This is a genomic window from Halocynthiibacter sp., from assembly GCF_049608145.1.
In the GTDB taxonomy this organism is placed as follows: domain Bacteria; phylum Pseudomonadota; class Alphaproteobacteria; order Rhodobacterales; family Rhodobacteraceae; genus Halocynthiibacter.
Map to the genome: position 1 here is coordinate 1 of NZ_JBMYXF010000003.1, position 106696 is coordinate 106696.

The following is a 106696-nucleotide window of genomic DNA, read 5'->3' on the forward strand; positions in this document are numbered from 1 at the left end:
GGGCGAAGCGGGCTGTGCTTCTGTGCATGGTGCGAACCGTCTTGGCTCCAACTCGCTGATTGACCTTGTGGTCTTTGGGCGTGCGGCTGCGATCCGCGCTGGTAAAGTTGTGGATGCGGATGCGCCAAACCCGGTTCTGAACCAGGCGTCTGTCGACAAAGCCCTGGATCGTTTCGACGGTCTGCGTCACGCCAAAGGCGGCATACCAACTGCGGAACTGCGTCTTGAGATGCAGAAAACCATGCAGGCGGATGCGGCTGTGTTCCGCGAAGCCAGCACCCTGTCTGAAGGTGTTGAGAAAATGACTGGTGTTGCCGCCAAGCTGGATGATCTGGCTGTTTCTGACCGCACCATGATCTGGAACACAGATCTGATGGAAACGCTGGAACTGACCAACCTGATGCCAAACGCCCTAGCAACGATTGTTGGCGCTGAGGCCCGTAAAGAAAGCCGTGGCGCACACGCCCATGAAGATCACCCGACACGGGATGATGAAAACTGGCGCGTGCATACCATCAGCCGAGTGGAGGGCAACAAAGTTGAATTGTCCCATCGCCCGGTTGTGACGGATCCGCTGACCACGGAAGACGAAGGCGGTATCAGCCTGAAGAAAATCGCACCAAAGGCGCGTACGTTCTAATGCGCTCTATGGCTTCATATATTGCACTGGCTGCGGTGGCTTTGACCACTGCGGGCTGTACGTTGCAGGAACAGGTCGACAACACCACACGCGCAGCGGCCCTGCGCACCGTGGTGTCCGTATCCGAGGACAAATTCCCCGGCGTGAATGTCGAACCTGTTGCGTCCTGCATCATCAATCAGGCCAGCAGCAATGAAATATTCACACTTGCCGGTGCAGCCGTCACTGGCATTAATGATTCAACCGTTGAGACCGTGGTGGAAATCGCCGCGCGCCCGGATGCTGTGAAATGCATCGCCCGGGAAAGTCTCAGCGGCATTCAGCTATAGGAGAAGACTGATGGCAGAATTCAGACTCCCCAAGAACTCCCGCATGGTGACAGGCAAGACCTGGCCCAAGCCGGAAGGCGCAACCAATGTCCGTAAATTCCAGATCTATCGCTGGAATGAAGAAGACGGCAAGAACCCACAGGTCGACACCTATTTTGTGGATCTCGACACCTGTGGTCCGATGGTTCTGGACGCGCTGATCAAGATCAAAACCGATATCGACCCGACCTTGGCTTTCCGCCGGTCTTGTCGTGAAGGTATCTGCGGGTCCTGCGCGATGAACATCGACGGCATCAACACGCTGGCCTGTATCTATGGTATGGATGAAATCAAGGGTGATGTGAAAATCTACCCGCTGCCGCATATGCCGGTGGTGCGCGATCTGATCCCGGATCTGACACATTTCTATGCGCAGCACGCCTCTATCATGCCGTGGCTTGAGACCAAGACAAACCGCCCGGCGAAAGAGTGGAAGCAGTCTATTGCAGACCGTAAAAAGCTTGATGGTCTGTATGAATGCGTGATGTGTGCGTCTTGCTCTACCTCCTGCCCAAGCTATTGGTGGAACGGCGACAAATACCTCGGCCCAGCAGCGCTGCTGCACGCTTACCGGTGGATCATTGATTCACGGGATGAAGCGACAGGTGAGCGTCTGGATGAGTTGGACGATCCGTTCAAACTGTATCGCTGCCACACCATTATGAACTGCGCCAAGACATGCCCGAAAGGCCTGAATCCGGCCAAAGCTATTGCCGAGATCAAGCAATTGCTGGTCGAACGCGCCGCGTAAAATACATCGTAATCAATAAAAGAGGTCCGCTATTTGGCGGGCCTTTTTCGTTCAGATCATCGTTGATCTTGTTTTCAGTTTCATCAGATGCAGGCAGGCATTGTAACCCCGCAGTTAACCATTATATTTCTCTGCAGTGAGTGGAGATTTTCATGCCAGTTCTTGTTTTATTATGTGTTGTTGCGGTCATATGGCTGATCTTCAGTGGACGCCTGAATGCGCGCCCCCAGGGGGGAGGGCAGGTTTTTTCAGCCCGAAAGTGTCGTTGGTCGGAAGCGCGGTTTCGCGCGAATAAAACCTCAAAACGTTGGGTTTGTTCTGCCTGTAATACGGAAGCTTTCAGCTATGACGGTAAGCCTCCAAAAGAATGTAAACGCCATCTGCGAAATACCAGCCTATAACGCAAGCGCTGCCAGAGCGCGTAAAGCAAAATACAGTGGTGTCAGCGTTGTGGGATCGAGATCAACACCCAGTCGCCGATTTGTTGCAGGGCCTCACCGCCTTCGGCCAGCCGATCTTCGATCGCCCCAGTTTCATGCGCCGGGCAGCCGATCAATAGGGCGCTGTCATCTAGATAGGGGTTGGTCAGCGCGTTTTCCCCAATTCGTTCGCAGACATCATTGCCGGTGGGGTAGGGGCGTAGGCCTTTCAAGCCAGAGGCTTCGGGGGGCGTGTATCGTGGCGTCTTGTCTGTCTCAGCAGAAACGCAGCCAGATATGGTGGTTATAGTGATGATTGCTGCGGTGATGCGTAAATTCATAAAATTCCCTCAAATACCAATTACGATTTGAGGTTAACAATGGGTGGGCCGCGTTGGAAGTAAATGTTCGGTTAAGGTAAGATGTATCAGACCGATAGCAATACGACCGGTCTGATACAGTATGATGTTAGGCGAAGGCGGCTTCCAGCGCGATTTCGACCATCTCACCAAAGCTTTTCTCGCGTTGATCTGAGGGCAGGGCTTCACCGGTTTTCAGGTGGTCTGATACAGTCAGTACAGCAAGGGCACGAACAGAATGACGGGCGGCAAGATTATAAAGTTCTGCCGCTTCCATTTCCACGCCCAGAATTCCATGACGCATCATCTGTTCATTCAGATCCGGGCGTTCATCATAGAATACATCCGAAGAATAAATCCCGCCAACATGGGTCGGCGTGCCTTTGGCCTCTGAGGCCGCAACAGCGGCTCGCAGGAGCGACCAGTCGGCGCAGGGGGCAAAGTTGATCTCTTTAAAAATGCCGCGTGAAGGGGTGGACAGCGATGTGGCTGTCATTGCGATGATGACATCCCGGATGCCAACCTGATCTTGCATGCCACCGCAAGAACCGATCCGGATCAGGGTTTTTGCCCCATAGTCCCGGATCAGCTCATTTGCATAGATCGAAAGGCTCGGCATCCCCATCCCAGAGCCCTGTATCGTAACCGGATGGCCATTCCACGTGCCGGTAAATCCGAGCATCCCCCGGACTTTGTTCACCATGCGCACATCTTTCAAAAACGTTTCCGCGGCCCATTTTGCGCGATAAGGATCGCCGGGCATCAGAACTGTTTCTGCAATGTCGCCTTTTTCTGCACCAATATGAATGGTCATCCGTGTTCCTTCCGTCAGAGCTCCATTTCTGACGGATTGATACCCCGGCTCAGCGCTTCGGTAAACCAGTTGGGTTTTCGCCCTTTACCTGTCCACGTCTGTTCCTGATCCGCAGGGTTTGCATATCTGGGTGGGGATAAAGAGCCATTGGGGCGACCGCCCCTGCGCCGTGAATTGCCGGAGATCTCATCAAGTGAGAACCCAAATTCCGATGCAGCAGCTCTTGCAGCATCAAGCGCGGCCTGGCGGTCACGTGCTTCTGCGTCTGCCAGCGCTTTGCTGACATCTTCCTGTAAAACAACTAACTCGTTACGACTAAGGGTTGATAAGTCAATATTCATTCTGAACTCCCGTCATCGTGCCCTTAATAGGACATAAATGGCAGAAGATATCAAACAATTATCGATGCAGTATTGCATCAATCCGTCTCGAATTTGAGTTATGGGGTATTACTGACCGTTTTCAACAAGGCCGATAAGATCCCCGATTATGTGATTTAACTCGAAATCTTTTGGGGTGTAAATATTTGATATTCCACTGTTTTTTAATTTTACTATATCGAGATCTGGTATAATGCCACCAACCACCAATGGGGTATCTTTAAGGCCGCACTGATTCAATTCAGATTGCAATTCTTCAATCAAGGGCAGATGGGAGCCAGAGAGAATTGACACCCCAATTACGTCAGCATTTTGGCGTTTTGCACATTCCGCAATCTCGGCGGGTGTCATTCGAATACCCTCATAGGTAATATCGATGCCACAATCACGCGCCCGAGCAGAGATCTGTTCCGCCCCATTGGAATGCCCGTCCAGCCCAGGTTTTGCCATCACCAGCTTCATCCTGCGACCAAGCTTGTCACTGACGGCATCCACTCTGGCGCGAAGTTCGTCCAACCCTTCTGTCTGGTTCGAAGGGTGCTTGCTGACACCTGTTGGGCCACGATACTGACCAAAGGCTTCACGCAACATTTCCCCCCATTCTCCGGTGGTTACGCCAGCTTTTGCCGCAGCGATGGATGGTCCCATAATGTTGGTGCCGTTCAGGGCTGCGCTGCGCAGATCCGCCAGTGCGGCCTTGACGACTGCTGGATTGCGGCCCGCGCGCCATGTTTCTAGCCGTGAAATTTGATCGGCTTCAGCTGCCTCATCAACGACCATAATTGCACCGTCTCCGGCGGTCAGCGGGCTTTCGGCACCCTCAGTCCAGCGGTTCACACCGACGACTGTGGTCTCTCCGGCTTCGATCCGCCCGATTCGCGCGGCATTGCTGTCGACCAAGCGAGATTTCATGTATTCGATTGCGCCGACGGCGCCGCCAAGTGATTCGATCTGTGCAAGCTCTGCCCGTGTACCTTCCTTCAGGGCTGCAACCTTGCGTTCAACAGCCGGGTTTTCGTCAAACAGGTCGTCGTATTCCAGTAGGTCGGTTTCATAGGCGAGGATCTGTTGCATGCGCAAAGACCATTGCTGGTCCCAGGAGCGCGGCAGGCCAAGTGCTTCGTTCCAGGCAGGCAGCTGCACTGCGCGGGCACGGGCGTTCTTCGATAATGTCACCGCGAGCATTTCGATCAAAATGCGATATACGTTGTTTTCCGGCTGTTGTTCGGTCAGGCCCAAGGAGTTCACCTGCACCCCATACCGGAAGCGGCGGAATTTCGGATCTTCGACACCGTAACGTTCATGGGTGATTTCATCCCACAGCTCAACAAAGGCGCGCATCTTGCACATTTCGGTCACGAACCGGATGCCGGCATTTACAAAGAACGAAATCCGGCCAACCATCACAGGAAATGCATCTGCAGGTACTTTTTCCTTTAGATCATCCAGCACGGCAATCGCTGTGGCGAGGGCGAAAGACAGTTCTTCTTCAGGTGTCGCGCCAGCTTCTTGCAAGTGGTATGAACAGACATTCATAGGGTTCCACTTTGGTAGATGTTCCCGCGTATATGCCGCGACATCGGTGATCATGCGCAGGCTGGGTTCCGGGGCGGTTATATATGTGCCGCGTGACAGGTATTCTTTGATCAGGTCATTTTGCACCGTGCCCTGTAGTTTGGACACATCTGCGCCCTGTTCTTCAGCGGCCGCAATGTAAAGCGCCAGCAACCAAGGTGCCGTTGCGTTGATCGTCATTGACGTGTTCATCTGTTCCAGTGGGATCTGATCGAACAGGGCGCGCATATCGCCCAAATGCCCGACAGGAACGCCCACTTTGCCAACTTCGCCACGGGATAGAACGTGGTCGCTGTCATACCCCGTCTGTGTCGGCAGGTCGAATGCCACAGAAAGCCCGGTTTGACCCTTTGCAAGGTTGTCACGATACAGCGCATTTGACGCGGCTGCGGTGGAGTGCCCGGCATAGGTGCGGAACAGCCATGGGCGTGATTTTTCAGGTGCGGTTTTCTGCGCTTGCGAAGGGGACTGGGACATCATGGCCTCACATCTAAGCCGGAATCGTATCCGGCAATTTTATTTCGTCTGTGGGTGTTTATAAGAAATTTTCAAACCCTGTCAATTCGCTGCATTGCGGCATCATGTTGACTGATCGGTTGGGAAGAAGGACGTGATATTGCTTATAAATAAGTAAACATCGGGGATTTTGGGGATAAAAGAGCGCCAATAGCTGTCTGAACCGCGTAATAAAGTTGCGTATTTATTCTGAAAAAGCATATGGCGCGATCTGGGTAATCGCTTTTATCTGACCGCATCTCACGCTATGTTACGCTATGTTTCGTACGGTTGAATTGCCTCTCTGGGCCTTAATCCTCATCCTTTTGTTCGCAGCGGTGACTTTTGCCAGTCACTTTCTGTTTCCTTCTGTACGCTGGTTTTTCCGCCGGCGGATGGAACGTGTGGTGGCAAAAGTAAATTCACGCCTGGATCGCCCGATCGAACCTTTCAAACTGGCCGAACGTCACGACATGATTCAGCGCCTGATCTATGATCCCAAGGTTTCACAGGCGATTGTCGATCACGCCCGTGAAGAAGGCGTGCCTGAAAACGTGGCCTTTGAAAGTGCCCGTCGGTATGCCCGGGAAATTGTACCGTCCTTCTCTGCGACGGCTTACTTCGGCTTTGGAACCCGGATTGCGCGTTGGCTTTCCAACCGTATTTATCGTGTAAGGCTAGGGCATTATGATGAAGCTGCGATCAAAGGGATTGATCCTGATGCGACTGTGATTTTTGTCATGAACCACCGGTCTAACATGGATTACGTGTTGGTGACTTGGCTTGCCGCAGAACGTTCTGCGCTGTCTTATGCCGTTGGTGAATGGGCGCGCGTCTGGCCTTTGCGGGCGTTGATCCGGTCCATGGGCGCCTACTTTATTCGCCGGAAAAGCCGAAACAAACTTTATCGTCGGGTCCTTGCGCGGTATGTGCAGATGGCAACTGAAGGTGGCGTGACACAGGCTGTTTTCCCTGAAGGTGGCCTGTCCTTAGATGGATCCGTTCAGCCACCAAAACTTGGGCTTTTGTCCTATATTGTCAATGATTTCGAGCCGGACAAAAACCGTGACGTTGTTTTTGTACCTATCGCAATTAACTATGACCGGGTTCTAGAAGACCGGGTTCTGATTAAGGCACATAAGCAAGGCAATCGAAAATTCGGCTTTAAAATCAGTGGCGTTTTTCGGTTCGTTTTTCGGCAGATCCGCTTTATGTTCACAGGGCGCTTTCATCGGTTTGGCTATGCTGCGGTCAGTTTTGGCAATCCCATGTCCCTGTCGCAATTTATGAAAGACGGAAATAAGGGCCCTGAGGCTGTCGGCAATGCTTTGATGGACCGTATCCGGGATGTGTTGCCGGTTCTACCGGTGCCTCTTGTTGCCACTGTTCTGTTGGATGCAAACGGGGCTGTGTCCGAGAAAGAACTGATCAGTCGGGTTTCCATTCTGATCGAAACAATTGCCCAAGACGAAGGCCATGTACATCTGCCCCGCAACTCCATCGATTATGCTGCTGAGGTAGGCCTGCGTATGTTGAAGCTGCGCAAGATGGTCCTGGAAGAAAACGGGATCTTTAGGATTGCGCCGGGTCATGAGGATGAACTATCTTTTTATGCGAATTCAATAAAACACCTGATACATCAAGAACCGTAAGGGCTATGCCGCATTGCAGAATTCGACTGCGACATAAAATTACCCATATAGCCTAAATTGGGTTGCAAAGTTACTTCGTGACTCCTATTCCATAGAAAACCGCTTGTGTGGATGTTGATTCTGCATTGCGGCAAAACTGCTGGCAAAGGAGGTCCGTTATGGCGCTCGATACCCCTGATAACATCCTGTCTTACGACGCCCCGAAAAAAGATCTGTATGAAGTGGGTGAAATGCCCCCGATGGGCCATGTGCCAAAGCAGATGTACGCTTGGGCGATCCGCCGTGAACGTCATGGCGAACCTGACAAAAGCTTTCAGTCCGAAGTTGTAGACGTTCCAACACTAGATAGCCACGAAGTGCTGGTTCTGGTGATGGCCGCTGGTGTGAACTACAACGGTATCTGGGCCGGTCTTGGTCAGCCCATTTCCCCCTTTGATGTGCACAAAGCGGATTACCATATCGCGGGTTCTGATGCGTCGGGTATCGTTTGGGCCGTCGGAGACAAGGTGAAAAGCTGGAAGGTCGGCGACGAAGTTGTCATTCACTGTAATCAGGATGATGGCGACGACGAAGAATGCAACGGTGGTGATCCGATGTATTCTCCGAGCCAACGGATCTGGGGCTATGAAACCCCTGACGGTTCATTTGCTCAGTTTACCAATGTTCAAGCGCAACAGCTTTTGCCGCGTCCAAAGCATCTGACTTGGGAAGAAAGTGCCTGTTACACGCTGACCCTTGCTACTGCATACCGCATGCTGTTTGGTCACCATCCACATGAATTAAAGCCTGGTCAGAACGTGCTGGTCTGGGGTGCGTCTGGTGGTCTGGGTTCTTTTGCGATCCAGCTGATCAATGCAGCTGGCGGCAATGCAATTGGCGTGATCTCTGAAGAAGATAAACGCGACTTTGTTATGGGGCTTGGCGCGAAAGGTGTAATCAACCGCAAAGACTTTAATTGCTGGGGGCAACTGCCGACAGTGAACACGCCAGAATATAATGACTGGTTTAAAGAAGTGCGCAAATTCGGCAAAGCCATCTGGGACATCACCGGTAAAGGCAACAATGTTGATATTGTGTTTGAACACCCAGGCGAAGCAACCTTTCCTGTGTCTACATTCGTCTGCAAAAAAGGTGGCATGGTTGTGATCTGTGCGGGTACGTCCGGTTTCAACTGTACCTTTGATGTGCGCTATCTTTGGATGCATCAGAAGCGTGTTCAGGGCAGCCACTTTGCGCATCTCAAACAGGCTGCGTCTGCAAACCGTCTAATGGTTGAACGTCGCATTGACCCCTGTATGTCTGAAGTGTTCCCGTGGGATGAAATCCCACAGGCGCATATCAAAATGCTGCGCAACCAGCATAAGCCGGGCAATATGGCGGTTCTGGTGCAATCTCCGCGGACAGGCCTGCGTACTTTGGAAGATGTTCTCGAGACAGAGTGATAATCTTTAAGATACCTGTGATTCGGCGCCCTTTGTGGCGCCGTTTTGCGTTTTGAGCGAAATTTTTTTGAAAAAGGTGATTGTGATTATAATGCTTTATAAACAGGGCCCTCACTATTTTCGGGGAGTTGAAAGCTGTGAGTTTGTAGAAAAAAGAACTCGTGCTAAGGTTGTGTTAAGGTTTTGTTAACTACAGAAGAAGAGAGTCTATTATGAAAAATGACTGGATACTGGATGTTCTGACAGATCTGAAATCATTTGCATTGCAAAACGGTCTTAATGCGTTGTCTGAACAGCTGGATGATACGACTTTGATTGCCGCGTCTGAGTTGGCAAATCAGGGCAGAGGAGAGTGGAATCAAACCTTCGGGAACATCAATTCGCCTGGAAAGGTTGATCGATTCAGTTCTACAGGCTCAAACGCTTGAGGAACTGCAGGCCCTTATTATCGGCCTGCGAGATTTATATGAAGTTGAACATCTGATCTACCACTCAGTGAACAGCACAGGTCAGCAATATGCAGCTTTGACATATGACGGAGCCTGGGTTGAGCGGTATATCTCTGAGGGGCTAGAGCGTGTCGACCCTGTGGTTCAGGGGTGTTATCAGCGGTTTCACCCGGTTGACTGGAAGCAGCTTGACTGGTCCCCAAAATCAGCCCGTCATTTTCTGGAAGAAGCGTCCGGTGCGGGCGTGGGCAATCAGGGGCTATCGGTGCCTATTCGTGGTCCAAGTGGTCAGTTTGCCCTGTTTACGGTGAACCATCGTTGCAGCGACGCCGATTGGGAAAAATTCAGCCAGAATTCTGTAAAAGATTTGTTGTTGGTGTCACATTACGTGAACCAAAAGGCGCTGGAATTGGAACGTGGCACCGATGTGGTTCCTGGCCAGGCCCTGTCGCCACGTGAAACGGATGCTTTGACGATGCTTGCACTGGGTTACAGTCGCGCAAGGGCAGCAGAGCGACTGTCCATTTCCGAACATACGTTGCGTGTCTATATAGAAGGTGCGCGTTTCAAGCTTGGCGCGATGAACACAACCCATGCCGTGGCGCGCGCCCTTGTGAAAGGCTTACTTGTTGTCTGAATAACTAACGGAACATTAAAGCGACGCACCGGGGATTTACCCCAAATTTCAGGGACTTCCATCTGATGATTGCCAGTTACGCAATCACGGAGGTCCTCATGCTTAGATATCTTTATGCCGATGAACTTGTTTCATACCCGAAACTTCGCGACACAATGTTTCGGGATCGCGCCGATCAGTTCAAAGGGCGGCTTGGGTGGGATGTTCACGTGAACCGCATGGGGGAAGAACGCGATGAATATGATCTGATGAATCCACTGTACGTCATCTGGCAGCAAGCGGATGGCAGCCACGGTGGATCGATGCGATTTCTGCCAACAACAGGGCGCACGATGGTGAATGATCATTTTCAGGATCTCAGTGATGGGGTGAAAATAGAGAGCCCTCTGATCTGGGAATGCACGCGATTTTGCCTTGGTGCGAATGCTTCCGCTAGGGTGTCTGGAGCCTTGATGCTTGGAGGTCTTGAGCTGGGACTTGGCCATCATCTGACACATGCTGTCGGGGTCTTTGATCATCGGATGGTTCGGGTGTATCGCCGCTTGGGGTGGGGACCAACGGTGATGGGCAGTTCGGGCCAAGGGCGGGACGCGATCAGCGTAGGCTTGTGGGAATTTTCTGCGGATATTCGCCATAATCTGCTGCAACGCACGGGGATTGGTAGAGAGGTTTCGCAGCATTGGTACGACCGCGCCTTTGGTGGTTTCCAACAGCGTCCGAAATCTGCCTGACCCGGATTATGGGGCTGGCATGTCCTGGGGCGGGCCTGTAGGTTCGCCTCATGAATACTCCCGCCAAAATCACCCTTTCTGACGACCAGGCCGAAGCCTGGGACAGGCTGACCGATCTGCTGACATCTGCCGGTGTGAACCTTTCGGATTCACTGCTTATGCCGCCATCCGATGACAAAAGTCAGGTCATGGCCATTATGGGGAAAGCGGGTTCTGGTAAAACCTTGTTGCTGGCTGAGTTTTACAAAGCGCTGGAAGAGGCAGGCGTAAAGATCGTTTCCGGCGATTATGAAGGCAAACGCAAGAAAGATCAGCGTACCCTGGCCATTCTGGCCCCAACAAACAAAGCGGCAAGTGTCCTGCGCAACCGTGGCGTGCCTGCGACAACAATTCACCGTATTCTTTATACGCCTGTTTATGATCCGGAATATGAAAAGATTGCGGATTGGTTGGCAGGTGAAGGTGAAAAGCCGGAAATTGAAGGGCTGACAGAGGCAGCGCTGGACCGGGCATATGAATTCTACCAAGCGAATAAATCTATCCCGGGGGCTTTGGCCGTTGCGGGGCTACGTGGATCAGATTTTATTACGGGTTGGAAACGGCGTGATGACCCCTTGGATATTGGTTTTATTGATGAAAGCTCAATGCTGGATGAACGTCAGTTCGAAGATCTAAAAGAGATTTTCCCAACGCTTGTTTTGTTTGGTGACCCGGCTCAGCTGGCGCCTGTTGGGCAATCTGGTGAGATGGTTTTTGATCGCCTTGCCGATAAGTATAAGCTGGAGCTTTCACGGGTTCACCGGCAGAAAGCTGACAGTCCGATCCTGGATCTTGCCCATGCGCTTGCGGATCCGCAGCTGTCGTTTCAGGATTTTGAGACTATGGTTTCAGAAGCCGCGCAAAAGGATGACCGGGTCATTCTGGCCCAACGTGTGGAAAGCGATCTGATGGCACGTAGCCCCGTGCTGGTATGGCGCAATGCGACGCGGATCAAATTGATCCAAGCGTTTCGCGCCGCGCATATGGCCCCACCGGACGAATTATTGGCCGGGGAACCTCTGATCTGCGATGGGATCGAGCTGCCAGCGAAACATCGGAAAAAACGAATTGACCTAGAAGCACGCGGTTTGATCAAAGGTGCCCAGGTGGTCTATCTCGGCCCTGGGCGTAAGCCGGGCTTTTCACGGTTGCATGTGATGGGGGCAGAAGACCCACAGGTGTCTGCGGCTTCTATCGTGAAGATTGAAATTCCCGACGAAGAAGAACCTTTCATTCCCTATGCGGCCCGTATGGGTGCAGCGTTCCTTCATGGGGCTGCGGTGACAATTCACAAAGCGCAGGGATCGCAATGGGAAAACGTGCAAGTGTTTGCGCCAGATTTGTTCGTAGCAGCCCGTATGGGCCGCGTTGAGGCAGGTCAACCACTGTGGAAACGTCTTGCCTATGTGGCAATCACACGCGCGCAGGAACGGCTGTACTGGGTTGTGCGCAACCGCCTTGCCCGACCGTCACATGATCTGATCGTGGATGACCTGAAACCTGCGCCAGCGACTTTGACGCTGACATCGGAAGACCCGTGACCCCCGGCTTCTTCAGAAGGGTTCTATCAGGATTTGATATAGCGGAAGACTGCGGATGCGCTCCAGCCGGCTGCGATGGCAATGAAAAGTGACAGCAGGCCATAGATAAGCGGGCGTTCATGGGCGAGATTGTAGATCCAACGTTCCAGGCCAACTTTGCTGACATCAATACTGACATTATGGGTGTCAACAACTTTGCCACTACGTGTCAGGAAAATGCGCGCGGTATAGTCGCCTTCCACAAGGTTGGAGGGCAGCGCAATTGAAGTTGCAAACAAGGTTTCTTCAGATAGGTCAACGTCACCTTCCAACAACTGATATAGCCCGTTTTCATTACGGATGCGGATAATCGCTTCGGAGAAATCCTGAGGGTTATCTGTTGCAAAAGTGGTGCCAACGGTCTGGACCGCGCGTTCGATAGAAATGCGGTGTTCCAAGTCTTCAACATCAGTGAGAACATTGGTTAAGGGACCGGTTGTTGCGACGGCATAAAAGCTTGGGGCCTGATCGACGATCACACTGTCCACATTCACCCAGATGCCGTATCGGCGATCCTTACGACGAACTGTCAGAGGTTCGGATGGTCCGGCTACAGCGATGATGACATCAAGCGGGCCGTCGGGCAGCGGGCTTTCGCGTTTAACCGCGCCAAAGATCAGGATTTCTGAACCGTCAAAATTTGCGGTGATCGATACGCGGTTTTGCGACAGGCCTGCAACAACCTCTTCCGCGCGGGCGGGCAGGGCGAACAACAGGCAAAGACAGGCAATACGGAAAAACATCAGTGGCCTCCGGCCGCGCCAAGTGAGTATAGCTCAGACGGTTGAATAAGCAGGTCCAGCGCCAGTTTTCCACAAACGCCAAGCACCATCAGGGCCAGAAGAATGCGCAACTGTTCAGCCTTCATCTTTACGCCAATACGTGTGCCGATTTGTGCGCCGACAACGCCACCAACCAGCAACAGAACCGCAAGGGCCATATCCACTGTATAGTTGGTTGTTGCGTGCAAAAGTGTTGTGAAAGCGGTCACAAAAATAATCTGAAACAGCGACGTACCCACAACCACTTTGGTGGGCATGCCGAGCAGATAGATCATCGCGGGCACCATGATGAAACCACCACCAACGCCCATAATGGCCGCCAACACGCCAACAAAGAGACCAACGATGAGGGGCGGGAAGACAGAAATATACAAGCCGGATGTACGGAATTTCATCTTCATCGGAAGATTGTGAATCCAGTTGTGTTTTTTGCGGGTCGGGACGGCACCTGGTTTCTTGGATCTTAGGATTGCTTTGGCGCTTTCCATAAACATCAAACCACCAATGATGCCGAGGAACACAACATAACAAAGCTTTACCAGCAGATCGACTTGGCCCGCGCTTTTTAGCATGTTGAAAAGCTGCACACCTAAGGCGGCCCCGACAAGGCCACCGATCAGCAACACTGTTCCCATCCTTAAGTCGACGGTCTTTCGCTTAAAGTGGGCCAGAACGCCGGAAAAAGATGAAGCAACAATTTGGTTCGCCTCGGTTGCGACAGCAACTGCGGGGGGAATACCAATGAAGAAAAGAAGCGGTGTCATCAGAAAACCACCGCCAACACCAAACATGCCGGACAAAATACCAACAAGCCCGCCCAAACCAAGGAGCAGGAAAGCATTAACGGAGACTTCGGCGATAGGTAGATAAATCTGCATGTCCACCCATAGCCCGGAACTTATTCCGAACTCAACGCCTATGGTGGTCTGTAAACACAAAAACAGGGGGGAAAATCCCCCCTGGCCTTATCATTTTTTGTTGCCTGGTCTTAACCAGTTGCCAAATATGCCCATCATACAGCTTTTGCGTGTGATCAGCGTTCCTTCACATAGGGTTCGCCCCCTGCTTTTGGTGGAATGGCTTTGCCAATGAAGCCTGCAAGAATCACCACGGTCAGAATGTAAGGCAGAGCCTGCATGAATTGCACAGGGATCTCGAACGCACCAATTTCGATGGACTGATAACGGTTGGCAATGGCTTCAAGAAGCCCAAACAGGAAACAGGCCATCAGCGCCTGAACTGGACGCCATTTTGCAAAGATCAGTGCTGCCAGCGCAATAAAGCCACGCCCTGCGGACATGTCTTTTACGAAACCGGCAGCCAGCCCTGTGGAAAGATACGCACCGGCAAGACCGCATAGAACGCCACAGATGATCACGGCAGAATAACGTAGCTTTACCACTGAAATTCCGGCTGTATCTACGGCCCCGGGGTTTTCACCCACGGCCCGCAGGCGTAGGCCAAAACGAGTGCGGAACAGTACATACCAAGACAAAGGCACGATCAGTAAGGCCAAATAGACAAGGAATGTGTGTCCCGAGATCAGCTCGGCATAGACAGGGCCAATCAACGGCACGTCTTGCAGTACATCCGCAACGGGCCATTCAAGGTTGGAAAAGCGTCCACTGCCGTTTAGTGGCGGTGTACGTCCACCAAGTCCGAACCATGCCTGACCGATCACAACGGTGAGACCTGCAGCCAGAAAGTTGATCGCCACCCCGGAAATCAGTTGGTCGCCGCGGAAAGTGATCGATGCTACGCCATGGATTAGGGCCAGAACAACAGAAATCCCGATGCCAGAAAACAGGCCGAGCCAGACGTTTCCGGTTGCAGCCGCCACAGCCGCCGACAGGAACGCCGCAGCAAGCATTTTCCCTTCAAGGCCAATGTCGAAGATCCCGCCACGTTCAGAAAACAAACCTGCGAGGCATGCCAAAAGCAGTGGGATCGCCAGACGTACAGCACTGTCGGAGATCTGGATGATTGTGTCAAAAAGTTCCATCAGGCTGCTCCGTTCTTAGTGGGTTTACGCAGGACGAGGAATAGGTTTTCGAGTGGGCGACGTATCATGCCGTCAAGCGCGCCGGTAAACAGGATCACAAGGCCTTGGATCACGGTCACCAGTTCACGCGGGATACCTTCCCAGAGGGACAGTTCGCCACCGCCTTGATAGAGAAAACCAAACAGGATTGATGCCAAGATCACGCCAATTGGGTGACTGCGGCCCATCAGGGCCACCGCGATACCAATGAAGCCTGCGCCTTCTGTTGCATTCAGGATCAAGCGTTCGCTTTCGCCCATCACGTTATTGATCGCCATCATGCCCGCAAGACCACCGGAAATCAGCATCGCGATGACAGTGATCTTCAGAGGGGAAATGCCCGCATATTCTGCACCGCGTTCGGATTGCCCAAAGGCACGCATAGCAAAGCCCAGGCGCGTGTGCCACATCAGAACCCAGAAGCCAAATGCACAGATCAGAGCAACAAAGAAGCTGACGTTCACTGGCGCATGCTTGAAGATGTTCAGACCAAAGATCGCGAAGATCTCGTTAAAGGTTGGGAGATGCGCACCTGCGGGGAAATTGGCCGAAGCTGGGTCCATGCTGCCAGGGACTTTCAGCACTTCGACCAGCAGATAGCCGATCAAGGCCGCCGCGATGAAGTTGAACATGATCGTAGTGATCACGATGTGGCTGCCGCGTTTGGCTTGCAAATACGCAGGAATTAACGCCCACGCGGCGCCAAAAACGGCACCACCGATAGCCGCAGCCGGTAGGGCGATTAGCCAATGTGGCCAGTCGATGGCAAGACAGACAAGGGCGACGCCAAGACCGCCCAGCAAAGCCTGGCCTTCACCACCGATATTGAAGATTCGGGCGTGAAACGCGACAGCAACAGCAAGCCCCGTGAACATAAAGTTCGTGGCGTAATACAGCGTATATCCAAGGCCGGTTGTGCTACCGAAAGCGCCATCGATCATGGTGTTAATTGCGACAATCGGATCTTTACCAATTGCCAAAATCACAAGTCCGGAGACCAGAAACGCAAGCAAGAGATTGATTAGCGGGATCAAAACGATATCCGCCCATTTTGGCAGTTTCTGCATTATGCTGCCCCCCCGTTTGCATTTGTATTCATACCTGCCATCAGCAGGCCAAGTTCTTTTTCGTCGGTGTTTTCAGGCTGGCGTTCGCCCATGATCTGACCGTCAAACATCACCGCAATCCGATCTGACAGAGACAGGATTTCTTCCAACTCAACAGACACCAATAAGATTGCTTTGCCCTGATCGCGCAGTTCAATGATCTGTTGGTGGATAAACTCAATCGCGCCCACATCAACACCACGGGTTGGCTGACCAATCAGCAGCAGATCTGGGTTGCGAGAAATCTCACGCGCCAGAACAATCTTTTGTTGGTTGCCGCCGGAAAAGTTGCGTGCATGTAAGCTTGGATGTGGCGGACGCACGTCGAACTGTTCCATGTGTTCGGCACAGGTTTGGCGGATGGCTGCGTTATCCATCAAGATCTTACCGTTATATTCCGGTTCATTGTGATAGCCGAACGCTGTGTTTTCCCAGGCAGAGAATTCCAGAATCAAACCTTCACGGTGGCGATCTTCCGGCACATGTGCGATCCCCCGGTGTCGGCGGCTTTGTCCGTCAGAATGCTTGCCTGTCAGGTCCAATGCCTGGTCATTCAGTTTAACAGAACCGGTGGCATTACGATAGCCGCCCAAGACTTCCATCAGTTCAGATTGACCATTGCCAGAAACGCCTGCAATGCCAAGGATTTCACCCGCGCGGATGTTTAAATCAATCCCCTTCAGGCGGCGTACACCTGCGCTGTCGACGACTTCAAGATTTTGAATCTCAAGGATATTATCCTTGGGTGCAGCAGGCGTTTTGTCGACTTGCAACAATACCTTCCGGCCCACCATACGTTCGGCCAGATCTTCCGGAGATGTCGTCGACGTTGGGATTGTGCCCTTCATTTCGCCACGGCGCATCACGGAAACGCTGTCTGTCACATCCATGATCTCACGCAGTTTATGTGTGATTAGAAGGATGGTTTTACCTTCGTTTTTCAGATTGCGTAGAATACGGAACAGATGATCAGCCTCGGCCGGGGTTAGAACACCAGTGGGTTCATCTAGGATCAGAATTTCTGCTTTGCGATACAGGGCTTTCAGGATCTCAACACGCTGTTGATGCCCAACTGACAGATCCTGAATCAAAGCATCCGGATCAACGTCAAGTTCGTATTCTTTTGCAAGTTGTGTCAGAGACTTGCGCGCTTTGGAAAGAGATGGCGTCAGGCGCGGGCCGTCTTCGGCACCCAGCACGACGTTTTCCAAAACCGTAAAATTTTCAACCAGCTTAAAGTGCTGATGTACCATGCCGATGCCCGCGCGGATTGCGGCCTGACTGTCTGGAATAGGGGTCAGCTTCCCATCAATCCGGATGTCACCTTCATCGGCTTTATAAAAACCATACAGGATCGACATCAACGTGGATTTCCCCGCGCCATTTTCACCGACGATCCCGTGGATCGCACCTTTGGCAACGGAAATTGTGATGTCTTTGTTCGCCTGCACCGGACCGAAGGCTTTGGAAATGCCTTTCAGTTCAATCGCGGGGGGCAGGGTGGCGGATGTGGCTGGAGCGGCAGTTGCCTGCCGCTCCTCATTTACAGAACTCTGCATGGGTTAACCTTAGTTAACCGGGCAGGATTCATCAGACATATAGTCGTGAACAACGACTTCGCCTGCGATGATTTTTGCACTGGCTTCTGCAACGGCCGCACGCATTTCCTCAGTCAGCAGAGATTCGTTGAATTCATCCAGAGAGAAACCAACACCATCGTTGTCCAGACCCATCGCAAGCGTCACGCCTGTTTCCAGCTCTTCGCCAGCAGTGAAGACGTCATAGACAGCGTTATCAACGCGTTTCAGCATAGATGTCAGAACAGAACCCGGGTGCAGGTGGTTTTGGTTGCTGTCAACACCAATGGAAAGCACGCCTTCGTCAGCTGCCGTCTGCAGAACACCAAGACCGGTACCGCCAGCAGCGGCAAAGATCACGTCAGCGCCCTGAGAAATCTGTGCGCGGGTCAATTCGCCGCCTTTTACCGGGTCATTCCATGCGGCAGGGGTGGTGCCGGTCATGTTCTGCACAACAGTCGCGTCAGGGTTGGCAGCTTTTGCGCCCTGGGCGTAGCCACATGCGAACTTAGAGATCAGTGGGATATCCATACCGCCAATGAAGCCAACAGTGCCGGATTCAGACGCCATCGCCGCCAGCATACCAACCAGGTAAGAACCTTCATGTTCCGCAAATGCGATTTGACGGATGTTGTCACCAGACAGCCAGTTTACGTCGATGATTGCGAATTTGGTGTCCGGGAATTCCTGAGAAACGGTTTCCAGTGCGGATGCAAAACCAAAGCCCGCCATGACGATTGGGTTTGCGCCACGTTCTGCAAAGCGACGCAGGGCCTGTTCACGCTGCGCTTCGGACTGGATCTCAACTTCAAGGAAGGAGCCGCCAGTTTCTTCTGCCCAACGTGTAGCGCCGTTAAAAGCGGCTTCGTTGAAGGATTTGTCGAATTTGCCGCCAAGGTCAAAAATGATGGCAGGGTCAGCAACGGCAGCAGCAGTGGAAATTGCAAGGGTGGCAGCTGCGCCAAGGAATGTCCGCATCAGGGTCATAGGTCTCTCCCGGTTTATTATTCTGGCTGTCTGTCATAATTGCAAACAGCGTTCTGATTAAGCAGATCTTCAGATCATCCGCAATTAAGGCCGTTTCAGGGCCTGGCGGTCAACTGCTTTTTGGAGTTTTGCCCCCAATTGGCGAAAGCATTCCGTAATTATCGGGAAAGCGGACGGGAAAACACCAGCGCATCCTGTTTTTGCCCGTCAGGTGTCGTGTAATACTTGGGACGTTTGCCCGTTTGAGTATAACCTGACCCAAGGTAAAGTGCGATTGCAGCTGTGTTATTGGCGGCAACTTCAAGGAATGATTCTTCTGCGCCCTGATCCCGCATGGCATCGTGATACTGCGCGACAAGAGTACGCCCTATACCGGTTTTGCGGGCCTCTGGTGCGACTGCAATTGTTAAAAGTTCCGCCTCAGGTCCGGCTATGCGGCCAAGGATAAACCCTCGTGTATCCCCGGCAAAAATGATGCCTCGGCTCTCCAGGAGATTGGCGAATTCCATCGCGCTCCAGGGGCGTGGGGTTTCGAAACAACGTGCGTGCAGTTGGGCCAGATCCTTCGGGGTCATGTATCACCCGACAATTTGTGGGAGCGGATCTTTGGGCGGGGCGGCATCAGCAGCACGAATGTACAGTGGTGCCGGGCGTTCCTGTGTGTCGGATGCCGATGCAATCCGTGCGATCCGAACGGCTATTTCAGTCGGGGGTAACGAACTGAACTCAAAGCTACTCAGGTTGTTATCGGCCAAATCGGCCCGCGGTATGAGCACAGGTGCGTCTTGTCCACTTTCAAGGCAATACACCTGATCGCGTGGTGCATTGACCAGCGCACGGCAGGGGACGGGGGCACCTAAGGCAGCAACTTCAAAGCCGTTCACGCCAACCGCAGGAATATTCAAGGATAGGCCCAGACCCCGGGCGGCAGAAACTGCGATGCGGATCCCAGTGAAGTTTCCGGGACCGATGCCTACACCAATACGATCCAAGTCTTGCCAGGATTTCCCTGAAATAGACAACATTTCTTCGATCATGGGCATCAGGTGTTCTGCCTGGCCTTTCGCCATGAGGTCAGCCTGTACGGCCAGAACGTCATCGCCGGACAGCAAAGCGGCCGCGACATGCGCGGCCGAAGTATCAAACCCCAAGGTCAGCATTTACGCGGCGACCGGACGTACTTCAGTCACTTCGGGGATGTAGTGACGCAACAGGTTTTCAATGCCCATTTTTAGGGTCAGAGACGCAGAGGGACAACCAGCACAAGCGCCCTGCATATGCAAGTAAACCACACCGCGATCAAATCCGTGAAATGTGATATCACCACCGTCCTGTGCGACAGCCGGGCGTACCCGTGTATCCAGAAGGTCTTTGATCTGGTTCACGATTTCTGCATCTTCCCCGGTATGTTCAGCGTGTCCGGTAGAGGCCACAGCTTCGCCCGCCATAACTGGTTGGCCAGACTGAAAATGTTCCATGATCGCGCCAAGAATTGCTGGTTTGATATGGTTCCAGTCGGTGGCGTCATCTTTGGTGACAGTCACAAATTCATGACCGAAAAATACGCCCGAGACCCCGGAAACTGTGAAAATACGTTGCGCAAGTGGCGAGCTTGCAGCGGCTTCTGCAGATGGAAAGTCCGCGGTGCCTGAGGGCAAAACTGTCTGACCCGGTAGAAATTTCAGGGTCGCGGGGTTTGGCGTGGATTCAGTCTGAATAAACATAGGGCGCTCCGTTGTTGGTTCAGATATGCGCCTGCGAAAGAGAAGTGTCAAGTTTTGGAATGATTCTAAGTAATGCGTAGGCTGTGTTTAAGCTTAATAGATTTACCAAAACAAAATGAGAAATCAGATCAGTTGCGGATCGGTAGTAGTTCAGGTTTTGTAGAGAGATGGTGCTGTGAGGGAGGATTGAACTCCCGACCTCGTCATTACCAATACATAAACGGTTAACATTTCACAAGTAAAATCAATAGAATGTGAGTACTGCACTAACTATGCGCTAGTAAATGCATTTCGCGATTTTAAAGTCAAAAACTTATCTTGGGCATAAATCGCATATATCAATCCGCCCCTTAGGAGGGAGTTAATGGATAGATTAATTTGTTTTTAATCAATGACTTAATTTTGCCGTGCTAGGGCTGTGCTAATCTTGCCGCTGAAATTAGGGGTTTACAGGCGATCCAGCTTTTTGAAAGTAAATCCAATGACTTGGCGGATTTCATAGCTTCACAAGCTTCATGCTTAAACACGACACCAATCTGAAATTGATAGTTCGAGCCTTTGTGCAAGAACGCATTATAAAGGGAGTCAAACCACTGAGGTTGATATTTAGGCCCATCAACTGATGCAAATGCAGTCCGTAGATCGAAGTTTAACGAGGCGTCAACAAATGGAACTGACCTTTGTGATGGATACCGTCGTTGAACACCCCTCATTGTGGGTACAGCCGAAGGTTCAGCGGAAAGTACTGGTTGTAGGTTTTCCAATACTTGCGCACACAAAGCGCGAAAACCGTCTAAACCTAGTTTCTTAAGTGCCTTTTTGGGTTTGGATGCTAGCCCATTAGGTATAGTTACCATCGCCTCAACCCCGTTTACGCCTAGCCCAACAGTTAAGTGCATGAAGCCTGTGAAATTTGGGGTATCCAAGCCACTGGTCATTGCGAGATAATCCCAAACACTCTGTTCGGATTTGCCAGTGATAGCGCCACGACCGTTGTCATTTGGGTCCATATTAAGCTGTTCAGCAAGATCGTTCCTGCTTCTAAGTTCACGCATGGCCTTCCGCAGTTCCGCTTTTGCAACCAAGTAGCTGTATCCATCTTCATAGCTGGAAAAGCCGTCGAATTTGGTAATCTCAGCGTTACCAAGTGTACCCTGTTCCAACATTCTTGCCTCCAATACTTCGAAATACTCGGCTGCGTGTTTTGCCCATGTGCCTGTTGTGGCATGCCTTCGTAGCCAAACGTAGATTTCCGACCAAAGCAGCTCGGTCCAACCATCGGTTTTCGTCTGATCTTGCTCACCTACTACAGTAAAGTAGTACGCATCTTCGAACCCTAATTGATTGGCCACACGTTGATGCCCACGCAGTTGCGTTGTTGTCAGGTTGGCGGTGATTTTCGCCTCAAACACCAGTGCAAAACCTTCATCGTCAAAAATCCATGCATCTGGAATGTTACGAGAAACAACTTCAGTGTCGTCATACAGCCTAGCAAACGGGTATTTTTGCACCGACAACCGTAGATTGGAGGTTTTCGGCGCGGTCACGCAGCAAATATCTTTGACGAATGATCGCAGGAGTGTTTGGTCATTCTCTAAGGCGCTGAACAACGCATGGGTCAGTTGGTTTTCGGCTTGGGAGTAGTGATCGAAAACGTTTCTCACTCTTTGCTACCCATCTTAGCAATGGAGGCAAGATAACTCAGGTTCATAATGGGCTTAGGGAAAGCAACCGCCAGAGCGATAACAATTATCGCAATGGATTTGGGAGATGGGAAGGATGTATTCCGTGTCTTTTTATTGCCTACACCAAAATATCTGCCTTTATGATAGCATTCTTCCAATGAAGATAGTGCATCAAAAACCTCCTCACTGGTTGCCCCTAGCATATCGATATTGTGTGCGATGACCGGCTCCATTTCGATTAATGCGCGAAGACCAGATTGAAATTTGTGTTGCTTTCCCTTGTCCATGAGATGCAATGACTGAAGCAAGGTCTTTAGAAGTAGTTCAAAGCCGTGTGCAAGATTGAACGCTCCAACAAACAAGCTTCCAGAATTGGCCACTTTTTCTTGAACTGAACCAGTTGAGAGCTCTTTTTGTGCTTTAATGTAAACTTCATACCCCACAGAAAAATAGCTATCAGCCAATAACAGGTTCATATCTTCGCCCGATAAGTCCAGCGTTTTGGTTGAAATTTGTAAATTTCTCACGCTCATTTAAGGGGCACCATCCGATATCCCAGCATGTGTTCGTTCTCATCTAGCCAAGCTTTGGCATTCTCAAAATCGCCATGCAAACCGCGCACCACGTCCCAAAATGCCTTAGTGTGGTTCCGTTCAATGAGGTGGCTAACCTCATGTGCTATTGCGTATTGCATGACCTTCTTTGGTGCGAATATCAGGTGCCAGTCCAAGCTAACCGTTCCATTGGCACCACAACTGCCCCACATGGTTTGCAGTTCTTGAACACGCAGTTTTAGTGGGCCTTTGCCCAACGCCTTTGAATGGCGGTTTCCGATGGCTTTGGCTTCGGATTTCAGGCGATCAATAAGCCAACGATGCAACGCACGTTCAACCATTTGATCATCAGCTTCTAAGGGGCAGGCAATGTCGAACCCGCCAGAATATCGAACCGAAACATAGGACTTGTCATGTTGGGACACTGAAAGCTTGGCCAAACGACCCCAGTAAGGAATTTTTGCGCCAGTGCGAAACCTGACCACTTTGTGCGTTTCCGCCAGTTTTCGCTGAAAATCTTGGTGGTTGGAGATGATCCACTTGCGTTTGGAATGAAGGGCTTTTTCCAACTTGGTTGGCTCCAACCCCGCTGGAGCTGTGACAGCCATGCCATCCAGCGTCATTTTCAGATGGACCCGTGTTGCAGTCTCACTGTGGTGCAAGCTGTACGGTACTGACGTTTGCCCTAACTGGAACTCACCCATCATTGCCCCCAGTGAAGAATTTGATGGCGACATCTTCGACTTGGTTGGGCATTTCGGTGAGATTAGGAAACCCAGCAGCATGTGCCGTTTTGCGAACCAACTGGCGCAGCTGCTTGCGCACTTCTTCTTTGGTTTGCCATCCGACGGGTGCGGTTGCTGTGTCCGTATAGAGGACTTCGATCACACGAGCTAAATCAGAACATGTCTCAGACGTAAATTTAGCGTCACTCAGAGCTTCCAGCGCTTTTTGCACAGCATAGGCACCCTCGCTTAATCCACTACCCTCATGCGCTGTGGCTTCTGCCTCCAAGTCTTTGGCGTATTGTTCGGCGGCATTGAGTTTTTCTGACCAGCTTAACTGAGCATCATCCATCTTTTGGATTAACTCCCGCAAACGGTCACTGAACTTCGCGTATTGATGGTAGTTCTCCGCCAGCTTGGCTTCTGTTGTTTTCCGCAATTCTGTTGTTTTACGGATCGCAGCAGTGGCAAGTTCTTCGTCAGATTTGCCCTCTTGCTCGAAATCATCCCAAAACTCGTCGTCAACGATACTCCGCAGTTTTACGACAGTGGTGATACCCGTTGCTTGAAGATGATCCTCAAGCATTTCGCGTATTTTTTCGCTATAGTCAGTCTGACCAAGAGCTTCCTTCTTCTCAAAAACTTGACGACCATAGACAAGGAAACCAGCTGTCCATTTCATATCATAGGACATGTCCAAAACGGATGGATCAGGTGAAAGCGCCTCATAAAGCGAAATGAACGCTTTTGCGATATTTTGAAAACCGATCCATTGGTCTTCGGTGTCCAGCAGCTGAACCAGTGCATCATATTCTGCTTTAAGATCACGCCCATTGCGCTTTACGTCTTTGATAGCTTTCAAAACCGCAGCATGTGCGGCTTTCAATTCGTTACGCAGGTCATCTAAGTCAGTGAGTGCATTATCAACATCTTCGTTGCGATAGCTGCTAAGGGCTTCGTCCAGTTTTTTACTGATACCGATGTAGTCAACGATCAAACCACATTTCTTCTTTGCATCCGAAACACGATTTGTACGCGCAATGGCTTGCAGAAGTGAGTGTTCCTTCAGCGGTTTGTCCAAGTACATGACACTTTCCGCTGGAGCGTCAAAACCAGTGAGTAGCTTGTCACAGACAATCAAGAACTGCGGGTTTTCACCACGTTTGGAAAAAGCCCGTTTGACCTCTTTCTCCGCATCCCTGTCCAAATACCAACGTTGCAGGTCTTTGCGGACACCTGCGTCATAGATGTCTTCAGTTGGCTTATCGTCTTCCTGTGATTTTGAGAATACGCAAGCTGTCATAGCATCAGCTTCTGCCTTTGCTTCATCTGCATCCATGCCTTGCTTGCGAAGGAACTTGGTGATTTCTGCGTCCAAAGCGCGTTTGTAAAGGATGATACTTTCTCTGTCATAGGCAACAATCTGTGCTTTGAAACCATCAGGATTGGCGTATGCACGGAAGTGGTTCCATAGATCAAAGGCGATCAATTCGATGCGCTGCGGATGCTTCACCAAATCTGCAACTTGGACACCGCGCTTTTTGACCTTCGCCAGTTCCTCCTCGTTCAAGTGGCTAAACCAAGTGTCAAACATCATGTCCAACTTGGTTTCATCGATATGCCAGTCTGTTTTGCGTCCCGTGTAGTAGATGGGAACAGTTGCACCATCACGCACAGCGTCATCGATGCCATATTTGTCCAAATAACGTTCATCACCGACGCTGAAATTGCTGTAGGTATCACGGTCCGTCTTTTTGACAGGCGTACCAGTGAACCCAAAGAACACGGCATCAGGCAAGGTTGCCCGAAGATAGGCACCCAAGTCCTTTTCCTGTGTGCGGTGACATTCATCCACCATCACAATCCAGTTGCCAGAATTGGCCAGTGGCTTCTTTGATCCTTCAAACTTGTAGATCGTGCTTAGCAGGGTCTTGCCATCCACACCTGCATCCAGTTCCGCGCGTAGCTTTTGAATGCTGCTGACACGGGTTGGATTTGCCAAACCACAGGCTTGGAACGTGGCTGAGATTTGATCGTCCAAATCAATACGATCCGTCAAAACCATTAGGTTCGGATTGGCCAAACGTGGGTTATCAACGGTGAGATGGTTTTTCAGCTTCAACGCAGCAAACACCATTGTCAGTGACTTACCGCTTCCTTGTGTGTGCCACACCAAACCTTTGTTGTGTTCGCCATCAACAACACGGTCCACCATTTTGTTCACAGCACGGTATTGCTGATAGCGGCACATCTTTTTGATGGTTTTCCCGCTTTCTGCATCGGTCTCAAAAACGATGAAGTGGGCAATGAAATCCAACAATCGGCTGGGTTCCAGCAGGCACCACAGTCCCTTTTCCAACTCATTGGCAAAAGGTTCGGAACGGGGCCATTCATCACGCCAATAGCCATAAAACTTCGATGGTGCACCTGTAGCTCCGTAAAGAATGGAAACACCATCGGTGACAATGTTGAACGCATTGGTGGCAAACAAACGCGGGATATCACGCTCATATTGTTTGATCTGATCGAACGCTTCGCCGTTTTTGTCTTTGCCAGACAGGGGTGATTTCGCCTCAATCACCACCAACGGGATACCGTTCACATAGACAACCACGTCTGGAATGCGAGATTTCTCCGCCTTCACGTAAAGCTGATGGGTAACTTGGTATCGGTTTTTACTGGGGTCTTTGAAATCAATGACGCGCAAGGTTTGCTGTGTGCGTTGTCCTTCAACGGTACGGGCAAAGGCACCGCGCAAAATAGAAAACCACTCTTCGTTGTCATCTTTGCTTTGCAACTCAGCAAAAGCAGCTTCGGCATCCGATTGCGAAATTCCGTTGAGCCGTTGCAACGCATCAACCAAGTGCGGTTTGAACAAAGTTAGATTGGGCGAGGCCCGCAAGTGTTCATGTTCCGCAGGTTCAACAAAACCATACCCCAGCGTTTGCAGGTATTGCAGCGTTGGTTTTTCCGCCAGTTTCCATTCCGCACCCTTGCCCTTCATCACGTCACCCGCTTTCTGCCAGTGAGAAGATCAGACATTAGACCTTGTTTGAGGCGTTTGGTTTGGGACAGGAGGGCACGTTTGACGCTGATATCTTCATCAATACTATCAAGCGCATTCACAACACGCTGCTGCTCCACCTTAGGCGGAATGATCAAAGGTAAATCGGAAATAATATTAGTATTCAAGTTGAGCATTGTTTGTCCTACTGCATTCGTTTCTAGCCATTCAATACTGCTCGGCATTGTCAGTATCTTAGCTAGAAACTGCGGATCAACCTGTTCCAAGTTTGGACGGCAACGAAGGCAACCTGTGCCACATATCGCCTGCTCTTCTTGACCATCAAACATTGAGATTTTCGAAAGATCGCCACGCCTTGCGAACAACAGATCACCTGTCTTCAAAAAGTGCTTTGTTAACTGTTCGGCTTTGATCTCATCAATTTTAGAACATCGATCAAATTGGATTGTTCCGCCAATGATCTCCTTTGGCATCACAACCGAAATAGGGCCGTGTTCAACATATTCGCTGGCTTTTAGCTGGCTCCCAAATGGCCCAGTTTGCATCCCTTTCTTTGACGAAAGATTGCCGAGCAAACACAACTCCCACCCATCCGGCACTTCACCGTTGGCGATGGCATCGCTGCCCAATCCACCTGTCAGTAAATTCTCCATCACACCCAGTTTGACCCGTTCTGTTTGGGCAATCACCGCTTCCGTTACGCGGATGGTTTCATCAACAGAAGTAAGGATTTCCGCAATGCGTTGCTGTTCATCGAGTGGGGGAACAAGTAAAGGGAGCCCAAGCAATGCGCTTTGGGAAATTCCTTTGACAGTAGTACCTGTCGCTTGTGCTTCGACCAATGGTCGATTGCATTCCAGCCAAAAATTTAGAAAGTCTCGATCACAATTTTTGCTAACCTCAATCGCTTTGAGGTCTTGATTAATTGCAACATCTACTTCGAAAACTCTTGCAGAACCGACGGCCATTCGAGTTGCAACGATTAACGTTCCAGCTTTTACAACTTTCGCGCTTGAATGGGTTAGGCCCGCATCGGTTATGGTTTCTTGTGTCTGTGTTGGATGGAACTTGGTGAAATCTTTGACGCTCGCCCAAAATATCTCACCGTTCCAGAAATCAGCATTTTTTCTACTTGGCGTGCCTCCACCAAAGACCTTTGCAACACAGCTATTAAGAAGCCCGTTCACCCACCCATTCGGCACCTCATCCAACATAGCCAAGCTCCTTTAAGAACCCAGCCATTTTGGCTTCCGCTTTATCCCGTTCCTGTTGCAGCGTGGTCAGCTTTTCCAACTCCACAGGCACTTCGATGACTTCGGCTTCCGCTCCTAAACTCAGATAGCGCGTAATGTTCAAGTTGTGGTCATTGTTAGCAACATCTGACACCGCAACCACCTTTGCCAAACGATCCACATCCGCCCAATTTAGATAGGCATCGGTAAGGGCTTTAATATGGGGTTCACGCAGGAAGTTTTGTGCACGGCCTTCTTCAAACTGCTCTGCGCCATTGATTATCAGCACCTTGCCCTTTTTGTGGGCAGGCTTGGATTTGGACAACACGAGGATCGCAGCAGGAATGCCAGCGCCATAAAATAAGTTAGATGCTAGCCCAATGACGGCATCGACGATGTCATTTTCCAGCAGAGCCTTGCGAATTTCGCCTTCTTTGCCTGCACGGAACAAAACACCATGTGGAACAACCACAGCCATTTTACCTTTTTCTTTAAGGCTCGATAGCATGTGTTGGACAAAGGCCAGATCACCGTAAGATTTCGGCGGACATCCATAGGTGTCACGCGCAAACGGATCGCCAGTGGACCAAATAGAATGCCCCCATTCCTTTAACGAAAACGGTGGATTGGCGATAACACGATCAAAGGTGCGCACCGCTTTTGCAGCGTCACCAACCAAGTGTTTGGGATCGCGCAAGGTGTCACCGCGTTGGATATCTGCATCATCGATATCATGCAGAAACAGGTTCATCTGACAGATGGCCCAAGTGTTTAGGTTCTTCTCTTGCCCAAACAGGTTCAGTGTTCGTGCATCCTTGCCAGATTTTTCAACGGATTTATGGGCCTCAAGCAACATGCCACCACTGCCGCAGGTTGGATCATAGACGCTCATGCCTTCTTCGATTTGAAGACAGGCAACCATCAGTTCCACCACCTCTTTGGGTGTATAAAATTCACCTCCCTTTTTGCCGCTGTCATCGGCAAACTGCTTGATGAGATACTCATAGGCATTGCCAAGCATGTCGCCATCAACATCCACCTTGCGCAGACGATGGGTTTCAAAGTGCTGTAGCAGCTGCTCCAACATTGCATCGGTGAACCGCTGTTTGTTGTTGAAATCTACATCCTGAAACACGCCACGCAAACGTTCGTTCGCGTCCTCAATGGCATGAAACGCATTGTTGAGGTGTTCGCCAATGTTGGTCGTGTGTTTGCGAATGTCAGCCCAGTGGTGATCCTTTGGCAGATCAAAACGGTGTTCATCAGGATCAGCAGCTAATTCTGCATTGCCATAGGTTTCAAGCCGTTCTTCGTATTCTTCGTCCCAAACATCGGACAGGCGTTTGAAGAACAGTAGGCCAAAAATGTAGTGTTTATAGTCACCTGCATCGATGGAACCGCGCAAGATATTGGCTGCGCCCCAAAGATGGCTTTCCAGTTGTTCGAGTGTGATTGCCATGTGTTGCACCAATGCCTGAATAGATTAATTTTCCGAGCATTTAGCCAGAATTCAGAGGTTTTGTGAACCGCTAAGTGACTCAGTTAACTGCGCATTCTCGCACTCACCACGGCACTGTTGAGCTTGGTGTGTTGGTTGAGCGTTTCTTTGTTGACCCAAAACTGCCAATGCCATGGGCGACTGTGATTATCTTCGTTCATGCTTTGCCCGTTAATTTCGAACACAAAATCAGGGCGATTACCGCGATCTTCAAAGTTTGGTAGAGTTGAGATGTACCAACCCCGAACGGTGACCGTTTTCCGTAAGCCTTCTAGCCTATCCGTGGTTCGGACAGCTTCATACCAAGCATCACCATAGAAATCGATGCGAGACATGGTGCTTTGGTCAAGTTCGACGGTATTAAAATCATGCTCAAAAGCTGCTTTTGCGCGTTCACGTGGATCGCCATCGACTGTCATGTATTTTGAAGAATGCCTTTGAGATATGTATTTTTTCACGGCGCAATCACCCCTAGTCAGCTATTGAAAAATATGGGCTGCACTCGATGAACGCAGCCCATACAGGTCAACTTTACTGAGAAACGCTCACTTAGCCAGCTAACTCTTTTCTTTTGCTGCGTTCATGTGCTTCAACAAACAGCTGGGAAACCCGCGTATTGCCTTCGATCTTTTTCCAATGCTCCTCACGTTGCTTGGCCTTGGTGATATCACTGTCGGTGATCTGCTTCAGCAGTAGCATCCGCAACATTTGTTCAAATTCACTTGGGTCGCCATCGATAGAAAGTTCGATTTTCATTGGAGTTAGACCTTAGTTGGTTTGCCTGTGGTCTTCTTGGGCTTAACCTTGATCATCTGCGTAAGTTGATCGTCAAGTTCACCAGCGATTACAGCTGAACGCAGCTGTTGCAGGGTATCAACCAAGTTGGAAATCTCACCAACCTCCGCAGAATTCTTGTCCTCCAGCAAAGGCAATTCCTTGGACCCATCCCGCAAAGTGATCATCCATGCACCTGTGTGATGTTGCCACCACCATTTGCGCACAGCGCGTTTTTGGGTAACTTGTTCACGTTCGCCATCCTCCCCACGCACCCATTTTCGGACATCTTCGAGGAATTCTTCGTCTTTGAGTTCTGCTTCTGCTGCAAGAATTTGCAGGTCCAGTTTACGAATTAAGTTGAGCCGTTTCCGTGCAACTGGCGATACTGGTTGCCTGCGGGATGCCGATGATAGGGAAAGCTTAGAAAGATGTGTCATTGCATGATCTCCAATTGATGCATGCAAGGTTCGAATAATGCCATGTCAACCAAAGAGCGAGTGCACATGTGGCACTGTGATGAACCAAAACAACTGAACTGGAACTGTGGTGCCGATAGCACCTTGAACCCCAATGTTCGCAAACACTGTGGTGCAAGGTAACATGCAAAGAATCAATAAGACGCCGAAGTCATGGTTCGTGGGCTATTCTACAGTTGAGGCTCGATATTTCCCGCTCTTATTTGGTCCTTGATAAATCGCCAATCGAAGGACAAGTCATAGGGCCCTTCTATTAGTTGAAGCCGAGGTTTTCCTGTTGCGTCATCCGCCACCATCTTAGCTTTTTCATTCCTGACCCTGTCGTGCTTGGTCGCAACTGGGAATTCGCTCAATGCGGCCCATTCGGAGACGAACAACGCTTTGCGCAACAATTCACTAGCCTTTATTCCATTGATCCGCTCAGGTGGTTCATCACTGTCACTTTCGTCTTTGCGCTTGGTTTGAGGATATTCCTTGTCAATTCTCGCCCCCAACTGATGCAGCTTGAGATCGTCAAAGTACAATGCACGGGTGTAGACAGCGTAAAGAAACTTTTCCAGCGAGAGCGTGCGTACCTTGTTTTTTTGAAACTTGATCCTTGACCTACGGCGGATGGTTTCAGGCAGTTTTTGCAGTTCGTTACGGAGGAGTTCGACCATGTGTTCTTCGATCACTTCAGCATCACCGTTGACTGGAATGGCCATAATTACCGTGTCAGGGCTACCATTTGGTAGAAATTCATCGTGTTGGTAGCTTTGAAGCTGCTCATTAAAGGAACCCAATGTGCGCCAGTGATGTTCATCCATCTCCTCTGCCGATGGCAGAGACAAACCGTAGTATCGCGCAGCCACTTTGGGCTGGATATGATTGATGAAATCTAGCCAGTACTGGCCATGTTGGAACCACCACTGTTCGAAGCTCAAGCCCCAAACATCGCCAAACCGCTCAGCGGATTTAAGCAAACGGACATAGTCATGGCAGTCTGGCAAAGCAGCATCTTGGTAAACGTGTTCGTAGGCCATTCGGTACGTTGGGCTGACCTGTAGGAAGCGGAAAAACAGGAGGATTTTCTTGTTTAAGCCTTCAAATTTTCGGAACTCTGCACTTTTCATCATTAAGTTATGCATGATTACAATCAAAATGATAAGCCAAAAAAATTAACCTTGAGGCTTAGTATTACTTAACATACCCAGCAGCTAGTTTCTCCTTGTCAGCAACGACATGAGGTGCGGCACCACCGCCGCACTCAAACTCAACATCGGCAATGCCGAAGAAGGAACTAGAAATGGAAAATATCGTCAGCAGTGGCCAAGTGGCCTCCACAACAGCTCTTCTTATCAACGAGCGCGAAACTTGGGAGAAGACACTTTATAAGAAAAGCAATGATGCGCTTTACGATTTGCTTGCGAAAGCCTTCCATCTTTTCATGCAAGTCAAGGGAACCCGCCCACTAATTAAGGCACTGAACCAACAGCTTGATGCGCTCGAAATCTCATATAATAGCAAAACATCATTGGCAGTAAAAATCGCGAGACTTATTTTTGGGGACTGTGGAAGCCGCGTCTTTGCCTTCGCTTCCGTTTTCAATGAAGCGGATCGACAAAACATTGAACCCACGAAGCTTAAAAACTGGATCACATCCCAAAATGGGATCGAAAACATCCGTAAAAGCAACGGTGCAGCTACGCCAAGCGCCGCCAAATTAGCGGAGCAGGGTGCCGAATTCTGTAGCAGCATCGATGCTTTGTTTGCCATTGATAAGCGCCATCAAGATTTGGAGCCACATCCAGAAGCCGAAAATGAGTTCGCTGTTGCCTTGGTTCGTCCTGCTTCTGGCGGCACCTTTGAAGTTGTCTTCGGCTGCAACAAGAAAAGCGTCGTCAATACTGTGCTTAGTGAAGCAGGACGTTTGTATTCCGCAGAACAAAATTCCCAGAAAATTTTCGATGATGTGAAACAGACGCAGCATGCTGTCCAAGATGCTGTGCATGACGCAAATTCTGACACACAAGGAGCCGATGAAAATGAACTTTGAAGAATTTTGTCGCCCTCAAACATCGGCTGATCTGCATTTTGCAGATCAGTTGGTTGCCAGCCAATTCACAAATATTGCCACAGGAAAACTTGACAGTGGTGTCGTCTTAGTCGGTCCACCCGGTACAGGAAAATCAGCAGCTGCCAAAGTGTTGGCGGAACAGCGCAATCAACACGCAAACCCACTTTTCCAAGTGCCTTATGTGTTTGAGGGCAAGTTGTTGACGAGTTTTACTGAGATCGAAAACACTTTGAACGCATTGCTTGGAAGTGTTGCGGTCCCGTTTATCGTCATCAACGAATTTGATCAGATACCGTTGTCAACTTTGAACAGCTTGCAAGCGTTTTGGAATGTTCACTCCCATCATTGTGGGTTGGTTTTGACCACCAATAAACTGTCAGCAATCAGTGCAGCCATGCGCAGCAGATTGCTGGTGCTGGACGTTCAATGCCCACCGTCAAGTTGTTTGCTACCTGCGGCACAAGCATTTCTGAAAAGTCGTGGCAAATCGATACATGATGCGAAAGTACTCAATGTATTGGCAGCAGCTGGAAATGATATGCGAACCCGCATTTTTGCCATCGATCAACTGGCCATCTAGCACCACACAATTTCGTTAAATCACATAAATGCTGCTGCCAAATTCTTGGCGGCAGACAAAGAACCTTTGTCAATTGAAAGGAAAATCACAATGACAAATATCCCATATAAACATCGTTTTCTCTTGATATCGTCACAGCCAACGGCCCCATTAGACGCAGCAGCTGATGTAATTCTTTCACAATGCAACTGCGGACAAGCACTTATAAACGTGCCCGTCTTTGGAGATGTTTGTGCTGTTGAAATGCCCATGTACGTTGGAGCAGAGTTTGAGCTTCAAAACGTGTCATATATCATGCATTCTGCGGCGATTGTCGCCGTCGGCATATTTGATCCAGTTCAAAGAGCAAACAAGCTGTTTCAGAACGGCGCCGACCTATTGGTTTGTGAAATCCAAAAATGGTCTGAGCCAGATTCTTCGCAGACAATAATATATTTGAACAAGGACATGCCAAACACATCAGCCATTCCGGAAGTGAATGATAGACTCATCCAAGAACGCCTCAAAACGTTAGGCTCAGATTACGGTGCGCGTACATTGCGTGGATTTTGTGAAGCAGATTTTCCAATACATGCTTCGCTTCATCTACAGAGAATGTTGGCCATTGATCCACGTGTTTAGGAGTACCAAGCTAAATTCCAACGTTGACGCGTTGGCAAAATAGCGGCGATCATCCCGCATAGCTTGCCACTTTTGTCATCAACCAAGTTGGGGAATTTTCGATTTTCCAACTTGGTCGTTTTCTTCATTAGTATCGATCCACGCATTAACAAGGCCATTGGAATAACCAAGTTTTGGTACTGTGTTGTTCAGGAACCCTGATCTTGCATCTGTGAGATGAACTCATCCCAAGACATCTTGACACCATGCTTTCGGGTTGTTTTCCCTTGGCACCATATCAAGCCCGTCTTAGTCACATAGCAATCACCGCGGAGGTTTCCATCGGGGTCTCGAACCTCAAACTCGACGCCGTTTGTTTTTACACCCATTTCGACATTGAAATCTTTGATCTTCACTTTCATGTTTATCTCTCCCTATGGCTGAACCTCGTGCACCAGTATATGTACCACAGCCGAATTTAACTTCAATGCAGAACCATAAGAAACTGATGAAGACGGAACACTGGTCGAACTTGTATGTCGCAACCCAATGTTAGCAAACACTGTGTTGGCAAAGGGATTGGTGACGGAAGCACTTGGGAACGGACCCTTCGAGGTTCGGCTACAGCAGCTGAACGGCTTCTGCCTTCATCTGGTCTGTGACTTCGATATAGCGTTGCGTGGTGCTCAACTGCTTATGACCTGCCAGTTCCATGATGGTTTTACTGGTCACACCTTTCTTCGCCAGTTCCGTAATGAACCAACGGCGACCAGAATGTGAGGACGCATCTTTGAAGCCCACACCTGCATAAATCCGCGCAAACACTTGCGCCAATGAATTTGCTGAAAAGTGCCCACCTCGTTGTGATCGGATTATTGGACCACAGGCTGTTTTGGTCAACTTGGTTGCCGCCACCAGTTCCGCCATTAACTTTGCATTTATATGCACGAGCCGTGCTTCGTTGGATTTGGTATCAGCAGCAGCCAGATAGAACTGACTTCGGATGTCGCCGTTCGCATCCAGCAACTGCTCCCATGTTAAGGATGCGATTTCACCAACACGCAGACCCGCATAATGGGAAAGCAGTACCGCCAACCTATTGCGCTGCGCGTACTTGGTGCCGTTGCAGTAGATGAGAACCCGCTTGATCTCTGCCTGTGTTAGAACCCGTGCCTGCTTCATGAAGTCCTCCAAAATATAATAAAAACAACGCCTTGATTGCTTTTAGTGATAAGTCCTTTCAGCAAGTGCTGCGACCACTTTATGATTGCCAAGGAATTCAATGGGATAGGCCCACTTATCATGTTCTGTGTAATATGTGATAAGTCACTGGTGCTGATATAAATGCGCGATCCACGCAAAACGGAGAACGCCAACAAGAGCAATGCCAGTTCCTTTGAACAGCACCACATTGGTATCTGCTAGCGCACATACCTGCAAAATCTTCTGTTCACTGCCTATCATCGCCTTGCTCTTCTGGCGCTTCACTTCGATTTAACGTCTTCGACATCAATCCAGTTCGGTTAATCCCTAACCAGTGATTTCAGCGGTTATCTAACTGGCGACTTAGGCGCAGCTGAAAGCGAAGCACGATACTCAGTCAGATGAGAGCTTTTTCTCCCCCCCATTGATCAACGACAATCAATGCAGGAGGGAGATGACAAATTGATATTCAGTCGAGTGTATCGCTTTTTCCATAAGGAATGTGCACTTCTGCTTGGGCGACGGTATCCCGTACTCCGCCCTCATTCCCGTCATCCATATACGGTTAGGATCGCTATTTGATCCAGCTGCTTGCCCATGCATATGGAACGACATCAGCAAGCATCATGGGCCAAGCAATTTCCAACTCACCCATGATCAGATTTCTCGTCATAAAAATCCTGCACGAACCCCAATGACGGTGACCCTTTTGCACATCACATGCTTGGCAGTCCAATTGCTGGGATATCCTCGCTACAGGGCCCAACGCAGCTACGTTCCAATCGACTAAGGGTGTCTCATAGTGACGGTCTTTGTCCCGCCCCCGTTTAAAATCCAAATCCCTCTATGTGTGCCGCACAATGTGCAACAAAACTATTTATCCAAGTAGTCCTTGAGCAGGCACCAATTAAAAGCTCAGGCAGGACAGGTTTCTGATGGATGGACCAAACCACATAAATACATGTGCAGCGCATCAGCAGCTGCGTTTGAACCATAACGGAGCCACAAAATGCGATACAACGAAATCAACCAAACCCAACTGCTACAAGACGCCTTCCACTGTTACCGACGCAACAATCTGGTAATCTCTCAACGTGCGTTTTCACGCCGCATATTGGGACAAGCACCCAGCTATTACTCCAGCATGGTCACCCGCAATCGCAAACCATCACGTGCAGCGCTGCAAACGCTGTTGAACGTCACAAAGACGATATTGGCCACGTTCTTGGGCAATCCGCATTTTGGGAAGCCATATGCGATGAACCTAAACCACGCATATGAAGAACTTGAAGGAATAGTTGAACAGGTTTCCGTGCAGTTGGATATTGGTTGTGTCGTCGAAACGGTAACGAGTCAAGTAAAGCGTGTTGAGTGACCTTGATGTAACCGTTGACACCAAAATGCTATCCAGTGAAAATGGGGCCACAAAACCAACGGGTGCACCATGCTTTCAACTGATTTCGAATACAGTGATTATAGCAAATCTTTGATCATTGATGGGCAAGATATCGATATTGAGATATTCCGTGAAAATGGGACTTTTGCATGGCATCTTGAAATGCAAATTGACGGAAAATCTGTTGAATGGCCGAACGTGTTTATCGCTGACAAGGCTGCTTATGATGCCGCAGTTGTCCATCTCAGAGAACGCGGTCTAAACCCCGATATGTTTGCAGATGATGACGATTATCCCATTGTGGACAGTCCACTTTGCCAAAAACTTCTGGTTGAAGGCCATCCGTTTGAGATCAGCATCTACCGTGGCGTGGATGAACCAGACTGGATTTTGGAAATCACCAACCCCAAGGGAACATCATTTATTCCAGAGGAACGGTTCAAAACGGACCAAGATGCACTTGGTGCAGCACTTGCAGACTTTGAAAACGAACCAATCGAAGAATTCCTCGGTTAAACCGCATGTACGATACTCTTGCAGTCCCAAGTGATGATCCTTTGCTGGAAGGCTCACCATTGGTTCGTGCATTGGATTTTCTTGCAGCAAAGTTTGTGGAGAACCCCAAAGGCATACAAATGACAAAAACGATGGCTTTTCGTCGTGATTTGATTGCCGAAGCGATTTTGAAAATCCAGTGGCCCGATTGGACCGAACAAGAAATCTACAACGGCTACATGCCAATCAAAGCTGCAGATGAATATCATTTCGAACCCTTTTGGGAACTCCACTACCTGTTGCTAAGAATGAAAGTGGTGCGCCATTACAAGGGTAAGCTTGTTCTGACCAAACTTGGCAAATCCGTGTTTGAAGATCGTTTTCGACGGTTTGATGCTGCGGCCCATGCACTGCTATTTGATGACCCCCATTATGCAGAAATGCGCTATGGGAGAAACCTCGTGGGCAATTGGAATATTTGGTTGAATGTTTTGGATGTCGAAGCACAACATGGAACAACAGGTCAAAATATTACCGAAGTCCTTTATGGGAAAGAAGACGAACCCAATGAATTCGATCCGCGCACTAGTGCCCTTTATTATGGTGTGATCAAGCCGCTGATGTGGTGCGGAATGCTGGAGGAACATATAGATAACGGACGTAAATTGGTTGATCGCGTGTATACTAAAACACCACTTTGGAAGCGGTATTTCCAGCTTGATCCTAAAAAACCAATGCTGCGCGTGGTTCACTGATCAGCTTAAGCTCACTCAACCAAGTTGGAAAATCAAAAAAGAAGGCTCCAAGCTGTACGTCAGTTTGAAGCCTTCAGTTAATGCAATATGCAGCTGGTGTCACAGGGATGTTCGTCAACGGCACAAAGCAAAGTCTTAGCGTCCGTCACAATCCCCATAAGCGGGATCACCCGTATATGGGTCACCTTCTTCGGTATCCCCATTGGTTTCACCACGTTCACCAACGGCTTGACCAAATCCATCTGGGCTAACCGCAGGATCAGGGCTTTTGGCTTCTTCTACGACATCCACACACGGGGAAGTTTTTTCGGCGGTATCAGCCATCAATGCGACACCAAACAAACCAAACAGGGCAACCAAAGCGATGAGTTTCATAAGTAGCTCCAACAAAAGGGTGAGCCTAATTGACGTAAAACATCATGCTTTACACAGAATATCGGCTTTTAAATTCGTTATTTGTACTTATTAGCGAATTCTCACTTCATGGGCAAGAGCTTTACTCGCCTTTATAAGCCGATGTATGAGTAATCAACTGAAACGAAACATCGGGTTGCGCGTGAAAGCTGCAAGAACCCAAAAGGGTCTAACCCAACCGCAGTTGGCGGAAGCCATCGACAAGGCGTTCGAGACGATTTCCAACCTCGAACGCGGAAAAACTGCGCCCAATTTTTCGACGCTGGCTGATATCGCCAATGTGCTGGGGTTGCCCATGCGGGAGTTCTTCGATGTGGATGATGCTGACATCAGCGATGCCCGACAGCGATTGCTAATGCAGGTAAACTCGATGATCTCCGATATGGATGATCGACAACTGAGCCTACTGTTGAAGTTGGGCAATGTATTGATGGAGGATGAAGGCTAAAACTTATAGAGTTCAAGCCATTCTTACCACTCGTGATCGCCCCTAAATATTGCAGCATGGTCCTCTGCAATGACTTTTGAATAGTGTTTCTCAAGCATGCCAACAGATGTGCGCATGTTGGTGGAAAGCTTCATGTAATCCACATTAGGGTCCTGTAGCGCCCAAGTCGCGTATGAATGTCGGAAGGAGTAACTGGAAAACTTCTTACCATTGCTATCAGTCCGTAAGTTGCAAGCATCAAGCAGGGCATTCAATGATTTGTTGAACGTGGTCATGCGCCCACCTTGGATGTTGCAAAATACAGGTGTTTCGGAAGTTGGTTCAGTTTTAAATCGCCAGATGTATGTTTTTCGAATGTTATCCAAGGTTGAATAAGCAGTACCCTTCGGAACAATCCGGCTAGCCTCAATAGCTTTGCCATAGGCCAGGATTATGATCTTACGATCCTCGGGTTTTTGCGATCTGGCAGCATCCATGCCCTCAATATGTTTCCAATTCAGGTTCAACAGCTCTATCGGACGCATTCCTGTTTCTACCGCCAATGTAATGAAGTGGTGAAGCATGCCACGTGCATAGAGAATTTCTGGTCGCCCTTGTGCATCTGCTAATCGCTGCAAGCTGCATTCATACAATGTTGCGTACTGTTCTTTTGTAAATGCGGGCTGTTTATTTGACTTGGGCTTTGGGATGTCTTGTGTTGGAACATCACTTGGCTTTAGCAAACCCTTGCCCACCGCATGTTTAAAAACACCCCGTAGATAGGCATCCTCCCTACGTAAAGACGCGTTTTTAGGTTCTTCGTGCTTGGCTTTTGAGTGAACGGTTTTTCCACCACGTTCATAAGGTTCGTAATCTTGATTAGCACCGGGACCAGTTGTCCAATATACTCGCCGCCACTGAGTATATGCGGCAAGCTTTGAATGCGTGATGGCGGTGATGGCCATGGTTTTGAAGAATGGGGAAAAGTACCGTTTAACAACCGCATCAGTACGTTTGGCAGCTTCAAACTTACTGGGATTACGTTCGGCTATCAAATACAACGTTTTCACATAGTCCGCAGCAACGGAGCGGAACGAACCATTTGCTGCTAAGATGCCATGCCGTGCTTGGAAAGCAGCATCCTGATATTTTTCAGCAGCTAGTGCTAACGCTTCATCATCATCCGATGTGCCCAGCGCATATTTAATTTGTGGAAAGCCTGTGATGGAAAATCGCATATTCCAGCGGTTCGAATTTTTCGGCTTAAAAAACCGATATGGCAGGTCAGTTCTATCTCGCAGATCAGTCATATAGCTCGCACCGTTTTTTTACATAGGTGGTGGTCTGCGCTAGGACTACGCTAAAAGTGCAATTTTCAAAATCATAAGTGCTTGAAATCATTGAATCCAAATCCACTGCGCTAACACTAAGCTAGCATAATGCGCTACAAATCAAAGAGCAACACTGGGGCTGATTTTGTGGTATTTGTTAATAATTTCAGTGAGTTGTATGGTGCTGTGAGGGAGGATTGAACTCCCGACCTCGTCATTACCAATGACGCGCTCTACCACTGAGCTACCACAGCATCGGAACTTTCGTTCGTTGGCGGCTGAGTAGACTTAATTTTCGCCCAGTGCAAGCGCAAACTGGACGGTTTTTTCACACTGAGATACATAGTTCCCCATGACACATGAGACAGATACCGCGCAGAGCGGGAAAAAAAAGAAAAAAACTGCTGTGGCAGAGCGTGAACAACGTTTAAAAGCAGCATTGAAATCAAATATGGGACGCCGCAAAGCGCAGGCACGTGCGCGTATTTCGTCTGAAGACGACGGCGGCGACCAGACAAACGAACAGAAAGACTGATGTTTTTCAGAACAGGTGGGCAGTGAAATGGATTCGATAATTGTAAAAGGTGGCAACGCTCTTTCTGGGGAAATCCCGATTGCGGGGGCGAAAAATGCCTGCCTGACTTTGATGCCAGCGACGCTTCTCAGCGAAGAACCGCTGACATTGACCAATGCGCCACGTCTTTCTGACATTAAGACCATGACAGAGCTGCTGGAATCTCTCGGTGCTGAAGTCACCTCTATGCAGGACGGTCAGGTTCAGGCGATGTCGTGCCACGGGGCGATCAATCACGTTGCTGAATATGATATTGTGCGCAAAATGCGTGCGTCTAACCTTGTGCTGGGTCCGCTTCTGGCGCGCGAAGGTCAAGCTGTTGTGTCTCTGCCTGGTGGTTGTGCGATTGGCGCACGCCCGATGGATATTCACACGAATGGTCTGGAAGCGATGGGCGCAACCATTGAGCTGAAAGACGGTTATCTGCACGCCAAAGCCCCATTGGGTGGGTTGAAAGGCGCTGTGATTGATTTCCCGTTTGCCTCTGTTGGTGCAACCGAAAATATCATGATGGCTGCGACCCTCGCTAAGGGCACGACAGTTATCAACAATGCGGCTCGTGAACCTGAAATCGTTGATCTTGCGGATTGCCTTCGCAAGATGGGCGCACAGATTGAGGGTGACGGCAGTTCATCGATCACCATTCAGGGCGTGGATCGCTTGCATGGCGCAACACACCCGGTGGTGACCGACCGTATCGAACTTGGCACATACATGCTGGCACCGGTGATCGCCGGTGGTGAGGTGGAACTTCTGGGGGGGCGTATCAGCCTGATCGAAGCTTTCTGCGAAAAACTGGATGCCGCAGGGGTTGCCGTTACTGAAACGGAACGGGGCCTGAAGGTTGCACGTAAAAATGGTCGGCTGTCCGCCGTGAATGTAACGACCGAACCATTCCCAGGCTTTCCAACCGATTTACAGGCCCAGATGATGGCGCTGTTATGCACGGCTGAAGGCACCTCTGTGTTGGAAGAAAAGATCTTTGAAAACCGCTTTATGCATGCGCCCGAACTTATCCGTATGGGTGCAAATATTGAAGTAAACGGCGGCACGGCAACTGTACATGGCGTTGATCGCCTGAAGGGCGCACCGGTGATGGCAACGGATCTGCGGGCATCTGTTTCCCTGATCCTTGCTGGGCTTGCGGCTGAAGGCGAAACCACTGTCAGCCGCGTGTATCATCTTGATCGCGGATATGAACAGGTGGTGCGCAAGTTCTCTGGCGTTGGTGCGCAGATCGAAAGGATCAAAGAATAATGACGGACGCAAAATTTGAAGATGGCGCGGAACAACCGCTGCGCCTGATGGCAGCGGATATGGATGATCTGCAGGTCATGTCTGCGCTGACGCAGGATGCGGTCTTTCCAGGCAATGAAATGTCGTTCCGCAAATCTGAACGCCGTTTTGCCCTGCTTCTAAACCGCTTCCGTTGGGAAGACAAAACCGCAGCGGAACGGCGTGGACGTGATTTCGAACGCGTACAGTCGGTTTTGTTCGTTGATGATGTTCTGGGCGTTCAGACACAAGGTGTGTCCCGCGACGAAGAGACGGTCTATTCTTTGATGTCTATGGCTTTTGAAGCGGGAGAAGACGGGATGGGGCGCTTGATCCTGACCTTATCCGGTGATGGTGCAATTGCGTTGAACGTCGAAGCGCTGAATGTGTCGCTGAAAGATGTGACGCGCCCCTATGTTGCCCCGTCAAAACAAGCGCCTGGTCACGATGACTGATTTTGTGGTCCGCAGATTTGATGCTGCGGATCATGCTTTGTGGCGGGATGTCAGACGTTTGGCGCTGCTTGACGCACCCGAACAATTTGATGAGTCTCTTTCAACGTTTGATCAAAAATCAGAACAAACGTTGAAAAAGTTTCTGAACAGCAACATTGTTTATGCTGCTCTGGCGGACGGAGCACCCGTTGCAATTGCCGCCAGTCACTCTGTCTCTGCCGCGCGAGAAAGTGATTTTGTCCGTATTTTTAGCGTTTGGGTGCAATCTGATTTTCGTGGACAGGGGCTTGCTGAAAAATTGATGCTGCACTGCATTCCGGAAAATACCTGCGCGGAACTTCTGGTGCGTGCGGATAATCACCCCGCCATCGCTGCGTACCGACGGATGAGGTTTGTCCCTGCATCGGTACCTGATGATGCGAAGTGTTTTTGCGCCACGGACAATGCGCCGGGCCTGTATATGAAGCTGAACCCGTAGAAAAATCGAAAGCTGGATTATAAAAAAACGCCCCGATTGGGGCGTTTTGTGTTTCAGGTTTTGTTTCAAGCTTACCCTTGCAGCGCACGGACACCCAGTGCGTCTTCGCGCATGGCTTTGATCGCCTGCGCTGCCGCGTGAGAGCCTGCTGCGGTGGTGAAATATGGGATCTTGTCATAGAGCGCCACGGCGCGGATTTCGCGGCTGTCAGAGACCGCTTGGTTGCCCTCTGTGGTGTTCATAACCAATTGAATTTCGACGTTTTTCAACATGTCGACGATGTTCGGGCGGCCCTCATAGACCTTATTCACGGTGGCGCATTCGACGCCTTGTTCAGACAGCCAAGTGGCGGTGCCACTGGTGCCAACCAAGGCAAACCCAAGGTCCGACAGGATGCGCGCGCAATCAATCATCAGCGCGGTTTTATCGGCGTCTTTGATCGAAATAAACGCGCGGCCGTCTGACGGGAGATCCATGCCAGCGCCCATTTGCGCCTTGAGGAAGGCCCGTGGGAAAGAGCGATCCCAGCCCATGACTTCGCCGGTGGAACGCATTTCTGGGCCAAGCAAAGTGTCGACGCCAGGGAAACGTGCGAAGGGCAGGACCGCTTCTTTCACGGAATACCAAGGCATGTCTTCCGGGTCGGCAAGGCGCATTTGGTCGCCCATGGGTTCCGGGTCGCCCTTGGCCGCGTCTTTGGGGTAAGGCGGGCGTTTGGGGAAGTTCGACAGGGGTTCACCGGCCATGATGCGCGCGGCGATGGCGGCAATGGCGCTGTCGGTGGATTTGGCGACGAAGGGCACGGTGCGCGATGCACGTGGGTTGACCTCGATCAGGTAGATCACGTCGTCTTTCACCGCGAATTGCACGTTCATCAGACCCTTGACGTTGAGGGCGAGGGCAAGGGCAACGGTTTGGCGTTTGATCTCGGTGATGATGTGTTTGTCGAGGTTGTAAGGCGGCAGCGAGCACGCCGAGTCACCCGAGTGAACGCCAGCTTCTTCGATGTGTTGCATGATGCCAGCCACATGGACATCGGTGCCGTCACAAAGTGCGTCAACGTCAAGTTCAACGGCGCCCGCAAGGTAGCTGTCGAGCAGAACCGGGCTGTCGCCGGACACAACCACGGCCTCAGCAATGTAGCGTTCCAGCTGCGGCATGTCGCGTACGATTTCCATGGCGCGGCCACCAAGAACGTAAGACGGGCGGATCACCAAGGGGAAGCCGACGTCTTTGGCGGTTTCAAGCGCTTCTGCGTCGGTGGAGGCGATGCCGTTATGCGGTTGCTTCAGGTCGAGAGAGTTCACAAGTGCTTGGAAACGTTCACGATCTTCTGCAAGGTCAATCGCGTCGGGGGATGTGCCAAGGATTGGGATGCCAGCGGCCTCTAGGTCGTTCGCCAGCTTCAGTGGTGTTTGGCCGCCGAATTGAACGATGACGCCGTGAAGCGTGCCGTTTTCCTGTTCCACACGCAGGATTTCCATGACGTGTTCGAAAGTCAGGGGTTCGAAATACAGACGGTCTGATGTGTCATAATCTGTGGAAACCGTTTCCGGGTTACAGTTGATCATGATGGTCTCATAACCCTGTTTTGTCAGGGAATAACAGGCATGACAGCAGCAGTAATCGAATTCGATCCCTTGGCCGATCCGGTTTGGGCCACCGCCAAGAATGACGACTTTTTTGGCCTCACTTGGGCGGGCTTCGCATTCGACGTCACCAAAGGCCGGGGCCTCATAAGTGGAATACATATATGGGGTTTGTGCTTCGAATTCGGCGGCGCATGTATCAATGCGCTTGAAGCTTGCGGTGACGTTTTTCAACACGCGGGCTTTTCGCACGGCGGCTTCAGTGGAACCTGCGAGTTTCGCAAGGCGGGCATCGGTGAAACCAAGCATTTTGAGGTCACGCAGGCCTGCTTCATCCGCAGGCAAGCCGTTGGCAATTACGCCTGCTTCGGCTTCAATAATCTCACGGATACGGGCGAGGAACCAAGGATCAAAGCTTGTGGTTGCTTGGATTTCGTCGTTGGTCAGACCTTCGCGCATGGCCTGGGCAATAGTGCGCAGACGATCCGGTGTTTGCTTGCTGATCGCTTTGATCACGGCGGATTTTTCGGGCGCGCCTTCGATTTCGACTTCGTCAAAACCGGTTAGGCCGGATTCCATGGATGCCAGCGCTTTTTGCAGGCTTTCATGGATGGTGCGGCCGATGGCCATGGTTTCACCCACGGATTTCATCGCAGTTGTCAGGTAGGGTTCGGAACCCGCGAATTTCTCAAATGCGAATTTCGGGATCTTGGTGACAACATAGTCGATTGTGGGCTCGAACGACGCCGGTGTGACGCGGGTGATGTCATTATCAAGTTCATCCAGCGTGTAGCCAACCGCCAGTTTCGCAGCGATCTTGGCAATCGGGAAACCGGTCGCTTTGGACGCCAAAGCAGAGGAGCGCGACACGCGTGGGTTCATCTCGATCACGATCATGCGGCCGTCTTTGGGGTTCACGGCCCATTGCACGTTGGACCCACCGGTTTCGACGCCGATTTCGCGCAGCACGTTGATGGATGCGGTGCGCATCATTTGGTATTCTTTGTCGGTCAGGGTCAGGGCCGGGGCCACAGTGATGGAATCACCTGTGTGCACGCCCATTGGGTCGACGTTTTCAATCGCACAAACGATGATGGCGTTGTCGGCTTTGTCGCGCACAACTTCCATCTCGTATTCTTTCCAACCCAGAAGGCTTTCATCAACGAGGATCTGGTTCACGGGCGACGCATCCATACCGGTGCGGCAGAAATGGATGTAGTCTTCACGATTATAGGCAACACCACCGCCGGTGCCACCAAGGGTAAAGGCGGGGCGGATGATGGCGGGCAGGCCGATTTCCTCTAGGTCGTTCAAAGCGATCTGAACACCGGCATCAAGGTCAGCTTCGCCGTTTTCCAACTTCGGGGCGGTGACGATGGTTGCGCGCGGGTTTTCAAGGCCAAGACGATCCATGGCTTCGCGGAACAGCTTGCGATCCTCGGCCATTTCAATGGCTTCGCGGTTTGCACCAATCATTTGAACGCCGAATTTTTCCAGAACACCCATTTCTTCGAGTGCCAAAGACGTGTTCAAGCCGGTCTGACCGCCCATGGTGGGCAGCAGCGCGTCGGGGCGTTCTTTTTCGATGATCTTGGCGACCATTTCCGGGGTGATCGGTTCGATATAGGTGGCGTCGGCAAGTTCCGGGTCGGTCATGATCGTCGCCGGGTTCGAGTTCACAAGGATGACACGATAGCCTTCTTCACGAAGCGCCTTACAGGCCTGGGCACCGGAGTAGTCGAACTCGCAGGCCTGACCAATAACAATAGGGCCGGCCCCGATGATCATGATGGATGAAATATCGTCGCGCTTTGGCATGGTAGACCCCCGGAGAAACAAATTGTCGTGGTGTATAGATATCATGGGGAAAGGTTCAAGGGGGATTCGTTTGTCATCGGGATGAATCTGGGGATTTCCCGTGATTTCACATGTTGTTTTTTAACGCCGGGGGCTTATCTATTCTGAAAACCAGCCGCCCGCTTGATTGCCTTTCGTGCGCGCCTATTTGGAGTTGCGAGAAGATGTCTGCAATCGGCCAGGAAAAATTCGGCATGGAAGACCACAATTGCGCCCGACAAAAGCGATGGCTGTTGGTTGAATTTCTGCTGTTGTTTGTTGTCGTGCCAGTGGGGGTTGCCGTTTGGTTGCCGCCAACGCGGATGTTTGCGGCCCTTGCAGTGTTTATGGTGCTGGGTTTGATTTTATTGTGGCGCACGCCGGGGTTTTCTTGGCGGATTATGTTTCAAGGCTGGTCAAAGATGCAGTTTTGGCCGGTGGTCGGGATCGCTTTGGCGGTGGCTGGGGCAAGTTATGCAATCTTGATGCGCACGGCGCCGGATCGGTTGTTTGCGATGTTGATGTATCGCCCGGACGTGATGTTGGTGATCGCGGTGTTTTACCCGCTGGTGTCTGCTTTGCCGCAGGAGCTGATCTTTCGGGTGCTGTTTTTCCGGCGTTATAAACCGGTGATTCCATCTGGCGTGGGGGCGGTTTGGCTGAATGCGGCTTTGTTTTCACTGGCGCATTTGATGTATTGGAGCTGGGTCGTCGCGGTGATGACATTTGTTGGCGGATTGATCTTTGCCTGGGCCTATAAAACCCGCGAAAGCCTGCCCTTGGCGATTGTTTTGCATTCGGTTGCGGGGGTGGTTTTGTTTGCCTTTGGCATGGGGATTTATTTCTATTCCGGCGCTGTGGTGCGGCCGTTTTAAACAGAAAACCCCGCAGAATTTCTCCTGCGGGGCTGTTTGACAAAGGTTAAGGGAGTTTAGCCAATGTCGAAAGATACGCCCTGTGCCAGTGGCAGTTCGCGGGAGTAGTTCACGGTGTTGGTTTGGCGACGCATGTAGGCTTTCCAGGCGTCAGATCCGCTTTCACGACCGCCGCCAGTTTCCTTTTCGCCGCCGAATGCACCACCGATTTCCGCACCGGATGTGCCGATGTTCACATTGGCGATGCCGCAATCAGATCCGACAGCAGACAGGAAGGTTTCCGCTTCGCGCACATCCAACGTGTAGATGGTGGATGACAGGCCCGCGGTCACGTCGTTTTGCATGTCGATCGCGTGATCAAGATCGCTGTAGGGCATGACGTAAAGCACGGGCGCGAAGGTTTCTTCGCAAACGATGCCTTTCTGTTCTTTCAGCTCGACCATGGCGGGGCGACGGTAGAAGGCATCGGGGTGACCCGCGTCAACCAATTCACCGCCAGTGACCTTGCCGCCCATGGCTTTCGCGGCTTCAATCGCGGAGGCCATTGCGTCGGATGCGTTTTTGTCGATCAGCGGCCCAACCAGAGAATCGGTGGTCAAGGGCGAGCCAACAGTCACAGATTTATAAGCAGCGGCGAGGCGTGGCACGAATTCTTCCCAGATGGATTCGTGAACGAAAACACGACGTTGCGATGTGCAACGCTGGCCTGCTGTGCCCATGGCACCAAAGGCGATGGCGGCCAAAGCCATGTCTTGATCGGCGGAGGGGCAGACGATGCCCGCGTTGTTGCCGCCAAGTTCCAGGATGGATTTGCCGAAGCGCGCCGCAACACGTGGACCAACTTCGCGACCCATGCGGGTGGACCCAGTGGCGGAAATCACCGGTACATCTGTGCTGTCGACAAGGGTTTCGCCCAGGTCACGATCACCCAGCAGAAGCGTGTGCAGACCATCCGGTGCGTCATCGCCAAAACGGGCCATCGCGCGTTCAAAGACCGATGCGCAGGCAAGCGAAATCAGCGGTGTTTTTTCGGATGGTTTCCAGATCACCGGGTCACCACAGACGATGGCAAGGGCGGCGTTCCAGGACCAAACAGCCGCTGGGAAGTTGAACGCGGAAATCACGCCAACCGGGCCAAGCGGATGCCATTGTTCCATCATGCGGTGGCCGGGGCGTTCGGTTGCGATGGTCAAGCCATACAATTGACGCGATAGACCGACTGCGAAATCGCAAATGTCGATCATTTCCTGGACTTCGCCAAGGCCTTCTGATGGGATTTTGCCGACTTCAATAGAAATGATGCGACCAAGGTCTTCTTTGGCAACGCGCAACTCTTCGCCCAGCAGACGAACCAATTCACCGCGACGCGGTGCGGGAACGGAACGCCAGGCTTTGAAGGCCGCTTTGGATTTGCTGATCGCGGCCTTTGCCATGTCTGCAGACATGTCGTTGACGGCGGCGATCTCGGTGCCGGTCACGGGGCTGATCACCTTGCGGGTGCCGCCTGTATAGGCAGATTTATCCACGCCAAGGCGGGAAAGAATGTCGGAAATTTCGCGGGTAACGTCCATGGGAAGGGCCCTTTAAGTTGGAATTTGGACCCAATATAGCGCAATCTCCTTAGGAGAAAAATGTCGGAAAATTTGCATATGAGTGCAAAAAACTCATTTAGATTTGGAATTGATATCTTTTGACACCATGGTTTTCACCCATCGCGCAAAAGCCTGTGCCATGGGGGATGTCGCGCCCGCTGGGGTGACCAACCAATAGGCGTTATCTGTGATGACCGGATCTCCTGGCAATGGGATTAACGCGCCACTTTCCAGTTCCTTTTCAATGAGATACCGTGGCAATAGGGCTGCGCCAAGGCCATGGCTGGCAGCGGAAATGATCATGGAAAACTGGTCAAACTGTTTGCCGCGCGGGAAGCTTGGGGAATCGACACCCTGCAAGCGAAGCCATTCCGCCCAATGGCCAGGGCGGGTTTCAAGGTGCAAAAGCGGGGCGTCTGCGATGTCCTGGGGCTCGGCGTTGGTAAGGTTTTGTTCATTGATGAAGTCCGGGGCCGCAACGGCCAGGATTTCTTCACCGCAGAGACGTGACATTTGCGTGTCGGGCCAATCGGCGGATCCGTGGTGAATGGCCAGATCGAAGCGTTCCGCGTCAAAAGAAAACGGGCGCAGGCGGGTGGAAAGGCTGATCTCGACCTCGGGGAATTTCGCCTCAAATTCGGGCAGGCGCGGGATCAACCAACGGCTGGCAAAGGTTGAAAGCGTGGCGATGCGCAGGGCTGTGCGGGCGTTGCCCGCCGTCACGGCACGACTGACGGTTTGTTTGAGGCGGTCCAAATCCAAGGCCAGGGCGCGGGCAAATTCGCCGCCCGCATCTGTCAAAGCAACGCGACGGCCATTGCGCCGAAACAGCGAAAACCCAAGCTGCGCCTCAAGGTCTTTGACCTGACGGGAAACCGCGCTTTGCGTGAGGTGCAGCTCTTCGGCGGCCAGGGTGAACGACCCATGACGGGCAGCGCATTCAAAGGCCCGCAAAGCAGCGAGAGAGGGCAGGGCGCGGGAGGGAATCATTGGATATCCTTCATTCCTTAAACTCATGAATTATTGCAAAGTTAGCTATTTCAGCATGAAGGGGCAATTGCTATCGTCACGTCAAAACCGGAATTATTTACAAAGGTGACCAGCATGAAGAAGATCGCGACACTTGGCTTAGGTAAAGTTGGAACGCTTGCAGCGACGCTTTTGAAGGAAGCGGGTTTTGAGGTGGCGGGCGTTGACATGAACCTGAATGGTCGTGATTTTCCCTTTGCAACACAAGCGCTTGACCTATCTGACGCCAGCAACCTGCGCACATTGTTTGGCGAAGTCGATGCGATCTTGTCCTGTCTGCCGTATCATCTGAATACCGAGATTGCCAAGGAAGCGCATGCCGCTGGAATTCATTACTTTGATCTTACCGAAGATGTGCCAACCACCCAGGCGATTATTGAATTGTCAAAGACGTCCAAAGGTCTGATGGCGCCGCAATGTGGGCTTGCGCCGGGCTTTATTGGCATCGTGGGCGCGGATCTGATTGAGCAATTTGACGATTGCCGCAGCTGTAAAATGCGCGTGGGGGCCTTGCCGCAAAATCCAACCGGTTTGATGGGTTATGCCTTCAACTGGTCGCCTGAGGGCGTGGTCAATGAATACCTGAATGATTGTGAGGTTATTGAGGGCGGCGAACGCAAGTGGGTTTCCCCGATGGAATGGCTGGAAATGCTATATATCGACGGCGTGAAACTGGAAGCGTTCACGACCTCTGGCGGGCTTGGCACCATGTGTGACACCTACCTTGGGAAAGTTGATAACATTGATTATAAAACAATGCGTTACCCCGGGCATATGGATCAGATGAATTTCTTCTTCCATGAACTTTTGATGCGGGACCGTCGTGCCGAGGCGGGCGAAATCCTCGTCAATGCGAAACCGCCTGTTGAGGATGATGTGGTTTACGTTCATGTTGCCGCAGAAGGCATGGCGGATGGGCGGATGCAGCGTAAGGAATTTGTGCGCGGTTATCGCCCGATTGAGGTCGCAGGTGAGATGCGCACCGCCATTGCTTGGACCACTGCGGGAAGCGTGGTGGGCGTGATTGAAATGGTGCGTGATGGCGTGCTGCCAGACAAGGGTTTCCTGAAGCAGGAAGACATCCCGCTGGACGCATTTCTTGCGACAAAGACAGGCGGCCTCTACGCCGCGAAGGGTTAAGAATGGCTGAATTTATCAGATCAGATCGCGCGGCATCGCTGCAGCTTTCAGAAATTGTTAAGATTTCCGAGGCCGCACGGGCCCGCCAAGCCGAAGGTCACCCTGTGTTGACCTTTGGCACGGGTGAACCGGATTTCAAAACCCCGGAAAACGTGATTGCGGCGGCGCATAATGCGGCCCTTGCTGGGGACACGGGATATCCGCCGACTGCGGGCAAACCAGCCTTGCGCGAAGCGATTGCGATGGATGCGGAACGCTTCTGTGGCTTCCGCCCTGAGATCGCGGAAATCATGGTTTCAACCGGTGCGAAACAGGTCATTCACAACGCTTTTGCCGCGACCGTGAACCCGGGTGATGAGGTCATCATGCCCGCGCCATATTGGACGTCCTATGCGGATATCGTGGATTTTTGTCAGGGTGAAATGGTCACTGTGCCTTGCGGCGCGGACCAAGGTTTTCGCCTGACGCCGGATGCGCTTGAAGCTTCAATCACGGATAAAACCAAGTGGTTGATGTTGAACACGCCGGGCAATCCATCCGGTGCGATGTATTCTGGGGAGGATCTGGAAGCTTTGGCGGAAGTCCTTCGCAAACACCCGCATGTTTGGGTGATTGCCGATGAAATTTACATGCATGTGACTTATGAACCCTTCACATCTTTCCGCAAAGCCGCCCCTGATTTGGCGGATCGCACGTTGATTGTGAATGGCGTTTCAAAGTCTTACGCGATGACGGGCTGGCGTTTGGGCTGGGGCATTGGCCCAGTTGATCTGATCAAAGTGATGACCGCGATCCAGGGGCAATGTACATCTGGCGCGTCGTCCATTTCGCAGGCGGCGGCGTTGGAAGCACTGACCGGCCCACAAAATCTGCTGGCAGAACGCTGTGATGCCTTCCGTGTGCGCCGCGATATGGTGGTGGATGCGTTGAACGCGATTGATGGGATCACCTGCGAAGTGCCGGGCGGGGCGTTTTACGTTTACCCGAACTGCGAAGGGTTGTTTGGCCGTACGACATCTGGCGGGAAGCTGCTCGAAAATGACGCGGACGTCTGCGAATTTATCCTGAATGAGGGCAATGTTGCGCTTGTGCCGGGCCGGGCCTTTGGGCTTGGTGGGCATTTCCGACTGTCTTACGCCTATTCAGATGCTGATTTAACTGAAGGCTGTGCGCGGATCGCGCGGGCCGTGAACGAACTTAAAGGAGCCTGATGCCATGGCTGGAAATCTATCCCCGCAAAGCAAACCTGATCTGGGAAAATTCACCTGGGAAGACGCCTTCCGCATGGATGAGCAGCTGTCCGAAGATGAGCGCATGATGCGTGACGCGGCCTTTGCCTATTCGCAGGAAAAGCTGGCGCCACGTGTCACAAATGCTTTCGCGAATGAAGAAACCGACCCTGCGATTTTCGCGGAAATGGGCGAGATGGGCTTGCTTGGCATTACAGTGCCTGAGGAATACGGCGGGCTTGGGTCCAGCTATGTGGCCTATGGTCTGGTTGCGCGTGAAGTGGAACGTGTGGACAGTGGATATCGGTCTATGATGTCTGTGCAGTCATCCTTGGTGATGTATCCGATCTATGCGTATGGGTCTGAAAAACAACGCAAAAAATATCTTCCTGGCTTGGCTGCAGGCACGTCTATTGGCTGTTTTGGTTTGACGGAACCTGATGCGGGTTCTGACCCTGCGGGCATGAAAACCGTCGCGAAAAAGACCGATGGCGGCTATGTGTTGAACGGCTCCAAAATGTGGATTTCGAACGCGCCGATCGCTGACGTGTTTGTGGTTTGGGCCAAATCCGAAGCCCATGGCGGCAAGATCCGTGGCTTTGTCTTGGATAAGGGCATGAAAGGTCTGTCCGCGCCGAAGATCGAAAATAAAATGTCGCTGCGTGCGTCTATCACCGGTGAAATCGTGATGGCGGATGTGGAAGTTGGTGAAGACGCGTTGCTGCCAAATGTTGAAGGTCTGAAAGGCCCGTTTGGCTGTCTGAACCGTGCGCGTTACGGTATTTCTTGGGGTGCTATGGGTGCTGCGGAAGCTTGCTGGCATGCGGCCGTGCAATATGGTTTGGACCGCAAGCAGTTCAATAAACCCTTGGCGCAAACGCAGCTGTTCCAGAAAAAACTGGCGGATATGCAGACGGAAATTACCCTTGGTTTGCAGGGCAGTTTGCGGGTTGGTCGTTTGATGGACGAAGGCAATGCAGCGCCTGAAATGATTTCGATCATGAAGCGCAACAACTGTGGTAAAGCCCTTGATATTGCACGCATGTCGCGGGATATGCACGGCGGCAATGGCATCAGCCTTGATTTCCACGTGATCCGCCACATGGTGAACTTGGAAACTGTGAACACCTATGAAGGCACGCATGATGTGCACGCGCTGATCCTTGGTCGTGCGCAGACCGGTTTGCAGGCGTTCTTTTAAATATTGGCCAGCGGGGGCAGCCCCCGCACACGACTCCCAGTGGGGGCCAGCCCCCACACCCCCGGAGTATTTTCGGCAAGATGAAAGGGGCAAGTGGCCCCGGAAGGATAAGTCATGGATCGCGCGGATATTGTGCATGAGGCGTTTCTTGAGCGGCTGAGTTCTGGGGCATTGCCTGGGGGCGCTGCTGCGGAAGGGCCATTGTTGGCGGAAGAAGCTGTGGCGATTTTTCGGGCGCAATGCCTGTCGCGCAACCTTGATCGGCGGTCGCGCAAAATGCAGGCGGCAGGGCAGGGTTATTACACGATTGGGTCCTCTGGGCATGAGGGGATGGCGGCGGTTGCGTCGGCTTTGCGCCCGGATGACATGGCGTTTTTGCATTACCGGGATGGGGCGTTTCAAACCCGTCGATCAGCCCAAGTTCCAGGGACGACGCCCGCTTGGGATATGTTGTTGAGCTTTGCGACTTCTGTGGAGGATCCGATTTCGGGTGGTCGCCATAAGGTGTTGGGATCAAAGGCGTTAAACATTCCGCCGCAGACCTCGACCATTGCTTCGCATTTGCCGAAAGCAGTTGGCGCGGCCTATTCTGTGGGGCTTGCGAAACGTGTGAAGCCGGAACATCAGGTGTTGCAGGACGACAGCATTGTGATGTGTTCTTTTGGCGATGCGTCATCAAACCATTCCACGGCGCAAGGGGCGATTAACACGGCTTGTTGGACGTCTTTTCAATCGGTTCCGATGCCTTTGCTGTTTGTCTGTGAAGACAATGGCATTGGGATTTCAACGCGTACCCCGCGCGGTTGGGTTGCGGCGAATTATGAGAACCGTCCGGGGTTGAAATACTTTCACGCCAATGGGCTGGATATTTATGACACCTGGCGTGCGGCGCGTGCGGCGGCGGACTATGTGCGGTGTCACAAGAAACCGGCGTTTTTGCATCTGACTTTGGTGCGCCTGTATGGGCATGCCGGGTCGGATATGCAGCAGACCTATTTGTCGAAGGATATCTTTGAGGCCTGGGAGGGTGAGGACCCTTTGATGCATTCGGCGCGGCTGTTGCGGGATGCGGGGATCTTGTCTGCGGATGAGATTAAGGCGATTTATCTGGAGGCCGAGACGCAATGTACCCGGGTTGCGGAACAGGTTGTGACGCGGCCCCGCTTGAAGACGGCGGAAGATGTGATGGCGAGCATTGTGCCACCTGCGCGCGATTGTGCGCCAAGCAATGGGGTTGCTGTCGCGGATCGCGAAAAGGCGTTTGGTAAGAGCGACTTGCGCGCGATGAATGAGCCGCAGCCGATGTCTCGTTTGATCAACTGGGCCCTGACGGATCTGATGTTGGAACATCGTGAAATTGCCTTGATGGGCGAAGATGTCGGGAAAAAGGGCGGCGTGTATGGGGTGACGCAGAAGCTATGTGATCGCTTTGGGCCGGACCGGGTGATTGACACATTGCTGGATGAGCAGTCGATTTTGGGACTGGCGATTGGCATGGCGCATAATGGGTTTGTGCCGATGCCAGAGATCCAATTTCTGGCTTATCTGCACAATGCGGAAGACCAAATTCGGGGCGAGGCTGCGACGCTTTCGTTTTTCTCAAACGGTCAATATACCAACCCGATGGTGCTGCGGATTGCGGGACTTGGGTATCAAAAAGGCTTTGGCGGACATTTCCACAATGACAATTCCCTGGCCGTTTTGCGCGATATTCCCGGTGTGATTATTGCTTGCCCAAGCCACGGTGCGGATGCGGCGAAAATGCTGCGCGAATGTGTGCGATTGGCACGTGTTGAACAGCGCGTTGTGGTGTTTGTGGAACCGATTGCACTGTATCCGATGCGCGATTTGCATGATGTGAAAGACAGTGCTTGGATGGATACATATCCCGCGCCAGATGAGACAATCGCGCTGGGCGAAGTTGGCGTAACCGGGGACGGTCCGCTGGCGATTGTGACCTATGGCAACGGGAATTACCTGTCGCAGAAAGCTTCTAAGGCTTTGGCGGATAAGGGAATTCAGACGCGTGTGATTGATATACGTTGGCTAGCACCTATGCCTGTGGATGGGATTTTGAAAGCGATTGAAGGGGCTGAAAAAGTGCTGGTTGTTGATGAATGTCGCACAACGGGCAGCCAATCGGAGGCCCTGTTGTCGATGTTGCATGAACGCTCAACCCTTCCTTCGGCGCGCCTTGCTGCGGAGGACAGTTTTATCGCGACTGGGCCTGCTTATGCGGCGACCATGCCGTCAAGTGAGAGCATTGCTGATGCTGCGATTAAACTGTGGGAGGGCAAATAAATGACCAAACAAACTGCTGTTGTCGTGGCCCCGGGGCGGGGCACTTATAATAAGGCTGAACTTGGATATTTGACGCGTCATCACGCGGATAAAGCGGAACTATTTGCGCAGTTTGACGCGTTTCGGACGCAGACGGGGCAGGAAGCAGTGACTGCGCTTGATGGGGCAGAACGGTTTTCCGGTGCGAAACATACGCGCGGGGATCATGCGTCGCCGTTGATTTATGCGGCGGCACTGGCTGATTATCAGGCAATTGATCGCGATAAGTTCGATGTTTTGGCGGTGACCGGCAATTCGATGGGCTGGTATATCGCGCTGGCCTGTGGCGGTGCATTGTCACCGATGGGCGGGTTTGAGGTGGTGAACACCATGGGCACGCTGATGCAGGAAAACCTGATTGGTGGGCAAATTATTTACCCGTTTATGGATGACAATTGGGTGGGAATCCCAGGACGCCGGGCTGAGGTTTTTGCCAAATGTGCTGAGATTTCTACGCGGGCGGATCATGTGTTGGGCCTGTCGATTGATCTTGGCGGGATGTTGGTTTTGGCAGGGAATGAGGCCGGATTGGTGGCCTTTGAACGTGAAATGCCACGACTGGAAGACCGTTTCCCAATGCGCCTGCCCAATCACGCGGGCTTTCATACGCATTTGCAGAAACCCGTTGCAGAACAAGGGCGTGCGCGTCTGGATGCGGGATTGTTTGGCCAACCTGAGATGCCTTTGATTGATGGACGTGGGGCGATTTGGGCCCCGGGTGCTGCGAATAAGCACGCGCTTTGGGATTACACCCTTGGGCATCAAGTTTATGAACCCTATGATTTCACCGCAGCCCTTCGTGTGGCGGCGCGTGAGTTCATGCCGGATGTGTTTATCGTGCTGGGACCAGGCGGTACGCTTGGTGGGGCGGTGGCGCAAAGCTTGCTGATGGCTAACTGGCGGGGCATGTCGAATAAGACGGGCTTTCAGGCGGAACAAGCGCAGACACCGCGTCTGCTTTCGATGGGACGTGAAGATCAGCGGGCGCTTGTGACTGGTTGAGCGTCGCATTATCATCTTGCGGGTACGCCCTTTCGCGTTATGAGGGGGCGGCAGCAGAAAGGTAAGCGCCGTGCAGGGTGAGATTTTCTTTGATGACGGCCCGCTGGGGCAGGGCGCAGGCGGAACCTGGTTTCGCGCGCCCAAACGTATCATTTCTGCGCATTCGCCGGAAGAAGTGCCTGCTGCCATGGCCGCCCTGAACGAAGCCGAAGCTGCCGGGGAATGGTTGGCGGGCTATGCGTCTTACGAGCTTGGGTATGCGCTGATTGATAAGTTGCAGGATCGTATGCCGGCAAAACGGGACACGCCGCTATTGTGTTTTGGCGTCTTTGCGGAACCTCAGCCGGGCGGCGCGTCAAATGTCGGGCCCGCTGCGCTGACGATTCCCGCGCCGCGTTGGGATCTTGCAGGTTATCGCAAGGCCTTTGATGAGGTGAAGCGCTATATCGGCCAGGGTGATTGTTATCAGATCAACCTGACTTTCCCTATGGATGCCGAAATGTCTGGCGACGCAAAGGTGTTGTATGGCATGTTGTGTGATCGTCAGAAGGTCAAGCACGGGGCCTTTGTGGATATGGGCGGGGCCACCTTCTTATCGCGTTCGCCAGAACTGTTTTTCCGTACCCAAGGTGGTGTAATTGAGACATTGCCGATGAAAGGCACTGTCGCGAGGGGGCTGACGCCGGAAGAAGATGCTGCGCGTATAAAATGGCTGCAGAATGACGAAAAGAATCGTGCCGAAAACCTGATGATTGTTGATCTTTTGCGGAATGATATCAGCCAAGTTTCTGTGCCGGGCACTGTGAAAGTGCCTGAGTTGTTCGAAGTACAAACATTCGCCACAGTGCATCAGATGGTCAGTCGAGTGCGTGCGAACTTGGCTCCCGATCAGGGAGTGGCAGAAATCTTTCAAGCGCTGTTTCCTTGTGGGTCTATTACCGGTGCACCCAAAATCCGAGCGATGGAGATCATCAACGATCTCGAAGATGATCCACGCGGGATTTACTGCGGCGCGATTGGCTGGTCCGGCCCCGGCGGGCAGCGCAGTTTTAACGTAGCGATCCGCACGCTTAGTCTGTTTGACCAGGGTCGTGTGCGCTTGAATGTCGGAGGTGGTGTCGTCTGGGACAGCACCGCGCCCAGCGAATATGAGGAAGCCCTGTGGAAAGCCCGTTACGCCGAGATATGATCCCTGAGGGGTTAGAGGTTATTGAAACCTTTGGACGAACCATTACAGGCGAAATGCCGCGTCTGGAGCGTCATATTGGCCGTATGTGTCTGACCGCGCAGAAGTTGGGTTTCGATTTCTCGGCGCCAAAGGCCCGGGAAATGGTAGCTGGCATAAGCGGAGACGTTGCCATGCGTTGCAGGTTTTCCCTGACGACGCAGGGGCTGACACTGACTACCGCGCCCATTAGCCAGACCATGACATCCTGGAAAGTCATGATGTCTGATGTAACTTTGGATGAAAAATCACTGTGGCGCGGTATGAAAACATCGCAACGGCAGATCTATGATAGGGCCCGTGCAAACCTTCCTGGTGGTGTGGATGAGATGATCTTTCTGAACAGTCGCGGCAATGTGGCCGAGGGAACGATCACCAATATCTTTGTTCTGGACGACGATGGGATCTTATTAACACCACCGGTTTCTTCCGGGGCCTTGCCTGGTATTTTACGTGCTGAACTATTGGCGCAGAACAAGGCAAAGGTCGCCCGATTGGGGGTAGCCGATCTGGAACAAGGCAGGCTTTATTGCGGCAATAGCTTGCGAGGACTGATAAAAGCAGGGTTCTGACGCTGCTTGCTTGACTTTTGCGCCTGTCTCCTGTGTATCAACCCGGACGAATTATTTACCCTGAAGGGGACGCGAAATGCACGCTTACCGCAGCCAGACCTGTGCCGAACTCAACAAATCCCACGTGGGCGATAATGTGCGCCTCTCCGGCTGGGTACATCGGGTGCGAGATCACGGCGGCCTGCTGTTTATCGATCTGCGCGACCATTACGGTATCACACAGGTGATGGCCGACCCGGACAGCCCTGTGTTTTCTGAGCTTGAAAAAGTACGGTCTGAGTGGTGCATTCGCATCGACGGCAACGTCATGGCGCGCGATGAAAGTCTTGTAAACAAGGCTATCCCAACCGGTGAGATCGAAGTTTTCATTCGTGATCTTGAGGTTCTAGGTTCCGCGCAGGAACTGCCTTTGATGGTGTTTGGTGATCAGGAATATCCTGAGGAAACCCGCCTGAAGTATCGTTATTTGGATCTGCGTCGCGAAAAGATGCAGGAAAACATGATCCTGCGGTCTGATGTTGTTGCCAGCATCCGCAAACGCATGTGGGATCGTGAATTCCGCGAATATCAGACCCCGATCATCACAGCGTCATCCCCTGAAGGTGCGCGCGACTTCCTCGTGCCGTCCCGCCTGCACCCGGGCAAGTTCTACGCCCTGCCACAGGCACCACAGCAGTTTAAACAGCTGATCATGGTTTCTGGTTTTGATAAATACTTCCAAATCGCGCCATGTTTCCGCGACGAAGATCCGCGTGCGGATCGTTCACCAACAGATTTCTACCAGCTTGACCTTGAGATGTCCTTTGTTGAACAGCAAGACGTGTTTGACACGATCCAACCTGTTTTGACCGGTGTGTTTGAAGAGTTTGGCGGCGGCAAAAAAGTTGATCAGGAATGGGCGCAGATTTCTTATCGTGACGCGGCGCTGTGGTATGGGTCTGATAAACCTGACCTACGCAACCCGATCAAAATGGAAATTGTGTCAGAGCATTTTGAAGGTTCTGGTTTTGCGATCTTTGCCAAGCTTCTGGAACAAGAAGGCACGCAGATTCGTGCGATCCCTGCACCTAAAGGTGGATCACGTAAGTTCTGTGACCGTATGAATAAATTCGCGCAGCAAGAAGGTCTGCCTGGCATGGGCTATATCTTCTGGCGTGATCAGGGCGAAGGTCTTGAAGCTGCTGGTCCATTGGCGAAAAACATCGGTCCTGAACGCACAGAAGCGATCCGTCAACAATTGGGCCTTGGCCTTGGCGATGCGGCGTTCTTCTTGGGCGGTAAGCCGAAGGCGTTTGAAGCCGTTGCGGGCCGTGCGCGTAACGTGATTGGCGAAGAACTTGGCTTGACCGACAAAGATCGTTTTGCTTTCGCTTGGATCGTTGATTTTCCAATCTACGAGAAAGATGAAGAAACCGGCAAGATTGACTTTGAACATAACCCGTTCTCTATGCCGCAAGGTGGTATGGAAGCGCTGAATGGCGATCCGCTGGACGTTCTGGGTTATCAATATGACTTGGCCTGTAACGGTTATGAATTGGTGTCTGGTGCGATCCGGAACCACCGCCCCGAAATCATGTATAAAGCTTTTGAAATCGCGGGTTACGGCGAAGATGAGGTCAATAAACGTTTCGGCGGTATGGTTAACGCGTTCAAATATGGCGCCCCGCCCCACGGTGGTTGTGCGGCAGGTATCGACCGTATTGTGATGCTTTTGGCTGAGCAGGATAACATTCGCGAAGTGATCATGTTCCCGATGAACCAACGTGCGGAAGACTTGATGATGAACGCGCCAAGTGAGGCCATGAGCGATCAGCTGCGTGAGTTGAACCTGCGTGTGGTTCCTCCGCAGGACTAAGTGATTGGCGATAGGCCCCGGGGCATTTGTCGCATTGAAAATTGGCAGGATCAGGTGTTGTTCTGGTCCTGCCGCAGCCAGTCTCTGATCGGGGCAAGCCAGGCAGGCTATGCAACAGGGGGCAGGTAATGCAACGACGTGATTTTCTGAAAATGAGTATGGCAGGCGCAACGCTTGCTGGTGGCAGCTCCGCGCTTTGGGCGACTGGCAGCGGTTCAGTAGTGGAACACCTGAAGGTACAGCCTGCGAAATACGGGTTGATGCCCGGCAAAATAACCGAAGGTATGGTCAGCGTGTTTCCGGATGCGCCACCGCCGGTGTTACGCGTGAAGCAGGGCGAGATTTTTATTGCAGATGTCGAAAACGGTATGGACGATTACACAGCTATGCATTGGCATGGGTTGCGTATCCCGAATGCAATGGATGGCGTACCTTACCTGACGCAATTTCCAATCGGCCCCAGTGAAACCTATCGTTATGAATTCACACCACCGGATGCGGGCACCTATTGGTATCATCCGCATTGCATGACCATGACGCAAATGGCCCTGGGCCTGACGGGCGTTCTGGTGGTGGAAGAAGCCGATGATGTAGGCTTTGACAGTGACGAAATCCTGAACCTGCGTGATTTTCGTTTGAATGATGAGGGGCAATTTATCAATCTTTACACCGGTCGGGGTGCGGCGCGTGGCGGCACCCATGGCACGGTGATGGCGGTGAACTGGCAGGATGTGCAACGCAGTGATCATCAGGCCGGATCACTTGTACGTTTGCGGGTTGCGGCAACAGATACGACGCGGATTTATAAGCTATATTTTGAAGATGCGGTCGGGAAAATCATCGCCTGGGACGGTCATCCTGTCGATTATGCTGTGCCTTTTCCTGTTTCGCCAGATGTCCCCCTTATCTTGTCACCTGGGCAGCGTATGGATGTGGCTTTGCGTATGCCCGCTGTTGAAGGTGAGGTTGTGAAACTGATGGCGCGGGTGCCGGGTGGTACGCGTGAAATGGCAGTGTTGCGATCTGTTGGTTCAAATGCGGGGCGTGCGCTTTCGGATTTGAAACCGTTGCCGCGCAATCCTGTGTCTGAACCTGACTTGACGAATCCGCGCATTGAGGAATTCGTTTTTGGTTGGTCACCCGAGGGGGATCTGCCCAATAATGGTTTTTGCGGGACGTTGGGTTATACGTTTTGGTCGATTAATCGAACGCCTTGGGCGGGGGATGCATCCGAAGGAACGGCTGCGCTTGCCCGCCTGAAACTGGGGGAAACGGTGGTTCTGCGTCTTCGCAATGAAAGCCCGAACCTGCATCCCATTCACCTGCATGGGCTTGCGTTTCGTCCGATCCGGTCCAACAAGCGCGAAGTATTGCCCAATATGACGGATACTGCTTTGTTATTGAAAGATGAGGTGCTTGAGGTCGCTCTCGTTGCTGATAATCCGGGGAAGTGGGCGTTTCATTGTCATGTGATTGAGCACCAGAAAACCGGGTTGGCGGGGTACATTGAGGTAATCTAACACATGCCGTCAGATCGTGCCTCCTGCCGCGATACGTTCCTGAACCAGGCCGTTTAAGTGCGACAGATCAGAACGCAACTGCGCGCCCTGATTCTTATGGCGGGCCAAGCGTTTTGCAGCTGTTTCCAGAGGTTCATCTTCTGCACTACGGGCAAGCCCGCCAAGAAACTGAGATACATAATCCAAGGTGTCACTGTCGGGAGAGGCATCCAAAACGGATGCAATATGTGTCAGGTCATCACGATAGGCAATCAGATCGGGTTCAATGTCTGCATCGTTGCTGTGCCGTGGCCCATTGGGGCGGCGATCTTCAGGAAGTCGCGACAAGATCAGATTTTGAAATGCCATCAGGCTATTGATCGGCTTATCGAGAAAGGCATCTGCGCCAGCTTTCAGCGCCAGGTGTTCACCACCCGGATCGCCTGATGTTCCCAGAAGCATACCAACACGAGGTGCAGAGTTATGCAATTCTGTGATCAGTTCTTCGCCGGATCCATCGGGCAAGCCAAGATCAACAATCACAACGGAGGGGCGGTAAACTTGAAGATGTCGCCGTGCAGAGGCCAGACAATCCGCACGTCGGATGCGGGCGCCAGAACGCAGGCACAACAGGCGCATTGCTTCGCAGGCGAAACGGCTGTCTTCCACAACAAGCACGGTTAATCCGGCCAATGGGCGTTCCGCGGTTGGCACCTGCTTTGCCATCAGGCTTTCGAGATCGTCCATATCCTTTCCTTTCGGGATGGTGGGAACAGATCTGACATCTGATCCAGAGGAATTTTATCTTCCTTCAGTCTGGGTTGAGTCGGGTGAAGACATTGTTAACGGGATGGTCCCAATTCGATGCAAAATGCAAAAACCGCGACAGAATGTGCCAGCGGAAGACATGCAGCAGGCTTGCGTCACCAGCAAGGCAAGGTCATAAGGTTTCAAACTTTCCGGAGGAAATCTGATGATCGGTCGTCTCAATCACGTTGCCATTGCTGTGCCAGATCTGGAAGCGGCCAGTGCACAATACAAGAATACACTTGGCGCCACTGTCGGTGCACCGCAAGATGAACCTGATCACGGTGTCACCGTTGTTTTCATCGAACTGCCAAATACCAAGATTGAACTGTTGTATCCATTGGGTGAGAATTCTCCGATCAACGGGTTCCTTGAGAAAAACCCCGCTGGTGGCATTCACCACATCTGTTACGAAGTTGACGATATTCTTGTTGCCCGTGACAAGCTGAAAGCCGAGGGCGCACGGGTTCTGGGGACGGGCGAGCCTAAGATCGGTGCCCATGGTAAACCGGTGCTGTTCCTACACCCTAAAGATTTTAACGGCTGCCTTGTTGAGCTGGAGCAGATCTGATGGCGATTACATCCGCAATCGTCCTGTACGCCGTGTTCTGGTTCATGACTTTCCTTTGCGTGCTTCCTGTCCGCTTGGTCACGCAGGGCGATGATGGCAAAGTTCTGCGGGGCACGCATGCAGGTGCGCCGGTTGATCCCCAACTTAAAAAACGCGCGCTGATCACCACGGGGATTGCGGCCGTGCTTTGGGTGTTGGCGTTTTGGATTATTGTCTGGGAAATTGTCACTGTGAAAGACGTTGATTTTCTCAACCGATTGAATGCGGAACCAGAAGCTTTATCTGCAGAGTAACGCGGTGTCCGAAGTTTTCTGTCGTATCGCTTTATATGGATTTGCAACCGTCCTTGGCCTGGTATTCCTGTTGATGATGTCGGTTCTAGGCCCCGGTTGGCCTGATGGCTATCTTTCAACTTTTGACCGTTGTATGAGCCAGACCGCACCTTTCGGAATGGAACAAACTGGGCTTTCGGCGTTAGCCCTGATATTTGCCGCAGAACTGAAAAACTACCGCAAATGGATTGTACTCACGGTTGTGTGCCTGTTCGCCTTACGTTTTGCCGAATTCAGTTATTACAGCCACTACATTTGTGCCGGTCTTGAAGACGGGCAAGGTGGCTGATCGATCAGGTCTATTGTGGCAGGCGGTGATACATATGTGTGAATGTTGCGACCCCAAAAACCGGAATGACCAGGCTGAGAAGTGGGATCAACAAAGGTGCGGTCATCAGACATCCGGCCAGCCAAATTGCCCCCATATGACGTTTGCGTAATGTATTGGCATCTTGCGGTGTCAGGCGGCGTTCTGCGACCATTGTGAAATATTCCCGGGACAGCAAATACCCATTCAGCGCGACCCAGATCAGGGGCGCGAATGGGGCGAGGAAGATATAAAAGATCAGTGCCACAAGGTTGGCAGAAATGAGAACAGCCAGGAAACGTGCAGATTGTGCGGCGGTTTCTGTTAGGCTGCGGTGACGCACTGCGGGTAAATGGGGGTGATGTTTATCTTCGACAGCATCTGCAACTTCGTCCAAAAATAAGCCGCTGAAAAGAGATGCCACCGGCACCATCAGAAACACCGATAATGCCATCATGATCAGGAGCGAGGCCCAGGACAAAATTTCATGGATGCCGCCGATTTCGCCGATCCAGGGCAGCGTAATCTGATCCGGGGTTACAAGACTGAGGATCAGGACAAATACGCCATAAACGCCAGAGAGCAGGGCAAAAGCCAAAAGCACACCAAGAATAATCACTCTGCGGAATTTCGGATCACCGGCCTGTGCCAGTGCTTTGGAAAAGTCAGAAAAGATCAAAACCAATGCCTTCATAAACTAATTTGTAGAAAGCATATGGGGTTCTGGGCCGCAGTGCACAAGGGGGCTTGGATGAACGGATTGTTTCGTTTTAGGCGACATCTGATATGCCCCACGAACCCCATCTCAGCTGGGTATCGCGAAAACCCAGGTGTCGGATAAGAACGAGAGGCGCCAGTTCGGCAATCTGTTTCAGGTGTGACTGGTTATCTTGTGTCGGATCGTCAGAAAGAGCGAATAGTCGGGCATGGTGTCTGGTCAGGTCGTCTGGCGTCATGTCCTGTTCAGCGCGGACCAATTGAAACCCAAGATTGCGCAGGAACAGCGCAATCTTATCAGGCTTGTTCCCCTCGATAGTTTTATCCGCAAGGTTCCTGAGGGCGGACAGGTAAAAGTACGATCTGACATCATTGTGGCCGGCCGCCCCGGGCAAAAAGGCGAAAATGCAATTCTGTAAGAGCTGTCGGATCTCATGAATGTCCTTGCGGTTTTCATCGAGCATGGCTGTCAGAGAAAAGTGTATAAAATTTTTGCGACACGTGTTTGCATCCGGAGTTTCAGGAAAAATCTTGTTTTTCCCACAGCCGCGTTCATCTTTAAATCGATGGGGCTTTATGATCTTTGCAGCCGCGGAAGCTGATGTAGCGTCTATTCCCATTTGATGGGGAATTCGAACTTCGCGCTGATCAATAAAGCTCAGGATTGATTGTAAATAGAGCAGGCGCATAGGGTTTTGATCCCCTGTGATCTCGAGGACCGCAGTCAGATGATATTCCCCATTCGCATGGCATTTGATACGTCTCTGTAGACCCGCGTTTTCAAGAGGGTGCAGCGTGAATTCGGGAAAAATCTGTGTTTCTTCAATGTGATATCCATACACCGGAAAATATTTCATACTGCTCGCCTGCTGTCATAACTATGCGTTACAAGCCTGCACAGCTTCTGCCGCCGGTTTGTACAATCCCCGCTGGTTTTGCAGCGGGGGCTGATCATTCTTGTCGTCTCGCAATGGGCAAATACGGATTATATAACGTTTGTTATTCCGTTACCCATTGGGTGATACTGTCTAAATTAGGACGTTTTCTGTCCTGGGGAATAGCACCTTCAGACCCAATATGGATGAAACCAGCGACATAGTCATCCCCTGTGATGCCCAACCCTTCTTCCAGAAACCCAGGATGGAAGGCCGTAAATCCAGTTAACCAGTTTGCGCCCCAGCCGGATGCCTGGGCTGCATTCAGCATGGCCAGACAGGCCGCACCGGCAGCAAGATCCTGTTCAATCCGGGGGAAGTCATTGCATTCTTTATAAGCACAGACCACGGCGACGACCAGGTTGGCGTTGCCAAAGAAACCAGTGATGTTGTCGATCTTCTTTTGTTCAATCCCAGCGGTGTTGCCATGTTTTTCGACCAACGGTGTCAGGCGCTGCAGGGCGGGGCGTTCCAACACGATAAACTGCCACGGCACGAGCATCTTGTGATCCGGTGTGCGTGCCGCTGCTGTTAGAATCGGGGCCAACTCTTCACGTGTGGGGACGGGGGATTTCAGACTGCGCACTGGGCGTGATCTGCGGGTCAGCAAAAAGTCCATTACTGCCGCATTGTGTGTCAGAGGTTTGATATCCATCATTCGTTGTCCTTCAGTTTATGGTCTGGCTGGCTTTGAATGCTGGCGCCTGTTGTGCTCAGTCGCCCAAAAGCGTTTGAGCCATCTCATCTATCAGCCCCGATATGAATGCGTCAAAACGCGCAGAGGGCTGGCGGGCATGCACTGTGGCACCCAGTGGGTCTTCAACTGTGATACCGGAACCACAGAGCTCCTCAATCACCGCATGTCCACAGAAAGGTACATAAGCTTCAGAATAGCCACCTTCATGCACCATGAGAAGCTTGCCATCGCACAGGGTTTGCGCGGCAGTCATCACTTGGCGGGTCATCTGACGAAATGTCTCGGCGGAACAGGACATGCGCGACAGCGGATCAACGGCGGCAGCGTCAAATCCGCAGGCTACGATGATCACATCCGGAGCATGGCCGTGGATGGCGGGTAGAATGATTTTTTCCATCGCTTCCAGATAACTGACGTGTCCGGGGCCGGGGGGCAGCGGAATATTGATGTTCTTATTCTGGCCCTGCCCTTTGCCCCGATCTTTGATATCACCGGTATCCAGTGGGTAATTATATTCTTGGTGGATAGATATCGTCAGCACATCATCACGGTCATAATAAATAGCTTCGGTGCCATTGCCGTGATGAACATCCCAATCCAGTACCACAACGCGTTGTGCCATGCCTTTTGCTTGGGCTGCTTCGATTGCAATAGCTATATTGTTCAGCAAACAGAAACCATTGGGCCAGTCAGGCATGCAGTGATGCCCGGGAGGTCGTGACAGGGCATAGGCATTATCGATCTCACCACTTAACACAGCGTCTAATGCGGCGGTGGCGAGCCCGGCCGAGAGACAGGCAAGGTCAAAACCGCCGCGCCCGAAGGGGGTTCGCAGGCCCAGTTCTCCACCGCCGTTCTCAGACATTTCTTTAAATGCCGTGACATAGCTTTGGGGGTGAACCCGCAATAGATCGGTTTCATGGGCCAAGGGGGCTGTACGCACATCAAGCTCTGTGATCAGGCCTGAAACTTCCAGCAGGTTTTTCAGCCGCCGCTTGGTTTCTGGGTTTTCCGGTAGACCGCCGGCAGACAGAGGTTGCACAATGCCGCCCATCGGCCCGCCTACGGGTAAAGTGAGCGCATATTGTCCACCGGTATGCCAGAAACAACGTTCATCAGTGTAAAAACCGGTCTTTCGTTTCGGGCTGGTCATGTGGGTGTTCTCCTGTCAGGTTCAGACAGAGTGACAAAGCACCCTGGGAAAGACCAGAACGAATGACGAAAAAGTGTCTCTGCGCAAAAACAATCGCAGCCTTGAAGATGCCCGGTTCAGAAATCGCGGTGCGGGTTACGCCAAAAGCTTCACGTAATGAAGTAACGCTGGCCGAAGATGGCAGTTTGCGCGTGAAAGTCACCACCGTTCCGGAAAATGGCAAAGCGAATGCAGCAGTGGTGAAGCTGTTGGCAAAAACCTTGGGCGTGGCAAAGTCCGATCTTCAGCTGATACGCGGGGCAGCAAGCCGAGAAAAACTGTTTCGTCTGAGTTAACTCCGTCCCTGAGGGATCGGTAATGTTCAGTCTTTGCGCAATCGGTACACCCCTTCAGGAAGGTCCAGTGCAGCGGCCAAGTCTTCCAACTGGGCGATCGATAGGGTCACGGTTTCGACGCATCCGGTACGTGGGTTTACCTGTTCAATCGTTACACAACTGGCAAAAGCATTGATCGTAATGTCTTCCTGACGATAGGGGGCGGGTTCATCAACCAGGGTGACCACCGTGGCATCAAATTCGTGTTCAATTGTAAACATACCCTCAGGATGCGCAGAGGTGACGTAAACTGCAAGGCGAAAACAGGTGTCGGGCCATTTGATCCGGATCAAAGCGGGGGTTTGCATTTTTTGCCCAGATGTATGCGTATAGGGAGATATGACATGGCATTGTTTGATAAATATGATCGTCACGCCGGGCTGGTTGGCCAGATGGCCGGAAAACTTGGCGTGGATATGACCGAGAAATTTCTCGATGGCAAAATCGGGGCGCAGACCCTGCGTGGTACAGTTTTGCAGTGTATGAGCTGCAAAAAACCGGGTGCATGTGAACAGTGGCTGAATACCAAGGCGGATGGTGCTGCTGAACAAACGCCTGAATATTGTGAAAACAAAGTCTTGCTGGAAGAGTTGCGCAAAAACTAACGAAAAATAATTCCGTGTTCTGCGCAATTGTTCCATGGGTGAATTTCCGTATAGTGTCGGAAATTATCTGAGATTCCGGAGGAATATAGTGCGCCGTTTTATGTTTGCGATTGTTGTTGCCATGCCGTTTTTGGCTGGTTGTGTTGAAACCAGTGGGACGGCTCCGGCCTCTACAAAACCTACCACGCAGCCAACGCCTGTTGCGTCTTCGGGCACCGGCGATCGTGCAGCTGAGCGGATCGCTGCATCGAATGCCAACCTGATCACCGCGCGCCGGGGCTCTTCCAGTTACCGGTCCGTGCTGGCGCGGGTGGAACCCATCGCCGAGGCCGAATGTCGTGCGCGCGGCGTGGCCCAATGCGATTTTGCTTTCTTAGAAGACATCAATCCCAAGGCACCAGTCAATGCGTTTCAGACCCGCGATGGCAACCAGCCCGTTGTAATCCTGACGCGCACCCTGCTGAATGAGGTGAAGGATCCACATCAGATTGCCTTTATTATCAGTCATGAAACCTCACATCACATCCGCAACCATCTGCCACGTCAGCAACGCAATGTGCAGGTCGGTGCGCTGTTTGGGGCCATTTTGGCAAGCCAGATTGGTGTGAATGTTAACGATGGTGCACGGGCTGGCGGGTTCCTTGGTTCACGTAGTTATAGTCAGAATTTCGAACTGGAAGCGGACAGTCTTGGTGCCGCAATTGCCCATCGTTCGGGATATGATCCAGTACGTGGCATCCAGTTTTTTGCACGTGAAAGTTCTGGGCGTCAGCCAATTTTTGCGACCCATCCACCAGATGCGAAACGGATTGAAAATGTCCAACGCGTAGCTGCAGGCCTGTAGTGTTTAAAGTTTTTAAACAGCCATGAGGACGCAATTAAGATTTTCCGCAATCAAGTACCCCTGCCAATTTGGCGGGGGTATTTGTTTTAGTGATTGTTTTTGGTTATGAAATTGCGCCGGTTCGGATTTTCAGTCGGGGGCTTTTCCTTTTGTGTCACTCGCGATACACCCGCAGGAATGGAAATTTTTGATGGCATCATAAATGACCGCGGCAGCAAATATGCGGTGTCCGGCGGCGCGGTGAACAGCAAGGCAGATGCGCTCGCGTTTCTGAAGCAGTTGAAGCGTCAGAAGAAATTTGCCAAAGCCACCCATAACACTTGGGCCTGTCTTTTGAACGAAGGCCCGTTGAAAAATGACGACGGTGAAAGCGGTGCAGGCATGGTGATTGTGCGCATGCTGGAACGCGAAGAGCTGCGCAATCATATCGTTGTGGTGACACGTTGGTATGGTGGCACAAAGCTGGGCGGGGATCGTTTTCGGCGCGTGCAGGATGCAGTGAATCACTATGTGAAGGAACGAACATGATGGGTTTTTTGAAATCACAGTGGGATCGGTTTAAGTGGCGTGCGATCTGGTCCTGGGAAGGCTGGGTGAATTGCTGGCAGGAAGAACACAGCCTGAAACAATGGATTTTCGCCAATGCGATTTCGGCCCCTCTTGCGTTGTGGTTGCCTCTCAGCGGTGGGGAGCGCGCGCTTATTTTGGCCCTTGGAGTGCTTATCCTAGCGGCTGAGCTGTTTAACACGGCAATTGAACGCTGTGTTGATCTGATCACGATGGAAAAACACGACCTTGCTAAACAAGCCAAAGATCTAGGCAGTGCGGGGGTTGCAGTTACCGCGCTAGCAGCGGGTGTGGCCTGGGTGGCAGTTCTGGTGCGGATCTATCTGTAAGTGATTTAAGGGAAAGATGATACGATTTTGTATTTCAGTATTTTTGCTGTCGATCGGTTTGGTGCAAAATGTTCAGGCGACGCCGCCCCGGTATGTTGAGATGCGTGAAGAACTTCTAGGGTGGAATGACACGCATCTGTTTCTGTTGCGCAGTGTTGAAGACAATCTGGGATTTCACAGCGTTACGCTTAGCGAAACCTATCTTATTTCGCGTGATCTGCGGACGGGTGCAGATGAACGGGGCTGGCCGGTGATGCGGGTGATGGACCACGGTAGGTATTATTTTCAAGATGGGTATGAGGAACGGGTAGAGAACCTGAATATGCCGGATCGAGTGAACCCGTTTGACATCCTTTTGTGGCGTAAAGCATATCGGGTTCTGCCTGACACAGTTTTCATGGCGAATGATTGGCCAAAAACTGGGGTGGAAGATACGGGTTTGCTGGCCGCGCATCCGGATGGAGTTTCGTTTGTTACATTGGAAACTGTTATGGGCCATGTTCGTGATAGCCTGCAGCGTAACAAAGAACTGATACCGGAAGCCATGGTTGAGCACGATTGGACTGATGTCTTGCAGTCGTATGTGCGGATACTTGCAACGGCAGATTTTGCTTTGGAGGCGGGATGTGAAGTTGGCGTCGCAACCTATGCCTGGGGAAGCGATGCTCCGACAGCCATTGCCCGGCTGGATTGTGCGGACCCAGAAGAAAATGGCGGATTTTCTTATTGGACAGTGTTTCCCGTCAAATGATGTGAGTGCCTCTGCCTGAAGGGCAGAGGGTCGAGCGGCAACTTGATCAGGTGATGGCTTCTAGGCGTTCTTTGGACAGCTCACCCGGAACGATGGTGATTGGAATCGACAGAGACCCTGAGGCTTTGGTCAGCTGTGTAACCAAGGGACCGGGCCCCTTTTTATCGGTGCCTGCGCCCAAAACCAGAACGCCGACTTCAGGGTCATCTTGCACTTGGGCCAAGATTTGTTCCACAGGTTCGCCTTCACGCACCACAAGTTCAGGATCAACGCCTTGCTTGTCACGCATCCATTTGGCGAAAACTTCAAAATGGGCATGAATGCGTTCGCGGGCTTCTTCGCGCATCAGATCACCCACGCCAACCCAGTGATTGAAATCATCCGGTGGAATCACAGATAGGATTTCGACGCCACCACCGGTGTGTGCTGCGCGCATTGCAGCAAAACGCATGGCGTTCAGACATTCGCGGCTGTCATCAAGAACCACTAGAAATTTACGCATGAGAACCCTCCTGAATCTGCGCTATGATGCAGGGGTGGCGCGACATGTGCAAGCGCCTTTACAACAAGAAAGGGCCAGTCATTTCTGACTGGCCCCGATATTCATATGTTACTGAAATTATTCTTGCTGACCCATAAACATAAGCAGGAACTGGAACATGTTCAGGAACGCGAGATAGAGGCTCATCGCGCCGTCAATTGCTGCTTTGTTCAGCCATTCCTGATCACCGTGCATTGCGTGGGCAACATAGGTGTTCTTGATGTCCTGTGTGTAGAAAGCTGTCAGGCCAGCAAACAGTACAACACCGATTGCGGAAATCGCGAGGGTCATAACGCCGGACTGTAGGAACATGTTCAGGATCATCGCAACGATCAGGCCGATCACACCCATCATCAGGAAGCCACCCATTGCAGACAGGTCACGTTTTGTCACGTAGCCCCAGATGGACAGGGATGCGAAAGCGATAGATGTCACAAGGAATGTCTGAACAATAGATGCGCCTGTGTAAACAAGGAAGATAGAGCTGAGCGAGAGACCCATGATGGATGCAAAGGCGAAGAAACCAAGTTGTACGCCAGCAGAAGATGCGCGTTTCATGATCGCGCCCCACCCGAAGAACAGGAAGGCAAGTGGGCCGAACATGATCACGTATTTCAGCGGCGACATGTAAATCGCCTTACCCAGGCCGGTCAGATATTGGCCGTTGCGCAGCATAGCGGTTGCGCCTGTCGGATCAGAGGTCACAGCAAGACCTGAAATAGCCCAAGCCGCCAGTGCTGTGATCAGCATGCCGATGGACATTGTGCCGTATACTTTATTCATATGGGCGCGCAGGCCTGCGTCAATTGCTGCTGCGCGGGCGCCGACGCGGACGTCTGACTGGTGATAGGTTGCCATTGTGGCCTCCGGAAAAAAATGAAACTTACGCAGCCAAAAGAAAGCCGCCTCCCCCGTAATATCGGTGAAGGCGGCGGAATTTTCAAGGTTTTCTGACCTGATCAGGTGAAAATCGCAGATTTGCTTTAGGCGATTGTCTGCGAGATGGGATCAGAACAGACGATGAGCTTCGGCGCTGGCTTGATGTGCGGTCACGCCAATGTCTTCCAGCAAGTGCGCATCCAAGCGGGCAAGCGCGCGGCGCTGGCGCATAACGGAAGTCAGTTTCGCGAAGCGTGCAAAGAAAGACGCGGCCTGAGGGCGTGCATTGGCATAGGCTGCGAAATCTGCGTAAGAAGTCACGGCGGTTACAGTGGCAGTATTGGTCATATGTCCGTTCCATTCATGTTTCGTGAAGCTGTTGCTTCGTTTCATCAAATCACTTGATGTATATGTCATTTCATGATCCACATTAAAAATGAATGTTTTTGGGTTAACTCATCAAGGATTGTGATGTGTCAAGAAATTTGGATCTGACTGCGTTACGCAGCTTTGTTGCGGTTGCAGATGCTGGCGGGGTGACGAAGGCGGCAGGGTTTCTGCACCTGACGCAATCGGCTGTATCGATGCAGCTGAAGCGCTTGGAAGAATCAATGAATGTGTCTTTGCTGGACCGGAGTTCCCGCCAGATCGCGCTGACCGCCCCGGGTGAGCAGCTGTTGAGCTATGCGCGCCGGATGCTTGCGCTGAATGATGAAGTATATGGCAAGCTGACCCATCAATCGTATGAAGGGGAATTCACGCTTGGGGTGCCACATGACATTGTATACCCCGGCATCCCTGGTGTTTTGCAGCGGTTTCATAGGGAATACCCGCGCATGAAAGTGCAGTTGATCTCTTCTTATACAACCAAATTGAAATCCCTGTTTGCTCAGGGAGAGTGTGATGTGATCCTGACAACAGAAAATTCTGCTGATAAAGGTGCAGAAATTCTGGCTGAACGCCCGCTTGTCTGGGTGGGTGCCCCTGGGGGGCAGGCGTGGAAGACACGTCCCTTGCGTCTGGCGTTTGAACACAACTGTATTTTTCGCCAGGGGGCGCAAGGGGCACTTGACCGCGCGGGGATACCGTGGGAAATGGCCGTTGAAAGCGAAAGCTCCCGCACCATCGAAGCGTCTGTGAATGCAGATCTTGCGGTGCATGCGGTGATAGAGGGAATGCAAGGCCCGCGCATGGAAGAAATTGACCATGGGGGTGCACTGCCAGAGCTCGAAAGCACTAAAATCAACCTATACGTGACCGCTGTTGATCGTGGTCCGGTGTGCGAGGCGATGTCTAGGCTTTTGCGAGGGGCGTTTAACGCGCTTTAATTGTGCAATTTGATACGGTTAAGGCATTTTTCGGTGGGTAGAACTACTATTTTGCCAGTCGAAGTTCTGTTCCGCAAAAGTGTAAGGGCATCTTCAATACCTGAGAGCGGAAAGTGGTGGTGCACATTGGCTTCTATTTTCCCTTCGGCCAGCCAGTTCAATAGCGTTCGACCTGATTGTATCAGAATATCTGGGGCGAACTTCCAATAACCGCTCCAGTTTACTCCAATCAGGTCGATGTTTTTTACAAGCGCGTGGTTGGCTGGAATTTCGGGAATGTCGCCGCTGGCAAACCCAATAAGTAAAATCCGTGCTCCGGGGTTGCAGGCGCGAAAGGCGGCAGTGAACTGTTCGCCGCCGACAGGGTCATACACAACGTCAGCGCGCCCAGCCGCAATGATTGTTTCGCGAATGTCGGCGGTTTCTGAATCAATCAGAATATCCGCCCCGGCGTGTTCGGCGGCTTCAAGTTTTCGCGGCCCCCGGGCGACAGCAATAACGCGAGCCCCCAGAAGCTTGCCCAGTTTAACCGCTGTTAGCCCGACGCCGCCGCCTGCACCCAATACTACAAGCGTTTCACCGGATTGCAGTCTTGCGCGCTGTGATAGGGCAATATGGGTGGTTCCCCATGCAACTTGAAACCCGGCGGCATCAACGTAACTGACATTGTCCGGAAGAATCAGGCAGCGGTCGGCTGACGCAAATGCTTGTTCCGCAAACCCACCATGGCCTGCGTAAGCGGTGATGCGCTGATTTTTCAAATTCTGGTTAACTTCGGGACCGCAGGCGATGACGCGACCTGAAAATTCGAGCCCTGGCGTGAAGGGCAGGGGCGGTGTGTCTTGGTAGCGACCTTTAAGAAGGAGAAGGTCTGAGAAATTGACAGCGGCGGCTGCGACCTGAACGAGAACCTGACCTGCCGCAGGGGATTTCACTTTCCTTTCAATGAATTCAGCCGGGGTATCAAATGATGTGACGCGATAGCTTAGCATTTTATCACTGTCCTTTTATCAGATCCTGATCTTTCTTAGCAGGCTTATTCCTGTGTCAAAATTTAATCTGCCAATATTCTGGAATTATTTCAGGGAGACAGGGGGTGAATTGGGTTTTGTGACGGCGAAATCGGCAGGTCTTCGCAAATTGCAACGAACTGACTTAAGGACATGTTGCAATATGGGAGGCATAATGCAAAACACGTTAAGCGCGAGTGATGTGCTTTGAGTTAACCAATTTCGCCATGTGAGTTTTGACCTGGCTATTTAGTCAACTCAACCGGAAGGACTCCGGTGAAAACGCAGGAAGCGATACAAAAAAGCGCTTGTGGAGAATAAAATTTCAACTGGACTTACGGTTGGCATGAAAATTGCTTACTATCAGAGTCAGGGAAAAGGAGTATGGTATGAAACACCCTGTAGACGTACATGTTGGTAAACGCGTCAGACATCGCCGCTGGATGGTTGGTATGACCCAGCAACAGTTGGCAGAAAAAGTTGGAATTAAATTTCAGCAAATTCAAAAATATGAAACCGGGATGAATCGTGTAAGCGCATCCCGTCTTTGGGATATATCTGACGCACTGGATGTGCCTGTCGCGTATTTCTTTGAAGGCTTGCGAGAGACCGCTGATGAAGCTGTCAGCGAAGGTGCTGCAGTTCCAGGTGATCTTTTGGCTGACAAAGAGGCGTTGGAACTGATCCGGTCCTACTATTCTATTCCGGAAAATCAGCGTCGTCGCCTATTTGATTTGGCACGTGTTCTCAGCGACGCTGCCTGATCCTGAAAAAGCACCGTGAGGTGCTTTTTATTGACGTTGTTTGTTTCGCATGCCAGGGCTGTGGAAAATCCCGGCATGCGGAGCAGACATGACACAATTTTCTGACACCGAAATTCAGGCTTTGAAAGCTTGCGCATATGCTTTGGCAGATGCTGCGCGCCCTGTAACGCTGCAACATTTTCGCAGTGCAGGCCTAATGGCGGATAACAAACTCTCTGATAGTTTTGATCCTGTGACCGTCGCAGACCGCGGTGCTGAAAAAGCAATGCGTGATGTTCTGGCGGAATTGCGTCCGCGGGACAGTATTTTGGGGGAAGAATACGGGTTTCAACAGGGCAGCTCGGGCCTGACCTGGGTGCTTGACCCGATTGACGGCACGCGCAGCTATATCAGTGGTACACCAACGTGGGGTGTGCTGATTGCCGTTGGGGATGAAAACGGGCCTGTGATGGGGGTCGTTGATCAACCATATATCGGGGAACGTTTCTTTGGTGGTTTTGGCGAAGCGTATTGTGATGGCCCAATGGGGGTGCGGGAGCTGAAGACATCTGATGTGAAGCTGCTGTCAGACGCGACGCTTTTCACAACCTTCCCCGAAGTTGGCACCAGCCAGGAGCGCTTGGCATTTGAGGCTGTGCGCGATCAGGTGAAGCTGACGCGTTACGGCACAGATTGTTATGCTTATGCGCTGGTCGCGGCGGGGCAGGTCGAACTGGTGATCGAAGCTGGGTTGAATTCATATGATGTTCAGGGACCGATCGCAGTGATCGAAGCTGCGGGTGGCATTGTCACCAACTGGACGGGTGGTCCCGTTCATGAAGGCGGGCAGGTGTTGGCGGCGGCCAACCCTAACATTCATGCGCAGGCCCTGACCCTGTTGCACGACTATACCGGGTGACTGAATAATTGGCGTGGTTAGTCGGCTGTTTCCACAGTGGAAGACGACACATCTTCATCGTCGGAATCCAGTGTATACGTGCCGTCAAACCAGTGACCAAGATCAATGTCCGCACAACGTCTGGAACAAAACGGACGGTATTTCTGTTCCGTTTCTTTCTGGCAGATAGGGCATTCTCGACTCATCAGAAAATGCCTTTGGGCAGCAGATCACGCAGCGGCAGACGTTCGCGTTTGCGCTGCAGCTCATAACAGCCCAATGGCGTCCAACCCGCAAGAACCGTGTCGATCGTGTCTTTGCGCAGGGTTGCGCGCAGGCTGTGTTCAAACATCTTACGGTCTTTTTTCGGCATTGGGGCAAGATCTAGTGTCACCTGCCCACCAAGGCCACGAATGCGCAGCTGGCGGGGCAGTTCTTTGATCATTGCAAGGTTGGCTTTCAGGCCTGCCGCGAGGGACATATCACCACCGGTGTTTACATCCACAGCGACCAGTGCGCGGGTCGGTTCCACATAGATATGGCCACTGCCAGTAAGGGGCGCGCGGGCAAAGGTGAAGGCTTCCAGTAGATCATATACCTGATTGTTCTCAAAGGCGTCTTCATCGGTGTCGACGCTGTCAGCGTCCCATTCCCGCCAAGCAAGGTGGTGGGCGTCAGGGCCATCAATAAGCAATTCTGCCTCTGAACCTTCTGCGTCGGCCATCACTTGATCCGACATGGCACGCATGGCTGCAACATCTTCGGCAATTTCTTCGCGGTCCGAACCTACACAGGCAGAACGCAGAATGAGCCCAGCGTCTGAATCGTCCATTTCTTCATGGGCAATCACCATCAGTTCATCGCGTAAATCATCATCTTTGATTGCGCGGGAAATATTCAGGCCTGGCGCATTTGGGGTGACAATCGCGTATTTACTTTTGAACAGAACCTTGGGCGTAACGGGCGTTGCTTTGCCATCTTCACCATAGCCTGTGGTCTGAACCAGCAGGGCCTGACCTGGGGCAAGGCCCTTGGCCTGTTTCATATAGGCTTTGCCATCATTTGGCAGACGCAGAAAAATCCCGCCCTGACCTTTGACAGGGCGTTCGCAGATTGCACGGCATATGGCGCCAGGACGAAGATCGTCTCCGGGCGCATCAATTAGGAAATCAACAAGTTTGCCATCTTCGATCAGGGCGGCAGCGGCTTGATCTTCGAGATGTCCAAGGACAGCAGTGCGACCCTTCATGATGATGTTCCTTCTATCAGCCCGGCTGCGGTCAGCAGGCCGGCTGTTTCTGTCAGTGGCAGCCCGACGACGCCAGTGTATGATCCGTTGATCCAGGGCACAAACCGCCCCGCATAGCCTTGGATGCCATAAGCACCGGCTTTTCCTTCCCATTCACCGGTGGCGATATAGGCGTCGATGTCAGATTTTGACAGACGTTTCATGCGCAGGGCAGTGGTGGTTGAGACTTCCCAGGTGCGATCATGGCGGCGCAGGGCAACGGCAGTGGTTACCTGATGACGGCGGCCAGACAGCAGTTGCAGATATTTACGGGCTTCTGCTGCATCCGCAGGTTTGCCCAGAATGCGACGACCAAGTGCGACGATTGTGTCGGCGGACAACACGATTTCATCTGCGGCAATGTTAATCGCTTCGGCCTTTTCACGGGCCAGGCGGATGGCGTAAGGGCGGGGCAATTCCGCCTTGCGAGGTGTTTCATCGATATCCGCCGGGCGAATTTCGTCTGCAACAACGCCAATTTGCGCCAACAGTTCCCTGCGGCGCGGACTGGCGGACCCGAGGATCAGCTTCATGTGCTTACTTAAAGCGGTAGTTGATGCGACCCTTGGTCAGGTCATAAGGCGTCATTTCGACTTGTACCTTATCGCCTGCCAGAACGCGGATGCGGTTCTTGCGCATTTTACCTGCCGTATGCGCGATAATCTCATGGCCGTTTTCAAGCTCGACCCGGAATGTCGCGTTCGGCAGGAGTTCCGTTACAACACCGGGAAATTCGAGCATTTCTTCCTTGGCCATGGTGACTCCATCCAAAAACACCCGTCACATCGCGGGCGCTTGTTAGATGACGGCCTTTGCTGGGTAATTCAAGATCAGATCGTAGAAAAACACGGAATTCTGGCAAATCAGATGCATGTTGGGTGGAATTTGGCGGATTTTCGGCAAATGCGACGCAAAATCCAGGCGGAAATCCACAGTTGTAAACCCGCTCTTAAGGGTGAAGAGGCATTTTCCGGTCAGGGCCTGATCTGTCAGGTGGGAAAATGAAGGGCAGTCGCCGGGGGGCGACTGTAGGGTGAGATATGGAAGATCAATTATGCGTTGTTCGTCGTTCCCGGCGTGAAGGTGTTGCAATGTTTCGCAGTCGGGGACTGGGGTTGGTGTTGGTTTTATTTGCATTGCTGGTCATCGTGGCATCGGGGGCGAATGCAACTGAAAGGTCCGGGAAAGATATTGTGATCGTGCATGATGACCGGGGCGGCTTGGTTCAGCGGCGTGTGCAGGAAATCTCTGAAATCCGTTTACGGGGGCAGGATGTGCAGATAGGCGGTGGGAATTGCCTGTCGTCCTGTACGATGTTCCTAGGGCTGGAAAGTGCCTGTGTCTTTCCTGAAACTTCATTTGGTTTTCACGGGCCCAGCCAATCCGGAGATCTGCTGAGTGACGCTGATTTTAACTATTGGTCACATATGATTGCAGCGCATTACCCGGAACCTATCCGGACGTGGTATTTGCGTGAAGGGCGACAAAGGACACATGGTTTTTATCGGATCAGCGGTGCGGAACTGATTCGTCTAGGATTGCCATCCTGTATGGCCTGATCAGCTGTCTTCCGACATAGGCGGGCCGAAACGCGCGATCAGTCGTTCGCTGATCTGATCGCGGGCCTGGCGATAAGACGTGAGTTTCGCATCTCGCGTTTCGCCCAATCCCGTAGGATCAAGGATGGGCCAGTATTCGACCTCTAGGTGGAAAAATCGCGTTAGTTCCAGCGCGCGGCGCTGACTTGCAGGGGATAGGGCGATGACAAGATCAAAGCCTGACAGATCATCGCCCCATTGTTCCATTTCGTCAAAACTGCGGGATTTATGGCGGGACAATTCAATGCCCAGTTCCTGACAGACAGCGACGGAGAAGCCATCGATTTCGAGATCATTCTTGACCCCGGCGGATTGAACATATGTGTCGAACCCGTAATATTTTTTCATCAGGCCTTCTGCCATGGGGGAACGCACGGCGTTGTAATCGCAACAAAACAAAACTGATCCGGGAAGGTCTTCTGCCACGCATCAGCCTCCGAAATGCAATACGCAGATAAGGGTGAAAAGGCGCCGCGCGGTATTTTTGTCGATCGCTGCTTTGCCTTCCAGACGCTCCTGAAGAACGTTTGCCCCTTCATTGTGAATGCCGCGGCGCGCCATATCAATGGCTTCGATCTTGCTGGGCGGCAGGGTTTTTACCGCGTCAAAATAGTTCTCACAGACCTGAAAATAGTCTTTCACAACCTGTCGAAATGGACCAAGCGACAAGTGAAATTCGCCAATGGCAGTTTCATCTTCCTGTGCGATTTCAAAGACCAAGCGGCGTTCACGGATTGCAAGTAACATGCGGTAAGGACCCGGAGGTACATCACGGTCGTCACGCGTGGGCAAGGCAAAGCTGTTGTCTTCCAGAAGATCAAAGATCGCAACTTTGCGTTCTTGTTCGATCTCTGGTGTCGGCGCAGGCAAGCCGGCGTCATCGATCTCAATATGGCAGATTCGGTTTGTCATAACTCAGTCACTGTTCAATTGTTTCAGGCGCAATGCAACCGAAAGCCCGTGGGCCTCTAGGCTTTCGCTGGTGGCAAGGGTAACGGCGGCGGGGCCAATGGCGGCAAGCGCACCGGGGGACATTTTGGAAAGCGTGGTGCGTTTCATGAAATCAAGCACCGACAGGCCGGAACTGAAGCGGGCAGATCTTGCGGTTGGCAGCACGTGATTTGGCCCACCAATGTAGTCGCCAATCGCTTCGGGAGTGAAACGGCCCAGAAAGATTGCCCCGGCGTGGGTGATTTTGTCTGAGAGCGCATCGGGGTCATCGACGCAAAGTTCGAGATGTTCCGGGGCTACGCGATCAGACAGTTGTGCGGCTTCGTCGAGATCGCGCACGACAATGACGGCACCAAAATCACGCCAGCTGGGCGCTGCAATTGCGCGGCGTTCCAGTGTTTCCAAGCGTTTCTCAACCGCGTTGGCAACGGATTGCCCGAAATCGGCATCGTCCGTGATCAGAATAGATTGCGCGCTTTCGTCATGTTCCGCCTGACTGAGAAGATCTACCGCGATCCAGTCCGGATCATTGTCTTTATCCGCAATCACCAGAATTTCGCTTGGGCCAGCGATCATATCGATGCCCACTTTGCCAAACACCCGGCGTTTGGCTGCGGCGACAAAGGCATTGCCAGGGCCTGTGATCTTATCAACCGGCGCAATTGTATCGGTGCCATAGGCCAGTGCTGCCACGGCCTGGGCACCGCCAATGCGCGCAATGTTATCAACGCCGGACAGTTTCGCAGCCAGGATGACCAACGGATTGATGATGCCATCGGGCGTGGGAACTGTGATGGTCAGGTTTTTCACGCCCGCGACTTTCGCTGGAATGGCATTCATCAGAACTGACGATGGATAGCTGGCCAGCCCGCCTGGCACATAAAGCCCCGCAGAATCAACAGGCCCCCAGCGCCAGCCCAGTGTCGCGCCTGCATCATCAGTCCAGCTTTCATCCTGAGGCAACTGGCGTGCGTGATAGGCGCGGATGCGTTCGGCGGCCAGTTCAAGTGCGGCCCGCTCGGTTTCGTTTACCTTGGCACATTCTTCTTCGATCTCGGCCTTGGTGAACAGGATCTGATCGGCACGCAGGTTCATGCGGTCAAACTTTGCAGTTAGCTCTAGCACTGCTTCATCCCCACGGGCGCGCACATCGGCGATAATATCGCGCACAACGTCATCTACTTCGGGAGAATCTTCGCGTTTGGTTGTCAGGAAAGCGGCAAAGCGGCTTTCAAAGTCAGCATCAGTAGAGTTGAGAAAGATCGGCATAGCACAGTCCGTACAGATTGGTTGCCTGTCCATAGCGTGCGGGGCGGGCTTCCTCAAGGGGGGCAGGCATGTTGATTGGTCCGTGTTGTTTAGCCCTATTCGCCCAGTTCGCTTTCTAGAAAGCGTTCAAAATCATCAAGGTTTACTGCTTCGAAATGACCAAAGGCCTGCATCCAAGCTGATGCATCGCGCAGGGCATTTTCTTCAATCCGACACCATTTGACGCGGCCGCGTTTGTCTTGGCTGATCAACCCGGCATTGGTGAGAACCACCAGATGTTTGGAGATCGCCGCAAGCGACATATCAAAAGGTTCGGCCACATCTGTGACGGCCATATCGTCTTCCAGCAGCATCGTCAGGATCTGACGGCGGGTGGCGTCAGAGAGGGCCGAGAAAATGATATCAAGCGGTGCAGACATAGGTTTGGGTTATTGAAACAACGCCGGAAGGTCAACTACGCGCGGACGTCAGGGCAATGCTCTTCTGTTGCGGGGCAGAGTGGGGCCCGACGTTGGGAATGTGTTTTTCGGCATTGATTTTATGGGCTTATGTCAGGGCGGTCCGACGTGTGCCTGTGTGGGTATGTATATCGCTTATCAGGCTGGAAAGTGTTTGTGCCGCAGGGCTGGGCGCGTTGCGGGGCTGTCGCAGGATATATGCAAGATCCGGGGCAGGGGGGAAGCCTTCTTGTAGGATTTCCATTTCGGGGCTGAGATATGCTGCCGGCAGAAGCGCGACGCCCAGTCCCGCCTGAACAGCAGATCTGATACCGGACGAACTGGCGCATTCTAGGGTGATTGTCAGCCCCGATTCTGGGGGCCGTTCCATGGCGTGGTTTTTGTAGAAACAATTTGCATCATAGGACAGAAACGGCAGGGAACGGGTCATGTCTGGTTGAAAATCAGGGGATTTCACCCAGTGCAGCCGGTCTTTATAAAGCAGTTGATCCCCTTTGCGTATGTCCTTTTCAAAGATCTGCATCATAGCCAAATCAATTTCACCTCGTTCCAATTCGGCTGCAAGAACAAGGCTTTGGCGGACGTGTGTGCGAACGGACACGCTGGGGTGCAATCGTGTGAAACGGCCAAGAATATGTGACAGGTCACTGCTGGTGATGTCTTCTGTCATGCCAAGGCGAATTTTGCCGGAAAGCGGGCGCTTTGACAGGCTGGATAGGGCTTCGTCGTGCAGGGAGAGGATGCGTCGGGCGTAGGTCAGCAATCGCTGCCCATCGTCAGTAAATAAGGGGGCACCTGGACGTCGGGACAGAAGGCGGCAGTCGATCCCGGTTTCCAGACGTTTGATCTTATGACTGACCGCTGATTGTGACAGGGACAGATGATCAGAGGCACGCGTGACCCCGCCGTGGTCGTCAATGGCACAAAGCGTACGCAGGGCATCTATATCAAGTCGTTGCATATGCACTCCATGACAAATTTGAATTGAAATATGAAATCAATCCATTTGATTCATGTTCTATCACATGCGATATGGGAAAAAAAGAGGATGGTTAAGATATGAATAAAACCCGGCTGGTCGCCTTTTTCGAAATCTCAGGATCGGTCCTGGCAATGATCTATGCCCTGTTGATCGCGTCGAACACAGGCAATGAAGTGCTGGGGTTTTCGCTGTTGCTTGCGTCTGCTTTGCTGTTTGCGGGGTGGGGATATATTGACAAGAGATGGGCGTTTTTCGCGCTTCAGTTCTTTTATGCCACATCCGCAATTATTGGTCTGATCCGCTGGGGATGAGGCGGGTTTGTTGAGGGGCAACATGGCCATGCACAAGCGATACACATGTCATGCATATCTTATGCATACAGGCCGCGCGTAGTGCTGACGCCGCGTTAAGGTTTTTCGGGCAGGCTGTATTAGATCAGGCACAACCCCGGGAGACGGATCATGCGTTTTGAAGGCCGTGAAATGCCCCGCCCTGAGGGGCGACCGCGAAAGAAGACGGACGTTTACGCACATTACATGATGGACGCATTGGCGCGGCTTGAATGGGACATGCATCACGAGATCAACATCAATCAGCGTATTCCTGAGGAATGGCGCATGATCTGGGCCGAACGACCGGAACGAAAGAAGAAACGCATCACGATCGGGATCGACGAAGACGTTCTGCGCTTTTTCAAAAGTATGGGGACGGGCTATCAAACGAAGATGAATGAGACGTTGAAAAGTTTCATGTATGCGCGCCTGGCCGGTTTTCTTGAGGGACGTGATGCACCGACGCCTTACCGGGATCTTGTGAAGGAGGCACCGGAATGGGGCGACAGCCAGCGCGGGTTTGAGGAACGCCATGCCCGACTTGAGGCCCGGAAGTCCGCGGCGAAACCAGGGGAATGTTGATTTGCAACAAGCGAAAAAATATCCGGCGGATGTGCTATTTCTCGGTTTTTGTAGGCCGTGGCGGGCGGGATTTATAGGCGGGCATGCCCCAGCCGAAAATCATTGAACCGGCGCGCAGGAAGAACGTGACTGTGGTGCACGTCAGGGCGATCAGTTCCGGGGGCAGGGCGATTTGGCTGGCGGCGACTGTCGCGATGGATCCGGCCAGGGCGCAGGTCACGTAAAGTTCGCCTTGTTTCAGGACCAAGGGCACCTCGTTTGAAACCGTATCGCGCATAATGCCGCCCATACACCCCGTGGTGATGCCCATCAGGATGACCACGGGCGCAGGCTGGCCCAATGACAGAGCAATGCCGGAGCCAGCAGAAACCGAAACACCCAATGCAAGTGCGTCGAGCCAAAGCAGCAGGCGATAGCGGCTTTCAAAAAGATGCGCGGTAAAGAAGACAAAAAGGGCCGCGCCGCAGGCCACGGCAAGAAAAGACGGGCGTTCCAGCCAGAACACAGGGTTGCGGTCCAACAATACGTCGCGCACAGTACCCCCGCCCACCGCTGTGAGGCAGGCAAAAAAGCAAAAACCAACGATATCCAGCTGCGCCCGGCTGGCCACAAGCGCACCTGTCAGGGCAAACACCAGAACAGAGGCGTAATCAAGAAAAGTGAAAAGGGTCATTGGTGGCTCCGTTTCTGCGAGACAGGGATAGCGCAGGGCGTGGAGGCTGTCACCCTGACATGTGGAATTTACGGATTGACAATGCGGGCCGGCAGGCGTGATCTGCGCAAAAAGGAACGCGGGATATGACATTAAAAGAATGGCTGGTGATCATCACACTTGGCATTGGCTGGGGCATGTCCTTTGTCTTTAATGAAATCCTGTTGCGTGAACTGGGGCCTGTCACCGTTTCGTTGGGACGGGTCAGTTTTGGGGCGCTGGGCTGTTGGATCTGGGTTCTGATGCGTCGGAAACAGGTGTCGGTGACCCTGCGTTTGGCGCTGGAGATGTTGGTGTTCGGGGCCATCAGTTTTGCGTTTCCTTTTGCAATCTATGCCCTTGGTCAGCAGAGCATTTCTGCGGGAGTTGCTGGGATTATCAACGCAATGACCCCGGGGATGGTGGTGCTGATTTCGCATTTCTGGCCGGGAGGGGAGCGTGCGACAGGGGCGAAGACCGCGGGTGTTGCTTTTGGATTTCTGGGGATTGTGATCCTGGCCTGGCCGGTGTTGCAGCGCGGTGAGGCGTCAGCTTTCTGGGCGATTGTGATCACCATCGGGGCACCGATTTGTTACGGGATCTCAGGCAATATGGCGCGTAGATATAAGGCGATTGATCCAGCCGTTTTGGCGGCGATGGCCCTGTCCGGGGCAAGCGTTTTGATTGCACCGTTGGCGATTTGGCATGATGGCTGGCCGGTTGTGGCGCGGGCTGAAACTTGGGGCGCGCTGATGATGATCGGTTTTGTCCTGACCTCGGCGTCGTTTGTTGCCTTTTACTGGGTCTTGCCGCGCATTGGCGCAACGAACACATCCACCGTTACGTTTATTGCGCCGGTGTCCGCCGTGTCGCTGGGCGTGTGGGTTTTGGGGCAGCCGCTGGCGATCGAGCACATCCTGGGGATGGGCGCAATTTTCTGTGGGCTGCTGCTGATCGATGGGCGGATCGTGAGACGTTTTACTGGGTCGCGCTGATCACCCGGATCAAGCGATAGCTGTAATATCCCGCGTCATGGATGATTTGACCCGGAGCGGCACGTGGGCTGCGTTCGATTTCTAGCTGATAGGTTGTGCCTGCTTCATGGGTGAAGCCTGCAATGCTTTCATAAAAATATTCGCCATCAACAACGAGGCAGTTCATCGGAATCATGCCTTGGCATTTAACACGGTGCGGGGCGACGGAAACCTGTATCAGAACGGGGGGTTCTATGGTGGGGGTGTAGTCTCCCGCGTCAGATGGATCTGTTTGATTTTCTGGGGCCTTGATTTCACATGCAGCAAGCGGGACAGCCAAACAAAGGGCGGCGGCACAAAGACGTAACAGGGTAATCATAATGGATCCTTTCAACTGACTCCCAATATCGGGGTGCGGAAGACAGGTTTCGAGGGGAAAAGCCTGCGGGCTGCGTCACAACTTGGATTTGTAATTCACAACATCGGATGGCGAGGGGTGATCCTGACCGGGCCGGACGGCGGCAGGCGGTTCGGCGTTTTTGTGACTGGCTTCTGAAAGAGGCGGAAACGTTCCGCAGGGCGATAGTCAACCAGGAAGTTGAATAAAGGAAAATGATTGCGGAGATCGCGGTGGGGCGCGATGTGGTTCGTGGGTGTCGAAGTTAATCAAATATAATCTGTTTAAAAACAAAATGTTACGGTGAATTATCTTTGTTTCAGCTTCTGTTGACTCTGAAGGCGTCGCCGCCTAGGTTCGCGGCAAGTTTCCAGAGGGGCCTTTTTGATGTCTGAACAGCCCGATCCAAACCGCTTAGCGGCGCTTGAAGACCGGATCGATGCGCTGAAGAAGACGCAGGAAGATGCGCCCCGGAAGGAAAGTCACCATTCTATGGCCTCTGTGGCCTGGCGCATGGTGACCGAGCTTGTGGCTGGCCTTGGGGTTGGTTTCGGGATCGGCTTGGGGTTGGATTCGGTCTTTGGAACGAAACCTTTCCTGATGATAATATTTCTGCTGGTGGGGTTTGCCGCAGGTGTCCGTGTAATGATCGGGACAGCGCATGAACTCCAGGAGCAACGCATGAGAGCAGCAGCGGCTGCGAATGAGAACACGGCGGATGATACCGCCATAGAGACGACGAAGGATTGACCATGGCAGCGGACGCAGCAGGACCAAGCGGATTGCAAATTCACCCGATGGATCAGTTTGTGATCTCTCCTCTTTTTGGGGACGGTCCGATCAATTGGTACACGCCGACCAACGTAACGTTGTGGATGGCGATTGCAGTTGTTGGCGTTGTTCTGCTGATGCTGGTTGGCACAAGCCGTCGCGCAATCGTTCCAACACGCAGCCAGTCCATCGCGGAAATGGCCTATGGCTTTATTTACAAAATGGTTGAAGATGTTGCCGGCAAAGACGGCGTCGCGTTCTTCCCATATATCATGACCCTGTTCATGTTCATCGTGTTCTCAAACTTCCTTGGTTTGCTGCCAATGAGCTTTACCACAACATCCCACATCGCGGTGACTGCGGTTCTGGCGATGCTGGTGTTCTTGGGTGTGACCATCATCGGTTTCGTGAAAAACGGCGTTGGCTTTCTTGGCCTGTTCTGGGTGTCTTCTGCACCACTGGCCCTGCGTCCGATCCTCGCGATTATCGAAGTAACATCTTATTTTGTGCGTCCTGTTAGCCATTCTATCCGTCTTGCGGGTAACGTGATGGCTGGCCACGCGGTTATCAAAGTGTTTGCAGGCTTTGCCGGTGCCATGGGCATCGGGGCGATCCTGCCAATCGGTATGATCACTGCTGTATACGCTCTCGAAGTTCTCGTGGCCTTTATCCAGGCTTACGTGTTCACCATTCTGACCTGTGTGTATCTGAAAGATGCACTGCACCCATCACACTAAGGGCTGGTCTGAACTACTACCTCAACTTCCAATCGTAAGGAGATATCATTATGGAAGGCGAACTCGCACACATCGGCGCTGGCCTCGCAGGCATGGGCACAGGTATTGCAGCACTTGGTGTTGGTAACGTAGCTGCCAACTTCTTGTCAGGCGCTCTGCGTAACCCATCTGCAGCTGCTTCTCAGACTGCTAACCTTTTCATCGGCATCGCATTTGCTGAAGCTCTGGGGATCTTCTCGTTCCTCGTTGCTCTGCTGCTGATGTTCGCTGTTTAAGACCTGACAGAACATTCCTTACGCACGGGTGGGTCTGATAAGATCCACCCGATGTTTACGAAGGCTCTGAGGGGACGACATGGCTAATACTACACATACGGCGGACGCGTCTCAGGATGCTTTTCACGCAGCTGAAGAAGCTGCCGGTGGCCTGCCACAGCTGGAACTGTCAACTTTCCCAAACCAGATTTTCTGGCTTGCGATTACACTTGTTGTCATTTTCTTTGTGCTGTCCAAAGTGGCTTTGCCACGGATCGCATCTGTTCTTGCTGAACGTCGCGGCACCATCACAAACGATATTGCTGCTGCAGAAGATTTGAAAGCGAAAGCGCTGGAAGCTGAAGAGGCCTATAACAAGGCACTTGCAGATGCCCGCACCGAAGCTGGTCAGATTGTTGCAGACGCAAAAGCAGAGATTCAGGCGGATCTTGATAAGGCGATTGCAAAAGCAGACGCTGAGATTGCTGCCAAAGCCGCGGAAAGCGAAACAGCAATTGCTGAAATCCGTGCCGGTGCTGAAGCCGCTGTGAAAACAGTTGCCAAAGACACTGCTAAAGAAATCATCGCTGCGATGGGCGGGAAAGCAGATGCGCGTTCCGTGACCTCTGCTGTGACCGCACGGATGAAAGGGTAAGAACATGAAAAAACTTTCCGTTCTTTTTGCGCTTGCCGCTTCTCCGGCGTTTGCCGCTGGCGACATTCCATTCTTCTCGCTGTTCAACACTGATTTTGTTGTTGTCATCGCATTCTTGGCTTTCGTTGGTATCCTTTTGGTTGCCAAGGTTCCAGGCATGCTGGGCGGTCAGCTGGACGCACGTGCAGAAGGCATTCAGTCTGAACTGAATGAAGCCCGCGCGCTGCGTGAAGAAGCACAGACTTTGCTGGCCTCATATGAGCGCAAGCAGGAAGAAGTCAAAGAGCAGGCGTCACGTATTGTGGCCCATGCTAAGATGGAAGCTGAAGAGGCTGCAGAACTGGCGAAAGAGGAGTTGAAATCTTCTATTACGCGTCGCCTGCAGGCCGCTGAAGACCAGATTACATCTGCTCAGGAGGCTGCGGTGAAGGAAGTACGTGATCGTGCTGTTTCCGTAGCTGTTGGCGCGGCAAGCGACATGATCGTCAAGAACATGACCGCTGCTGATGGCAACGCTTTGATCGATGCTGCTATCTCTGAAACCGAGACACGCCTGAACTGATCAGGACGTTACATCAGATAAAGAGGGCGCGGAAACATTGTTTCACGCGCCCTTTTTCTTGTCTGGACCAAATGCGCTTCAGATATAAAAAACCAGCGCCTGGCATATGACCAGCGCTGGTTTTTCTATATCGAACATATGAAATAATATGTTCAGTCAGGCATTCGCCAGTGATCAGCGGTTGCTGAGACGACGGTGGCCTTCACGCACACAGATGTTGTTTGCTTCACGGATGGTCATGCCGGGAGGGGCAACAATAGCTTCGTCCCAGAGAACCCGATTTTCTGTGTAAAGCTGACAGACAACAGTGCCTTTTTCAGTCTGAACTTCGACAGGGGTGGTTGCATAGTTTTGCTGATCAATACAGCCGGATAGAACCGTAACTGCAACAGCGGCGCTGGCAAGAAGGATCGGGGATTTCATATGTTAACTCCTGAACACATTACATTGTTTTCTTCATATTAGCTGAGACAATGCCAAAAAACAATTTGGGAGCCTAGATGTAAATCTGAAATTATTCGTTAATGCGTTCTTTGGTACACAGATCAGGGGCGTCTCTCGGTTTAACGCCACCGAAAAGTTAAGGAATGAGAAAACAGGGTGCCATTTTGATGGCAGAAATCAGCCTTAAGATGAATTGGTTTCACTGGCCAGGCGTAAACGGGCAATCGTTTCGTTTTCGTCACGCTGTTTCTGGGCCTGCAGGCAGGATGAAACATATTCCATATGAGATTCGCAGGCATCGCGTGCTGCTTTGGGATCTCTGGCCTGAAGGGCATTGTTGATCGCACGGTGTTGTTCCAACATGAGATCTGCAGTGGTTTCCTGGTGGAACATGGCCTGCCTGTTGTAGAAGACCCCTTGCTGTAGCAAATCAAACATAGAGCGCATCATATGCAGCATGACGACGTTGTGGCTGGCCTCCATAATGGACAGGTGAAATTCAGCATCCAGTCGGGCTTCGCGGACATCATCGCCTTCGGCATGTGCCGTTTCCATTTTGCGGAAAATCGCGTCGATCACCTGAAGATCGGTGTCTGACCCGCATTGTGTCGCGCGTTCGGCAGCCAGGCCTTCCATATCACGTCGGAAACTGACGTAATCAAAGACGGCCCGGTCGTGGCCCGCAAATAGGGTAACAAGTGCCGACGAAAAGGCGGACCCGAGAACTTCGGTGACGAAAATGCCAGAGCCTGCGCGGCTTTCGAGTAAGCCCTTGTTTTGGAGATCTGAAATTGCTTCGCGCAGAGACGGACGAGAGACCCCAAGGCGTTCTGCCAGATCCCGTTCTGATGGCAGCCGGTCGCCGGGACGCAGGATACCCTGAAGGATCAGTTCTTCGATCTGCTGATCGACGGCACTGGCGATTTTCTGGGGCTGGATTTTCTGAAATGGCATGGGGGCTCCGCTTTATTGGTCATATTATATGACCACAATTGAGAGCGGACAAATAAAAAGAGGCCGGGATACTGCCCGGCCTCTTTTAAATATTTTGGTTCGCTTAGTTGGACGGGCGAATAATGATATCCACGCGACGGTTCTGTGCACGGCCTTCAGATGTCAGGTTGGTTGCGACGGGTTCATTTTCACCGCGACCAAAGGCGCGGATGCGATGTGAGGCAACGCCTGAATTGCGCAGGACAGATGCAACGGAAGTGGCACGGCGTGAAGACAGATCCTGGTTGTAGCCCGCATCACCTGTGTTATCGGTGTGACCGATGACTTCGACGGTGCTGTCAGGATATTGGTTCAGACTGCTCGCAAGTGTGCGCAGATCATTCTGAAGAGAGCCTGTCAGATTGGCGCTGTTGGTGGCGAACAAGACATCCTGTGGCATGCTGACGACCAGATGGTCACCGTTGTTCACCACATTTACGTCATTGCCCAGATCGCGGTTCAATTCCTGCGCCTGCTTGTCCAGATAGCCGCCGATGCCGGCCCCAACCAGACCACCGACGATGCCGCCGATTGCTGCGTTCTTAAGGCGATCGCTGCCGCTTTCACGTGTGCCGCCAAGAACCGCACCAATGCCTGCACCAATCAATGCGCCATTCTGGGTACGGGTGTTGCCATTGCGGGGCTCGGGGCCGGGGTCTACACAGCCTGCCAGAGCAATTGTACCTGCACAAAGAAGTGCGACGGAGGTTTTAACACGAATCATAATCTGCCTCGTTTCGTTGATCCATTTCGTTGCTTGTGAATATAGGTACATGGCAGATGCTATTAAATATCATGGGAGAAATCCCATAAAAACAGCGGTTTTTGGCTGAGTCATTTGGACGATGTTATCTGATTACACGCCTGCCGGGACGTTTTCAGCATCTGCCCGCGCGCCTTCCCAGGCCAGCATGGCGCGTTTGACGGGCAGGCCCCAGTGATACCCACCAAGGGCACCAGATTTGCGCAGGGCACGGTGACAGGGGATGAGCCAAGAGACGGGATTTCGTCCAACGGCGGTGCCAACAGCGCGCTGCGCCCGGGGGGTACCGATGGCGCTGGCGATTTCTGAATAGGTCGTGACATGACCTGAGGGGATCTGAAGAAGGGCTTCCCAGACTTTGATCTGCATGGGGGCGCCGATCAGCACAAGGCTGGTTTCTTTGCCGCCGATTGCACCGTCGATCCAGGGTTTCAGAAGGGGTTCATTCTGAACGAAATCAGCCCGTGGCCAGCGCGATTGCATATCGGCCAGCGCTGTGTCGCGCCCGCATTCAGATGTGAAGGCCAGGCCGCAAAGCCCCTTGTCTGTCCCCATGGCCAGCATTTCGCCAAAGGGCCCGTCGAACCAACCTTGGTAAATGGTCAGCCCTTCGCCTTTTGCAGCGTAGACGCCGGGGCTCATGGCTTCCCAGCGGACAAACATATCATGCAGACGCCCGCCGCCGGACAAGCCGGTGGCATGGGCCGTGTCGAGCACGGAGAAACGATCCCGCAGCAGATCTTTGGCGTGACCCAGTTGCAGATATTGTTGATACCGTTTGGGGGACACCCCGACCCAGCGCGAAAACACCCGTTGGAAATGTGCCGGGGACATCTGCATCTTTGCCGACAGATCATCCAGCGACAAGGGCGCGTCTGATGCGTCGATTTCATCCAGCGCGCGGCGGATCAGTGCAAAGTGGTAGGCCTCATTCATCTGCATTTTGGTCTCCTTTGAAACAAAGATGCATGTTTCAGCGCGCCTGATCGACCCGTTTTTTGCGCTTAATGTGCCTCTGCCCAGTTTGCGCCTTGTCCGGCGTCGACAACCAGAGGCACGGACAATTTGACGGCCGGGTCTGCGGCATTTTCCATGATGTGACGCACGACGCCGACCACTTCGTCCACGGCGTTTTGATCGACTTCAAAGATCAATTCATCGTGGACCTGCAGCAGCATTTTGGCAGGCAGGCCCTGAATGGCGTCGGGCATGCGGATCATGGCGCGACGGATGACGTCGGCGGCGGTGCCCTGAATGGGGGCGTTGATCGCGGCGCGTTTGCCAAAGCCCGCGCGTGGGCCTTTTTCGGCGATACCGGGTGTGTGGATCTTGCGGCCAAACAGCGTCTGCACATAGCCGTGTTCCTTGGCGAATTCCACAGTCTGATCCATATAGGTGCGGATGCCAGGGAAGCGTTCAAAGTAGCGATCGATAAAGCCCTGGGCTTCTTTACGGGGGATGCGCAGGTTGCGCGCCAGGCCAAAGCCAGAGATGCCGTAGATGACGCCAAAGTTAATCGCCTTGGCCTGGCGGCGGATCATGGGATCCATGCCTTCAAGCGGCACGTCGAACATCTCAGATGCTGTCATGGCGTGAATGTCGTGACCCTGACGGAAAGCGTCTTTTAGGGCGTCAATTCCGGCGATGTCAGCCAGAATGCGCAATTCGATCTGGCTGTAATCGAGGCTGATCAGAACTTTGCCTTCCTGTGCGATAAAGGCTTCGCGGATGCGGCGACCTTCCTCAGATCGTACGGGAATGTTCTGCAGGTTTGGATCGGTTGAGGCCAGACGACCGGTGCTGGCGCCTGCAATGGAATATGAGGTGTGCACACGGCCCGTGTCGGGATTGATGTGATCCTGCAAGGCGTCGGTGTAGGTTGATTTCAGTTTTGACAATTGCCGCCAATCAAGAACCAGCGCGGGCATTTCATGTTCCGTGGCCAGATCTTCGAGAATATCAGCACCGGTCGCATAAGCCCCTGTTTTGCCTTTCTTACCGCCGGGCAGTTCAAGATCGTCAAACAGGATTTCGCCCAGCTGTTTGGGGGAACCCACATTGAAAGGGCGGCCTGCTTTTTCGTGAATCTCAGCTTCAAGCCCGGCCATTTTCTGGGCGAAGGTGTTGGACATGCGGGACAGGGCGTCGCGATCAACCTCAATCCCGTGCATTTCCATTTCAGCCAACACAGGCACAAGCGGGCGTTCCAGTTTTTCGTAAACCTTCGTGACCTGTTTTTCATGCAGTTGTGGTTTGAACATCTGCCACAGACGCAGGGTGATGTCGGCGTCTTCCGCCGCATATTTCACCGCGTCGGCGACAGGAACCTTGTCAAATGTGATCGCGGATTTACCGGTGCCGAGCAGCGATTTGATCGGGATCGGTTTGTGATCAAGGTAGCGTTCGCTGAGCGTGTCCATGCCGTGATTGTGCAAGCCGCCGTGCAGGGCGTAGGACAGCAGCATCGTGTCATCAATCGGGGCCACGGAAACGCCATATCGTTTGAAGATCTTGGCGTCATATTTCATGTTCTGGCCGATTTTCACAATCGCCGGATCTTCCAGCATGGGGCGCAACATGGATAGCGCCTCTTCCAGATCCATCTGATCTTCGGCCACAGCTTCGGTTGCGAAAAGATCGTCGCCCCCATCCGCGATATGGGCCAGAGGGATGTAGCAGGCTTCGCCCGCCTCAACACAGAGAGAGATCCCCACCAGATCCACCAGCATTTCGTTCAGACCCGTGGTTTCCGTGTCCACAGCGACCCAGCCACGGGCGTAGATTTTGTCGATCCAGGTCTGCAGACCCGCAGCGTCTTTCACCCATTCATAGGTGTCGGGATCAAAGCCCTTTGTTTCAGGCGCGGCGGAATTGGCGGCGGGGGCATCAGGGATGGCCGGGGCTTCGAGGCCCAGTTTGTTTGCGATACGCGTGGACAGCGTGCGGAATTCCATATCCGCAAGAAAGCCGAGCAGATCCTCCGCAACCGGGGCCTTCATTTCGAGGCTTTCCAGGGTGAAGTCGAGATCCATGTTCTGATCAAGTTCCACAAGGCGTTTGGAGATCCGGATCAGGTCGGCGTTTTCAATCAGGCTGGCGCGGCGTTTGGGTTGTTTGATTTCTTCCGCACGTTCCAGAAGGGTTTCCAGATCGCCATATTCATTGATCAGAAGCGCGGCGGTTTTAATGCCGATACCGGGCGCGCCTGGCACGTTGTCGACGCTATCGCCCGCCAGTGCCTGAACATCGACCACGCGATTGGGGCCAACGCCGAATTTTTCTTCAACACCCTCACTGTCGATGCGCTTGTTCTTCATCGGGTCGACCATTTCAACGCCGCCGCCGACCAGCTGCATCAGGTCTTTGTCGGAGCTGATGATCGAGACACGGCCACCGGCTTCGCGTCCTTGGCGGGCGAGGGTGGCGATAATGTCATCGGCTTCAAAGCCTTCGACCTCAATGCAGGCCAGGTTGAAGGCGCGTGTCGCGTCACGGGTTAGGGGAAATTGCGGGCGCAGATCTTCGGGGGCAGGGGGACGGTTCGCTTTGTATTTGTCGTAAATGTCATCGCGAAAGGTTTTGCCCTTGTGGTCAAAGACGACGGCCACATGGGTTGGCGCATCATGGCCGGCGCTTTCTTCGACCACTTTCATCAGCATGTTACAGAAACCAGAAACAGCGCCAATGGGCAGCCCGTCAGATTTACGCGTCAATGGGGGCAGCGCGTGATAGGCCCGGAAGATAAATGCCGATCCATCGATCAGATGCAGGTGACAGCCTTCGCCAAATGACATGTTAACACTCCCGGTTTGCGCGTTTCTCTGTTCATGCCATGTTCCGCGCCCGGGGACCAGCCCACGTGCGGAGAGAGAGCGGTAAAAAGCGCAGGTTCCGGGTTACGCACCGTCGGTCAGATCCTGGGCAAGCATCAGCGCATTGCCATCCGGATCATAGAAGGTGGCGGTTTTGACCATGCCTTCAATCACCTCGGTCGGGCCGTCGAATTTTACGCCGGCACCCTCAAGTGCTGTGCGCGCGGTATCAATGTCATCAATGCCAAAAACCGGAACAGAGTTACCCGGCGCAGGTTTGGTATGTTCCCCAAAGCCAATTGTAACACCGTTGGTTTTTGTTGCCATTTCAGACCAGCCTGCGTCATCCGCATGGTAGAGCAACGTGAAGCCAAGCTTTTCGGCGTACCAAGTGGCGCTGACGTGCCGGTCAGAGACAGAAAACGCAAGGGTGACCGTATCTTTCAGATCAATAAGGGGCATGAGGTTTCCTTTGAGGCTTTTCGTGAATCATAAAATATAGTAACTATAGATTATGAACATAAATTCATTTGTCAACATTACTGCGCGGGCCTGGAGCCTGCCTATTCTGGCGAAGCTGCATGATGGGGTGGCTGGACGTCAGGCGCCTTTGCTGACGGCGACGGGGGCAGGGCGTTCTGCTTTTGGGCAAAGTCTTGCGCATCTGATGGAACTGGAGCTGCTGGAGCGAAACCCAGGCCATGGCCATCCGCTGCGTCCGGAGTTTCGTTTGACAGATACAGGAAGGGTTGCCGCGGAGCTGGCGCATCAGGTTTACAGCCAGGCAAAGGTGGCGGATCAGGATCTTTTGCGCAAATCCTGGACCTTGCCTGTGCTGACGGCTTTGCATTCTACTGGGCAGTTTTCCGCGATCCGCCGGGGGTTGCCCCGCATCACAGATCGGGCCTTATCACAATCGCTGAAACTGTTGGAAGACAGGCGTTGGGTGCAGCGTGGGATTGAAGAAAACAGTCGCCCCTTGCGCCCGGTTTATAGGGCGGTGAATGCCGGGGGAGTGATCAGTGATATAACCGGTGCGGCTGTCCGGTTTCAGACGCCCTGATGTTCCTTCAGAGACAGGCCAAAGGACCAGGTGGTTGGTGTCCAGACGCCAAAGCGGACGCCAGCGTTGCGCAGTTGGTCCCCGAGCCAGACGTTGCAGGTGCGCAATGCGCTGAAATGGCCTTTGGCGTGAAAGAAGCGGTCGGACTGGGTGAAACCCGGGTGATCTAAGACCTGGGCCTTGCCAAATGTATCGCGGCTGAAGCTGTTGCTGATGGATGCGAGTAAGCTGTTGTATTGCACATGGGTCAGTGACAGACGGCGTATCGCGGCGTTTTCATGCAATTCCCCCAGGGCATCGACACGCAAAACGGCATTATCCCCGGTGATTGCGCGCAGGACGTCGCCAGCTTTGACATCGGCGTAAGTGCCCGCACTTGTATAGAATTGTTCTGCCCCCCAGCCGATCAGAAACCATTCCACACCTGGATGATCGGTGGGGATGCCGGCAGGCTGGGTGAAGCGCAGGGTGCGGCGTGTCTGGGGATCTGCCGGAAGCAGGATATCATAGTGAATTTTGCCGCCCACCAGCAACACATCGGTGGTGCCGGTGGCGTAGGGGGTGGCTGTGTTGGCGGGGATCAGCCCGCCCAACATGCCAAAAAACAGCCAGAGAAATACAATTTTCAATGCAAGGCGTGTGCCAAGTAGAGGAAATCGAAGAAGCTTTAGCACCGTGTTCAGGAGGCCTGATCAGCCATGGATTTGTGGATGATTTTCTTGTCGCAATATCCGCATTCCACAACGCCCGTGTCATGGGGGATCTGTAGCCAGACGCGAGGATGGCCAAGTGCGCCTTCGCCGCCGTCACAGGCGACTTTCCAGCTGTCTACGATCTCGGTTTCGGGTGCTTTGGTGGTCATCGGTGTTTTCCCGGTTCTGGCTGTGGTTGGACCTGTGATAGCAGCGCGATGACGCGCCGCCAAGGGGGTCAGGCTTTTTGCAGCATGCGGCCTAGTGGACGACCTGCGAGAATATGCACATGAAGATGGAGCACTTCCTGCACGCCGTCTTCGCCCGCATTGGAAATACAGCGGTATCCGTTGCCTGCGTCATCTGCCAGCCCAAGGATTTTGCAAACCTCACCCAGAGCACGGGTGAAGCCAACAATTTCGGCATCGCTGGCCGCATTTGCGAAGTGGTCCTGACAGACATAAGGGCCTTTGGGGATCACCAGCACATGGTCGGGCGCCTGCGGATAAAGATCGCGAAAGGCCAGTGCATGTTCGTTTTCAAACACGGTGTTGTTCGGAATTTCCCCACGAAGGATCTTCGCGAAGATGTTCTGATCGTCATATGTATTGGCCATTTTTGAACTCTCTTCGGCGTTAGTCGGCAAACAAATGTGGTGCGCGGACAATTTCGGTTGCGGTGTCCGGCTGGCAGTGAAGGAAGTTGGCGACGGACTGTATGTTTTCTTCTTCGGTTGCGGATTCGCGCATCCGGAAGAAATCGGCAAACAGGGCATCGCGGATTTCGTCACTTTCCTGCAAAACGTCACGACGGATGGTTGGCAGAAGCCGGGAAATGGTTTGATCTGATGTCATTTCCCCGGCCAGCCCGACACGTTTTGCATGCCCAGCCAGGTAGTCTTCGGAGAAGTTACATTCCAGTTCCAGCAGGCGCGTGTTGGATCGGTCGGCATAGAAATCCTTGATCAGATCCAAGTTCTTTGGATCAAGGCAGATCACCATGCGATCAGATTGGTAATAATCCAGCAGCATCCGGGTCAGGGCGCGGCGGTGACGTGTTCGTTTTCCAAGTGTGCCTTCAATCCCGCCAAGATCGGGCAGGGCCGTGTTTTCTTCATAAAAGAGATATTCCACGGCGGGCAGGTCACTGTGTTTGCGAATGGCTTCGACAAACCGTTTGGCCACATGCCATTTTTTGCAGGTCACGATGTAAAGTGTGCGGTCACGTCCCAGAGAACTTTCTGTTTCCCAGAACCGGGGGGCAAATCGGCGGCCGATTCGGCCGCGTCTGGCCAGAAAACGATACAGGCTGCGCCCTTCGTTAGAGATTTGAAATTCCTGTTCTTCGCTGGCCCAGAGATCCCCGAGACGCCGTTTCAGTTCCCGTGCGCCAGGGCTGATTTTGCGGGCGAAAAGGAAATCTTGGCTGAGCATAAGATCGTAGTGATCATTATAGAATGTCACCGGCATCCCGTAATCTGAGAACATCAGAAACGTCAGGGTCCGGCTTTCAATGTCCTCAGAGGGTACCAGGTGGCGGACCAAGGTTTGGAAGAAGGTTTCATCCGGGATCCATGTGGTTTTGAAGAACTTCAGAACTTCGGGATGCTCACGACAATATTGAAGCACAGCCTCAACGGTAGCGCGGCGTAGACACCACCACTGACTGCCAATCATGACCTGGAGATCATTCGGCACGCTGCGCGTCATGCCCAGTTTACGTTGCAGGTTGAAAGACGTGTAGAACAGCTTTTTTTGCGTGCGTTCGTTGAAGAAATGCCGGTAGATCAGGCGTTCTTCTTTCATGCCTGTTTTGATCCAGTCGCTGGCAAAATAATCAAAGCTTTCAATATAGTCACAATCCCTGTCGTCCAGGAATTCATGGGCATATCCTGCGGTTTTGATTGCCATGCAATCGCCGGACAGCATGTAAAAATGCGTCGCTCGTGGGAAGGCTTTTTCAGCGGCTTCGGTGGCGTATAGTGTGGCCTGAACCAAAGACCATTCGCCCCAACCGCATTTGATTCGTTTTTTGGCAAAGGTCACGCCGGGGTTATCGGCCAGAGCGGTTTTAATCTTACGGAAATGTTCCGGATTCGCGCGCGCATCAAAATGGATAGACATATAATCGCCGGCCGCGGTTAGGCGTTCGGCTTGTTTAATAATGGCTTCCGGATCTTTATGGCAAAGCAAAATGAAGGCAATTTTCGACATTTTAGTGACAGAAACCTCAGGTAACGGGCCGGGAAACAAAGATATTAGGTTCAGCCGTTGTATCCTGGGCTGATTTTTGCTTTTTTATACACAATTGCAGGATAAGAACAGAGAGTATCTGCAGCGTTAATCAGGAGGCAAGTTAAATATGGGTTTCCCAGGAACCTGGATGACCGAGAGCGAAAGTGTCGTTTATCGTGTTGTACCAAAATGTGCCTGCTCGACCATTGGTCAGGTCATGTATTATTCCGACCACGGCGAATTTTTTGATGGCGACATCCACGATGCCAAAGGCCGGATGCATAAATGGTCATTGGATCAGAGCAAGCCTTTGATCGAAGCCAATGTTGCGTCGCATAAATCCTATGCCTTCACCTGTGTGCGCAATCCTTATACCCGTGTTCTGAGCTCATTTTTTGACAAAATTTGCGGAATTCAGCGAAATGGCAAGCGTTACCGTGGTAATTTGGTTCCGCTGTTGATCCAGAAATACGGGATTGAAGTTGGCGATCCGGAAACCGGGTTTGAGTTCGATCAGATCCAGAGCTTTCGCCGCTTTCTGCTGTTTGTTCGTGACACCATTCGTTGGCGTCGTCCGATGGATCCGGATATCCACTGGTCCGCGATGTCGGGGCATGTGTCCACGTTTATTGCCAACGGCGGACGCTATGACAATATTTTCTTCACTGAGAAGTTTAACGAGGGCATGCAAAGCGTGCTGGATGCGATCGAAACCCCGCATCCGGTTGATTTGACATCGATCCCGCGTTTTAACGAAAGCGAAGGCCACGGCCCGAAACGTGCGCATCCCGTTGAAGATTATTTTGATGATCTGTCGATGCACCTGATCTGGGAAATCTATCACCGTGATTTCAAACTGTTCCAATACAGCTTTGATGATCCGTCGAATAAGATGCCAATTGGCGAAGTAGATCTGGATGAAGTTCACGCCAAATTGGGTGAATAACAGTTGAAGATTGAATGACAAAAAGCCCCGCCAGAAATGACGGGGCTTTTTGTTGTGTAAGGGTGCCTATCCTGGGCTGAATATTGCCTGAAGCGCGGTCTGCCTGACCTATTCAGCTGTCAGAAGATGGGGCGATTTTCCGGAAAGCTGGCGTGTTTCCTGTGGCAAAGTCTGAAGATCGAGTTCGCCTTTTTTCACGGTTACACGTACGACCCCCCCTTTGGCCAGAGATCCAAATAGCAGTTCTTCGGCCAGAGGTTTCTTGATGTGTTCTTGAATCACGCGGCCCAATGGACGCGCCCCCATTTTCGCATCATACCCTCTTTCGCCCAGCCAGGCGGCGGCGGCTGGTGTCAGTTCAAAGGTTACATTGCGATCCATCAGTTGGGCTTCCAGCTGCAGAACAAATTTCTCTACAACCTTCAGAATGACGTCTTTGCCCAGCGGTGCAAAGCTGACCACAGCGTCGAGACGGTTGCGGAACTCAGGGCTGAACATGCGTTCAATCGCGGCTGTATCTTCGCCTTCACGGCGATCACGACCGAAACCAACAGCTTCCTTCGCCTGTTCCGTGGCACCGGCATTGGATGTCATGATCAAAATGACATTGCGGAAGTCGACCGTGCGACCATTGTGGTCAGTCAACTGGCCGTTATCCATAACCTGCAATAGAATGTTGAAGACATCCGGGTGCGCTTTTTCGATCTCATCCAGTAAAAGAACGCAATGTGGGTGTTGATCCACGCCATCGGTCAACAGACCGCCCTGATCAAACCCGACATAGCCGGGAGGGGCGCCAATCAGGCGGGAAACGGCGTGTTTTTCCATGTATTCAGACATATCGAAACGCAGCATTTCAACGCCAAGAGTGCTGGACAGTTGTTTTGCAACTTCGGTTTTGCCAACACCGGTTGGGCCTGCAAATAAGTAGTTCCCAATGGGTTTTTCTGGTTCACGCAGGCCTGCGCGGGCCAGTTTGATCGCGCTGGACAGCGTTTCAATTGCTGTGTCCTGCCCAAAGACCACGCGTTTCAGAGATGTTTCAAGATCGCGCAGAACTTCGGCATCATCCTTGGATACATTTTTCGCAGGAATGCGGGCGATTTTGGAGACCACGGCCTCTATTTCTTTGGTGCCAATGGTTTTACGGCGTTTGCTTTCCGCCACCAGATGTTGCGCGGCACCTGCCTCATCGATCACATCAATCGCTTTGTCGGGCAATTTACGATCCGTGATATAGCGGGCGGACAGTTCAACCGCTGATTTGATCGCGTCCAGCGTATAGCGGATTTCGTGATGTTCTTCGAAATAGGGTTTCAGCCCCTTTAGGATTTTGATTGAATCCGCAACAGAAGGTTCATTCACGTCGATTTTTTGGAAACGACGGGCCAGGGCGCGGTCTTTTTCAAAATGTTGACGGAATTCTTTATAAGTGGTGGATCCCATGCAGCGCAGTTTCCCGCCCTGAAGTGCGGGTTTCAGAAGGTTGGAGGCATCCATCGCCCCGCCAGATGTCGCACCCGCCCCGATTATTGTGTGAATTTCGTCGATAAACAGCACTGCATTTGGATGTTCTTCCAGCTCTGTCATGACGGCTTTTAGGCGTTCTTCGAAATCACCGCGGTACCGGGTGCCCGCAAGAAGCGCCCCCATATCAAGGGAATAGATCGTTGTTTCTGAAAGAATTTCTGGTGTTTCACCCTGCACGATCTTTCGCGCAAGCCCTTCTGCAATGGCCGTTTTCCCAACGCCGGGATCGCCGACCAGCAAGGGGTTGTTTTTGCGGCGGCGGCAGAGAACCTGAACACAACGTTCAACTTCATGTTCGCGCCCGATCAGAGGGTCAACTTCGCCCTCAGATGCTTTGTGATTGAGATCAACACAATATTTGGAAAGCGCGGTTTCTTTTTCTTCGGCAGCGGCTTCGGTAAACCCATCGCCTTCTTCATGGGGCAGGCCTGCACCGGCAAGGGGGCGATCTTCGCTGAAATCTGGATCTTTTGCCATGCCATGGGCGATAAAGTTTACCGCGTCATAGCGGCTCATGTCTTGTGCCTGCAGGAAATAAACGGCGTTGCTTTCGCGTTCGGCAAAGATAGCGACCAGCACGTTGGCGCCCGTAACTTCTGTGCGGCCAGAAGATTGTACGTGGATTGCTGCACGCTGGATCACACGTTGGAAGGCGGCGGTTGGAACGGCTTCAGATCCTTCCGTTTCGGTGATCAGGCCTGCCAGTTCGTCGTCAATGAAATCCTGCAGTTCCCCGCGCAAAATATCCAAATTCACTTCACAGGCCTGCAAGACGCGTGCGGCATCTGGTTCTTCGACCAGGGCCAGAAGTAAGTGTTCTAATGTCGCAAACTCATGCTGTCGCGCATTGGCAAGCGCCAGGGCTGCGTGGATCGACTGCTCTAGTGTCGCTGTAAATGAAGGCATGGCGATGGGCTCCTTATCCTTCTGGCCGTAGGGGGCGCGACAATGATTGACTGCGCTTCCCTTTAGCATGACCGCTCTGTGTTAAAGTTCGGTTGTGATTACGGCCGATACAAGTGCTTTTTGTTCAAATATTGTCACATTCAGTGATTTATTCGCGAATTGCCCGGAAAAATCGGGCCTGACAAAAGAATTATAGCACGAAAATACCACAACCCGCCGGGATTTTTCAGAAATTATCCTTCTGACGGCGGATCGCAGCGAAGACCTGTGCAGCATTCGCATCCTCGCCAAGGCCTGAGGACATGCGCAATGCGGGCTGATCGCAGCGCAGGAACGGGTTTGTCGCAAATTCCTGCTGCAAAGTGGCAACAGCGGTTACATCATCATTTGCGCGTTTCTGTAGGTTTTCAGCGACGCGTGCCTGAACCGCAGGATTGTCACCATCAACGCTGAGCGCAAAAGCCCCATTGCCAGCACTATATTCATGTCCGGAATAGATCATCGTGTCCTGGGGCAGGGCGGCCAGTTTTTGCAGGCTTTCAAACATGATTTCCGGGCTGCCTTCAAACAAGCGCCCACACCCAAAGGCCATGAGGCTGTCGCCTGTGAATGCGGCTTGTTCTTGTGGCAGATAAAAGGCGATGTGGCCGATGGTGTGGCCGGAAACGTCGATCACCTGACAGGGGCTGCCTGCGAGGGTAAACTGATCCCCTTCATTCACTTCCAGATCGAGGGGGGGCAGGCGATGGGCATCAGCCTTTGCGCCGATAATTTTCGCACCACTTGCGGCCTGTAACGCGGCAACACCGTCGATGTGATCCGGATGATGATGGGTCAGTAGAATATGTGTCAGGGTCCAGCCCCGCGCGTCAAGTGCATCCTGCACGGGCGCAGCTTCGGGTGCATCCACCAACACGGTTTCGCCGGTGTCCCTGTTATGGAGGAGCGAAAAGTAGTTGTCGGCAAGGGCGGTCAGGGTGACGATTTCCAGAGACATGCGGGGTCCTTCACAGCAGATGTTGTCTCAAGACTTGCCCAAATCCGGGGGAGGTGCAACAGATGGCGTATTGAAAAAGGACAGCCTGATGAAGAAACCTTTGATTTTGCCTGACAGCCCACATCTTCAAGATCGCGAAGCCGACGGACGTCTTCATGCCCCATCAGCCGAGCGCAACCTTGCGCCGATCAAAGAGGTGCTGGCAGATCTGCTGCCCCAAGGCGGTGATGTATTGGAACTGGCCAGTGGGACAGGGCAACATATTGCAGATTTTGCGGCGACGTGGCCGGATCTGGTATGGCATCCAAGTGATATCGAGGAAGAACGCCTGATCAGTATTCAAGCTTGGCGCGAGAAGGTGCAATTACCGAATTTGGGTGAAGTACGGGAATTTGATGCGGTGACCGGCTGGGGGGCTTTGAATGAGACCTACGACTTTATTTATGTTGTGAACCTTTTGCATCTGATTCCGGATGCCGCCGCTGCCAGCGTGCTGGCGGGTATGGCGCAGGCGCTGAACCCAGGGGGGCGCATGATGGTATATGGCCCGTTTAGGGATGCAGGCGCTTTTCGCAGTGAGGGGGATGCAAAGTTTCACGCCAGCCTAATCAGTCAGGACACATCGATTGGCTATAAGGATGCGCAATGGGTGCGTGGGCAGATGGTGAATGCAGGGCTGAGCGATGTGTCTGAACTGCTGATGCCTGCGAATAATCTGATCCTGCATGCGCAGCGCGGTGCCCGAAGCATTTCTGTTTAACGCAAGGCCGGTTGCGTCGCTTGCGTGGACTGGCTTAAGCTTTGCTGATGATCTGACTGGAATGAGTGCCCGATGCATCTTGATGTTCTTGACCTTCGTGAATTTTATTACCGCAGTCTTTTGGGACGCGCGGCACAAAAAGGTGTGCGGGACAGGCTGACGCAGCTTTGGACGCCACAGGATGTGGCCGGGCAGACGGTTGTTGGTTTTGGTTTTGCGGTACCTCTTTTGCGCCCTTACCTGCCCACAGCAAGACGTGTCACCGGACTTATGCCTGCGCAACAGGGGGTGATGTCTTGGCCTGCCGGGATGCCGAATGTTTCGGTTTTGACCGAAGAAACCATGTGGCCGATTGAAACTGGATCTGTAGATCGTCTGGTTGTGATGCACGGGCTTGAAACATCTGATCGCCCGAAGACCCTGTTGGATGAATGCTGGCGTGTGCTGGGGCCTGGCGGGAAGGCGATTTTTGTTGTGCCCAACCGGGCGGGTCTGTGGGCGCGGCGTGATGGTACACCTTTTGGCTATGGTCGCCCCTATAGCAACAGCCAGCTTGAGGCCCAGTTGAAGGCGCATGATTTTGTTCCCGGTCGCCATCTGTCGGCCCTGTTTGCACCGCCCAGCGACAAACGTTTCTGGCTGCGCAGTACGACATTTTGGGAAAGATTCGGCAAAGCGGCCCCTTGGCTGGCCGGAGGTGTTCTTTTGGTTGAAGCGAAGAAACAAATGTTGGCCCCACGCCCTCCGGGTCTTGTGGATCGGGCGCGCAAGCCTTTGCGTGTGTTGGAAGGGTTGGTTGCGCCAGAGGTTAAACCGATTGGGCGATGTCCGTTAGAGCCGCGCGCAGAATTTTCGGATCTCGCACGCAACCTCGACGGGCATAGCCTGAAGCAGGAAGTGGGGGCCGGGAAGGATGCACAGGGGAATGTTCTGGTGCCGAAACCCTTTCCGCGTCCGGCGGGATAACAGGCTGTCATACTGGGCTGATATTGCGAAAAGCTTTAAACCGGTTGAATATTTCCGATCAAGGTCAGGACGATACCGCAGAACCTGCTGCAAGCGTTTCACTATAATGTGCTTTGGCAGTGTTTTTAGGATGGTCAGTAGGTCTTTTCTGGCAGAGGTGTTACCCCATCGACCAAACCCCACCCAGATTAACGAATGCCGGAAACCCGGTGCGGACAAAGGAATGAACTTTGCGAGATGCGCAATAAAGGCAGGCAGCCTGCGGGGCGGCGTGATGAAACTGCCAACCCAGACAATGCCACGTAATCCTGGGGGGGGATCTGTCGCGAGTAAATGGGCCAGGGGGCCGGAAAATGATTCTGCGATCAGAATGTAGTTGCCATCCACGGTCTGCAGTTTTTCACGAACCCACAGCAGCATGTTCTGGTAGTCAGAACGATCGCGGGGATAATGAAAGCAATCAGCGTCAAAGTCCAGGGCCAATGCTGCAATAAAAGCGTCGCGCAGGGCAGGGTGCCCATCCAGGCCTGGAAGGATGATGATTTTCATGTCCATGTATGCTGCATAGCGTATCGTCTTCGTGAAATCAGTCGATTGTTTCGGGAAAGGACGAAATGTCCTGATCAGGGAATCGCCTGATGTTAGATGTGGATTGTCATGCCGAAAAATGCCGCATTACCCATGGCAAAGCGTCGCACCTGACCGCATGCAGCAAAAAATCTTCCCAAAAAGTAAAAGCCTTCCACAAGAGATAGCGCAAACTCTGTTGCGACAACGGGTCACCTCTGCTACATCGACTTCGATTTTGTGTGCAGGGGATCCTGTGCGCTTCACGCCGCTTGTTTGCTGTTCACCTCCGAATGGCGCAGGCTTATGACATCGGAAGGGTGGACGTGTCTGAATCTGCTTCTGTCTCCACTGGCATCGCTAACCGCTATGCCACGGCCATTTTTGAACTGGCCAGTGAAAGCAAGAAACTCAAGCCGCTGGAAAGCGATCTTGATGCGCTGGGCGCACTTCTTGCAGAAAACGGCGAATTCGCCGACCTGATCAATTCGCCGGTTTACACCCGCGAAGAGCAAGGCGCCTCTGTGGGCGCCATCGCTAAAAAAATGAAACTTTCCCCTGCAGTTGCAAATGCGCTGAGCCTGATGGCTTCGAAGCGTCGCTTGTTTGTGCTGCCACAGCTGATCAGCGCCCTGCGTGCTATGATTGCTGATGCCAAGGGTGAAATGACTGCGGATGTGACCAGTGCGAAGGCGCTGACCAAAGCCCAGTCCGAAAAGCTTGCCAAAGTGCTTAAGGGCACTGTCGGTAAAGACGTCAAAGTTAATGCGACCGTTGATAAGGATCTTATCGGCGGTCTTATTATTAAAGTGGGCTCGCAGATGATCGATACGTCGGTTGCCTCCAAGCTCGCAGCACTCCAGAATTCAATGAAAGAGGTCGGATAATGGGAATCCAGGCAGCCGAAATCTCTGCGATCCTTAAGGAGCAGATCAAAAACTTTGGCCAGGACGCCGAAGTTGCCGAGGTGGGCCGTGTGCTCTCCGTTGGTGACGGTATTGCGCGTGTACACGGTTTGGATAACATCCAGGCTGGTGAAATGGTCGAATTCCCTGGTGGGATCCGCGGCATGGCGCTGAACCTTGAAACTGACAACGTTGGTGTTGTTATTTTCGGTTCTGACCGTGACATTAAAGAAGGCGACACAGTTAAGCGTACCAACGCGATTGTGGACGTTCCAACAGGTGACGCACTGCTTGGTCGCGTTGTTGACGGTCTGGGCAACCCGATCGACGGCAAAGGCCCAATCAAAACCAAAACACGTGCGATTGCTGACCAGAAAGCCCCTGGCATTATCCCACGTAAATCAGTTCACGAGCCAATGGCGACGGGTCTGAAATCTGTTGATGCGATGATCCCAGTTGGCCGTGGCCAGCGTGAGCTTATCATTGGTGACCGTGCTACTGGCAAGACCACTATCGCGATTGATACTATCATTTCCCAGTCCAACCAAAACAAGGCTGCTGAGGCAGGCAAGCTTCCTGGCTTCAAGCCAATGAAGTGTATCTACGTAGCGATTGGTCAGAAGGCTTCCAACGTTGCTCGTATTATTGCTACTCTCGAAGAAGCTGGTGCAATGGAGTACACAACT

Annotated in this window: 118 protein-coding genes, 1 tRNA gene and 2 pseudogenes; 57 read left to right on the forward strand and 64 right to left on the reverse strand. The window is 52.3% G+C overall.

Annotated elements, in window-relative coordinates:
- The 3 genes and pseudogenes from ACPGUT_RS01820 to ACPGUT_RS01830 form a co-directional block, all read left to right on the forward strand.
- Positions 1–640: pseudogene (locus ACPGUT_RS01820) on the forward strand (succinate dehydrogenase/fumarate reductase flavoprotein subunit); the annotation flags it as partial.
- An 8-nt stretch (positions 641–648) separates the two neighbouring features.
- On the forward strand, positions 649–969 hold the full coding sequence (locus ACPGUT_RS01825) for a succinate dehydrogenase (RefSeq protein WP_423988538.1): 321 nt from the start codon (positions 649–651) through the stop codon (positions 967–969).
- A 10-nt stretch (positions 970–979) separates the two neighbouring features.
- The gene (locus ACPGUT_RS01830) at positions 980–1759 is read left to right on the forward strand and encodes a succinate dehydrogenase iron-sulfur subunit (protein WP_107495452.1); all 780 of its coding nucleotides are present in this window, start codon (positions 980–982) and stop codon (positions 1757–1759) included.
- A 442-nt stretch (positions 1760–2201) separates the two neighbouring features.
- Here the strand turns inward: ACPGUT_RS01830 and ACPGUT_RS01835 are convergent, their stop codons facing one another.
- The 4 genes from ACPGUT_RS01835 to ACPGUT_RS01850 form a co-directional block, all read right to left on the reverse strand.
- Positions 2202–2519, reverse strand: a complete 318-nt coding sequence (locus tag ACPGUT_RS01835) for a hypothetical protein (RefSeq protein ID WP_423988539.1) — start codon at positions 2517–2519, stop codon at positions 2202–2204.
- A 127-nt stretch (positions 2520–2646) separates the two neighbouring features.
- A complete protein-coding gene (deoD, locus tag ACPGUT_RS01840; protein ID WP_423988540.1) occupies positions 2647–3351 on the reverse strand; it encodes a purine-nucleoside phosphorylase in 705 nt (234 codons plus the stop codon).
- A 14-nt stretch (positions 3352–3365) separates the two neighbouring features.
- Entirely contained in the window at positions 3366–3692 is a 327-nt protein-coding gene (locus tag ACPGUT_RS01845; protein WP_423988541.1) for an H-NS family nucleoid-associated regulatory protein, read from the reverse strand.
- Positions 3693–3800: 108 nt separating this feature from the next.
- Complete coding sequence (locus ACPGUT_RS01850; RefSeq protein ID WP_423988542.1) at positions 3801–5783, reverse strand: methylmalonyl-CoA mutase family protein; 1983 nt, start codon at positions 5781–5783, stop codon at positions 3801–3803.
- 296 nt (positions 5784–6079) lie between these two features.
- Here ACPGUT_RS01850 and ACPGUT_RS01855 point away from each other — a divergent pair, with 296 nt between their 5' ends.
- From ACPGUT_RS01855 to ACPGUT_RS01880, 6 genes are all read left to right on the forward strand, one after another.
- Positions 6080–7453, forward strand: a complete 1374-nt coding sequence (locus ACPGUT_RS01855; protein WP_423988543.1) for a 1-acyl-sn-glycerol-3-phosphate acyltransferase — start codon at positions 6080–6082, stop codon at positions 7451–7453.
- Positions 7454–7611: 158 nt separating this feature from the next.
- The gene (gene ccrA, locus ACPGUT_RS01860; protein ID WP_423988544.1) at positions 7612–8895 is read left to right on the forward strand and encodes a crotonyl-CoA carboxylase/reductase; all 1284 of its coding nucleotides are present in this window, start codon (positions 7612–7614) and stop codon (positions 8893–8895) included.
- A gap of 212 nt (positions 8896–9107) precedes the next feature.
- Complete coding sequence (locus ACPGUT_RS01865; protein ID WP_423988545.1) at positions 9108–9323, forward strand: hypothetical protein; 216 nt, start codon at positions 9108–9110, stop codon at positions 9321–9323.
- Complete coding sequence (locus ACPGUT_RS01870; RefSeq protein WP_423988546.1) at positions 9289–9981, forward strand: helix-turn-helix transcriptional regulator; 693 nt, start codon at positions 9289–9291, stop codon at positions 9979–9981. Before ACPGUT_RS01865 ends, ACPGUT_RS01870 begins: the two co-directional genes overlap by 35 nt.
- Positions 9982–10079: 98 nt before the next feature.
- Entirely contained in the window at positions 10080–10712 is a 633-nt protein-coding gene (locus ACPGUT_RS01875) for an acyl-homoserine-lactone synthase (protein ID WP_423988547.1), read from the forward strand.
- A 50-nt stretch (positions 10713–10762) separates the two neighbouring features.
- The gene (locus ACPGUT_RS01880; RefSeq protein WP_423988548.1) at positions 10763–12292 is read left to right on the forward strand and encodes an ATP-dependent DNA helicase; all 1530 of its coding nucleotides are present in this window, start codon (positions 10763–10765) and stop codon (positions 12290–12292) included.
- 26 nt (positions 12293–12318) lie between these two features.
- Here the strand turns inward: ACPGUT_RS01880 and ACPGUT_RS01885 are convergent, their stop codons facing one another.
- From ACPGUT_RS01885 to ACPGUT_RS01975, 19 genes are all read right to left on the reverse strand, one after another.
- Complete coding sequence (locus ACPGUT_RS01885) at positions 12319–13074, reverse strand: TIGR02186 family protein (protein ID WP_423988549.1); 756 nt, start codon at positions 13072–13074, stop codon at positions 12319–12321.
- The gene (locus ACPGUT_RS01890; RefSeq protein ID WP_423988550.1) at positions 13074–13991 is read right to left on the reverse strand and encodes a sulfite exporter TauE/SafE family protein; all 918 of its coding nucleotides are present in this window, start codon (positions 13989–13991) and stop codon (positions 13074–13076) included. The genes ACPGUT_RS01885 and ACPGUT_RS01890 overlap by 1 nt, the downstream gene beginning before the upstream one ends.
- 155 nt (positions 13992–14146) lie before the next feature.
- A complete protein-coding gene (locus ACPGUT_RS01895) occupies positions 14147–15115 on the reverse strand; it encodes an ABC transporter permease (RefSeq protein WP_423988551.1) in 969 nt (322 codons plus the stop codon).
- Positions 15115–16221, reverse strand: a complete 1107-nt coding sequence (locus tag ACPGUT_RS01900) for an ABC transporter permease (protein ID WP_423988552.1) — start codon at positions 16219–16221, stop codon at positions 15115–15117. The genes ACPGUT_RS01895 and ACPGUT_RS01900 overlap by 1 nt, the downstream gene beginning before the upstream one ends.
- On the reverse strand, positions 16221–17819 hold the full coding sequence (locus ACPGUT_RS01905) for an ABC transporter ATP-binding protein (RefSeq protein ID WP_423988553.1): 1599 nt from the start codon (positions 17817–17819) through the stop codon (positions 16221–16223). The genes ACPGUT_RS01900 and ACPGUT_RS01905 overlap by 1 nt, the downstream gene beginning before the upstream one ends.
- A 9-nt stretch (positions 17820–17828) precedes the next feature.
- Positions 17829–18824 carry a BMP family lipoprotein gene (locus tag ACPGUT_RS01910; protein WP_423988554.1) on the reverse strand — a complete coding sequence of 332 codons (996 nt, stop codon included), beginning with the start codon at positions 18822–18824 and terminating at the stop codon, positions 17829–17831.
- Between the two features lie 158 nt (positions 18825–18982).
- A complete protein-coding gene (locus ACPGUT_RS01915) occupies positions 18983–19399 on the reverse strand; it encodes a GNAT family N-acetyltransferase (RefSeq protein WP_423988555.1) in 417 nt (138 codons plus the stop codon).
- A 3-nt stretch (positions 19400–19402) separates the two neighbouring features.
- Entirely contained in the window at positions 19403–19984 is a 582-nt protein-coding gene (gene tsaB, locus ACPGUT_RS01920) for a tRNA (adenosine(37)-N6)-threonylcarbamoyltransferase complex dimerization subunit type 1 TsaB (protein ID WP_423988556.1), read from the reverse strand.
- The gene (locus tag ACPGUT_RS01925; protein WP_107498229.1) at positions 19985–20548 is read right to left on the reverse strand and encodes a NifU family protein; all 564 of its coding nucleotides are present in this window, start codon (positions 20546–20548) and stop codon (positions 19985–19987) included. It abuts the gene before it with no gap.
- A gap of 410 nt (positions 20549–20958) precedes the next feature.
- A complete protein-coding gene (locus ACPGUT_RS01930; RefSeq protein ID WP_423988557.1) occupies positions 20959–22212 on the reverse strand; it encodes a hypothetical protein in 1254 nt (417 codons plus the stop codon).
- Positions 22209–22766 (reverse strand): hypothetical protein, encoded by a 558-nt coding sequence (locus ACPGUT_RS01935; protein ID WP_423988558.1) that lies wholly within the window; start codon positions 22764–22766, stop codon positions 22209–22211. The genes ACPGUT_RS01930 and ACPGUT_RS01935 overlap by 4 nt, the downstream gene beginning before the upstream one ends.
- Complete coding sequence (locus ACPGUT_RS01940) at positions 22763–23410, reverse strand: M48 family metallopeptidase (protein ID WP_423988559.1); 648 nt, start codon at positions 23408–23410, stop codon at positions 22763–22765. The genes ACPGUT_RS01935 and ACPGUT_RS01940 overlap by 4 nt, the downstream gene beginning before the upstream one ends.
- A gap of 73 nt (positions 23411–23483) precedes the next feature.
- Positions 23484–26516, reverse strand: coding sequence for a type I restriction endonuclease subunit R (locus ACPGUT_RS01945; protein ID WP_423988560.1), 3033 nt, complete (start codon positions 26514–26516; stop codon positions 23484–23486).
- A complete protein-coding gene (locus ACPGUT_RS01950; RefSeq protein ID WP_423988561.1) occupies positions 26516–27751 on the reverse strand; it encodes a restriction endonuclease subunit S in 1236 nt (411 codons plus the stop codon). Before ACPGUT_RS01950 ends, ACPGUT_RS01945 begins: the two co-directional genes overlap by 1 nt.
- Complete coding sequence (locus ACPGUT_RS01955; RefSeq protein WP_423988562.1) at positions 27741–29228, reverse strand: type I restriction-modification system subunit M; 1488 nt, start codon at positions 29226–29228, stop codon at positions 27741–27743. Before ACPGUT_RS01955 ends, ACPGUT_RS01950 begins: the two co-directional genes overlap by 11 nt.
- Before the next feature lie 83 nt (positions 29229–29311).
- Positions 29312–29725, reverse strand: a complete 414-nt coding sequence (locus ACPGUT_RS01960; protein WP_423988563.1) for a hypothetical protein — start codon at positions 29723–29725, stop codon at positions 29312–29314.
- Between the two features lie 91 nt (positions 29726–29816).
- Positions 29817–30023 carry a hypothetical protein gene (locus ACPGUT_RS01965; protein ID WP_423988564.1) on the reverse strand — a complete coding sequence of 69 codons (207 nt, stop codon included), beginning with the start codon at positions 30021–30023 and terminating at the stop codon, positions 29817–29819.
- Between the two features lie 5 nt (positions 30024–30028).
- Positions 30029–30481: a DUF6641 family protein gene (locus ACPGUT_RS01970; protein WP_423988565.1), complete on the reverse strand. Its 453-nt coding sequence runs from the start codon at positions 30479–30481 to the stop codon at positions 30029–30031.
- Between the two features lie 209 nt (positions 30482–30690).
- On the reverse strand, positions 30691–31647 hold the full coding sequence (locus ACPGUT_RS01975; protein WP_423988566.1) for a hypothetical protein: 957 nt from the start codon (positions 31645–31647) through the stop codon (positions 30691–30693).
- A 158-nt stretch (positions 31648–31805) separates the two neighbouring features.
- Between ACPGUT_RS01975 and ACPGUT_RS01980 the strand changes: the two genes are divergently transcribed.
- From ACPGUT_RS01980 to ACPGUT_RS01990, 3 genes are all read left to right on the forward strand, one after another.
- Complete coding sequence (locus tag ACPGUT_RS01980) at positions 31806–32555, forward strand: hypothetical protein (protein ID WP_423988567.1); 750 nt, start codon at positions 31806–31808, stop codon at positions 32553–32555.
- Positions 32545–33156 carry an AAA family ATPase gene (locus ACPGUT_RS01985; RefSeq protein WP_423988568.1) on the forward strand — a complete coding sequence of 204 codons (612 nt, stop codon included), beginning with the start codon at positions 32545–32547 and terminating at the stop codon, positions 33154–33156. The genes ACPGUT_RS01980 and ACPGUT_RS01985 overlap by 11 nt, the downstream gene beginning before the upstream one ends.
- A 90-nt stretch (positions 33157–33246) precedes the next feature.
- A complete protein-coding gene (locus tag ACPGUT_RS01990) occupies positions 33247–33777 on the forward strand; it encodes a hypothetical protein (protein WP_423988569.1) in 531 nt (176 codons plus the stop codon).
- Positions 33778–33965: 188 nt separating this feature from the next.
- Here ACPGUT_RS01990 and ACPGUT_RS01995 read toward each other — a convergent pair whose 3' ends face one another.
- Together ACPGUT_RS01995 and ACPGUT_RS02000 are read right to left on the reverse strand one after the other, a co-directional pair.
- Positions 33966–34178, reverse strand: a complete 213-nt coding sequence (locus ACPGUT_RS01995; protein WP_423988570.1) for a hypothetical protein — start codon at positions 34176–34178, stop codon at positions 33966–33968.
- A 199-nt stretch (positions 34179–34377) separates the two neighbouring features.
- Positions 34378–34938 carry a tyrosine-type recombinase/integrase gene (locus ACPGUT_RS02000; RefSeq protein ID WP_423988571.1) on the reverse strand — a complete coding sequence of 187 codons (561 nt, stop codon included), beginning with the start codon at positions 34936–34938 and terminating at the stop codon, positions 34378–34380.
- Positions 34939–35968: 1030 nt separating this feature from the next.
- Between ACPGUT_RS02000 and ACPGUT_RS02005 the strand changes: the two genes are divergently transcribed.
- From ACPGUT_RS02005 to ACPGUT_RS02015, 3 genes are all read left to right on the forward strand, one after another.
- Positions 35969–36334 (forward strand): hypothetical protein, encoded by a 366-nt coding sequence (locus ACPGUT_RS02005; protein ID WP_423988572.1) that lies wholly within the window; start codon positions 35969–35971, stop codon positions 36332–36334.
- A gap of 69 nt (positions 36335–36403) precedes the next feature.
- On the forward strand, positions 36404–36871 hold the full coding sequence (locus ACPGUT_RS02010) for a hypothetical protein (protein ID WP_423988573.1): 468 nt from the start codon (positions 36404–36406) through the stop codon (positions 36869–36871).
- A gap of 5 nt (positions 36872–36876) precedes the next feature.
- The gene (locus ACPGUT_RS02015; RefSeq protein WP_423988574.1) at positions 36877–37605 is read left to right on the forward strand and encodes a hypothetical protein; all 729 of its coding nucleotides are present in this window, start codon (positions 36877–36879) and stop codon (positions 37603–37605) included.
- Between the two features lie 135 nt (positions 37606–37740).
- Here ACPGUT_RS02015 and ACPGUT_RS02020 read toward each other — a convergent pair whose 3' ends face one another.
- Positions 37741–37980 carry a hypothetical protein gene (locus ACPGUT_RS02020; RefSeq protein ID WP_423988575.1) on the reverse strand — a complete coding sequence of 80 codons (240 nt, stop codon included), beginning with the start codon at positions 37978–37980 and terminating at the stop codon, positions 37741–37743.
- Positions 37981–38125: 145 nt separating this feature from the next.
- On the opposite strand from ACPGUT_RS02020, the gene ACPGUT_RS02025 reads away from it, so the two are divergent.
- Positions 38126–38467 (forward strand): helix-turn-helix domain-containing protein, encoded by a 342-nt coding sequence (locus ACPGUT_RS02025; protein ID WP_423988576.1) that lies wholly within the window; start codon positions 38126–38128, stop codon positions 38465–38467.
- 23 nt (positions 38468–38490) lie between these two features.
- On the opposite strand, the gene ACPGUT_RS02030 is transcribed toward ACPGUT_RS02025, so the two are convergent.
- Both ACPGUT_RS02030 and ACPGUT_RS02035 read right to left on the reverse strand, forming a co-directional pair.
- On the reverse strand, positions 38491–39756 hold the full coding sequence (locus ACPGUT_RS02030; RefSeq protein ID WP_423988577.1) for a tyrosine-type recombinase/integrase: 1266 nt from the start codon (positions 39754–39756) through the stop codon (positions 38491–38493).
- 200 nt (positions 39757–39956) lie between these two features.
- Positions 39957–40031, reverse strand: a tRNA-Thr gene (locus tag ACPGUT_RS02035).
- A gap of 98 nt (positions 40032–40129) precedes the next feature.
- Here ACPGUT_RS02035 and ACPGUT_RS02040 point away from each other — a divergent pair.
- Genes ACPGUT_RS02040 through ACPGUT_RS02055 form a run of 4 tightly spaced genes read left to right on the forward strand, consistent with a single transcriptional unit; the run spans position 40130 to position 42559 of the window.
- Entirely contained in the window at positions 40130–40312 is a 183-nt protein-coding gene (locus tag ACPGUT_RS02040) for a hypothetical protein (protein WP_423988578.1), read from the forward strand.
- A 27-nt stretch (positions 40313–40339) separates the two neighbouring features.
- Complete coding sequence (murA, locus tag ACPGUT_RS02045; protein WP_423988579.1) at positions 40340–41608, forward strand: UDP-N-acetylglucosamine 1-carboxyvinyltransferase; 1269 nt, start codon at positions 40340–40342, stop codon at positions 41606–41608.
- Positions 41608–42081 carry a DUF2948 family protein gene (locus tag ACPGUT_RS02050; protein ID WP_423988580.1) on the forward strand — a complete coding sequence of 158 codons (474 nt, stop codon included), beginning with the start codon at positions 41608–41610 and terminating at the stop codon, positions 42079–42081. The genes murA and ACPGUT_RS02050 overlap by 1 nt, the downstream gene beginning before the upstream one ends.
- Positions 42082–42139: 58 nt before the next feature.
- Positions 42140–42559, forward strand: coding sequence for an N-acetyltransferase family protein (locus ACPGUT_RS02055; protein ID WP_423988581.1), 420 nt, complete (start codon positions 42140–42142; stop codon positions 42557–42559).
- Positions 42560–42630: 71 nt separating this feature from the next.
- On the opposite strand, the gene carB is transcribed toward ACPGUT_RS02055, so the two are convergent.
- Positions 42631–45966 carry a carbamoyl-phosphate synthase large subunit gene (gene carB, locus ACPGUT_RS02060; protein WP_423988582.1) on the reverse strand — a complete coding sequence of 1112 codons (3336 nt, stop codon included), beginning with the start codon at positions 45964–45966 and terminating at the stop codon, positions 42631–42633.
- Between the two features lie 203 nt (positions 45967–46169).
- Between carB and ACPGUT_RS02065 the strand changes: the two genes are divergently transcribed.
- On the forward strand, positions 46170–46859 hold the full coding sequence (locus tag ACPGUT_RS02065) for a CPBP family intramembrane glutamic endopeptidase (protein WP_423988583.1): 690 nt from the start codon (positions 46170–46172) through the stop codon (positions 46857–46859).
- 56 nt (positions 46860–46915) lie between these two features.
- Here the strand turns inward: ACPGUT_RS02065 and ACPGUT_RS02070 are convergent, their stop codons facing one another.
- Positions 46916–48430 carry an aldehyde dehydrogenase family protein gene (locus ACPGUT_RS02070; protein WP_423988584.1) on the reverse strand — a complete coding sequence of 505 codons (1515 nt, stop codon included), beginning with the start codon at positions 48428–48430 and terminating at the stop codon, positions 46916–46918.
- Between the two features lie 93 nt (positions 48431–48523).
- Complete coding sequence (locus tag ACPGUT_RS02075; protein ID WP_423988585.1) at positions 48524–49441, reverse strand: LysR substrate-binding domain-containing protein; 918 nt, start codon at positions 49439–49441, stop codon at positions 48524–48526.
- 114 nt (positions 49442–49555) lie between these two features.
- Here ACPGUT_RS02075 and ACPGUT_RS02080 point away from each other — a divergent pair, with 114 nt between their 5' ends.
- The 9 genes from ACPGUT_RS02080 to ACPGUT_RS02120 all read left to right on the forward strand — a co-directional run bounded on the left by ACPGUT_RS02080 (position 49556) and on the right by ACPGUT_RS02120 (position 61564).
- Positions 49556–50620 carry a saccharopine dehydrogenase C-terminal domain-containing protein gene (locus ACPGUT_RS02080; protein ID WP_423988586.1) on the forward strand — a complete coding sequence of 355 codons (1065 nt, stop codon included), beginning with the start codon at positions 49556–49558 and terminating at the stop codon, positions 50618–50620.
- A gap of 2 nt (positions 50621–50622) precedes the next feature.
- A complete protein-coding gene (locus tag ACPGUT_RS02085; RefSeq protein ID WP_423988587.1) occupies positions 50623–51831 on the forward strand; it encodes a pyridoxal phosphate-dependent aminotransferase in 1209 nt (402 codons plus the stop codon).
- Positions 51832–51835: 4 nt separating this feature from the next.
- Positions 51836–53050, forward strand: a complete 1215-nt coding sequence (locus tag ACPGUT_RS02090; protein ID WP_423988588.1) for an acyl-CoA dehydrogenase — start codon at positions 51836–51838, stop codon at positions 53048–53050.
- Positions 53051–53164: 114 nt separating this feature from the next.
- On the forward strand, positions 53165–55351 hold the full coding sequence (locus ACPGUT_RS02095) for a thiamine pyrophosphate-dependent enzyme (RefSeq protein WP_423988589.1): 2187 nt from the start codon (positions 53165–53167) through the stop codon (positions 55349–55351).
- The gene (locus tag ACPGUT_RS02100; protein WP_423988590.1) at positions 55352–56392 is read left to right on the forward strand and encodes an ACP S-malonyltransferase; all 1041 of its coding nucleotides are present in this window, start codon (positions 55352–55354) and stop codon (positions 56390–56392) included.
- 70 nt (positions 56393–56462) lie between these two features.
- On the forward strand, positions 56463–57581 hold the full coding sequence (locus ACPGUT_RS02105; RefSeq protein ID WP_423988591.1) for an aminodeoxychorismate synthase component I: 1119 nt from the start codon (positions 56463–56465) through the stop codon (positions 57579–57581).
- Positions 57554–58189, forward strand: coding sequence for an aminotransferase class IV (locus ACPGUT_RS02110; protein WP_423988592.1), 636 nt, complete (start codon positions 57554–57556; stop codon positions 58187–58189). The genes ACPGUT_RS02105 and ACPGUT_RS02110 overlap by 28 nt, the downstream gene beginning before the upstream one ends.
- A 76-nt stretch (positions 58190–58265) precedes the next feature.
- The gene (aspS, locus tag ACPGUT_RS02115; RefSeq protein WP_423988593.1) at positions 58266–60044 is read left to right on the forward strand and encodes an aspartate--tRNA ligase; all 1779 of its coding nucleotides are present in this window, start codon (positions 58266–58268) and stop codon (positions 60042–60044) included.
- A 128-nt stretch (positions 60045–60172) separates the two neighbouring features.
- Positions 60173–61564 carry a multicopper oxidase family protein gene (locus ACPGUT_RS02120; protein WP_423988594.1) on the forward strand — a complete coding sequence of 464 codons (1392 nt, stop codon included), beginning with the start codon at positions 60173–60175 and terminating at the stop codon, positions 61562–61564.
- Positions 61565–61573: 9 nt separating this feature from the next.
- Here ACPGUT_RS02120 and ACPGUT_RS02125 read toward each other — a convergent pair whose 3' ends face one another.
- On the reverse strand, positions 61574–62290 hold the full coding sequence (locus ACPGUT_RS02125; protein WP_423988595.1) for a response regulator: 717 nt from the start codon (positions 62288–62290) through the stop codon (positions 61574–61576).
- A 226-nt stretch (positions 62291–62516) separates the two neighbouring features.
- Here ACPGUT_RS02125 and mce point away from each other — a divergent pair, with 226 nt between their 5' ends.
- Genes mce through ACPGUT_RS02140 form a run of 3 tightly spaced genes read left to right on the forward strand, consistent with a single transcriptional unit; the run spans position 62517 to position 63542 of the window.
- Positions 62517–62921 (forward strand): methylmalonyl-CoA epimerase, encoded by a 405-nt coding sequence (gene mce, locus ACPGUT_RS02130; RefSeq protein WP_423988596.1) that lies wholly within the window; start codon positions 62517–62519, stop codon positions 62919–62921.
- Complete coding sequence (locus tag ACPGUT_RS02135; protein WP_423988597.1) at positions 62921–63214, forward strand: DUF1467 family protein; 294 nt, start codon at positions 62921–62923, stop codon at positions 63212–63214. Before mce ends, ACPGUT_RS02135 begins: the two co-directional genes overlap by 1 nt.
- A gap of 4 nt (positions 63215–63218) precedes the next feature.
- Entirely contained in the window at positions 63219–63542 is a 324-nt protein-coding gene (locus tag ACPGUT_RS02140; protein ID WP_423988598.1) for a hypothetical protein, read from the forward strand.
- A gap of 10 nt (positions 63543–63552) precedes the next feature.
- Here ACPGUT_RS02140 and ACPGUT_RS02145 read toward each other — a convergent pair whose 3' ends face one another.
- The 4 genes from ACPGUT_RS02145 to ACPGUT_RS02160 form a co-directional block, all read right to left on the reverse strand.
- Positions 63553–64236 (reverse strand): EI24 domain-containing protein, encoded by a 684-nt coding sequence (locus ACPGUT_RS02145; protein WP_423988648.1) that lies wholly within the window; start codon positions 64234–64236, stop codon positions 63553–63555.
- A 94-nt stretch (positions 64237–64330) separates the two neighbouring features.
- Positions 64331–65134: a hypothetical protein gene (locus ACPGUT_RS02150; RefSeq protein WP_423988599.1), complete on the reverse strand. Its 804-nt coding sequence runs from the start codon at positions 65132–65134 to the stop codon at positions 64331–64333.
- A gap of 142 nt (positions 65135–65276) precedes the next feature.
- Positions 65277–65870 (reverse strand): nitroreductase family protein, encoded by a 594-nt coding sequence (locus tag ACPGUT_RS02155; RefSeq protein WP_423988600.1) that lies wholly within the window; start codon positions 65868–65870, stop codon positions 65277–65279.
- A 55-nt stretch (positions 65871–65925) separates the two neighbouring features.
- On the reverse strand, positions 65926–67062 hold the full coding sequence (locus ACPGUT_RS02160) for a class II histone deacetylase (protein WP_423988601.1): 1137 nt from the start codon (positions 67060–67062) through the stop codon (positions 65926–65928).
- A gap of 62 nt (positions 67063–67124) precedes the next feature.
- Between ACPGUT_RS02160 and ACPGUT_RS02165 the strand changes: the two genes are divergently transcribed.
- Entirely contained in the window at positions 67125–67397 is a 273-nt protein-coding gene (locus ACPGUT_RS02165) for a DUF167 domain-containing protein (RefSeq protein WP_423988602.1), read from the forward strand.
- A 26-nt stretch (positions 67398–67423) separates the two neighbouring features.
- On the opposite strand, the gene ACPGUT_RS02170 is transcribed toward ACPGUT_RS02165, so the two are convergent.
- Positions 67424–67657 carry a hypothetical protein gene (locus ACPGUT_RS02170; RefSeq protein WP_423988649.1) on the reverse strand — a complete coding sequence of 78 codons (234 nt, stop codon included), beginning with the start codon at positions 67655–67657 and terminating at the stop codon, positions 67424–67426.
- A 123-nt stretch (positions 67658–67780) separates the two neighbouring features.
- On the opposite strand from ACPGUT_RS02170, the gene ACPGUT_RS02175 reads away from it, so the two are divergent.
- The 5 genes from ACPGUT_RS02175 to ACPGUT_RS02195 all read left to right on the forward strand — a co-directional run bounded on the left by ACPGUT_RS02175 (position 67781) and on the right by ACPGUT_RS02195 (position 70532).
- Positions 67781–68041 (forward strand): DUF6455 family protein, encoded by a 261-nt coding sequence (locus tag ACPGUT_RS02175; protein ID WP_423988603.1) that lies wholly within the window; start codon positions 67781–67783, stop codon positions 68039–68041.
- Between the two features lie 88 nt (positions 68042–68129).
- Positions 68130–68885, forward strand: a complete 756-nt coding sequence (locus ACPGUT_RS02180; RefSeq protein ID WP_423988604.1) for a M48 family metallopeptidase — start codon at positions 68130–68132, stop codon at positions 68883–68885.
- Positions 68886–69062: 177 nt separating this feature from the next.
- Complete coding sequence (locus tag ACPGUT_RS02185; RefSeq protein ID WP_423988605.1) at positions 69063–69413, forward strand: YigZ family protein; 351 nt, start codon at positions 69063–69065, stop codon at positions 69411–69413.
- Positions 69410–69781 carry a diacylglycerol kinase gene (locus ACPGUT_RS02190; protein WP_423988606.1) on the forward strand — a complete coding sequence of 124 codons (372 nt, stop codon included), beginning with the start codon at positions 69410–69412 and terminating at the stop codon, positions 69779–69781. Before ACPGUT_RS02185 ends, ACPGUT_RS02190 begins: the two co-directional genes overlap by 4 nt.
- A gap of 16 nt (positions 69782–69797) precedes the next feature.
- On the forward strand, positions 69798–70532 hold the full coding sequence (locus tag ACPGUT_RS02195; RefSeq protein ID WP_423988607.1) for a hypothetical protein: 735 nt from the start codon (positions 69798–69800) through the stop codon (positions 70530–70532).
- A 46-nt stretch (positions 70533–70578) separates the two neighbouring features.
- Here ACPGUT_RS02195 and ACPGUT_RS02200 read toward each other — a convergent pair whose 3' ends face one another.
- From ACPGUT_RS02200 to ACPGUT_RS02210, 3 genes are all read right to left on the reverse strand, one after another.
- Positions 70579–71034 (reverse strand): universal stress protein, encoded by a 456-nt coding sequence (locus ACPGUT_RS02200; protein WP_228849360.1) that lies wholly within the window; start codon positions 71032–71034, stop codon positions 70579–70581.
- Positions 71035–71151: 117 nt separating this feature from the next.
- Complete coding sequence (locus ACPGUT_RS02205; protein ID WP_423988608.1) at positions 71152–71931, reverse strand: Bax inhibitor-1/YccA family protein; 780 nt, start codon at positions 71929–71931, stop codon at positions 71152–71154.
- A gap of 150 nt (positions 71932–72081) precedes the next feature.
- Positions 72082–72369, reverse strand: a complete 288-nt coding sequence (locus ACPGUT_RS02210; protein ID WP_423988609.1) for a DUF1127 domain-containing protein — start codon at positions 72367–72369, stop codon at positions 72082–72084.
- A 56-nt stretch (positions 72370–72425) separates the two neighbouring features.
- Between ACPGUT_RS02210 and ACPGUT_RS02215 the strand changes: the two genes are divergently transcribed.
- On the forward strand, positions 72426–73280 hold the full coding sequence (locus tag ACPGUT_RS02215) for a LysR family transcriptional regulator (RefSeq protein WP_423988610.1): 855 nt from the start codon (positions 72426–72428) through the stop codon (positions 73278–73280).
- On the opposite strand, the gene ACPGUT_RS02220 is transcribed toward ACPGUT_RS02215, so the two are convergent.
- Complete coding sequence (locus ACPGUT_RS02220) at positions 73277–74272, reverse strand: NADPH:quinone oxidoreductase family protein (RefSeq protein WP_423988611.1); 996 nt, start codon at positions 74270–74272, stop codon at positions 73277–73279. The genes ACPGUT_RS02215 and ACPGUT_RS02220 overlap by 4 nt on opposite strands.
- Before the next feature lie 407 nt (positions 74273–74679).
- Here ACPGUT_RS02220 and ACPGUT_RS02225 point away from each other — a divergent pair, with 407 nt between their 5' ends.
- Together ACPGUT_RS02225 and hisN are read left to right on the forward strand one after the other, a co-directional pair.
- Complete coding sequence (locus ACPGUT_RS02225; RefSeq protein ID WP_423988612.1) at positions 74680–75054, forward strand: helix-turn-helix domain-containing protein; 375 nt, start codon at positions 74680–74682, stop codon at positions 75052–75054.
- An 88-nt stretch (positions 75055–75142) separates the two neighbouring features.
- Complete coding sequence (gene hisN, locus ACPGUT_RS02230; RefSeq protein ID WP_423988613.1) at positions 75143–75952, forward strand: histidinol-phosphatase; 810 nt, start codon at positions 75143–75145, stop codon at positions 75950–75952.
- Between the two features lie 17 nt (positions 75953–75969).
- On the opposite strand, the gene ACPGUT_RS02235 is transcribed toward hisN, so the two are convergent.
- The 4 genes from ACPGUT_RS02235 to infA are packed head-to-tail and all read right to left on the reverse strand — an operon-like array spanning position 75970 to position 77975.
- The gene (locus tag ACPGUT_RS02235; RefSeq protein ID WP_423988614.1) at positions 75970–76137 is read right to left on the reverse strand and encodes a DNA gyrase inhibitor YacG; all 168 of its coding nucleotides are present in this window, start codon (positions 76135–76137) and stop codon (positions 75970–75972) included.
- Complete coding sequence (locus ACPGUT_RS02240; protein ID WP_423988615.1) at positions 76137–77180, reverse strand: ribonuclease E/G; 1044 nt, start codon at positions 77178–77180, stop codon at positions 76137–76139. Before ACPGUT_RS02240 ends, ACPGUT_RS02235 begins: the two co-directional genes overlap by 1 nt.
- Positions 77177–77752 (reverse strand): Maf family protein, encoded by a 576-nt coding sequence (locus tag ACPGUT_RS02245; protein ID WP_423988616.1) that lies wholly within the window; start codon positions 77750–77752, stop codon positions 77177–77179. The genes ACPGUT_RS02240 and ACPGUT_RS02245 overlap by 4 nt, the downstream gene beginning before the upstream one ends.
- A 4-nt stretch (positions 77753–77756) precedes the next feature.
- Positions 77757–77975 carry a translation initiation factor IF-1 gene (gene infA / locus ACPGUT_RS02250; RefSeq protein ID WP_039017373.1) on the reverse strand — a complete coding sequence of 73 codons (219 nt, stop codon included), beginning with the start codon at positions 77973–77975 and terminating at the stop codon, positions 77757–77759.
- 284 nt (positions 77976–78259) lie between these two features.
- Here infA and ACPGUT_RS02255 point away from each other — a divergent pair, with 284 nt between their 5' ends.
- Positions 78260–78778, forward strand: coding sequence for a hypothetical protein (locus ACPGUT_RS02255; RefSeq protein ID WP_423988617.1), 519 nt, complete (start codon positions 78260–78262; stop codon positions 78776–78778).
- Here ACPGUT_RS02255 and ACPGUT_RS02260 read toward each other — a convergent pair whose 3' ends face one another.
- From ACPGUT_RS02260 to ACPGUT_RS02280, 5 genes are all read right to left on the reverse strand, one after another.
- Entirely contained in the window at positions 78779–79180 is a 402-nt protein-coding gene (locus ACPGUT_RS02260; protein WP_423988650.1) for a low molecular weight phosphatase family protein, read from the reverse strand. It abuts the gene before it with no gap.
- 66 nt (positions 79181–79246) lie between these two features.
- Positions 79247–79729, reverse strand: a complete 483-nt coding sequence (locus ACPGUT_RS02265) for a UPF0262 family protein (protein ID WP_423988618.1) — start codon at positions 79727–79729, stop codon at positions 79247–79249.
- A 3-nt stretch (positions 79730–79732) separates the two neighbouring features.
- A complete protein-coding gene (hisD, locus tag ACPGUT_RS02270) occupies positions 79733–81037 on the reverse strand; it encodes a histidinol dehydrogenase (protein ID WP_423988619.1) in 1305 nt (434 codons plus the stop codon).
- Positions 81038–81132: 95 nt separating this feature from the next.
- Complete coding sequence (locus ACPGUT_RS02275; protein ID WP_423988620.1) at positions 81133–81456, reverse strand: ArsR/SmtB family transcription factor; 324 nt, start codon at positions 81454–81456, stop codon at positions 81133–81135.
- Between the two features lie 127 nt (positions 81457–81583).
- Entirely contained in the window at positions 81584–82456 is an 873-nt protein-coding gene (locus ACPGUT_RS02280; protein ID WP_423988621.1) for a LysR family transcriptional regulator, read from the reverse strand.
- A 98-nt stretch (positions 82457–82554) separates the two neighbouring features.
- Here ACPGUT_RS02280 and ACPGUT_RS02285 point away from each other — a divergent pair, with 98 nt between their 5' ends.
- Together ACPGUT_RS02285 and ACPGUT_RS02290 are read left to right on the forward strand one after the other, a co-directional pair.
- Positions 82555–82788: a hypothetical protein gene (locus ACPGUT_RS02285; RefSeq protein WP_423988622.1), complete on the forward strand. Its 234-nt coding sequence runs from the start codon at positions 82555–82557 to the stop codon at positions 82786–82788.
- A gap of 150 nt (positions 82789–82938) precedes the next feature.
- Positions 82939–83391 carry a BrnA antitoxin family protein gene (locus ACPGUT_RS02290; protein ID WP_423988623.1) on the forward strand — a complete coding sequence of 151 codons (453 nt, stop codon included), beginning with the start codon at positions 82939–82941 and terminating at the stop codon, positions 83389–83391.
- A 34-nt stretch (positions 83392–83425) separates the two neighbouring features.
- On the opposite strand, the gene ACPGUT_RS02295 is transcribed toward ACPGUT_RS02290, so the two are convergent.
- Complete coding sequence (locus ACPGUT_RS02295) at positions 83426–84064, reverse strand: trimeric intracellular cation channel family protein (RefSeq protein ID WP_423988624.1); 639 nt, start codon at positions 84062–84064, stop codon at positions 83426–83428.
- A 125-nt stretch (positions 84065–84189) separates the two neighbouring features.
- Between ACPGUT_RS02295 and ACPGUT_RS02300 the strand changes: the two genes are divergently transcribed.
- Complete coding sequence (locus tag ACPGUT_RS02300; protein WP_423988625.1) at positions 84190–85077, forward strand: DMT family transporter; 888 nt, start codon at positions 84190–84192, stop codon at positions 85075–85077.
- On the opposite strand, the gene ACPGUT_RS02305 is transcribed toward ACPGUT_RS02300, so the two are convergent.
- Positions 85061–85243: a DUF4377 domain-containing protein gene (locus ACPGUT_RS02305; RefSeq protein WP_423988626.1), complete on the reverse strand. Its 183-nt coding sequence runs from the start codon at positions 85241–85243 to the stop codon at positions 85061–85063. The genes ACPGUT_RS02300 and ACPGUT_RS02305 overlap by 17 nt on opposite strands.
- 597 nt (positions 85244–85840) lie before the next feature.
- Here ACPGUT_RS02305 and ACPGUT_RS02310 point away from each other — a divergent pair.
- The 5 genes from ACPGUT_RS02310 to ACPGUT_RS02330 all read left to right on the forward strand — a co-directional run bounded on the left by ACPGUT_RS02310 (position 85841) and on the right by ACPGUT_RS02330 (position 88432).
- Positions 85841–86203 (forward strand): AtpZ/AtpI family protein, encoded by a 363-nt coding sequence (locus ACPGUT_RS02310; protein ID WP_423988627.1) that lies wholly within the window; start codon positions 85841–85843, stop codon positions 86201–86203.
- Between the two features lie 2 nt (positions 86204–86205).
- Entirely contained in the window at positions 86206–86961 is a 756-nt protein-coding gene (locus tag ACPGUT_RS02315) for a F0F1 ATP synthase subunit A (protein ID WP_423988628.1), read from the forward strand.
- Positions 86962–87011: 50 nt separating this feature from the next.
- A complete protein-coding gene (locus ACPGUT_RS02320) occupies positions 87012–87236 on the forward strand; it encodes a F0F1 ATP synthase subunit C (protein WP_423988629.1) in 225 nt (74 codons plus the stop codon).
- Positions 87237–87315: 79 nt separating this feature from the next.
- Complete coding sequence (locus ACPGUT_RS02325; RefSeq protein ID WP_423988630.1) at positions 87316–87870, forward strand: F0F1 ATP synthase subunit B'; 555 nt, start codon at positions 87316–87318, stop codon at positions 87868–87870.
- Between the two features lie 4 nt (positions 87871–87874).
- A complete protein-coding gene (locus ACPGUT_RS02330; protein WP_423988631.1) occupies positions 87875–88432 on the forward strand; it encodes a F0F1 ATP synthase subunit B in 558 nt (185 codons plus the stop codon).
- A 174-nt stretch (positions 88433–88606) separates the two neighbouring features.
- Here the strand turns inward: ACPGUT_RS02330 and ACPGUT_RS02335 are convergent, their stop codons facing one another.
- The 6 genes from ACPGUT_RS02335 to ACPGUT_RS02360 form a co-directional block, all read right to left on the reverse strand.
- On the reverse strand, positions 88607–88855 hold the full coding sequence (locus ACPGUT_RS02335) for a hypothetical protein (protein WP_423988632.1): 249 nt from the start codon (positions 88853–88855) through the stop codon (positions 88607–88609).
- 204 nt (positions 88856–89059) lie between these two features.
- Complete coding sequence (locus ACPGUT_RS02340; protein WP_423988633.1) at positions 89060–89830, reverse strand: FadR/GntR family transcriptional regulator; 771 nt, start codon at positions 89828–89830, stop codon at positions 89060–89062.
- Between the two features lie 103 nt (positions 89831–89933).
- Positions 89934–90593: an OmpA family protein gene (locus ACPGUT_RS02345; protein WP_423988634.1), complete on the reverse strand. Its 660-nt coding sequence runs from the start codon at positions 90591–90593 to the stop codon at positions 89934–89936.
- A 132-nt stretch (positions 90594–90725) separates the two neighbouring features.
- Positions 90726–91574 (reverse strand): bifunctional helix-turn-helix domain-containing protein/methylated-DNA--[protein]-cysteine S-methyltransferase, encoded by an 849-nt coding sequence (locus ACPGUT_RS02350; RefSeq protein ID WP_423988635.1) that lies wholly within the window; start codon positions 91572–91574, stop codon positions 90726–90728.
- Positions 91575–91636: 62 nt separating this feature from the next.
- On the reverse strand, positions 91637–94426 hold the full coding sequence (gene polA, locus ACPGUT_RS02355) for a DNA polymerase I (protein WP_423988636.1): 2790 nt from the start codon (positions 94424–94426) through the stop codon (positions 91637–91639).
- 102 nt (positions 94427–94528) lie between these two features.
- The gene (locus ACPGUT_RS02360; protein WP_423988637.1) at positions 94529–94906 is read right to left on the reverse strand and encodes a VOC family protein; all 378 of its coding nucleotides are present in this window, start codon (positions 94904–94906) and stop codon (positions 94529–94531) included.
- A gap of 52 nt (positions 94907–94958) precedes the next feature.
- On the opposite strand from ACPGUT_RS02360, the gene ACPGUT_RS02365 reads away from it, so the two are divergent.
- A complete protein-coding gene (locus ACPGUT_RS02365; RefSeq protein WP_423988638.1) occupies positions 94959–95507 on the forward strand; it encodes a winged helix-turn-helix transcriptional regulator in 549 nt (182 codons plus the stop codon).
- Here the strand turns inward: ACPGUT_RS02365 and ACPGUT_RS02370 are convergent.
- The 4 genes from ACPGUT_RS02370 to ACPGUT_RS02385 all read right to left on the reverse strand — a co-directional run bounded on the left by ACPGUT_RS02370 (position 95495) and on the right by ACPGUT_RS02385 (position 98412).
- The gene (locus tag ACPGUT_RS02370; RefSeq protein ID WP_423988639.1) at positions 95495–96181 is read right to left on the reverse strand and encodes a TIGR02117 family protein; all 687 of its coding nucleotides are present in this window, start codon (positions 96179–96181) and stop codon (positions 95495–95497) included. The genes ACPGUT_RS02365 and ACPGUT_RS02370 overlap by 13 nt on opposite strands.
- 5 nt (positions 96182–96186) lie before the next feature.
- Entirely contained in the window at positions 96187–96369 is a 183-nt protein-coding gene (locus tag ACPGUT_RS02375; RefSeq protein WP_423988640.1) for a zinc-finger domain-containing protein, read from the reverse strand.
- Positions 96370–96437: 68 nt separating this feature from the next.
- Positions 96438–96815: an HIT domain-containing protein gene (locus tag ACPGUT_RS02380; protein ID WP_423988641.1), complete on the reverse strand. Its 378-nt coding sequence runs from the start codon at positions 96813–96815 to the stop codon at positions 96438–96440.
- A gap of 19 nt (positions 96816–96834) precedes the next feature.
- Positions 96835–98412 carry a DUF5928 domain-containing protein gene (locus ACPGUT_RS02385; RefSeq protein ID WP_423988642.1) on the reverse strand — a complete coding sequence of 526 codons (1578 nt, stop codon included), beginning with the start codon at positions 98410–98412 and terminating at the stop codon, positions 96835–96837.
- Between the two features lie 148 nt (positions 98413–98560).
- On the opposite strand from ACPGUT_RS02385, the gene ACPGUT_RS02390 reads away from it, so the two are divergent.
- Positions 98561–99379, forward strand: a complete 819-nt coding sequence (locus ACPGUT_RS02390) for a sulfotransferase family protein (RefSeq protein WP_423988643.1) — start codon at positions 98561–98563, stop codon at positions 99377–99379.
- A gap of 108 nt (positions 99380–99487) precedes the next feature.
- On the opposite strand, the gene clpA is transcribed toward ACPGUT_RS02390, so the two are convergent.
- Both clpA and gloB read right to left on the reverse strand, forming a co-directional pair.
- Positions 99488–101815, reverse strand: coding sequence for an ATP-dependent Clp protease ATP-binding subunit ClpA (gene clpA / locus ACPGUT_RS02395; protein WP_423988644.1), 2328 nt, complete (start codon positions 101813–101815; stop codon positions 99488–99490).
- A 226-nt stretch (positions 101816–102041) separates the two neighbouring features.
- A complete protein-coding gene (gloB, locus tag ACPGUT_RS02400; RefSeq protein ID WP_423988645.1) occupies positions 102042–102812 on the reverse strand; it encodes a hydroxyacylglutathione hydrolase in 771 nt (256 codons plus the stop codon).
- 88 nt (positions 102813–102900) lie between these two features.
- Between gloB and ACPGUT_RS02405 the strand changes: the two genes are divergently transcribed.
- The 4 genes and pseudogenes from ACPGUT_RS02405 to ACPGUT_RS02420 all read left to right on the forward strand — a co-directional run.
- Positions 102901–103572 (forward strand): DUF938 domain-containing protein, encoded by a 672-nt coding sequence (locus ACPGUT_RS02405; protein ID WP_423988646.1) that lies wholly within the window; start codon positions 102901–102903, stop codon positions 103570–103572.
- 72 nt (positions 103573–103644) lie between these two features.
- A pseudogene (locus ACPGUT_RS02410) lies at positions 103645–104397 on the forward strand (methyltransferase domain-containing protein); the annotation flags it as partial.
- A 1028-nt stretch (positions 104398–105425) separates the two neighbouring features.
- Complete coding sequence (locus ACPGUT_RS02415; RefSeq protein ID WP_423988651.1) at positions 105426–105992, forward strand: F0F1 ATP synthase subunit delta; 567 nt, start codon at positions 105426–105428, stop codon at positions 105990–105992.
- Positions 105992–106696: HAS-barrel domain-containing protein (locus ACPGUT_RS02420; protein WP_423988647.1), on the forward strand; the 705-nt coding region annotated here is incomplete at its 3' end. The genes ACPGUT_RS02415 and ACPGUT_RS02420, both read left to right, overlap by 1 nt.

Bases quoted from the DNA above. Each gene is read 5' to 3' on its own strand.
- ACPGUT_RS02075 (WP_423988585.1), bottom strand. From the start codon at position 49,441: ATGATTCCCTCCCGCGCCCTGCCCTCTCTCGCTGCTTTGCGGGCCTTT.
- ACPGUT_RS02325 (WP_423988630.1), top strand. From the start codon at position 87,316: ATGGCTAATACTACACATACGGCGGACGCGTCTCAGGATGCTTTTCAC.
- ACPGUT_RS02310 (WP_423988627.1), top strand. From the start codon at position 85,841: ATGTCTGAACAGCCCGATCCAAACCGCTTAGCGGCGCTTGAAGACCGG.
- ACPGUT_RS02405 (WP_423988646.1), top strand. From the start codon at position 102,901: ATGAAGAAACCTTTGATTTTGCCTGACAGCCCACATCTTCAAGATCGC.
- ACPGUT_RS02245 (WP_423988616.1), bottom strand. From the start codon at position 77,752: ATGAAGCTGATCCTCGGGTCCGCCAGTCCGCGCCGCAGGGAACTGTTG.
- ACPGUT_RS02260 (WP_423988650.1), bottom strand. From the start codon at position 79,180: ATGGCAGAAGGCCTGATGAAAAAATATTACGGGTTCGACACATATGTT.
- ACPGUT_RS02085 (WP_423988587.1), top strand. From the start codon at position 50,623: ATGGCTGAATTTATCAGATCAGATCGCGCGGCATCGCTGCAGCTTTCA.
- ACPGUT_RS02135 (WP_423988597.1), top strand. From the start codon at position 62,921: ATGGCGATTACATCCGCAATCGTCCTGTACGCCGTGTTCTGGTTCATG.
- ACPGUT_RS02095 (WP_423988589.1), top strand. From the start codon at position 53,165: ATGGATCGCGCGGATATTGTGCATGAGGCGTTTCTTGAGCGGCTGAGT.
- ACPGUT_RS01880 (WP_423988548.1), top strand. From the start codon at position 10,763: ATGAATACTCCCGCCAAAATCACCCTTTCTGACGACCAGGCCGAAGCC.
- ACPGUT_RS01990 (WP_423988569.1), top strand. From the start codon at position 33,247: ATGACAAATATCCCATATAAACATCGTTTTCTCTTGATATCGTCACAG.
- ACPGUT_RS02240 (WP_423988615.1), bottom strand. From the start codon at position 77,180: ATGAAGGGTCGCACTGCTGTCCTTGGACATCTCGAAGATCAAGCCGCT.
- ACPGUT_RS02120 (WP_423988594.1), top strand. From the start codon at position 60,173: ATGCAACGACGTGATTTTCTGAAAATGAGTATGGCAGGCGCAACGCTT.
- tsaB (WP_423988556.1), bottom strand. From the start codon at position 19,984: ATGCTGACCTTGGGGTTTGATACTTCGGCCGCGCATGTCGCGGCCGCT.
- ACPGUT_RS02285 (WP_423988622.1), top strand. From the start codon at position 82,555: ATGAATAAAACCCGGCTGGTCGCCTTTTTCGAAATCTCAGGATCGGTC.
- ACPGUT_RS02170 (WP_423988649.1), bottom strand. From the start codon at position 67,657: ATGTTTACAATTGAACACGAATTTGATGCCACGGTGGTCACCCTGGTT.
- ACPGUT_RS02315 (WP_423988628.1), top strand. From the start codon at position 86,206: ATGGCAGCGGACGCAGCAGGACCAAGCGGATTGCAAATTCACCCGATG.
- carB (WP_423988582.1), bottom strand. From the start codon at position 45,966: ATGCCAAAGCGCGACGATATTTCATCCATCATGATCATCGGGGCCGGC.
- ACPGUT_RS02290 (WP_423988623.1), top strand. From the start codon at position 82,939: ATGCGTTTTGAAGGCCGTGAAATGCCCCGCCCTGAGGGGCGACCGCGA.
- ACPGUT_RS01895 (WP_423988551.1), bottom strand. From the start codon at position 15,115: ATGGAACTTTTTGACACAATCATCCAGATCTCCGACAGTGCTGTACGT.
- ccrA (WP_423988544.1), top strand. From the start codon at position 7,612: ATGGCGCTCGATACCCCTGATAACATCCTGTCTTACGACGCCCCGAAA.
- ACPGUT_RS02190 (WP_423988606.1), top strand. From the start codon at position 69,410: ATGATGGGTTTTTTGAAATCACAGTGGGATCGGTTTAAGTGGCGTGCG.
- mce (WP_423988596.1), top strand. From the start codon at position 62,517: ATGATCGGTCGTCTCAATCACGTTGCCATTGCTGTGCCAGATCTGGAA.
- ACPGUT_RS02125 (WP_423988595.1), bottom strand. From the start codon at position 62,290: ATGGACGATCTCGAAAGCCTGATGGCAAAGCAGGTGCCAACCGCGGAA.
- ACPGUT_RS02195 (WP_423988607.1), top strand. From the start codon at position 69,798: ATGATACGATTTTGTATTTCAGTATTTTTGCTGTCGATCGGTTTGGTG.
- infA (WP_039017373.1), bottom strand. From the start codon at position 77,975: ATGGCCAAGGAAGAAATGCTCGAATTTCCCGGTGTTGTAACGGAACTC.
- ACPGUT_RS01965 (WP_423988564.1), bottom strand. From the start codon at position 30,023: ATGAAAATCGAACTTTCTATCGATGGCGACCCAAGTGAATTTGAACAA.
- aspS (WP_423988593.1), top strand. From the start codon at position 58,266: ATGCACGCTTACCGCAGCCAGACCTGTGCCGAACTCAACAAATCCCAC.
- ACPGUT_RS02040 (WP_423988578.1), top strand. From the start codon at position 40,130: ATGACACATGAGACAGATACCGCGCAGAGCGGGAAAAAAAAGAAAAAA.
- hisD (WP_423988619.1), bottom strand. From the start codon at position 81,037: ATGCCGATCTTTCTCAACTCTACTGATGCTGACTTTGAAAGCCGCTTT.
- ACPGUT_RS02275 (WP_423988620.1), bottom strand. From the start codon at position 81,456: ATGTCTGCACCGCTTGATATCATTTTCTCGGCCCTCTCTGACGCCACC.
- ACPGUT_RS01825 (WP_423988538.1), top strand. From the start codon at position 649: ATGGCTTCATATATTGCACTGGCTGCGGTGGCTTTGACCACTGCGGGC.
- ACPGUT_RS02070 (WP_423988584.1), bottom strand. From the start codon at position 48,430: ATGGACGTTACCCGCGAAATTTCCGACATTCTTTCCCGCCTTGGCGTG.
- ACPGUT_RS01865 (WP_423988545.1), top strand. From the start codon at position 9,108: ATGAAAAATGACTGGATACTGGATGTTCTGACAGATCTGAAATCATTT.
- ACPGUT_RS02380 (WP_423988641.1), bottom strand. From the start codon at position 96,815: ATGGCCAATACATATGACGATCAGAACATCTTCGCGAAGATCCTTCGT.
- ACPGUT_RS02280 (WP_423988621.1), bottom strand. From the start codon at position 82,456: ATGCAACGACTTGATATAGATGCCCTGCGTACGCTTTGTGCCATTGAC.
- ACPGUT_RS02295 (WP_423988624.1), bottom strand. From the start codon at position 84,064: ATGACCCTTTTCACTTTTCTTGATTACGCCTCTGTTCTGGTGTTTGCC.
- ACPGUT_RS01935 (WP_423988558.1), bottom strand. From the start codon at position 22,766: ATGAGCGTGAGAAATTTACAAATTTCAACCAAAACGCTGGACTTATCG.
- ACPGUT_RS02360 (WP_423988637.1), bottom strand. From the start codon at position 94,906: ATGCCCCTTATTGATCTGAAAGATACGGTCACCCTTGCGTTTTCTGTC.
- ACPGUT_RS02160 (WP_423988601.1), bottom strand. From the start codon at position 67,062: ATGACCAGCCCGAAACGAAAGACCGGTTTTTACACTGATGAACGTTGT.
- ACPGUT_RS02225 (WP_423988612.1), top strand. From the start codon at position 74,680: ATGAAACACCCTGTAGACGTACATGTTGGTAAACGCGTCAGACATCGC.
- ACPGUT_RS02385 (WP_423988642.1), bottom strand. From the start codon at position 98,412: ATGTCGAAAATTGCCTTCATTTTGCTTTGCCATAAAGATCCGGAAGCC.
- ACPGUT_RS01875 (WP_423988547.1), top strand. From the start codon at position 10,080: ATGCTTAGATATCTTTATGCCGATGAACTTGTTTCATACCCGAAACTT.
- ACPGUT_RS02390 (WP_423988643.1), top strand. From the start codon at position 98,561: ATGGGTTTCCCAGGAACCTGGATGACCGAGAGCGAAAGTGTCGTTTAT.
- ACPGUT_RS02080 (WP_423988586.1), top strand. From the start codon at position 49,556: ATGAAGAAGATCGCGACACTTGGCTTAGGTAAAGTTGGAACGCTTGCA.
- ACPGUT_RS01985 (WP_423988568.1), top strand. From the start codon at position 32,545: ATGAACTTTGAAGAATTTTGTCGCCCTCAAACATCGGCTGATCTGCAT.
- ACPGUT_RS01950 (WP_423988561.1), bottom strand. From the start codon at position 27,751: ATGTTGGATGAGGTGCCGAATGGGTGGGTGAACGGGCTTCTTAATAGC.
- ACPGUT_RS01845 (WP_423988541.1), bottom strand. From the start codon at position 3,692: ATGAATATTGACTTATCAACCCTTAGTCGTAACGAGTTAGTTGTTTTA.
- ACPGUT_RS01830 (WP_107495452.1), top strand. From the start codon at position 980: ATGGCAGAATTCAGACTCCCCAAGAACTCCCGCATGGTGACAGGCAAG.
- ACPGUT_RS02340 (WP_423988633.1), bottom strand. From the start codon at position 89,830: ATGCCATTTCAGAAAATCCAGCCCCAGAAAATCGCCAGTGCCGTCGAT.
- ACPGUT_RS01910 (WP_423988554.1), bottom strand. From the start codon at position 18,824: ATGACCCTGATGCGGACATTCCTTGGCGCAGCTGCCACCCTTGCAATT.
- ACPGUT_RS01980 (WP_423988567.1), top strand. From the start codon at position 31,806: ATGGAAAATATCGTCAGCAGTGGCCAAGTGGCCTCCACAACAGCTCTT.
- ACPGUT_RS02150 (WP_423988599.1), bottom strand. From the start codon at position 65,134: ATGAAATATTTTCCGGTGTATGGATATCACATTGAAGAAACACAGATT.
- ACPGUT_RS02020 (WP_423988575.1), bottom strand. From the start codon at position 37,980: ATGAAACTCATCGCTTTGGTTGCCCTGTTTGGTTTGTTTGGTGTCGCA.
- ACPGUT_RS02065 (WP_423988583.1), top strand. From the start codon at position 46,170: ATGTCTGCAATCGGCCAGGAAAAATTCGGCATGGAAGACCACAATTGC.
- ACPGUT_RS02200 (WP_228849360.1), bottom strand. From the start codon at position 71,034: ATGCGTAAATTTCTAGTGGTTCTTGATGACAGCCGCGAATGTCTGAAC.
- ACPGUT_RS02050 (WP_423988580.1), top strand. From the start codon at position 41,608: ATGACGGACGCAAAATTTGAAGATGGCGCGGAACAACCGCTGCGCCTG.
- ACPGUT_RS02350 (WP_423988635.1), bottom strand. From the start codon at position 91,574: ATGCAGATGAATGAGGCCTACCACTTTGCACTGATCCGCCGCGCGCTG.
- murA (WP_423988579.1), top strand. From the start codon at position 40,340: ATGGATTCGATAATTGTAAAAGGTGGCAACGCTCTTTCTGGGGAAATC.
- ACPGUT_RS02175 (WP_423988603.1), top strand. From the start codon at position 67,781: ATGGCATTGTTTGATAAATATGATCGTCACGCCGGGCTGGTTGGCCAG.
- ACPGUT_RS02255 (WP_423988617.1), top strand. From the start codon at position 78,260: ATGGAAGATCAATTATGCGTTGTTCGTCGTTCCCGGCGTGAAGGTGTT.
- ACPGUT_RS02330 (WP_423988631.1), top strand. From the start codon at position 87,875: ATGAAAAAACTTTCCGTTCTTTTTGCGCTTGCCGCTTCTCCGGCGTTT.
- ACPGUT_RS01885 (WP_423988549.1), bottom strand. From the start codon at position 13,074: ATGTTTTTCCGTATTGCCTGTCTTTGCCTGTTGTTCGCCCTGCCCGCC.
- polA (WP_423988636.1), bottom strand. From the start codon at position 94,426: ATGTCATTTGGCGAAGGCTGTCACCTGCATCTGATCGATGGATCGGCA.
- ACPGUT_RS02305 (WP_423988626.1), bottom strand. From the start codon at position 85,243: ATGAACTGCCTCGTTGTTGATGGCGAATATTTTTATGAAAGCATTGCA.
- ACPGUT_RS01890 (WP_423988550.1), bottom strand. From the start codon at position 13,991: ATGCAGATTTATCTACCTATCGCCGAAGTCTCCGTTAATGCTTTCCTG.
- ACPGUT_RS01850 (WP_423988542.1), bottom strand. From the start codon at position 5,783: ATGTCCCAGTCCCCTTCGCAAGCGCAGAAAACCGCACCTGAAAAATCA.
- ACPGUT_RS02155 (WP_423988600.1), bottom strand. From the start codon at position 65,870: ATGATGGATATCAAACCTCTGACACACAATGCGGCAGTAATGGACTTT.
- ACPGUT_RS02030 (WP_423988577.1), bottom strand. From the start codon at position 39,756: ATGACTGATCTGCGAGATAGAACTGACCTGCCATATCGGTTTTTTAAG.
- ACPGUT_RS02220 (WP_423988611.1), bottom strand. From the start codon at position 74,272: ATGCTAAGCTATCGCGTCACATCATTTGATACCCCGGCTGAATTCATT.
- ACPGUT_RS02015 (WP_423988574.1), top strand. From the start codon at position 36,877: ATGTACGATACTCTTGCAGTCCCAAGTGATGATCCTTTGCTGGAAGGC.
- ACPGUT_RS01915 (WP_423988555.1), bottom strand. From the start codon at position 19,399: ATGACCCCGAAGGATCTGGCCCAACTGCACGCACGTTGTTTCGAAACC.
- ACPGUT_RS02185 (WP_423988605.1), top strand. From the start codon at position 69,063: ATGGAAATTTTTGATGGCATCATAAATGACCGCGGCAGCAAATATGCG.
- ACPGUT_RS01945 (WP_423988560.1), bottom strand. From the start codon at position 26,516: ATGAAGGGCAAGGGTGCGGAATGGAAACTGGCGGAAAAACCAACGCTG.
- ACPGUT_RS01975 (WP_423988566.1), bottom strand. From the start codon at position 31,647: ATGCATAACTTAATGATGAAAAGTGCAGAGTTCCGAAAATTTGAAGGC.
- ACPGUT_RS02210 (WP_423988609.1), bottom strand. From the start codon at position 72,369: ATGACATATACATCAAGTGATTTGATGAAACGAAGCAACAGCTTCACG.
- ACPGUT_RS01995 (WP_423988570.1), bottom strand. From the start codon at position 34,178: ATGAAAGTGAAGATCAAAGATTTCAATGTCGAAATGGGTGTAAAAACA.
- ACPGUT_RS02345 (WP_423988634.1), bottom strand. From the start codon at position 90,593: ATGATTCGTGTTAAAACCTCCGTCGCACTTCTTTGTGCAGGTACAATT.
- ACPGUT_RS02235 (WP_423988614.1), bottom strand. From the start codon at position 76,137: ATGAGTCGAGAATGCCCTATCTGCCAGAAAGAAACGGAACAGAAATAC.
- ACPGUT_RS02025 (WP_423988576.1), top strand. From the start codon at position 38,126: ATGAGTAATCAACTGAAACGAAACATCGGGTTGCGCGTGAAAGCTGCA.
- ACPGUT_RS01835 (WP_423988539.1), bottom strand. From the start codon at position 2,519: ATGAATTTACGCATCACCGCAGCAATCATCACTATAACCACCATATCT.
- hisN (WP_423988613.1), top strand. From the start codon at position 75,143: ATGACACAATTTTCTGACACCGAAATTCAGGCTTTGAAAGCTTGCGCA.
- ACPGUT_RS02205 (WP_423988608.1), bottom strand. From the start codon at position 71,931: ATGGCAACCTATCACCAGTCAGACGTCCGCGTCGGCGCCCGCGCAGCA.
- ACPGUT_RS02100 (WP_423988590.1), top strand. From the start codon at position 55,352: ATGACCAAACAAACTGCTGTTGTCGTGGCCCCGGGGCGGGGCACTTAT.
- ACPGUT_RS02320 (WP_423988629.1), top strand. From the start codon at position 87,012: ATGGAAGGCGAACTCGCACACATCGGCGCTGGCCTCGCAGGCATGGGC.
- ACPGUT_RS02335 (WP_423988632.1), bottom strand. From the start codon at position 88,855: ATGAAATCCCCGATCCTTCTTGCCAGCGCCGCTGTTGCAGTTACGGTT.
- clpA (WP_423988644.1), bottom strand. From the start codon at position 101,815: ATGCCTTCATTTACAGCGACACTAGAGCAGTCGATCCACGCAGCCCTG.
- ACPGUT_RS02300 (WP_423988625.1), top strand. From the start codon at position 84,190: ATGACATTAAAAGAATGGCTGGTGATCATCACACTTGGCATTGGCTGG.
- ACPGUT_RS01955 (WP_423988562.1), bottom strand. From the start codon at position 29,228: ATGGCAATCACACTCGAACAACTGGAAAGCCATCTTTGGGGCGCAGCC.
- ACPGUT_RS02005 (WP_423988572.1), top strand. From the start codon at position 35,969: ATGCGATACAACGAAATCAACCAAACCCAACTGCTACAAGACGCCTTC.
- ACPGUT_RS01905 (WP_423988553.1), bottom strand. From the start codon at position 17,819: ATGCAGAGTTCTGTAAATGAGGAGCGGCAGGCAACTGCCGCTCCAGCC.
- ACPGUT_RS01900 (WP_423988552.1), bottom strand. From the start codon at position 16,221: ATGCAGAAACTGCCAAAATGGGCGGATATCGTTTTGATCCCGCTAATC.
- ACPGUT_RS02090 (WP_423988588.1), top strand. From the start codon at position 51,836: ATGGCTGGAAATCTATCCCCGCAAAGCAAACCTGATCTGGGAAAATTC.
- ACPGUT_RS02010 (WP_423988573.1), top strand. From the start codon at position 36,404: ATGCTTTCAACTGATTTCGAATACAGTGATTATAGCAAATCTTTGATC.
- ACPGUT_RS02165 (WP_423988602.1), top strand. From the start codon at position 67,125: ATGACGAAAAAGTGTCTCTGCGCAAAAACAATCGCAGCCTTGAAGATG.
- ACPGUT_RS01970 (WP_423988565.1), bottom strand. From the start codon at position 30,481: ATGACACATCTTTCTAAGCTTTCCCTATCATCGGCATCCCGCAGGCAA.
- ACPGUT_RS02000 (WP_423988571.1), bottom strand. From the start codon at position 34,938: ATGAAGCAGGCACGGGTTCTAACACAGGCAGAGATCAAGCGGGTTCTC.
- gloB (WP_423988645.1), bottom strand. From the start codon at position 102,812: ATGTCTCTGGAAATCGTCACCCTGACCGCCCTTGCCGACAACTACTTT.
- ACPGUT_RS01940 (WP_423988559.1), bottom strand. From the start codon at position 23,410: ATGACGCTGGATGGCATGGCTGTCACAGCTCCAGCGGGGTTGGAGCCA.
- ACPGUT_RS01925 (WP_107498229.1), bottom strand. From the start codon at position 20,548: ATGTTTATTCAGACTGAATCCACGCCAAACCCCGCGACCCTGAAATTT.
- ACPGUT_RS02265 (WP_423988618.1), bottom strand. From the start codon at position 79,729: ATGACAAACCGAATCTGCCATATTGAGATCGATGACGCCGGCTTGCCT.
- ACPGUT_RS01855 (WP_423988543.1), top strand. From the start codon at position 6,080: ATGTTTCGTACGGTTGAATTGCCTCTCTGGGCCTTAATCCTCATCCTT.
- ACPGUT_RS02365 (WP_423988638.1), top strand. From the start codon at position 94,959: ATGAACATAAATTCATTTGTCAACATTACTGCGCGGGCCTGGAGCCTG.
- ACPGUT_RS02375 (WP_423988640.1), bottom strand. From the start codon at position 96,369: ATGACCACCAAAGCACCCGAAACCGAGATCGTAGACAGCTGGAAAGTC.
- deoD (WP_423988540.1), bottom strand. From the start codon at position 3,351: ATGACCATTCATATTGGTGCAGAAAAAGGCGACATTGCAGAAACAGTT.